Genomic DNA, 115,343 nt, shown 5'->3' on the forward strand with positions numbered 1-115,343 from the left:
TTCGTCTGGCGGCCATAGCGACGTGGAACCACCTGAATCCATTCCGAACTCAGAAGTGAAACATGTCAGCGCCGATGGTAGTGTGGGGCCTCCCCATGTGAGAGTAGGACACCGCCAGGCACCTAATTAGTCAGAAAGGCCACCCGTATGGGTGGCCTTTTTGCATATGGACGATGAAAAAGGTGGCCTACTCTCGAGTAGGGCGAAGCAGGGAATTCGAAAGCACAACAGTTTGTGCTTTCGCCTGCTGAGCGGGACGAGCTCTGCGAGTCCCTGGCAAACCGCCAGGCACCTAATACGGAAAAGCCCTTCGCTATTATGCGAAGGGCTTTTTTCGTTTCGGCTCGCGTAAAAATGGAATTATGCGGGTGTATAACAAACAAACAACAATACTTTTTGAAAAAAGCTGTTATACTCCGCGCCTGTTTAGTGAAAGCTAAGCAAAAAGATTGACAGTGGTCCCCTATCTTGCAGGCTTTAAATGCCTGACAACGCTAAAAACGATATAGCGAAACGCTATGTCCGTTCACTTGAGAACAGGGTCTAAGGGGCAGTTGTCGGTTGTGTTTTCTACCAAAGAAAACGCCAATGCCCAGCCTTGGTCTACCATCGCTAACGAGCAATGAGAGTCATCAAACACTGAAAAGGTGTTTGTGTGCAATTGTATATTGCTGAATTGATCTGTCGTGACGAGTTCACGAGAGTTGAGTGCGAGCTGTTTACCGAGTCTGATTATTTTATATGTTTCCGCCAATATCGGTGGAGCTTAGATAGTGGGACAAATATGTCTGAATTTAATACTTTTTCGGCTTTAGAATTACCTGAATCAATTTTACGTGGAATCCAAGAACTTGGGTTCGACACCCCTACTCCTATCCAGCAGCAGGCGATTCCTGCGTTGTTGGAAAAACAAAACGTACTTGGCGAAGCCCAAACTGGTACCGGCAAAACTGCTGCGTTCGGTTTACCTGCTTTAGCAAATATCGATACACGCGTGCGTGGAGCTCAACTATTAGTAGTAGCGCCAACTCGAGAGTTAGCGATTCAGGTTGCTGAATCGATTGAAGCTATGGGTAAGTACATGAAAGGCCTAACTGTTGCGACCGTTTACGGCGGCTCAGCTTATGGCCCGCAAATTAAACTACTCCGCGGCGGCGCACAAGTTGTGGTTGGTACTCCAGGTCGTTTAATGGACCACGTCCGTAAAGGTACGTTGGATCTTGGCAGCCTGAAGATGGCCGTACTTGATGAAGCTGACGAAATGCTGAACATGGGCTTCATCGATGATATCGAGTGGATCATGGAACAGGTTCCAGCGAGCGCACAACGTGCTTTATTCTCAGCAACCATGCCACCGCAAATTAAGAAAATCGCACAGAAATTCTTAGCAGACTCAGTGCATGTGAAAATTGAATCGACCCAGCAAACCAAAGCAAATATTGCTCAGAAAGCTTGGAAAGTTCAAGGAATGACGAAGGACGCGGGTTTAGTCCGTCTCCTCGAAACTTGTGACTATCAGCTCGCATTAGTGTTCGTACGTACGCGGAACGACACCTTGACGGTATCAGCGTTCTTACGGGAGCAAGGCTTCAAAGCAGCTGGTTTAAATGGTGACATGAGCCAAGACCAACGTGAAGCGACGGTTAGCCAGCTGAAAGCAGGTCAAATTCGCATTCTTGTGGCGACAGACGTTGTTGCTCGTGGTTTGGACGTCCCAGGTGTTTCACACGTATTTAACTATGACTTACCACAAGACGCTGAGTCTTATGTCCACCGTATCGGCCGTACTGGTCGTGCTGGTCGCTCAGGCGAAGCAATCTTGTTTGCCCGCCCGCGTGAAATGCACTTGTTGAAACGTTACGAGCGTGCAACTAACGGTACCATCGAGATGGTTCAAGTCCCGCAAGGTCGTGAGTTAACGAAGTTCCGTATTCAGCAAGCACAAACAAAGCTAGTTGAAGTTGCAGAGAAATGTGACATGGATTCAATGAAGTCTTTGGTCAAACAAATGACCGAGTCGACGGAAATGAGCGTTGAAGATTTAGCGGCAGCATTGTTGCATGAATTCCAACTTTCTCGTCCGTTGATCGTGAAAGAAGAACCAAAGCCGAAGTTTGACCGCGAAGAGCGCCAAAGCCGTGACCGTAATGACCGTGGTGAGCGTCGTGGCCGTGATGCACGTGATAGCCGCAGCCGCGGTGATCGCCCTGAGCGTAGCCGCGCTGACAAGCCGCGTGGTGAGAAAAAAGCACGCCGTGCTAGTAACATCGAGTTTGACACATACCGTCTTGCGGTAGGTACCGAACACGGTGCGCGTCCAGGCGACGTGGTTGGTGCAATTGCCAATGAAGCTGATTTAGACTCGCGTTACATTGGTGAGATCCAATTATTTGCGACTCACACAACCGTTCAGTTGCCAAAAGGCATGCCTGCGGCTGTGCTGCAAAAGTTAAAAAAAGCGCGAATTCGTCAACAACCTATGGCGATCAGCCCAGTTCATGGTAAGCTTTCTTCCTAACATAGGAGGAAGGGCATGAATTATAAAACACTTATAACTGCCGCTTCTGCGGCAGTTTTTTTAGCTGCATGTGGTGGTGATACTGGTACGCACGGCGAACATAGTGCTGCCGCCGAAGGTTATGCTGAGCGAGAAGATCATGCAGTGCATGAACATCATGCGAGCTATGAACGGCCAGATACATCGGGCGCGTTTGCAGCCATGTTGCATGGCACCGAAGGTAATGACAACATCCATGGTTACGTGATGTTTCAGCCGACCGACGAAGGCGTTTTCGTGTTAGCGCATGTTGAAGGCTTGTCTGCCAATGGTGTGCATGGCTTCCATGTGCATGAATTTGGTGACTGCTCTGCACCAGACGCAACCTCAGCCGGAGGTCACTTTAATCCACACGGCGCTGACCATGGTGGACCTGAAAGTGATGAACGCCATGTTGGTGACCTTGGTAATCTTCAAGCCGATGAAACAGGTATGGCTCATTTAGAATGGGTTGACCATAAACTCGAGCTGTCAGGCCCGAACAGTATTGTCGGTAAAGCGGTTATTGTGCATGCACAGCCAGATGATTTAACTTCGCAACCAGTTGGCAATGCCGGCGCCCGTATTGCATGTGGCGTGATCGTTGACGAAGACGGTGAGCATCAGCATTAATTGTGTTTGACTGTGACGCTATAAAAACACCAGCTCTAGGCTGGTGTTTTTTTATGTGCGACTCCCCTTCGGGAAAACCCTGCAACCCTTAACGGGCTTAACGCTCAATGGTATAGAAAATATCGGCGCCGCTATGCTCACCGTCCGAGCGTGATTCAAAGTTGAGATTATCGCGCAAACGGTAACGAATAAAGAAGGTATTGACTGGCTCGACGAGGCCGATGCCATAGCGTATATACAGTCGCGATGATAGATGTTTACCGATGTACAAAGCGGCGTTTTCCATATTTTCGCCGGTTGAGTCGAGCATGATCTCGTCGACACCAATGGCTTGACCAAGTTGCTCGCCGATAAAGTTACCACCGCGCATCCCTAAGGCAAGTGCAGCTTGTGCGTATAGGCTTTGTTCCCCAGAGCCCTCGCCAGGTGCCCGGCCGAGAATTAAATAAGACAAAATCATACTGTCTTGCATGGCTGGGTTTGAGAAGAAGTTTACATTTGGCTCGCGCAACGAGCCACCAATGCGCGCACCGACAGTCACATTTTCGGTGTCGATGGCACGAGTGACACGCAAGTCTAACCCTGGATTATCTACTGCTCCGCCAGTGAAAATTAAATTGCCGCGCTCAATATCTAACGGTTGACCGAAAATCTCATAGCGACCCGTGGCGACATTGATATTCCCGACGGCAGAGGTGGGTTGATTTGGTGCTTCAATAATTCGTAATCGACCGGTTAACTGACCTGCAAATCCGAAGGCCTCGACGCGGACGTCATTACCGAGTGTCACTTGGACATTGGCGTCTATCGGTAAGATGTCATCATCGAGACGAAACACCGTTTCTTCATTGGCAATGATAACGGTATCTCGCGATGCCGTATCGATCGTTTCGAAGTCGGGTGGCGAAATCAGCGCTGAAGGTATGGTTACATCGCCGCGCACGACAATCGAATCTGGGCTGTAATTCAGTTCAAGATTTGGCGTAATGACAACGCGAATATCGCGAGTTTGGATTGCTAAAAACTGCTCACCACGGACCTCTAAACGACCAACTTGGTCGAGTAAATAATAGGAACCAGTCACTTCCACATGACCGTCGCCCGAGCGAGCATTCGCAGTCAGTGAGAATGGCTCGTTCAAGTCGCCAGGTGCAACAATATTGACGTTGAGATTATTCACGGCTACCCCAGCAGCAGGGATTTCTCCGGCCGCATCTGCAAGACTTAGCTCACCTTGCAGCACCGGTTGTTGCAGGCTTCCGCCTATGAGCAGATCACCAGTAAGTTGACCTTCGACGCCTTGTAACTGAGGAAGCATTAAAGAAACAAAGCCGAGATCAGGTAAAGCAATATTCAGCTGACCTTCGAGACGACTTTGTTGCAGGAAATCATGGACAACAATCTCACCACTGACTTCACCTTCGGGGTTACGAGTGCGCAAATTCACTTGGCTCTGAATAAACCGCTCATCGCCACGAATTTGGAGTATTTCGCCTGCAGCTAGTGCCACTTCAATATCTTGCTGGGGTACCCGGACGACTGAATCTGAGAGCGTTACCGAGCCTTCAATGTCGACCTGATCCGGTTGTAAAAGGAGAGCAAGAAATGCACTGACTTCCCCTTCTAGCTCAACAATGTCCGGCAAGAAGGCTTGAATCAACTCGAGCTGCAATTGTTCGGCATTCAGGTTCATCTGCCCTAGTTGACGGTTTAAATCCCAGTCAGCACCGATACAAACGCCTGCAGCCCGTTCGCTGTGATTAATGCAAATCTCAGCTAAATCAATTCGATCACTGCCAAAGCGTCCGCGGCCAGGGCGGTCAAGACGATAGCGCCCAAACTCGTCATGATTGATTTGAATATCATTGATACTGCCGCGCCATACCTGATCGAGCCACTCCCCACTAGCGACAAAGACCAGTTCCGTCTCTGGAACCTGCAATTGAACGTCGACTTGATGCGGTTGACCTGAGCCTTGCGTTAATTCAACCGCAAGCTGCTCGACTAGTGTTTGCTGATGTTGGGTCAGGCCGGCAAGCTTGATTTGGCCGGTTGGCAGCGTTTCAAAATCCCACTGGAGAGCTAGATCAGAGACAGCCAATTCATTAATTGCCCATTCCTCCCATTCTAGGTTTTCGCCATGAAGCGTCGCTTGGACGACCCCAGTGGATAAATTGATTTCGCTATTAAGCCGTACAGTAGATTCACCCCATTGTAGTGCAATATCACTAAGATCGACTTGCGAACCGCGCAGACGAATATCGCCAGCGCCTTGTAAACGTTTGTCGAGTAGGTCGGCGCTTAATGTTGCAATATCAATGTGCAGGTCAGGCTCTTCACCCCAAGTTCCTTCGCTGACCAACTCGATAGAGGCAAAACCCGGAAACTCGGGAAGATAAAAGCCGACGTCAACCGGATCAACGATGAGGGAGAGATTCCAAGATGGGATGTCACGCCAGTCTGCATTGCCTGCTACCGTGAAACGAAACTCCTCTTGTTGTGCATGAAACCGGAGGATATCCGCATGTTCATTGCTACCACGGAAATTGATTTGGACGTCAGCGTTAATATAGTCCTGATACTGCAGCGGCCCGCCCATATCCAAACTGATAGCTATTGGATCGTCGCTGGTCGCGCCTGGGGTTAACTCAGCTTCACCTTGCCAGTCGAGCAGTAAACCAAGTTGTTCTGCACGAATGAACAAGGTATCTAAACTTGCACTGAGGTCGCGATACTGAGCTTGGCTGTTAATAACAACTTCGCCAAACTCTTGATGTTGTGCTTGAACACTGAACTCGCCAGCAATATGACTAAGCGATCCCTCACCCTGAAGTTCCAATCTGGCCCAATCGAGCTCCGGTATAATCGCACCTGCCTGACTTTGCATGGCACGGATTTCACCTTGCCAAGTGAGGTCAGCGGTCAAGGGCTGACGCACTTCGAGGTTCAATTCTGAAGTCACGAACCCACTAATCAGTTGTTGTAATTGCACAACCTCTCGTGAGCCGGAAAGTTGTCCAGTAACTGTGGTGTAGCCGTAATTTGGTAACTCAAAACGTACCAAGTTATCGAGGCGAAACGGATAGTCTCCTTGAGGTGTGATTTGCCCATGTAATTGCACGTGTAAATCTGGCAATGTCACGCTCGCACTATGAATGTGCAGTGCATCGCCGCGTGTACGCGCGCGCAACTGAGCTCGAGTTACCTCGATACGATTGTCACCTGTAAGCACGGTAAAGTTATCAATGCGAGATTGGTCAACGCGTACTTGGAGAGGGAAGATGATCTCCGGTAGCTCAATCGGGAATAGTTCGGATTCACTAACGACGTCTTCCTCGCTACTCGGCAACTGTAGCACTGCGTTGGTTAAGTCGATATTGCGGATATGTAGCTGCTTATCAAGTAGCTCCCAAGGCCGCCAGCGCAAATTAAAGCGTTCAAACGAAAGTGTCACCGGATCAGCATTTTCGAGCTCCAGCGTTAGCTCTGCGTCATATATCGTGAAATCACGTAACAGCACACCTTCAACGCGTTGGTAGTTTAACTCACCCGGTACAAAGGAACTCCCAACCGCGAAAGTGATACGAGTTCCGGTTTGTGAGGTTAATAACACGGTTAACACAGTTGCAATGACTAAAACGAGGGCAAACAGCGCATAAACAGTGCGCAGTAGCCAACGTCTTATCCTTTGCAGGTTTTGTGTCAACGCGCTCATTATAAGTCCGGTCCTATGGTTAAATGCAGTCGAATGCGATCCCCAGGGTATGAAAACCCATGGGCTAAATCGACACGAATGGGGCCAATGGGGCTTTGCCAACGATAGCCAATGCCGGCGCCGGTGCGCATTGGTTCAGTAATATCATTGAAGGCATTACCGCTGTCTAAAAAGACAGCCCAGCGCATATTGGGGCGAAATTCATAATCAAACTCAACACTACCGACGAGAAGGTGACGAGCGCCAAGTACTTCACCAAGCTCGTTGCGCGGACCGATCGACCGATAGCCGTAACCACGAATACTCGTGTCACCACCGGCATAGAAACGGAGCGAGGTGGGCACCTTACTGAAGTCCTCGGAAGCCGAGATGCCGAGATCTCCTCGGGTTAAAAAGCGAACTCGGTCGGAGAGCCGGATGACGGTTTTGGCCGCCAAGTGAGCCTGACTAAAGTCGGTATCTGAGAGCAAACTTTCGGCAGCACCGCGCAAAGTTAAACTGAGACGAAAGCCGTCAGAGACGTTGAGGCGATTCTCAGCATGAACTCGGCTCCACTGAACACTCGGCAAGAGGAACTCGCTATTGCGTCGCTCACCATCAATGCGGTCACGCTCATCAAGCCAGTCGAGCGCGACAATCCGTTGCGTGCGGGTCAATTGCTTTTGCCAACTAACACCAAGGGTTAGTCGTTCAGAACGCGTATTACTCGTATTCTCGTCAACCCATGCACCGCGGATAGCATATTGATCGGTTTGTGGACGTTGGCCAGGAATAATGTAACTTGCCCCAACATTCGTTTTAATTTCAGAAAGCTGCACTAAACCTTGATAACGATGACCACGTGTATTTACCCAACGACGGTTTTGTTCAAAACTAATCCGTGGACCGGTATCGGTACCGTAACCAAAACCGGTTTGATAAAAGGTTCTTTGGTTGGGTTCATACTCAACAACTACTGGCACTTGAAAGTCTTCGTCGGCTTCCCCCCAAAGCGGCTGTACTTCGACACGACTAAAGTAGTCGCTGTCCGACATGCCGAGTTGCAGCATGAGCAGCTCATTACTCGTGATTAAATCGCCACTTTCAAAGCCGATAAAGCGGCGCATGACATCTTCGTCGAGATGTCCCTCACTAATGCGCACTTCGCCAAAGCGATAGCGCGGACCGGAGTCAAAAATAAGATGAATATCGGCTTGGTAACGGTCAAGGTCGATCCGCAATTCTTGTTCCACAAAACGGGCTTGATAATAACCACGCTCGGCTGCTAGGTTGCGAATGCGTGACTTGCTTGCCTCATATTCACTGTGGCGTAAACGCGCGCCTGAGCGCAAAGCTAATGACTGACGCAATTGCGTAAACTGCGGGTCGTTCGCCGCATCACCCCGAAACTCAATGTTGACTTGGCCAATTGGAATCGGTTGTCCGGGTTGAATGCGGTAATGCGCATGCCAATCACCATCCCGTTGCTCGAGGCTGCTGTCGACCTCAATTCGGTAATAACCATAAGGCGTAAGAGCACGAAATATATCGCGTTCGGCGCGATTGTGGAGAAAGCGCACACGGCTAGCACCAGGCGCATTTTGACGATGATACGCATGAATACCAAGTAAGTTGCGGACATTGGTGGCTTCTCGGCCGTTCACACCCTCGATGGTCACGAACAGTTGTGGAGGAGTTTCGGCAATGGCAGGAGACGCAGTGAAGAAAGCTAGTAGCCACGAGGCGATGATTAGTCCAGTGAATGAACTAATGTTTACGAGCCGATACGGCATATTGCGTCTCGTAAAATACCTCATGGTTCCTCTTATTTCATCTGCGCTGCTCGACGGTAGGCAGTTAATGCCGCGTCGGTTTGGCCGCTTGCACTTAAAGCATCACCAAGTGTGCGATAAGCAATGCGCTCACCTTTCAAGCGTATTGCTTGCTGAGCCGCTCGCTCTGCTAATGAATAATCGCCCTCTTGAATGGCTAGGATAGCCAACAACAAGACCCAATTTGGGTGCTCGGGGTGGGCTTTAATTTGTTTTTCGGTCTCTTCACGGAGCGGAGCCACTTCCCGCCAATCGTTGGCATTGTATAGCAGCAAGTCACTCGCGGTGAGCACATTATGCTGAATACCACGTGCGGCCACTTTTGCGGCAGCGGCACCATAGCCTGATTTCATTAATACATCGAGATACGCTAAACGGACTGGAGTCGATCGACGCAGTTTCTTTGGCAGCTCTTGCCAACGGGTTTTTAAAGTTGCAGATTCAGCGCCGGCACTGGTGAAATAGGCCCGATAGCAAGCGCGGATATATTCTGCTAACAATGCGCGTGGCAATGCTTGGCGATTCTCGAGATCCGCAAGTAAACCACGTAAAGTTTGTAGATGACCGTGCTGATACAAGCTGATCGCAGCCGTTCGCAACACCGCCCTATTTTTGGGTTCGCGCGCTAACAGATCTTTTGCTAACGCGAGCGCTTTGGTTGGATCTTTGGTGTTATCGAGCAAGGCCAGTTGCACGGCTAAATCTTTGCTGTCACCAAGTTGCGCAAGTTCTAACAAACGTTGTTGCTCCGCTTGGTTATGCACTGCTTGCCAAGCGGTTGCAGCTAATAGGTAGGCGTCTTGCGGTTGCGGTAAGGCTGGCGCTGCCGCCTCAGCAAGTTTAGCTGCCGTCTCATAATCTTTCAGCAACCAAGCGTGAAGTGCTTGATTGAACTGCTTTTGAGCTTTACGTTGCTTGCGACCGCGAAACCAGCGCGCGCCCGTTCGCTTGCCTTTAAAGACACTGCGAAAGAGAATCTCAAGTAACCACAGCACAAGCAAACCGGCGACTAACAGCAGAGCCGCAACGACCAAGCTCATTTCAATAGTATGCGTTGGCGTCATTAAAACGAGGATACCTTGACCACTCGCCCAGGACGGCCCAAGAATCAGGCCGAGCGCAAAGATAAGTAGGAGAATAATTATTTTAGTCACGGAGTTATTGTCCTCCGTTCGCTGAACGCTGCTCGCGCATCTCGTTCACCAAGTCGCGAAGCATGGCATGCGATAACAGCCGATTTGGATAGTCAGGCTCAATCGATAATTCTAACAGTGCAACTATTTCCGCGCGGAACTGCACCACGCTGCTTTGTTCGGTGGCAAAGTATTGGTCAATGTAATGCAAAACTTCCGTCAAGGTCGCCTGATAGTACTCTTGATGGTGATTTAAAGCGGCTTGCTGAGCTATCTGTAACTGCAGCTCAATGCGGCCAAACAACAAAGCACGCTGATCACTGTCAAGATGCATCGGCAGCCCATCGTGGCGGCGAACTTTAATCAAATCGCTGCTAAATGAGTCCCAAGCAGAGGCGATGTTTTGGCGCCAATTACTTAATTCGCTGCGATCGTCGCTTTGTTTCTCGGCTTCTGGCTGCAATGACGTGACTAACGGTAATTCACGAACTGCGGTTTGCAAACGCAAAAGCTGCATCACAATGGCCTGAGTATTCACTTCTGGTAATTCATTCAAGAGTTCTTGGTCATTGCGCAGTTGGCGAATGACTAATTGATAGGTTTCTGGGTTTGACTCGGTCAACACAGACTCAGCCTGAGCTAGCAAAGCGATAGCCGTATTACGCTGATAGTCGAAGTTTAAACGTTGAATGGCTAAGTTGACTAACTCGTAAGCTTCTAAAACTGGGCCCTGTGCGCCGTGCCGTAATTCTGAGGCGCGCAATTGTTCGTGCATACGCGTGAGCTGCCGTGCCATTTGGCTTTGCCCTTCTTGCACTGTCGCAAGGGCATCTTCGTGACGCGCCGCTAGGCGTTCTAAAGAGCGCTCTCGTGCTGCTCGCTCGCTATCAAGGCGGTCATTCACTAACTCACGAATCCGCTCGACTTCGGCTTCAATCATTGCCGGATCTTGTGCCGGTGTTGACGACGTCGCAACCTCAGCACTGGTTAAGCGTTGGTTTACTGCATCGATATCTGCCTGCGTGGCGGCATTGAACGAGCGCTGTTGTTGCCACACCCACCAACCACCAGCGGCTAGAACGGCAAGCGAAACCACAATCAGAACTAAGAATACCCGGGTAAAAATGTTACTCGACTGGCTCTTGCGGGGTGATTCTGTTGTCGCGGGCGTTGTTTCTTTTTCAGTGTTCATAGCGGTTTTGACCTTCGGTTCAATAGATGGCAGCGTCAATAGGGTTTTTACAAGGGCTGAAGGTAGCGCGGAGCGAGCTTCATGAATTTGCGCTGCGGCAACCTTAAATTCGCTAATCTGTTCAGCAATCCGCCCCGTTGGCACAATCCAATGGCAATTGCGCGCCCATTCCTGACCCGCTGTGCTCAATGCTTGAAAGAATAGTTTGGCTTGCTCTGCACTGGAAACCATAATCACAGTCACATGCTGGTGCCAGTCTTGTTCGGCTGTTGTGACTTCGTCGGTGGTGGGTAGACGCCGATAACAGGCACATATTTTAACTTCTGCGCCACGTGAGCGTAACGCTTCTGGCAGCAGGTCGCGGCCATTTTCGCCGGTAATAAGTAGCCATTTTTGGCCTTCAAGCTGTTCGAGCTCTGCGAATTCAAGTAAAGCTTCGGAGTTGTGTTCACCTGCAGGCCAACTGATGGGTTGTTGTGCTAAGGGGCTCAATGCTTCTGCTGTACCCGGACCCACGGTGAAGTAGGCACGCGCCTGCGGCCAGTTAAGCTGGGGATCTTGTAACTGGGAATGGAACTCGCGTGCGGCATTCGGACTAATGACAATAACACCGTCCCAATGCTCGGCAACTAGCGCTGTGAGTTCATCCTTAGCGATAGTAACGGGCTCAATCGCGACAACCGCATGTCGGTATACCGGATAGCCATGGTCGCGCAGCTCCAGCTCGAGAGGATCTGCGTGTTGATCGGGACGAACTAATAACACTCCAGGACGCATGCGAATCTCCGTTGCACTCACTTTATTGCCTAGTCTAGCATGCCCCTTAAGGCATGTTATTCAGCGTCTGCGTACACTTTCGCTAAAATTTCACCGGCCCCAGCGGCAAGTAATTGTTCAGCTAAGTTAATACCAAGCGTTTCCGCTGCACTTGCAGGGCCGCTGACTTCGTCGCGAAGAACGCGAGCACCGTCAGGGTCACCAACGAGTCCGCGCAAGTAGACTTGGCCGTCTTTCAATTCCGCATAAGCACCAATTGGCACTTGGCAACCACCCTGTAAGCGGCGATTCATCGCGCGCTCAGCGTTCACGCAGGTGCGTGTCGCTGGATCCTCAAGAGGCTGCAAAAGCTGTTTGACGCGCGCATCATCACTGCGGCACTCAATGCCGAGTGCGCCCTGACCATTCGCTGGTAGTGATTCTTCAGGGCTTAGTAAATAGCGAATACGGTCTGCTAACTCTAAACGCTTCAAGCCCGATGCTGCAAGGATGATTGCACCGAACTCACCTTCGTCTAATTTTCGCAAACGAGTTTGTACGTTACCGCGTAAGTCTTTGATAACTAACTGCGGAAATTGTTCCGCAATTTGGCAGCGACGGCGCAAGCTGCAGGTTCCAACGATACTCCCTGCAGGCATGTCGGCCAGTGTCGCATAGTCGTTCGACACAAAGGCGTCACGAGGGTCTTCCCGCTCACAAATAACGGCTAGCTCGAGGCCTTCAGGAAATTCGACCGGCACGTCTTTCATTGAGTGCACAGCGATATCTGCATGTCCCTCAAGCATGGCAACTTCAAGCTCTTTGACAAATAAGCCTTTACCACCAATTTTTGCCAAAGGCGTGTCGAGAATCACGTCGCCGCGGGTGCTCATTGGCAGCAGTTTGACCTGCAGACCTGGGTGCAGCGACTCTAAACGCGCTTTAATATGCTCAGCTTGCCATAAGGCAAGGGCACTTTTACGAGTGGCAATGGTGAGGGTATTCGCTTGGCTCATTACTAGTTTACCTTTCATCCTGAGGTTGTGCGTGAACGCGATACTGAGATCGCAGCGCCCGTGAAGCACGGTTGCTGCAACACGATTAAGGAGGCGTCAACTTAACAGCTGTTCCGGCTTGCTTTGTGGCTGCATCGGAGAGCAATGCCCAAAGCTCACTGCCAAAACGATTATCGATCCACTGACCGTCTCGGTACTCAAAGTGGTGACCGTTTTCACGGGTCGCAACCCAAATTTGGTGTAACGGCTCTTGCTTGTTAATGATGATGACCGTCTGATTAGGAAAAATCAGTTCCAGAATTCCGCTGGCAGATTCAAAATCAATGTCAACGTGTTCAAGTGCCTCAACAGCTTCTTCAATGTGAAGTAAGACGTCATCGGCGAGTTGGTGGTATTCATGGTCTTGCATGCACGACTCCTAACGGGTGACAAATTGGCACGTGAATGCGATTATAAGGAACTTTCAAGCTCAAGTGTAACGTGACTTATGAGAAAACGCACGAGAACCCCAAAATGGGCAGTGGTTTTAGTAATGCTTTACGGTATTTTTCTAGTGGGTTGTGGCCAAAAAGGTCCATTACACCTGCCGGAACCTGCTGAAAAAAACGCACCAGCTGAATCCAATTTGTCAGTGTATCGTACTGATAGTTAAGTAAAAGAACGTTTACGTTCGCAGTCATATTGAAGATGACTTGTTGAACAAGTCAGGCAGAATAGGTAATCCATGTCAGAGTTTCAGGAAAAAAATGGCGTACTCCATGTGGAAGATATTTCTTTAGAGAAAATCGCTGAGACATATCAAACCCCATGCTACGTTTATTCAAAGCATGCAATTATTCGCAATTGGCAAGCGTTCCAGCATGCACTGCCAGCGCCTCATCGCGCCTTTTATGCAGTGAAAGCCAACAGTAATTTGGCAATCTTGCAGGTTCTTGCCGAACAAGGCGCGGGCTTTGATGTTGTCTCTGGCGGTGAAATTGCGCGTGTCCTGCGAGCAGGCGGCAAAGCGCAAGACATCGTTTTCTCTGGTGTGGCTAAATCGGATGCAGAAATTCGTTATGCGCTTGACGTCGGTATTGGTCAATTTAATGTCGAGTCAGCAGCTGAACTCGAGCGCATTAGCGCAATTGCTGCCGAGCTAAAAAAGACCGCACGCATTTCCCTGCGGGTTAATCCCGATGTGGACGCAAAAACCCACCCGTACATTGCAACCGGCCTAGAAGATAATAAATTCGGTATCCCAATGGCCGAGGCCATCGGCACGTATCAACGTGCAGCAGAATTGCCAGCGCTCGAAGTGGTAGGTGCAGATTGCCATATTGGCTCACAACTTACCGAAACGCAGCCGTTTCTCGACGCCCTGGAGCGGATGTTGCGGCTGGTCGATGAGCTTGCCGAACACGGCATTCCCTTGCGTCATATTGATATGGGGGGCGGTTTAGGTGTGACCTATCAAGATGAGCAGCCACCGGCGGTGGCTGACTACATTGCGGCGCTGTTAGCTCGCTTACAAGATTACCCACACCTCTCTTTGTATCTTGAGCCAGGGCGAGCCATTGTTGCGAATGCGGGGGTACTCCTCACGCGTGTTGAGTATTTAAAGTCGAATGGTTTTAAACATTTCATCATGGTCGACGCTGGCATGAATGATTTATTGCGACCATCCTTGTATCAAGCACATCATGATATTGTGAATGTCCGAGCTTCGGACGCTCCTGTCATTACCGGTGACGTCGTCGGCCCGGTTTGTGAAACCGGCGATTTTCTTGGTCAACAACGAAGCCTCGCGGTTGCCGCAGGAGATTTACTTGCAGTGAAGAGCGCGGGCGCTTATGGTTTTGCTATGAGCTCTAATTACAATTCGCGGCCACGACCTCCGGAAGTACTGATTGCAGGTGATCAAAGCTACTTAATCCGTGCGCGCGAAACCATGGACGATGTTTGGCGCGGCGAAACGCTAGTGCCGAAAGGATAACTATGCTGATTCAGTTTTCGAAAATGCACGGTCTAGGCAATGATTTTGTCGTCATTGATAACGTGACGCAAAACGTGTTTTTAAGTCGTGAGCAAATTAGTCAACTTGCTGACCGACACCGTGGCATTGGTTTTGACCAATTACTGATGGTCGAGCCACCGTATGACCCCGATGTTGACTTCCACTATCGCATTTTTAATGCAGACGGGAGTGAAGTGGAACAGTGCGGCAACGGTGCGCGTTGCTTCGGGCGCTTTGTGCGTATGAAGGGGCTAACGAATAAAAGTGTGATTCGCGTCAGCACCAAGAAAGGCACTATCCAAATTCGCTTAGAAGGCGAGAACTTGGTGAATGTCGACATGGGCAAGCCACAGCTAGAACCAAGTAAAATCCCATTTCGTGCGAACAAACAGGAAGTGACTTACATTATGCGCGCGAATGATCAGACGTTCTTGGTCGGGGCCGTCAGCATGGGGAATCCTCATTGCGTGATGTTAGTGGATGATGTTGCAACAGCGCCGGTTGCCGAAGTGGGTAAGCTCTTAACCAGTTTCGAACGGTTTCCCGAAGGTGCCAACATTGGTTTTCTGCAGATCATTAACGCTAATGAAGCGAAGCTGCGCGTTTTTGAACGCGGTGTTGGGGAAACCCAAGCGTGTGGTACAGGCGCATGTGCCGCTGCAGTTTGGGGCATTATTCAAGATAAATTGGCCTCTCCGGCCAAAATTGAATTGCCAGGAGGTACCCTGGAAATCACCTGGCAACCCGGTGAAACGCTATGGATGCGCGGTCCGGCAACGCACGTTTACGATGGACAATTGATGTTATGAACAAAGAAAAACAAATCGCTCAGGAGCTCGACATAAGTGCAATTGATGCGGAGTTGGTGGCTGATTATCTGCGCGCCAACCCAGACTTTTTCGCGCACTACCCGAACGTGTTGCAGCGCCTAAACTTAAAACATCAACAAGACGGCTCGGTGTCGTTAATTGAGCGGCAGCAGCGGGTTTTGCGCGAAAAAATAACCGCCTTAGAAGACGAGATTACGGCGTTAATGAGCCAAGCCCAGCGTAACGAAAAAATCTTTCGTGGCTACAGCGAGCTCTACTGTCAGCTATTTAAGTGTGAGTCGCTCGCAGAAGTTGAAGCTTGTTTGCAAGCGACCTTTCGTGAGCAACTTGGCTTGCCCGAACTGGCATTGAAGTTCTTCGATAGCCCGGTCGCTTTGCCAGAGCAGTTTACTTTTAGTGCTGACACCCACAAGCAATTACTATCGCGGCGCTTTGAAAGTGACCGTGTCTACCTCGGCCGCTTAACCGCGGAAGAATTAAAGTTATTGTTCCGTGACGAAGACCAAATCAAGTCCGCAGCTCTTGTGTTGCTTGGTGAGTGCGGTGAGCTTGGGATGTTGGCTATTGGTAGCCGTGACCCATTGCACTTTGATCCAACCATGGATTTCCTCCTGATTACCCAATTACAGCATTTACTGGGGGTATTGCTACCCCGTTTGTTACATGAGTCAAGAGAGCAAGAATGAGCGCGCAATTGGGGCAAGAGGTCGAAAAATTTCTTACCCACTTACGCGATGTTCGAGGTTACGCGGCACTCAGCTTGTCGAGTTATGAGCGCCAATTAACGCTCATTTGCCGTCAACTCGAAGAAGCCGGAATCAAGACTTGGGCGCAGCTCACGGTCGCCGCTGTTGAAAACTTACTTTTACACTGGCGTCGAGCAGGTGCTGGCGCCTCGTCAGTTAATCAGCGGTTAGCGGCCCTCCGTAGTTTCTGTGACTTTTTAGTCCAGCAAGGCCAGTTACAGGCGAACCCAGCCAAGGTTGTGAAAGCACCAAAAGCTGCAAAACGACTGCCGAAGAACCTTGATATCGATGCCGTCATTCAATTATTAGAGATCGACCCAACTGACGAACTCGCTATACGTGACCGCGCCATGTTTGAATTGCTCTATAGCAGTGGTTTGCGGTTAGCGGAATTAGTGTCCTTGAATGTGGCGGATATTCAGCCTGATCGCGAGCTTCGGGTAACCGGTAAAGGCAGTAAAACCCGTATCGTACCGTATGGCAAAGAAGCCGCGCAGTGGCTTGAGCGTTGGTTGCAAGTACGGCAAACGTGGGCGGGGGCAGCTCAGAGTGCATTATTTCTGAGTAAGCAGCAGCGCCGTTTGAGTGACCGTTCGGTGCAGCAGCGCTTAAAAAAATGGGGTATTCAGCAAGGTTTATTTGAGAATATTCATCCCCACAAGTTGCGTCACAGCTTTGCCACCCATATGTTAGAAACAAGCCAAGACTTGCGTGCCGTGCAAGAAATGCTAGGGCATGCAAATTTAAGCACCACGCAAATTTACACCCATTTAGATTTTCAGCGTTTAGCCGCTGTTTATGACTCAGCGCATCCGCGCGCCAAGCGCAAATCTTAATTTAATTTATTTAAATAACTGAAAGGTCGTTATGTGGCAGTTTTATCGTCGGTTACAGCCGTTCTCTGTAATTAGTTTTGATTTAGACGACACACTTTACAATAACAAACCCATTATGACGCATGCCGAGCAGCATATCGCCGAGTACATCGGCCAACGCGTGCCGGCGGTCAGCCATATGAACGCAGCGGATTGGCGACAATTGCGTGAACAAGTGGCGGGTCGTAATCGTGAGTTGGCCAGTGACATGACGGCCCTGCGCGAAGCTGCCGTCATTGATGGTCTGCGGCAATTCGGAACTGAGCCCACACAAGCTTTGGTTGACGACATCATGGAAGAATTTCTCAATGTGCGTAACCAAGTCACGATCGATGAGCACGTGCACCAATTGCTCGCACGATTAGCAACCCAGTATGCACTCGTTGCGGTTAGTAATGGCAATGCGGATATTCAGCGCATTGGTTTAGGCCAATACTTTCAAGCGGCTTGGCGCCCAGGCCAAGGGTTGCGCGGGAAACCGTTTACGGACATGTTTGCGGCGGTTCACGATCGCTTTAGTTTGCAGCGCCCGTCGCAAATTTTGCACATTGGCGACCACCCGGTCAGTGATGTTGAAGGTGCACTCGGCTTTGGTGCGCAAGTCGTTTGGTACAGTCCAACGGACGCTGCAGCAGACACAAAACAAACCACCCGACTGCCAACGGCGCGAATTGAAGATCTGCAAGCACTGGCAGACTTATTGCGCTAATCAAATGCTAAACATGTGTTGACCGCGTAAGAACAGCGCGCTGAAATTGATTACTGGTTTTTTGTACAGTATCATGATGCGTTAAACGCAATCCTTTTTGACTCCGGAGAACTGAATGGACGTTTCTTACCTACTCGATGGCCTCAACGATCGCCAGCGTGATGCGGTGAGTGCTGGTGAGCAAGACATGTTAGTGCTCGCTGGGGCTGGTAGTGGGAAAACCCGGGTCTTAGTGCACCGAATTGCTTGGCTAATTCAAGTTATGAACGCCTCTCCGCTATCGATATTAGCGGTGACGTTTACTAACAAGGCCGCTGCAGAAATGCGTGGTCGGGTCGAAAAGTTACTTGGTCGCGATGTCCGCCACATGTGGATCGGCACGTTTCACGGTCTTGCTCATCGCTTACTGCGCGCTCATTACCAAGATGCAGGGTTACCGCAGAATTTCCAGATTATCGATAGCGATGATCAGCAACGGTTACTGAAACGCACGATCAAGGCGCTGAATTTAGACGACAAGCAATGGCCTGCAAAGCAAGCTGCATGGTATATCAATGCCAAGAAAGACGATGGCTTGCGGCCTCAGCACATTGATACCTACGACCCAACCGAAAAAACCCAGCTGCAAATTTATACCGCCTATCAAGAGGCTTGTGATCGCTCTGGACTCGTTGATTTTGCTGAGTTACTGCTGCGCGCCCACGAACTACTGCGTGATAATCGCCATGTTCGCGAACATTACCAACGCCGCTTCCGACATATCTTGGTCGACGAGTTTCAAGACACCAACCAAATTCAGTATGCCTGGGTGCGATTACTGGCGGGTCAGCAAAATAATGTGACGATTGTCGGCGATGACGATCAGTCGATTTACGGTTGGCGCGGCGCCCAAGTTGAAAACTTGCAGCATTTTTTGCGCGACTTTCCACAAGCGCAAACCATTCGCCTTGAGCAAAATTATCGTTCCACGGCGACTATCCTGAAAGCGGCGAACCAGGTGATTGCCAATAACAGTGACCGTCTTGGTAAAGATCTCTGGACTGAGGGCAATGACGGTGAGCAAATTTCTTTGTACGCGGCGTTCAATGAGCAAGACGAGGCGCGCTATATCGTCAGTCAAATTGTGCGCTGGCGTGATCAAGGTGGTGCATTGAGTGATGTCGCTATTCTATATCGCAACAACGCGCAGTCGCGAGTGCTGGAAGAAGGCCTACTTTACGCCAGCATTCCGTATCGGATTTATGGTGGTTTACGCTTCTTTGATCGGCAAGAAGTCAAAGACGCCGTGGCTTACTTGCGCTTGCTGAGTAATCGCCGCGACGACGCAGCCTTTGAACGGGTGGTGAACACGCCAAGCCGTGGCATTGGTGAGCGCTCATTGGGGCTTATTCGCGACTATGCACGCAGTCAGCAGTTACCCATGTGGTTTGCAGCGCAGGCAATGGTGAACGATGCCATTCTGAGTGGTCGGGCAAAGAGCGCTGTTGCCGGTTTTCTCGATTTAATTAATCAGCTCGACCAAGACTGTTTTGAGTTGCCGCTCGGCAAACAAACTCACAAAGTACTGCAAGGTAGTGGCTTGTTAGCCATGTACGAAGCTGAAAAAAGCGACAAAGCGGAAACACGTGTAGAAAACTTGAAAGAACTAGTCAGTGCCACGGAAACCTTTTCCCCGACCGGCGACGAGGACTTATCGCCGTTAGCTGAGTTTCTTGCGCATGCGGCTTTAGAGTCGGGCGAGGAGCAAGCGGACGCTCATCAAGACGCCGTGCAGTTAATGACGTTACATAGTGCGAAAGGGCTCGAGTTCCCTTTGGTGTTTATGACGGGCATGGAAGAAGGGACGTTCCCATCGCAAATGTCAGTGGGAGAGCCTGGTCGTCTCGAGGAAGAGCGCCGACTGTGCTACGTGGGCATGACCCGAGCGATGGAAAAGCTCATTTTAACCTATGCGGAAAGCCGGCGACTTTATGGCCAAGAAAACTTTCATCGGCCGAGTCGGTTTATTGCCGAGCTGCCCCCAGAAAGCATTCAAGAAGTGCGTGTTCAAACTCGGGTGCAACAGCCGCAAGCAACGCGTAGTCGGTTCCATACTGGCGCCTCGCACGAGTCCTTCGTACAAACAGGCTACCAGTTGGGTCAGCGGGTATTGCACCAAACCTTTGGTGAGGGCACCGTATTAAACTACGAGGGCACGGGTGCCCAAAGTCGCATTCAAGTGAACTTTGATGACGTTGGCAGCAAGTGGTTGATGGTTGCGTACGCCAAGCTCACGCCGCTCAATGGTTAATGGCTACTTGTTTTTTCAGCGCTGGCAATAACACGTGCCGCTTGTCTGACTTGGCGGTGCGTGCGCATAGCGTCATAGCTATACAGCGCTAGCGCCGTCCAAATCATCACGAAGGTAATGAGCTTGTCGGCGGAGAGCGGTTCGCCGTACAAGAATACCGCCAAGATAAACATTAAACTTGGCGCAATGTACTGGAAAAAGCCTAACGTCGAGTAACGAATCCGCTTTGCTGCACCGGTAAAAAATAACAAGGGTACCGTGGTTATAATCCCAGCAAAGACAAGCAAGCTATTCAGTTGCCAGGTGTTGGCAAGTAGGTTGCTGGCGTCACTATTGGCGAAACCAATAAAATAAACCAGCATGAGTGGTAACAGTAAAACCACTTCAAGAAACAGCCCCGTCAGCGAGTCAAACGGTAGCTTTTTACGAATTGCGCCATAAGTCGCAAACGAGCTCGCAAGCACTAAGGCTATCCAAGGTACCGACCCAAAAGTAATGATTTGTACCGCAACCCCAGTAATCGCTAATCCAATCGCATACAGTTGCAACCGGCGGAGACGTTCGGCAAAGAACAGTACGCCAATGGCGACATTGAGTAACGGATTAATGTAATAGCCCAAACTGGCGTCAAGAATATGATCATTCGCCACAGCCCAAATAAACAGCAGCCAATTTAAGCCGATTAGCACAGCTGCAAGGGCCAGAAGAAGTAATTGTTTCGGTGACCGCAAGGCAACCATGACTTGGCGAATTTTGCCACTTGCAAACAACAACACCAGCAGAAAAAAGAATGCCCAGAGAATCCGGTGAGTGAGAATTTCAAGTGCCGGCACGAAAGCCACCGCTTTGAAGTATATGGGAGCGAAACCCCAAATGCCGTAAGCGGCAAGAGCAAAAAGAACACCTTGGCGGGTTTGCGTGTCAGCTGTGGTCAAGGCTTGCCTCTTCAAAGTCAAATGTAAAATTAACCGACGATATAAGTGCCCGTGCCAAAAGCAATGAGCATGCCGTCTTCGTTGTGCATTTCCATGCGTGCAACGGCCACTTTGTTACCCGAGCGAATAATGGTTGCAGTGGCAATAAACTCTTGGCCGCGGCCTGGGCGCACATAGTCGACCCGCAAATCAATTGTGCCGCAGCGTGAAATACGCTCGACGACTTTCTCTAAGGACGCATCGTCGCTGAGTTTGTCGATGACACTTGCCATAATCACGACACCACCAGCAGTGTCGAGAGCAGTTGCCGTCACGCCACCATGGAGAATTTGCATGGGCGAGTTACCAATTAGTGATTCTTTCCAGTGAAAGCGCACTTCCGATTGCTGACTATTAAATTGCGTTACCTCGATGCCAAGATCTTTTTGAAAAGGGATCTTTTCATTCATAAAGGCTGAAATTTGCTCAATTATCGCTGATCGGGTCATAACTGCATGGTCATCTGTGGTCGGGACACATACAATAGAGAGCAACCCACTGACAGTCAACGTCGTAAAGGAAAATCGTGAGTCAAATTGGTACGCAAGCAGAATTAGTCCGTGCGGATCAGCCCGCAAACATTGCTGCAGCACGAACGTTGCTGGCTGATATCTTCGGTTATAGCGACTTCCGATTTGGCCAAGAAGCGATCATTTCCAGCGTGCTTGAAGGGCGTGATACGTTAGCTCTGCTACCGACCGGAGCAGGCAAGTCATTATGCTACCAGCTTCCCGCATTGCTACTTCCAGGTTTGACCATTGTTATTTCGCCGTTGGTGTCACTAATGGACGACCAAGTTGCCGCTTTACGTGAAGTCGGGTTGCCAGCCGCGGCAATTCATAGTGGCCTGAGTTCACCTGAAGTTGCCGAGACCTTTCATCAGCTGAATTGCGACCAAATTAAGGTTTTGTACTTAGCACCCGAGCGTTTATTACAAAATAGCTTTTTGCAGCGTTTGCAGTCGTTGAACGTTAGCATTATTGCTGTTGATGAGGCGCACTGTATCTCCCAATGGGGTCACGACTTTCGGCCTGAGTATGGGCAACTGGGGCAAATTCGCGAACGACTGCCAAATACGCCGGTTTTAGCTCTAACTGCGACAGCCGATGCAGTGACTCGCCATGACATTATCGAGCGTTTGCAGTTGCGCGACCCGGAGCTGATTCAAGGCTCGTTTGATCGGCCAAATATTCGTTACTTGGTACAAGAGAAATACAAACCTCGAGTACAGGTTCTGCAATATGTGAAGCGCCAACGTGGCGCGTCTGGAATTATCTATTGTGGCAGCCGCAAGCGTACTGAAGAGCTCGCCGAAGCACTCATGCGCGATGGTATTCGCGCCGCACCCTACCATGCTGGTTTGCCCCATGAAACACGAGCGCAAACCTTACGTGGCTTCATTCGTGATGACATCGATGTAGTGGTAGCGACCGTGGCGTTTGGGATGGGTATTAATAAACCCAACGTTCGTTTTGTCATTCATTACGATATCCCCCGCAGTGTGGAAGCGTACTACCAAGAAACCGGCCGTGCTGGTCGTGATGGTGCGCCCGCCGAAGCCTTGCTGCTTTTTGATCCAAGCGATGCTGCCTGGATTTGGAAAATTCTTGATGAACAAGATGACACGCCACAATTGCGGGTGGAAAAGCAAAAGTTCTCAGCGATGAATTCGTTCGCAGAAGCGCAAACCTGCCGCCGAGTCGTGCTGCTCAATTACTTCAATGAATACCGCGAGAAGAACTGCGGTAACTGTGATGTCTGTATCCAACCTCCGCGTCAGTACGACGGCACGATAGACGCGCAAAAAGCGCTCAGTTGTGTGTATCGCACCGGTCAGCAATTTGGCATCAATCACGTGGTGGAAGTATTACGTGGCGCCCAAACGCAAAAACTAAAGCAGCTTGGTCATGATCAGCTTTCGACGTTTGGTATCGGACAGGATCATTCGGCAGAATATTGGGTTTCGATTCTGCGCCAACTGATTCACCGAGGCTTGCTCGTGCAAGATATTCGTCGCCATAGTGCCCTGGTACTCACCGAAGAGGCGCGCCCTATTTTACGTGGCGACATTGCGCTGACACTCGCGGTTCCGCGGGTCGGTACAACCGTGCAAATGGAAAGCGTGGTTGAACGCGGACAGCATGATAAAGCGCTATTTCGTCGTCTGAAGCGCTTGCGTAAAGCCATTGCAGAGCAGGAAGAAAAACCACCTTATGTCGTTTTTAGCGATATGACGTTACAAGAAATGTCATTGTTGTTGCCGACAACCCGAGCCGAAATGCTGAATATCTCTGGCGTGGGTCATGTGAAGCTTGAACGTTATGCCGACGCTTTTATTGTTGAGATAAAAGATTATTTATCGACCAATTAATGATAGACAGTGTAACAACATTGAAAAGTTGTAAATAATTTGTCATCTAGCGTGATTAAACTATAATCAAAACTGTTATATTCGAATTACAAAAAGACAACAAAAAAGAGGCAAATTTGTGCAAAAAAGCAATGAAACTGTCACTAATTTGTCATAGAATACGCGCGTTTCGTTTTGGCGTTGTCATCGATTTGTCACAAATCGTTGGTAACGTAACGCGTCCAAAGCTTTTTAGAAAACTCTCACACACTAACTATGCAGGAAAATTGGCATGACTAAGACGACGAAACTGACCCGCATCGCTGCGGCAGTAGCGCTTACGTTGGGTATGTCTGGTGTAGCAATGGCGGAAACAGCTTCCTCTATGCGCGGCCAGATCGTTGGACCACAAGGTGAAGTGGTTGCAAATACTCGCGTAATCATCCAGCACGTTCCATCAGGCACCGTAACGACAGTAAACACCAACAACCAAGGTATCTTTACCGCTTCTGGTTTGCGTGTTGGCGGTCCTTACATCGTAATCATCGATTCAGAAGTATACGAAGGTAAAACCCTGGAAGACATCTTCCTGCAGTTGGGTGACCAGTATCGCTTAAGCGCTCAGTTAGACGAGCGTCGTGAGCAGTACGAGCGTATTACTGTAACTGGTCGTGCAATTAACACGACATCGTTACAAGCAGGTTCTTCAAGCACCTGGGGCGCACAAGAAATTCAAAACATGCCAGCGTTTGACCGCGACCTGAAAGACGTCGTTCGTCAAAACCCATTGGCAACTGATTTAGGTGACGATAACCGTTCATTAACTGTTGGTGGTAACAACCCACGTTACAACAGCATCACGGTTGACGGTATCGGCCAAAACGATGACTTTGGTTTGAACTCAGGTGGTTATCCAACGAACCGTTCACCAATTTCAATCGACGCAATTGAGCAGGTCTCAATTCAGTCAGTACCTTTCAACGCTCGTTACAGTGGCTTCGCTGGCGCGCGTATCAACGCAGTAACGCGTTCAGGTACCAACGAATTCCGTGGCTCAGTGTTCTATGAGTTCGCCAATGACTCAATGGCCGGCAATCCAAAAGCTAGCCGTTATCAGAAAGGCGCTAATCGCCCGAACCTAGACTACAAAGAAGTGACCTACGGTTTCAGCTTAGGTGGTCCAATCATTCAAGACCGTTTGTTCTTCTTCGTTAACTACGAAAACTATGAAGAACCAACGTCAATCGGCCAAGGCCCTGCAGGCTCAAGCGCTGTTGAAACCAAGAACATCGACCCAAGCGTGATTACTCGCGTACAGAATATCGCACGCGACGTGTATGGCGTTGACGCGGGTGACTGGAATGTTCAACCAGAGCAAAAAGACGAGAAAGTCCTCGTTAAATTGGACTGGAATATCAACAACGACCACCGTGCTTCATTCACGTATCAGCGTGCTGAAGATGCGGCAGCAAACAACACCTTAACCGGTGGTTTGACTAACTTAAACTTGAACTCACATTGGTATGCTCGTACTCAGAAAATGGATAACTTTGCATTACAAGTTTATTCAAACTGGACGAACAACTTCAGCACTGAGTTCAAAGCATCTGTGAAAGATGTATCGACAGGTCAAGACCCAATGCTCGGCCGTAACTTCGGTCAAGTTCAAGTTCGTTTTACTGCGGACGAGAACCCTGCGGGTAATGCTGGTCAAATCAACATCGGTCCAGACCGTTCACGTCATGCGAACAGCTTAGAAACCACCACAACTGAACTTCAGTTGCACGGTGAGTATCTGTGGGGCGCGCACCAAACGCAATTTGGTATCGAGCACCAAACCATCGACGTATTCAACGAATTCGTTCAGGATTCTTTGGGTAGCTTCGTATTTTTAAGCCTTGCAGACTTTGAAAACCGTTTTGCGGATCAAATTTCTTACCAGAACGCCTTCACCAACAATGTTGCTGACGGTGCTGCAAACTTCAAATACGGTAGCACGTCTCTCTACATCCAAGACACTTGGGATGTGAACTGGGACCTGACCTTAAGCTTCGGTTTACGTTACGAGCGCTTCAATTCTGATGATCGCCCAGCGTTTAACCAAAACTTCTTCGACCGTTATGGCTTCGAAAACACCAACAACATGGACGGTTTAGACCTATTGTTGCCACGTTTCAGCTTTAACTATGAGTGGACTGACAACATCACTGTTCGTGGTGGCGCTGGTATGTTCTCTGGTGGTCGTCCAAACGTGTGGATTTCAAACGCTTACTCAAACGACGGTGTAACTATTGTTGCTGCGCCTACGTTACGTAACGTTGAAAATGCTGACATTACCAACGTTCCGCAGCAAATGCGTGATGCGTTACAAGCAGGTGACGGTAACACCACGCCTATCGATCCTAACTTCAAAATGCCATATGACACGCGTTACAGCTTAGCGATTGATTATAGCGACCTTGACTTAGGCTTCTTAGGTGAAGGCTGGTTTGCTTCAGCAGAAGTTATCTATACCAACAAAGACCGCGAAGTAGCATGGACTAACTTAGCGAAAGCGCCTTTGTTAGACGATAACGGTAACCAAGTTACTTCAGCGGGCGGTCGTCCATTGTATGTGAGCTGGGACCCATTAGCTGGCCCACGTCCTACAACTATCGGTGGCTTTAACACCAACCGTATGGATGTGTTGTTAACTAACGTTTCTGGCGGCCGTTCAATCGTGTCAACCTTAAGCTTAGGTAACAGCTGGGATAACGGTTTGAGCTTCCGTACAAGCTATACGAACCAAGACGTGAGAGACATCACTTCTGGTGGTTCGTCTACAGCTCACTCAAACTACAACTTCCAAACTGCTATCGACAAGAACAACCCAACAGTTGGTCGTGCGTCATATGAAATCGAACACCGTTTCATGGCGTCATTGAACTACAACACTGAGTTGTTCGCGGGCTATCGTACCAACATTGGCTTGTTCTGGGATCGTACTTCAGGTCGTCCGTACAGCTATGCGTTGGATGCGTTTAACTTCCGTGGCTTCGGTGACGGTTCATCACAAGGTCTGTGGTCTTCAACTAACTACTTACCGTACATTCCTTCAGGTCCTAACGATCCAAACGTTCGTTACACTGGTGGCTTAACGTACGAAGAGTTTGCTGGTTACTTAGAAGCTGCTAACTTGACTCAGTTCGCTGGTGGCTATGCTGTACGTAACGAAGGAAACCGTGGTCCTTGGAACACCAACCTTGACTTACGTATCGAGCAAGAAATCCCAGGCTTCATGAAAGGTCACAAAGGTGCGATTTACTTAGATATCCGCAACTTCTTGGCTCTGATTGACAACACGAACCAACGCCACACTGTTAGCTTCTCTGACACCGGTGTTCGTTTAGCGTCAATCGGCATCGACCCAGAAACTGGACAGTACATCTACGGCCGTCCTTTCGGTGGCTTCGATGGCACTGGCGCTACTGCAACTCGTTTCAACGCGCGTGCGTCAACTTGGTCAGCGAAAATCGGTATCCGTTACCGTTTCTAATCGCTTAACCAGTTAAGCAAGAGAACGACAATCGGCCACTACTAGTTAGTGGCCGATTTTTTTGTTTTTAGAACGCCAATTAGCCAAAAGTCTAATCTGCTGCGTACTCAAACAATGCTATGTTAAAGAACGAACAAATTGATTAATGTGAGCAACGTCGGCAAGGAACGCGGGATCAACAACAAGAGAACTAACGCATGAATGCAATCTTTGTCTTAATTGCGGGTATTGGCGCAATGGCCTTGGGTTATTTTGTTTACTCAAAGTTTATTGCGGAAAAAATCTATCGTTTAGACCCAAATTTTCGAACACCAGCGCATGAATTTGAAGATGGCGTCGATTTTGTTCCAACTAATAAATACGTATTGTGGGGGCACCATTTCACCTCAGTTGCGGGTGCTGCGCCAATCATTGGCCCTGCCATCGCCGTAATATGGGGTTGGGTGCCAGCGTTTTTATGGGTGATTTTTGGCACGATTTTCTTTGCCGGTGTGCATGACGCTGGTGCGATATGGGCAAGTAACCGCAATAAAGCGAAGTCGATAGGGGCACTCACCGGCGATATCGTCGGTAAACGCGCTCGTAGCTTGTTTATGATCGTCATTTTCTTAGTTCTATTGATGGTCAATGCCGTGTTCGCTGTTGTCATCGCTGGGTTGCTTGTTGATTTTAACAGTGCGGTGATACCGGTTTGGGGCGCCATTCTTGTCGCTTTAATCATCGGTCAGCTTATTTACCGTAAATTAGTCGGCCTGTTGGCAGTCTCTATTATTGGTGTGATTGCCCTTTACAGTCTCATCGGCCTTGGCCCAATATTCCCTCTGGCCCTACCGGAAACCTTTTTGGGACTTTCTGACCGAGCCCAATGGATTGTGATTCTTTTCGGCTATGCGGCAATTGCATCGTTGTTACCTGTGTGGGTGCTTTTGCAGCCACGTGACTACATCAACGGTATCCAGCTCTTCATTGGTTTGATTCTGCTATACGCGGCCGTGCTGATTGCTGGCCCAGAAATGATCGCACCAGCTTTTAACACCGACGTACCTGAGGGCACGCCGTCCATGATACCGCTGTTGTTCGTGACCATCGCATGCGGCGCTATTTCAGGTTTCCATGGTTTAGTTGCCGGTGGCACGACCTCAAAGCAGCTCGACAAGGAAACCGACGCACGCTTTGTGGGTTACTTTGGTGCAATCGGTGAAGGTTCGTTATCGCTTGCGGCAATTATTGCGGCTGCAGCCGGTTTCGCGACATTAGCGGACTGGCAAGCCGTCTACCATTCATTTGGTCAAGGCGGCGTGAATGCCTTTGTGGCCGGTGGTGCGAATATTCTAAGTAATGGTATTGGCCTCAACGTCGACCTAGCACAGACCTTGCTGACCGTTATGGCGGTGTTATTTGCCGGCACCACCATGGATACCGGTCTGCGCTTACAGCGTTATATCTTCCAAGAATGGGGGCAAATTTATAACCTCAAATGGATGCAAAAAGCCGCGCCAGCAACATTGCTTGCAGTCGGTGCCTGTTTGTTACTTGCATTTGGTGCCGGCGGGGCCGATGGCTCTGGTGGGCTAATTATCTGGCCATTGTTTGGTACTACGAACCAACTCTTAGCAGGCCTTACCCTGTTGGTGATTACCGTCATGTTAGTGCGCTTAGGTCGGCCAATGTATGTCACTTTAATTCCGTTATTGTTCTTATTAACCATGACGGTCGCTGCTCTGATCATGCAATTAAAAACGTTCTATGCGCAAGAGAACTGGTTCTTGTTCGGATTAGACATTGTCGTTTTGATTGCAGCTATTCTGATCGCACTGGAGTGTGCGTCGGTTCTCAATCATTTACGTAAGGGTGATGAGAAACTTGAGTAACAGTAAGCTTGAGCAGAAACTTGGCAAGATAAAGGCGCTTTGGCGCAAGGCAAATGCCTTCGCCGAAGAGGCCTACAATGCGCCATACAGGTCGGCGATTGCGCGCGCGAAGCGCGAACAAGACGACCTGTTTATGCTTATGGTTTACTCGGAACTCATGGGAATTCCGAATCCAGTGAGTTTTTACACGCTTGAGTTGCAGCCGCTGATGCTCGAACGCTTCCACGAATGGCATATTCGTATGGGCATGGAGCACTCGCCACTTGATAATATCCGCTGTTGTTAACCTTGGCAGCGGACGAAGAGAGGAGGTGCAATGACTTGGCAGGCGTTTGACCAACCACAGCAGCAACAGCTGTTCGATAAACGGCTGTTGTTGGTCGGTGGCAAAGGTGGCGTCGGTAAAACGACCATATCTTCCGCACTTGCGTTACAAGCCGCAGCGCAAGGGAAGAAAGTTTTACTGATCTCGACCGACCCCGCGCATAACCTAGCCGATGTGTTTGACTGCAAGGTTGGTTCAAAGGCGCGGCGGATAAAAGATAATTTAGATGCTTTGGAAATTGACCCAGATGCTGAAGCGCAAGCTCACTTAGAGCGAATAATTGCCCAAATGAAACAGTTTGTGCAGCCATCGCTCTATGCAGAAGCGGAGCGCCAATTGCGCTTGTCAGCGAATTCGCCTGGCGCCCAAGAAGCAGCCTTACTCGAGCGCATTTGTCGCGAGATCGAGCACGGTTCTGCCCATTATGACCTACTTATTTTTGATACTGCACCCACCGGACATACCTTACGTTTGCTAACCTTACCCGAGGCCATGGCGGCATGGACGCAAGGCATGCTCAAGCATGACCAAAAGTCGTCTGCGCTGAGCGGCGTACTTGCACATTTGAGTCCGAAGAGTGGGCGAGACATCGATAACCCGCTTGCGGAACCCGAGCGGCTTGCAAGTGCGGAAATGAGTCCTCGTAGTCGAGGAATTACCGAGACATTGCTGAACCGGCAACGCTTGTTCCAGCGCACCCGACGAATTCTCCTCGATGCAACGCAAACAGGGATTCTCTATGTACTGATTCCGGAAAAACTGCCTATTCTAGAGACGCAGCGGGCGGTCGCCACCTTGCAAGATGAGCACTTACCGGTTGCCGCATTGTTTGTAAACCGTGTCTTACCAGCGACGGCGGACGGCGAATTTCTTGCCGCTCGCAGGGCTCAGGAGCAAATGCGACTGGGCGAGATAGCCTCGGTGTTTAAAAAGTTGCCGCTGTATCAAGTTCCGCTTCAGGCCACCGATATCCAAGGTATTGAACAGCTCACGACCGTGTTTGCCTAATTGAAATGACAGCTAGCGCAAACGCCTAACACCCGCAACTGACACCGACAATGTACCCCTACAATTAACGCCGACAAAAAAGCCCGTGTCATCAGTAACTGAGTAACACGGGCTGGGTATTGGCTTATGTATTATTTAATATCGTCGCCAGCAAAAGCGTCCATTGGTTTTGCATCGAGCTGCGGATACGGGTTTTCCCGTAATAACTCGCGCAACACTTCAATGCCACGTTCCAACTGAGCGTCTCGACCATTGAAGGTCGCAAACGGCAGGTTATCAACGACGATGTCAGGGTTAACACCTGAACCCTCGAGGATCCAACGACCGTCCATTGCGTGTTGTGGTGTTTCGGCGACGCGAGCAACACCGCGATCCGCAAGCGTATTTCGACCAGATAACCAAACCCCTGCACCCGCTGTTTGTTTACCAACCAACGGACCGAGATTAAGCGCCTTCACGCCAGCCGAGAACGTTTCGCCATCTGAATAGGTTAATTGGTCGGTTAATACCACCAATTGCCCCATAAAGGCTTGTTGCATATTGGTATAGCCGGCGCCTTTACGCGGCTGCCAGAAGCTCCACGCACGGCGTAATAGCTTCTCGATAATCCAACTATCGATATTACCACCGCGATTACGGCGGACGTCAATAATCAGACCTTCTTTTTCAAAGTTGGCATAAAACTCGCGGGCAAAGCTAGCGATGTCGCCGGCACCCATGGCGTACAGATGTAAGTAACCAAACTTACCATCACTTGCTGAAGTTACGGCGTCACGATTATTCTGCACCCACGTCTCATAACGTAAACGGTGATCACGACCTGAGCTCACCGGATTCACGACCGTTTGCAGCGACTCGCCGGCCCGATCAAGGGTCAGCAATACTTGCCGACCCGCTTGACCACGCAACGCAGTATGTAGGTCACCAGGATGCTGAATAGCGCGGCCATTCACATGCGTAATCACGTCACCACTGCGGGCGTTAACACCGGCAGCAGCAAGCGGTGCCGCTTGGTCTGGCAACTCGGGGTCGACTCGATAGATGGTATCAATGCGCACGCCATTACTAGCAATGCTATATTGAGCACCTAAAGAAGCGCTGCTTGCCCGTTCACGCGGCGCTGAATATTCGCCGCCACGCACTTGCGAGTGGAGGACATTGAGTTCGCTCAGTAGCTGCGAAAAGACATCGTCGAGTTCATGGCGATCGGTGAGTCGATCGAGTAACGGCTCATAACGAGCGCGCATTTCTTCCCAGTCGACGCCACGCATATTGCGGTCAAACAGGAAGTCGCGATGCATGAGCCAAGCGTCTCGGTACATTTGACGCCATTCTTGCTGTGGCGAAAAGGCCAGCTTCCAATCACCCGCATTCACGCGAGCCGTATTCAAACTACCAGGCAAGCGAGCCCCAGCGTCAACAATAAACATATTGGTGGCTGCGCCCTGCTGAATGAGTAAGCGCTTACCATCATTAGAAAGCTGATAACGATTGATATTGGTTCCGAACGATTCACGCTTTGGATCAGTATTAGTAAACTCGATGGTAAATAGTTCCGCTGGGTTACCCCAGCCTGCTTCGCGTGCTTGTACGTATAAGCGGTTACTATTCGCGGTCAGGTTATAGTAATTATCAGCGGCAACCGGAACTTGCCATAAACGCTCAGGCGCACCTTGAATATCATACGCTTGTTCTTTTGCTTGTTCATTGTCGCAGTGGCTGACTTCTTGTGGCGGCGCAAACGGGAAACAAGCAGAAGCTTTCAACGATACCGCATAAATTTGCGTTCTTTTATTGAAGAACGCGCCCATATTACGGTCGCCCCAAGGTGAACTTGGTGTTGCTTGATAGTTACGATCGGATAAGAAATACAGCCAGTTGCCGTCATGGCTGAACGTTGGCGAGCCCGACTCGTATTTATCAGTGGTGACCACTTGATGGGTGTCATCGGCTAACGAGTAAACCCAAACTTGGGTACGTGGCGCAAATTGGTCGTTACGGGCGAAGGCAAGTAACTCGCTATCTTGAGACCAAACTAAGCTACTTAAACCGAAGTGACCGGCTGCACCGTCTTTAATTTTGCGGTTTTCGCCACTGGCTATATTGAGCAACCACAGGTTGCCGTGCTTGTCGTCGTGGGCAATGTAGTTACCATCGGGCGAAAGAACTAGGTTCCAACGGAAGGTAACGCCGTCGTGGGTTAAGCGTTCGGCACCTTCTTTGCCATTTGCCGGGAAGCGCCAGATTTCATTTTCACCACTGTGGTCATTAAACGCGTAAACCCATTCACCGTCGTGGCTAAGAACTGCGTTGCGCGAACGACTTTCGGCTGGCGTCGCCACTTCTGCTAGGCGGCGTGCGCCTAGAGCCGCCACCGCGATTTGACTGCGCGCGGTAATTGCAACTTGATCGCTGCCACCTAAACTGACATCGGTCATATAGGCCAACGGGTTTTCCAGCCAACGCTCTTGGCGTTGGGTGAAGTCAGAGCTTAGTGTCAGTTCTAATTGACGACTCGTTTGCTGACGTAAGTCGTGAATATAAAGGTCGGCACCGCGCTGGTAAACTAAGCGGCCGTCGTGCAAGCTGGCAGACCAAACTTGCCAGTCATCGTAAAACGTGTGTTGTGTGAAATCGCTACCATTGGTGGTCATCGACCAGATATTTGGGGTGCCGTCTTCGTCACTGATGAAATAGACGCGGCCATTCCAATACATAGGACGCTTTACCGAACCAGCGTGGTCAGCCGTCAAATGCACGGCTTCTTGATTGCGGCTGCGGTCAAATCGCCAGATTTCACCTTTCGCACCACCGCGATAAACGCGAGCGTTGTCGCCAGTCGCTTGTAACCCAAAGCGCGAAAAGAACACCTGATTACCGTCGCTGCTGGTCGTGCCCTCAATGGCGTCAATCAGCGGTAACGTGGTCGTTGCCAAGGTCGCTGGGTTGACACTGCGCAAGACCCATTGGTTGGCTGGGCCGACGATATTATCAGTACTAAATAAAACTTCACCATCGGGTGTCCACGAATGCACCCGCACACGACTATTTTCGAAGCTCACGCGCTTTGGTACGCCACCACGAATCGGCATGACGTAGACTTCTGGGTCACCTTCATAGTTGGCGACAAACGCAACCCATTCACCGTCTGCGGAAATGGTCGCATTGAGCTCTTCGGCTGCATGCGAGGTTAAACGTTGAGTTTCCGAACTATGAAGATTACCGCGCCATAGGTCGCCTTCAGCGGTAAAGATGACTTGGTCTTGATGAATCGCTGGCGCGCGGTAATAGCCGGGCTCTCCAGCGCTTACAGAGATGGTTGAACTCGCCACTAAAGCAAGCACAACGGCGCTTAAACGCGCAGACGGAATGATAGTCATGAATTAATACTCTTACTTTGCAGGGAAAGGCCTTCGTGACCCCCGAGGTTTTAATTATTTTTGCTCTGGTGCGCTTTTACTGCTGCCCAGACCACCGCTCAGAACCAGTTGCAATGCTTCGGCAGGCTTCATGTCGACATTACGTGTACATGATTTCGGTACAATAATTGTATAGCCACCAATGTTGTACGCCATAGGCAGAAAAACAGCGAGTTGTTCTTCATCCATTAACGAAGACATGCGATCATCTTTTATACCGCCTTTTTTGGTGACAATGCCAATCAGTTCAACGTCTGATTGTGGGAGTTTAACGAGAACGACCGACTCGTCGGCAAAGTTTTTCCCCGACATGACTTCCATTAGCTCTTGTAGAATTCCATAAACCTGACTAGCGCCGGGGATTTTTAGCAAAATCTTACCGGGCAATTCCCATAGCCAAGAAAATGATCGCCAACGTGCGCTAAAGCCAATCACAATACAGATAATGAGAAAGCCAATAATCGCCATGCCGGGAATGTAAAAGTCCCTGTGGAGAACCATTTCCAGCAGCGGAGCCATGCGAGTTTCAACCGTGACGAGCAACCAACGCAGCAGCTCAATGGTAATCACAATGGGTAAAATAATCCCGAGCCCTTTGACGAGGCTGCGAACCACAACTCTCATAATACGGTCCTTTTCTTACGAATCACTTAGTTAAAGAGGGCAACAAAGCCGAGAATGAGGATGCCGACATTGGCAAACCAACTGAGCATAAAGAAATAACTTCGTGGGCTTGGATTCTTCTCAGTGGCGATTTGGTAATACAGCACCATATGTATAATTCGAGCAAGCACCATAACTGCCATCAAAATAGCAAGCCAGCCCGGGTCTGCACCGACTAACACGGCAAACAAACAGCCACCGATCATAGTGCCAGCGTTTTCCAAGGTATTCTGGTGGGTACGCCAAGCGCGAAAAACGAAACTACGGTGACCGGCATCGCGCGGCGGTAGACCGGGAATAGAACCAGGTTGTGACGCTTTGGTGTAACTCGCAATCAGCCATTGCAGCATAATCATGGCTAGGAGTATTCCGAGCCAAACGAAAGTCGTGTGATACGCAGTTAATTCAGGGAGCATGAGTACCCTCCTTTAATTTTAATGATCGAAGTACTCCATACAAGATAGCTGAAAACCCACGCGCAAGGTATTTATTTGGTTTTTCAGGGCTTTTGTAGAACCACAACATCGCGCTCCACGGCAATTACCGCAAGACCGAAGTGCTCTGCGACCCATGCAAATGACGCTTCCCGAAAAAAGGTGATATGAGTTGGGTCGAGGGTATAGCCCCAGCGCGAAAACGCAGCTAAATCCAGCGGCCGCTGGGTCATAATGACGAAGATTCCGCCCGATTTAAGCAGCGGAATCAGTTGGGCGAAAGCCTCGAATGGTGCTGCTAAATGCTCAAAAACTTCGGTACTTATAATGAAATCGTAGGGCTGAGTTAACAGCGCACGGTCATCAAAGTAATACAGATCATAATTGGCACAACGCAGACCTGCTTCAGCGAGTAGCAAAGAAACAGTCGGACCGGGGCCGCAACCAAAATCGAGGCCTTGGATAACTTGCGGATCAGGATGACCGGCAAAATGCTGCACGATCGGAGTGACGGCGCGGCTTAAAAAACGGCGATAGCCGAGATCATTGGGGTCATTCTCATGTAAATCGTAGAGGGCTTTCTCAGCGGCAGAAGAAATATGAAATGCTTCCGGGACAAAAACTAGAGCGCAGTTGCCGCACTGCCAATACTCCCGACCCGCAACGGGACGGCGCTGATCTTGGTGCCAAAACGTGGTTCTCAAGCTAGCACATAATGGGCAATGGGTTGAGGCAGTGTGATTAATCATGGCGTATAAATCGAAAGAACAGGTGCAACCGTTCAGATTTTCTCCTATCGTAGACGTTAACGCCTTTCCATTGGTCATAATAACGAAAAGAATAAACGCCTATGTTACCGGTTTCAGTGGTTCTTATCACGGCCATTTTATATTTGTTGATCGTCTTCTCAATCGCTGCACGCGGGGAAAAACGCGCTCATGGTGATCGTCCTCAGCCATGGCGTTATACCCTTGCTTTAGGTGTGCACTGCACCACTTGGGCATTCTATGGCACGGTCACGCAAACGGTGCACTATGGTTGGTGGTTTGCGCCGACTTATTTAGGCGGTATTTTATTCTTTCTCTTTGCGCATCGTTTAATGTTGCACATTCTGACCGTGGTCAAACAACAGAACTTTACGTCGATTGCCGACCTTATCGGTGCTCGCTACGGCAAATCCCAATTTGTTTCAGCGTTTGTGGCGCTGATCGCGTTAGTTGCGCTGGTGCCTTACATTGCCTTGCAACTACGGGCGATTACCGCAAGTTTTGCGGCCATCACTGGCGTTGACGCTGAGCAAGCGCCTTGGTTTGTTGATGTCAGTGCGGGGGTGGCCCTCGTCATGATGGTTTTCGCTATTCTGTTTGGCGCGCGCAAACTGAGCCTCTCAGAAAAACACCCAGGCTTAATGGACGCGGTTGCTTTTGAATCGGTTGTTAAGCTCGTGGCGTTCATGTTGATCGGCCTATTCTGTGTTTACCAACTGTTCGATGGTTTTGCCGACGTCTTAATCGCAGCGGCAGCAAATACAGTCACGCAAGAGATTCTCGGGGGTAAACCGCAAGGTCTCTACATCTATCTGACGCATATGTTGCTTGGGGCCTTGGCCATGCTGGTGTTGCCGCGGCAATTTCAGGTCAACTTCATCGAAAATAATCATGCGGATGAATTGAAAACCGCACGTTGGGGTTTCCCGCTGTACTTATTTGCGATTAACTTCTTTATTTTGCCGATTGCCTTGGTTGGCGGTTTGCTCGTGCCAGAACAGCGCTTTGACGACATGTTCGTGCTTGCGATTCCAGTGCTCACCGAACGCCCAGACATTAGCTTAATCGCATTTGTTGGTGGCTTAGCGGCGGCTACAAGCATGGTCATGATGGCGACACTGGCGTTGAGCATTATGATGTCGAATGATGTGTTTACACCGCTGTGGTTGCGGTTCAATAAGCTGCGAGTGCAGGAATTGAAGCTGTCTGCCGACGGCGTGCTCAATATTCGTCGTTTAACCATCATCTTGATTATTGTCCTAGCTTATTTGTATCACGAAGCGACGGAGAGCGGCGTCCCGCTGGTCAGTAATGGTTTGATCGCCATGGCCTTGCTGGCGCAGCTCGGGCCGGCACTCATTGGTGGTATGGTGTGGCAAAAAGGTAGTCGCGCCGGCGGCATCGCTGCCTTAAGCGCGGGTACTTTACTATGGACGATACTGCTGCTCATTCCGTCGTTGCGACCAAGTACTTCGCTCACCGATATCGCCATAAGTCACAGTGTGTTGATTTCTTTAGGGGTAAACTTGCTGTTGTACATTGTCGTGTCGCGCCTGTGGCCGGACTCAGCTCCAGTTCAACGGCAAGCTGGACGCTTTGTGAACCCCGATCAACAGGATATTGCTGGTGCACAAGCGAGGCATGTGACTTGGGGGCGTTTACGTTCAGTCTTAGCGCGTTTCATTGATGATCGTGAAGTACGCCGCTTGGATGATCGGTTAGGCATGACGATAGCGGTCGCACCCGCCGACAGTTGGGTTCCGGCGGCCGTTTTACAACGAATCGAGCGTGAACTTGCAGGTGCAGTCGGCAGTGCGGCTAGTCATTTAATTCTCCACAGTTTGGCACGAAAATCACCGGTCAGTGTGGATACCGTGGCTGATTGGGCCTCTGAAGCAACCAAGTTGTATCGTTTTAACCGCGAACTCTTACAAGCAAGTGTGGAAAACATCCCGCAAGGGATCAGCGTGATTGATAAAGACCTCCGCTTGGTGGCGTGGAACCGCCGTTATTTAGAGATTTTTGAGTACCCGGACGGATTTATTCACGCGGGTATGCCGGTGGTTGAGCTTCTGCGTTTTAATGCCGAGCGCGGGCTGTTCGGTCAGCCAGACACCGATATTCAACGTGAAATTAATAAGCGTTTAAGTTATTTGCGTCAGGGCAGTAGTTATCGCTATCAGCGCAAGCAACACGATGGTCAAATAATTGAGTTGCAAGGTAGCCCAATGCCAGATGGCGGCTTCGTTACCACCTACACGGACATTACCGAGCTAGTCACTGCTCAGGACGAACTGCAACGGATTAACCAAGAGCTTGAACAGCGGGTGGCGGAACGAACTCGCGAGCTGACCGATACCAACCAACAATTACAGCAAGCGAAACGGGCCGAGGAAGAGGCGCACCAAAGTAAATCGCGTTTCTTTGCCGCTGCTGGGCATGACTTAATGCAGCCGTTCAACGCGGCTTCTTTGTTTTGTGAAATGCTGCAACAGCGCCTCGCCCAAGCAAATTTACCAGACGATCATGAACTTGCACGACAAATTCAGCAGTCGCTGAATCATGCCGAGACCTTGTTGACCATGCTCTTAGAGATGACCAAGCTTGATTCAGGAACCTTAAAGCCTGAGTTTAGCGTGGTCCCTCTCAACGATATTTTGCGACCATTACAAGAGTCGTTTAAGGTTATGGCGCACGAACAGGGACTTGAGTTCCGCGTGCGGCCATCGCGCGCTTTAATTCGTACAGATAAGCGCCTGTTGATTCGGGTTATTCAGAATTTGCTCGCAAATGCCATTCGCTATACGGAAAAAGGCCGCGTCTTATGCGGGGTGCGTCGACGCTCGGCACGTCTGATTGAGTTACAAATTTGGGACACTGGCATTGGTATCCCCGCCGACAAACAAACCGAAATTTTTAAAGAGTTTCATCAATTACACCAACAGTCTGAGCACCCCGGGTTAGGACTCGGTTTGGCGATAGTCGAGCGAATGTGCCGTCTGCTTGCGATTCCTGTGACAGTGCGTTCCGAAGAAGGTCGAGGCACCTGCTTTAGCCTGCAATTGCCGGTGAGTGGTTGGCAACAGGGCCAGCAGACCGCCGAAGCTTCGAGTGAATTACTGAATAATCAACGAATATTGGCAGGAAAGCGGGTTCTAGTGCTTGATAATGAAGCCTCACTGCGCGAGGCAATTGGGAAGCTGTTGCAACAATGGGGCGCAGATGTGGTCTTATGCCATAGTCCTGCAGACGCATTAAGTGTGACCGACAAGGCGGACTTGCTTGTGGTCGACTATCATTTAGATAATCAAGAGACCGGCATTGCAGCGATTGTTGCATTGCGTGAACATTGGCAAAAGCACATTCCAGCAATTCTCATTACGGCTGATCCAGATGAGGGAATTCGCGAAGAAGTCGTGCAAGTTGGAGCAATGTTTTTACCGAAGCCGCTCAAGCAAGCGCCGTTACTGCGGATTCTCAAGCGGTTGTGGCCGCAAATGTAATGAACACATGAAGGAGTAGGGAAGTATGCGCAAATGGATGGTTGTTTTCAGCATATTCACATTTTTCACCGCGATAACAAGTGCGGCGGATGACGACTCAGTTAAAGAAGTAGGTGATCAAACAGAAAATCGTTGGCATGAGTTACATTGGCTTGCGGAGGTCCGTCAGGATCACCCGCTCGTCGGTCAGTTATGGCGGGTGGACGATGAAACCTTTGTGACCTGGCAAGACTTTCGCCAAACCTTGCCTCGCTCAGGGTGGTTGTTATTGGGCGAACAGCATGACCACCCTGACCATCATCAACTGCAACGCTGGTTCATTGAACGTATTGCAAGTGGTGACAACCTCGGTAATGTAGCGATGGAGATGATTGCCACCGACCAGCAAGAAGCGATTGATCAATGGCAAGGCGATCCTGCAGATGTGCGACCGGCTGATCTGAATTGGCCAGAACGCGGTTGGCCGTGGGTGAATTATTATCAACAGGTGACAGCTGCGTTAAATTTTGGCGACCGTTTGCTAGCAGGTGACTTGTCGATCACCGAAAAACAAGCTGTACGAGAAGAAAGTGAGACGATTGAGCGACTGTCGGAGAGTCATTCGGCATTTCTCGCTGACTTAGTGGTAACGAGCCACTGCAATTTATTCCCAGCCGACCGAGCCGATCCCATGGTTGCCATGCAAATTGCCCGTGACCAGTTTATGGCCAGACAACTTGAACGTCACAGCGTGGCTCAGAAGGTCAGTGTTTTCATTGCTGGGGCTGGTCATGTTCGAGCGGATTATGGTGTGCCAGTGTGGCTACCTGAAGACTTACCCTTTACCACAATTATTTTTGTTGCCGTGGGTGTCGCCGAGAATCCGGCGGAATATCTAGCTGATCGCTACAATGGTAAAGCACCGGCGGATTATATTTTATTTGTTCCGGCGCTTCCGGAGCGTGATTACTGTGCGGAGTTGCGACAGCAAATACAGCGTTAAAGACTTATTTGTCGTTTTTGACTTTAGACTTCTTCGTCGGCTTTCAGCATGTCGTGAAAGATAACGCCGGCTTGCGTGCGGTTGATCACACCCAGCTTACGTAAAATGGCAGAAACGTGTTGTTTAATCGTGGTTTCTTGCACATCCAATTCATAAGCAATTTGCTTATTGAGCAAGCCGTCGGCAATACAGGTCAAAACCTTAAACTGCTGTGGTGTTAGCTGCTCGAGTTTTGCCGCAAAATCTTGGTTTTCTGCACTAACTGGGCGCTTGAGTTCATCGCGCAGATGCTCAGGTAGCCAACTATCACCACCGAGAACGGTTTCTACCGCTTGGATTAACATCGGCAGTGGTGCAGATTTCGGTACATAGGCACTGGCACCAAAGGCCATGGCTCGACGGATCACGTCGATGCTTTCATTGGCAGAAACAATGAGAACAAGAACATCAGGGAATTGATTGCGAATGGCGGTGAGTCCGGTCAATCCGCGATTACCTGGCATGTTGAGGTCGAGGAATAACAGTTCGAGTTGCCTTTCCTGTTCCAGCATGGTTTGCAACTCAGTAAAGTTCTCTGCTTCGAGCACATCTGTTCCTAGCGTATTGGCTAACGCTTGCTGCAATGCGGCGCGGAATAAAGGGTGGTCATCTGCAATAATGGCTCTGGCCATAGACGTCGACTTTTTCATAGGAACTGAACCCGTGTTGTACCGCAAGTGGCGGTGAACTGCAAATATCACAGTGACATAACGCCTTGAGCCTTCAAGAAAAAAAACCACCGCTATGCGTGTACATAACGGTGGTAATCAGTCCAGAGAAACTACCCTATGGAATTAGAACCGATAGCCAACCGTAAAAGACACTTGGCGCGGATTACCGTAGTAACCAACGATGGTATCTTCACCACCTAAGCCAGCTCCGATAATGTTGCCTTGGGCATCACGTGGCGCTGCAAAGTTGTAGCCTGCTAAACGGTATTCTTTGTCAAATAGGTTTTTAACGTGCAGACCCGCATGCCACTGACCTTGGTTGTGGTACCACATTAAGCTGGTATTGGCGATGCTATATGCGCCCATATCGAGCATTGAAGGTACTTCGAAGATCTGAGTCTCGCTGCGGTAGGCAACGTTTCCAGACCAAACCAGTTCGCCATTAAAGACATTGCCGAAGTCTTGACGGAAGCCAATGTTCGCACTCCACTTCGGTGTATTCGCAAATGACCAAATACCAGAGACGTCTTCAACTTGTTGAGTATTCGGGTTAAAGAACTCAACCTTGTCAAAGCTTGCGTCGACGTAACCAAGCGTAAAGTTCATCGAGAAGGTGTCAGTTAAACGTGCAATTGACTCAATTTCGAAGCCTTGTACGGTTGCATCAGCAGCGTTCAATACTTGAGATGCTACGCCTGCTGCTACAGCTCGCTGAACAGTAACCTGCATGTCTTGATAGTCAGAGTAGAACACTGCTGCATTTAAACGAACGGAACCGTTCATTAATTCGCTTTTTATCCCAAACTCGAAAGTGTCTACAATTTCAGGATCGTACGGATTACGCGCGTCAGGGTTTAACGAGACATCGGCACGCATATCGACACCGCCTGATTTAAAGCCGTTGCTGTAGCTGGCGTAATACATCAGGTCACGGTTCGCTTGGTAAGAAACGCTCACATGCGGTGAGAAACGGCTCCAATCTGCAGAGGTTTCGAAGTCAGAGTTCACCACTAGCGGCGCACCCACGTCTTGGCCTGGATACTTCATACCCAAGTAGGTGAAGCGCTGCACATTCGCGTCTTTTTCGTCTTTGGTATAGCGGCCACCTAAGGTCAATGACCATTGATCGTCAAAGCGATATGTCCCTTGGCCAAATACCGCTTGACTCTTGGTATCCACACACCCGCCATTTTCTACGGTGACACCGAGAAGTCCAAGAACAGTGCCAAACACACCACATGCTTCACCGTCGTAATAATAGTAACCACCAACGAAACGCAGGTTGTCGCTATGGTAGTTAAACTGGAACTCTTGCGTGAACTGTTCATCTTCATAAATCGCAGGCACTAAAAGCGTCGGCTGCGGTGTGGAGTCGAAGTCGATATTGGTGTCGGTGAAACCTTCGCGTTTTGCCGTGACTGATTTGAATGACCAGTTTTCGTCAATTTCCCAATCGACCGTTAACGACATACCTTCGGTTTTCACGAAATTATCAACCGGCATTGCCGTGTCTGAGTCATACACACTGTCGTATGGCATTTGGCCGGTGACTTGGCTCTGGGTAAGGCGGTAACCACCTTTACTATTCGAGTCGTCTTCAGTACGGTCAGCAGCAAAGCGAACGCGAACCGTGTCTGACGGTAACCACATGGCACTAATACGTGCAGTTTGCAGTTCTTTATTGTAGTTATCGTCACCGGTATTGCGGTATTCACCGAATCCATCGCGATTTAATGTCGCGAATGCAGCGCCCACATAGAAGGTATCGCTGAGTGCGGTTTGCCCTGACAAATGCAGGTCGCGCTGGTTATAGCTTCCCACCGTACCGCGAATACTAAATTCGTTATCACCGGTGAGCTGGCGCGTGACGTACTTCATCGCACCACCGATGGTGTTTTTGCCATAAAGCGTACCCTGTGGTCCACGTAATACTTCCACGCGCTCAACATCGAAGACTTCTAACACTGCACCTTGTGGGCGGGCAATGTAAACGTCATCGATGTAGATACCAACACCAGGCTCAAAGCCCCAAAGCGGATCTTGTTGACCGATACCGCGAATATAGGCGGTGAGTGTCGAGTTGGTGCCGCGGCTCACTTGCATAGTGGTATTCGGCATGCGTTGTTGAAGTTCAGTAATATCAGTCAACCCAACCCGTTCCATGTCCTGATCGCTAAATGAGCTAACTGACACCGGAACTTCTTGTAGGTTTTCAACGGTACGGCGGGCGGTTACTTGAATGCGCTCTAATCGGCGTAACTCTTCATCTTCACTCGCATTATCTTGCGCCATGGCGGGCATGGCCATGCCAAACAAAGCGCTGGTTACGGCAACAGCGCAAAGGTGGCGACGAAACTGCTGTGGTTTGTTGTTGTTCATTTTGTGCTCCCCCAAGGGTCATCCTGTTTACAGGTGTTATTTTTTTGTTTCAGGCAGAACATTAGCGTAATTTGACCAATTTGTGACCTGTACCATAGTACTATGGGTAGATGAGGTAACTTGAACGACAATACGTGACAACAGATTATTAACAAATAATAAAAACCATAGAGGTTGATCTATGTTGAGCATGATTGGATTGGTGGGGGGACTGACGCTACTGATTGTTTTAACCCTCAGAGGTTGGAACTTGTTTATCAGTGCGCCGCTTTGCGCGTTAGTCGTTGCATTATGCAGCGGCATACCAGTGTTTCAGGGTGACATTAACTTTGTTGAAAACTACATGGCCGGCTTTTCAGGCTTTGTCGCTTCTTGGTTCTTCATGTTTTTGCTGGGGTCAATTTTCGGCAAGTTCATGGAAGACACGGGCGCCGCGGATAGCGTTGCTGAGTGGATTATTACTCGTCTGGGTAAAAAACAAGCGGTACTGGCCGTTGTTTTAGCTTGTGCCATTTTGACCTATGGTGGTGTCAGTGTCTTTGTTGTTGCCTTCTCTGTTTACCCGATGGCGCTGAGCTTGTTTAAAGACGCAAACTTACCCCGACGTTTTATTCCTGCCGCTTTAGCGTTTGGTTCCGTCACCTTCACCATGACCTCGGCCGGCTCACCAGAAATTCAGAATTGGATTCCAATTCAATATCTCGGCACCAGTCCATATGCCGCTTGGGAAGTGAGTTTAGTGGTGGCGGTATTCATGGCGATTTTCGGATATTGGTGGCTCATGAAGATCATCAATAAAGCGGTAGACCGCGGTGAGCATTTTGTTGAGCGCGTAGGCGATCCCGTGCTACTCGACCGCCGGCGTCCGCACCCGATTACCGGTTTAATTCCACTGGTTGTGGTATTGGCGTTGTCGTTTATTTTCCACAAAGAATACGCGCAAATGGCGCTGATCATTGCCTTGGCCGGCGGTGTCATCGCCCTCATGGTGATTAATTGGAAATACTTTCACGACATGCAAAATGCCCTGCAAGGGGCAACCACTGGCGCCCTAGTTGCCATCGGTAACACCGCGGCTGTGGTTGGTTTTGGCGCGGTAGCCCGCGTTACCCCCGCATTTGAAACAGCGGTCGTGGCCATGACGTCACTGCCCGGCAATGAGCTAGTTGGTGCCGCGGTGGCAGTCAGCGTCATCGCTGGCTTAACGGGATCCGCATCCGGCGGTCAGGTGATTGCGCTACCAGAAGTGGGGCCACATTATTTGGCCGCCGGTGTTAGCCCAGACCAACTTCACCGGGTTGTTTCAATTTCCTCTGGTGCACTCGACTCACTGCCACACAACGGCTACGTCGTGACCACCATTCGCGGTATTTGTAATGAAACACACAAAGACGCTTATTGGGCTGTGGGCGCGGTAACCGTCGTGGTACCCATGGTCGGCTTGTCGCTGGCAATTGCATTATTTAATTTCTTTTAAGTTCGAGCAGTAGAAAGAGGTAAGCCCATGCAGAGTGTAGTTGAGGACAAATCACCTACCGATTCTCAAGGTCAATTCGCCGGTAATATGATGACGACTCAGATGCTCGTGATCGATTTACTCGATTTTGGTCGCAAAACGTTTCCACAACAGGAAATTGTCAGTCGGCGACTTGAGGGCGACATTCATCGCTATACCTATGCCGACTGCTGGTGTCGCACAGGTCAGCTTGCGCATGCGCTGACGGAGTTGGGCGTGCAAGCCGGTGATTGCGTTGCGACATTAGCGTGGAATACGTACCGCCACATGGAGTTATATTATGCCGTGTCTGGCATCGGCGCGGTGCTGCATACGGTGAACCCACGCCTATTCAGCGAGCAAATTGAGTACATTATTAACCATGCGGAAGACCGTTATGTCTTCGTCGACCTCGGTTTTGTGGACATTCTCGAAGCGATTCAAGATCAACTCCCGACGGTGCGTGGTTACGTGATTCTGACTGACTCAGCGACGATGCCGAAAACATCGTTAGCCAACGCGCTCTGCTATGAAGAGCTTTTGCAGCAACAACCAGACACATTCACTTGGCCGCGCTTTGATGAGAACAGCGCGGCGTCATTGTGTTATACCTCAGGAACCACAGGTCACCCGAAAGGCGTCTTGTACTCGCACCGTGCTCTTGTACTTCATGCCCAAGCAACGGTGTCCCGTGCTTTGTTAGACCTACAGAGCGATACGGTGCTACTGCCGATGGTCGCTATGTACCATGCGAGCGCATGGGGCGCACCCTATGCGGCGCCACTGGCTGGCAGTAAGCTGGTTTTGCCGGGCAAAGGCATGGACGGTGCCAGTATGTGGGAGCTAATAAAGTCTGAACAAGTTAATGTCGGACTCGGCGTACCGACGATATGGTTAACCTTGCACAATTATCTAACTGAACAAGAAATAACGGTCACGCCACTCGAACGTGTATGTGTCGGCGGCGCTGCGTCACCTATTGGCATGGTTCGAACGTATGCCGAACGCTACAACGTTTATTGGCAACCAATTTGGGGTATGACCGAAACAGCACCGCTGGCGACTTCATTGCCACCAACTTCGGCATTACTCGCCTTGCCCAAGGAACAGCGCTATGAATTACAAACCACTGCTGGCCGCGCTGCGTTTGGGGTGGAGATGGACATCTTTGACGCTGACGACCAGCCCGTCGCACACGATGGCACAAGCTCGGGTGAATTGCGCGTACGTGGGCCTTGGATTTGCAGCCAGTACTATAAGAACGATGATCTGAGTAGTTTCCCGAATGGGTGGTTAGCTACAGGTGACATTGCGGTGATTGACCCGCAAGGATACATGCGCGTGGTTGACCGGAAGAAAGACGTTATTAAAAGTGGCGGCGAGTGGATCAGTTCATTAGAAATCGAAAACATTGTCAGTTTGCACGAAGCTGTGAATGAATGCGCTGTGGTGGGTGTGAAACATCCCAAATGGGATGAACGGCCATTATTACTAGTGGTCTTAAACAAAGGCATGCAGGCGGACCAAGCGACCATACTCGAATACTTGCACGGTAAAATTGCTAAGTGGTGGTTACCGGACGCGGTCGAGTTTGTTGCTGAATTGCCGAAGACAGGCACGGGTAAAGTGCGTAAAAATGACTTACGCGACCAATACTTTCATTATTTAAGTACACAAGGAAAAACCTCATGAAGAAGATTTGGCTATTTAGTTTCGCTTTGTTCTTGAGTGTTCATACATCATTGGCTGCAGAACTCCCGCTGGTTGAGAAGCAAGTATTTACGACCACTGACTTTGTGACATTCGGTGGCGAAACCATTGCCGAAGTGCAAGTTGGCTGGGAGGCTTATGGACAACTCAATGAACAGAAAGACAACGTGATTTTGGTCACCCATTTCTTTTCTGGTAATAGTCATGCGGCCGGTAAATACAGCGCAGATGACCCCCAAGCTGGCTATTGGGATGCATTAATTGGGCCGGGTAAAACCATCGATACGAATAAATTTTATGTGATCAGTGTGGACACGTTAGTCAACCAAGAGCCTCATAACCCGAATGTGACAACAACCGGACCAGCAAGTATTAACCCGGCCACTGGCAAACCTTATGGATTAGACTTCCCGGTCGTGACCATTCGTGATTTCGTCAACGTGCAAAAGCTTGTGCTCGAGTCGCTAGGTATTGAGCGGCTGCATGCGGTAATTGGTGCTTCAATGGGTTCATTGCAGGCGCTGGAGTGGGCAGTCACTTATCCTGACCAAGTCGAGCGACTGATTCATGTGATTGGCATGGCCGAGGCCGACCCGTGGACGATTGCCAACTTGCAGCAGTGGGCGCAACCTATTTTACTCGATCAAAACTGGAACGGTGGTGATTATTACGGCGGAGAAGCTCCGCAACAGGGATTGCAAACGACATTAGGCATGATCACATTAGGTTCATTGCACCCGCGTATTGTAAATCAGCTTTATGCGGCCACATCGGCTCGTGAGTCAGCCCCGTTACAAGATATTCGTAATAATTTCTCAATTGTCGAACAGTTACGTGGGTTAGCAGCGATGCGCGCGCAGTACGCCGATGCGAACCATGTTTTATATTTAATTCGCGCAAATCAGCTCTTTCTTGCAGGCATGGGTGAAACGCTGGACGAGGGGTTGGCTCGGGTCGAAGCGAAAACCCTCGTGCTCCCAGCCGCAAATGACTTGCTATTACAGCCCTATTTAAGTGAACGTCTGTATCAATTATTACAAGAGCACGAAAAAGATGTCACATTTTTACCGCTTGAAGGCGACTGGGGGCATTTGGATGGTGTTTATGGTGTCATGCAACATCATGAAATAATTAAAGAATTCCTTAATGAATAGAAACCAATATTAGATGTTGCTGACGTTAACATTTTGTAACAATTTGAGGGTTTGCCACTACATAAGCCTATGATACATTTCATATCACAAGGTTAGTTATGAAAGTGTGATTTAGTTCGTTTCAAATGGAACGAGACGGACAAACGGATAAAAGCACTTGAGCAGGGACCGATTTAAACTGCTTGCAGCGAAGATACGGTATGCTCAAAGTCGAAAGTTTCAAGTACTTATAATGGACCCTTAAGTCACTTTCGAACAATTGGAATTAGGACAACTCTCACGAGTCAGCAAATGGAACTTGTAGGCCTCAAGGAAGAGGTCGCCCCAACCCCGTTTAGGGGTTTTTTTGTGTCCATAAAACCCTTCCAGCCTGTGAATTCACCTCAATTAGTAAGGGTAAACCCCCTGTGTTTTTACTTTTCTTATCAAAATCAGTATATCAAACGTCATAGATGATGCGAAAAGCATTTCAATTTTCAAGCAGTTACAGGGCTATGATCTTTGACAGATATAGTTGTTTTTTTAAACAGTTTCTATAGTTAACTGCCCGGAATATGACGCACATTTTGTTCATGGAATCAGAGCGAAATGGAATCAATTCGGTGATCAAAGGTTGCACTAATTGATTAATAATAGGAAGAAGGCATTTTTATGAAACTATTAACCCCCCTCTGTTCATCAGTCATGCTTGCTGCACTGATGTTCATTGCAAATCCAGCTGCAGCAGAAGAACAATGTCAAACACTTTGGGCGGGTCAGCACAATGATGCTGGCGAAGTCTGTGTGTCTAACGACAACGATGAAATCACAATCACAGTCACAGGCCATAATGGTTGGGATATTTATGATACGCAATTGGCACTTGGATTGAGTAAGTCGGATATTCCGACGAATCGTCCAGGTAACCCGATTATTGGTCACTTCCCGTATACCGGCGTGCCAGAGAACAATACGTACACCTATACGTTCCCGCTGTCTGACTTTGGTGCGACATGCGATTCACTATTCTACATTGCATTGCATGCAAACACTTCAGGTGGCGAAACCGCGTGGGCTGATGGTAATCGTTTCGTTCAGCGCGGTAATTGGGCGACTTATTTCACCTATCAAGCCTCTTGCGATACACCGCCGCCACCACCTCCAGGTGACATGACTTGTGAAACCGCTTATGCGTTCGGCAATGTTGAGTTAAATACGCTTGGTCAAGCAAATCGTTGGGGTTGGGCAATCGAAGGTATTGCCGCAGGAACTTATAACCAATCAGCTACCATTTGGGCAGGTGCTGGTCAGAATGACACTTCTAAAGGCGTCGATGTTGGCTTCATCAACTATAGCTTTAGCACTTCTGGCCTACTGACAGTCGATGTCTATGCTCATGCAGGCATGTACTTCACTGAGGCGCACTTATTTGCCGGTACTGGCTACCCTAGCAATGTTGCTGCTAATGGAAGCTTTACATTCCAGTGGGAAAATACCCAGGGTGCAAACACCATCTTCTTCGAAGAAGAAGTTGACGGTGACCCAATCAACATGATTCTTCATCTTGTTGCTTGCCATCCGGAAGATTGATAGACATTGTGCTCAAGTCATCCGACAGCTAAAACACAAGGCGCTACTCCGGTAGCGCCTTTTTTTATCCGTAGCATCCATTAAACCGACTGACCTGCTACCCAGCCAGAACTCCAGGCCCATTGAAAGTTATAGCCACCGAGCCAACCGGTAACGTCGAGGACTTCACCGACAAAGAACAAACCAGGCTGTAACTTACTCTCCATGGTTTTTGAACTGATTTCATCGACATTCACGCCGCCTAACGTCACTTCTGCAGTGCGATAGCCTTCGGTGCCATTTGGCAGCAGTGGCCATTCATTGAGGCTGTGCGCAATGGCTTGCATGGTGGAATTGCTCAAATCGGCCAGGCGTTGGTCGGGCCAACCCGCGTAACGAGCTAATACCTGCACTAAGCGTTTGGGCAATAATTGACTGAGGGCATTGCTCAGCAGCACCCGGGGCTGCGATTGTTTCGCTTCCTGCAACCAGCTGTATAGATCTTGGTCTGGAAGGAGGTTAATGGAGACTCTTTCACCCGGCAGCCAATACGATGAGATTTGTAAAATCGCTGGACCGCTCACACCGCGGTGAGTAAACAAAAGTGCCTCGCGAAATGAAGTACGGTCATTACTGGCAACAACATCAGTAGCTACGCCAGACAGCTCCGCTAGTTGTTCTTTGTCGCGCTCGTGCAAGGTAAATGGTACTAAGCCCGCACGGACAGGGATAATGCTATGCCCGAATTGTTCTGCCAGCTTATAACCGAATGGGGTTGCGCCCAGTTTTGGCATCGACAAACCACCGCAGGCAACAATCAGTTTGTTAGCTTGGAAGTCACCTTGACTTGTCGCGAGTTGATAGCCTTCGTTTTGGTTACTGACGCCGAAAATTTCCGTGCGCAATTGGACTTTCACACCAGCTTGGCGGCATTCGCTGAGCAACATATTGACGATGTCTTTGGCAGAGTGGTCGCAAAACAACTGGCCGAGGGTTTTTTCATGCCAAGGAATCTGATGTTTATCAACAAGCGCAATAAAGTCCCATTGAGTGTAGCGTTTCAAGGCTGACTTGCAGAAATGAGGGTTTTGCGACAAATAATTCTCAGGACTGGCATACAGGTTAGTGAAATTGCAGCGACCACCGCCACTGATGAGAATCTTCTTGCCCGCCTGTTTGGCATGGTCGAGTAATAGTACCGAGCGACCCCGGTTGGCGGCGGTTATGGCGGTCATAAGGCCGGCCGCACCAGCGCCAATGACAATGACATCATAGACCGCTGCTGTGTTTGTTGCCGTGCTTTTTCCGGTGCTGTGTTCTGCGCTCACCCAATCATTTCCTTTCGACTCAATTTTTATTAATAGCAACTTCTCAAAAAAAAGGCCCCACCAAATTGGCAGGGCCCATTTTAGCATAACTTCGACTTAGCCGATGTGTGCCTGCAATGAACTTTCGAGTACCATCGCAGTGACTTCCGGTTGGTAATCAGCACCATAACCGAAGATAACCGCGAGTACGAGCACCACAGTACAAGCGAGCATGAGTTTAATCAGCAACGGCATACAGAAGCGGAACCAACGGTCGTAAGGTACACCGGCAATCCCGATGATCCCCATGAGTACGGCATTGGTTGGTACGATCATGTTCGAGAAACCGTCACCGAACTGGTAAGCCAAAACTGCAACTTGGCGCGGTACGCCAACCAGATCGCTCAGCGGTGCCATGAGTGGCATGGTGACAAATGCCTGACCCGAACCCGATGGCACAAACAAGTTAAGAATGGTCTGAATAATCAGCATACCGACCGCCGATAGTGCGGCTGGAACGTGTGACAGCGGCATCGACAGGCCATTGACGATACTGTGCAGCACCTGTCCGTCTTCAAGAATTAGCGCAATACCACGAGCAATACCAATTAAAACGGCGGTGGTAGTCAGGTCTTTGACACCTTCAATGAAGCTATCGGCCGCTTCGTCGAACTTGAGGCGACCGAGCACGGTAATCAGCAAGCCCCAACCAACAAAACAGGCGCCTAGTTCATAGAGATACCAACCGTATTGCGAAATGCCGTAGATGGCGATGGCAATGGTGACCAAGAAGGTGCCAAGAATTAGGCGATGGCGACCGTTAAGTTGTGGGTAAGCTGCTTGCTCCTGACCGTTAAGTGGGCAAGGTAAGTCGGCAACCAACGATTGTGACGGGTCGGCTTTGACTTTTTTGGCGTAACTCCACACGTGGTGGAAGGCAATTAACACGAACGGCAGAATAATTGCCAGGCGTAGCCACAAGCCTGAGTATGGTGGTACCTCGGCAATGCCTTGTGCGATAAGAACGGTGAATGGGTTAAACGCCGACACCCCATAACCGACACCATAGCCAGCCACCGTCATCCCCACCGCGGTCATGCTGTCGAGCTTCATGGCTTTACACAAGGCCACAAGAATCAAGACAAAGGGAATGTACTCACCGGCCGTACCTATAGCGCCGGATGCGAGGGAGAAGAAGAATATAACCATGAAAATTAATTTTTCAGGGCGATCTCGGTGCTTCTCAAGTAAGCGACCAATTAAGGCGTCGACTGTACCTGTGCGGCGCGCAATTGCCAGTACACCACCGACAATAAAGACAAAGAAGATAATGTCTTGAGCGGCAGCGAATGCCCGCGGAACCGCTGTCAGTAATTGCCATGGCGTGAGTAACTCGCGTTCTTCAACAAGTTCATAAGTACCAGGAACGACGACGCTACGACCGCTCTCGGTTAATTCAGTTTGGAAAAACCCTTGGGGTACTATCCAAGTCGCAATCATCGCGACGATCATCATGCCGAAAAGCAACGTGAGCGTATGCGGGACTTTAAATGCTTTCTTCATAGAAAGACCTTCGTTGTTGTTATCAGTGTTAAAATCCGCCCAAGTTTACCTGAGCAAGCGCAGACAAACAAACCACCCAACCGTGTGGAATCGGTTTCTTATCGCATGCTTTTGCCGTAAACTTTTCTTCTAATCGAATACCGAATCATATAGGAGATTTCGGCAATGCGGTATGTTCAGTGGATGTTTTTTGCACTTGTGTTGGTGTTAACCACCGGGTGTTCACAGATGACACAGCTTGCAAGCTATCGAGTGAATGAAGCCGACCTTGAGCAATTACTGCTGCGCCAGTCGGAGAACTTGACGGACCGAGTGACGATTATGGGCATGCGGGTCCCCCTAAAAGTCGAGCAATTGCAGGCGAAAATTGGCCCAGATGGCAGTGACCTCGTTGAATTGACGACGGCCTTAAAATTGGAACTCTCATTGCTTGGGTTTGAATACCCCATTGCTATGCAGATGACAGTGTCTGGCGCACCGATCTACGACGGTACCGAAAAAGCAATTTTTGTTCGGAGGCTAGAAATTAAAGACTCGTCGATTGATGCCGGTGGCTATCGCGGTAGTTTAAATGCGCTTGATCAGCAGGTCTTAGATTTGTTAGATGACTTTTTGGCGGAACAACCGGTGTATCGATTGAACCCAGACGAACCGATTCAGCGTGCACTAATGCAAATTCCGGTAAACATGACCGTACAAGAAGGCTTTATTCGTTTGAGTCCTGGTCGTTAACTGCTGGTTGGCTTTCCCTGGTTGGCTTTACCTGTTTGACTTTACATACGGCGCTTTAACATAGACATCAAAACGATGTTTCTTGCTGGCGATTTGCGTACTTGGGGTCTGCCCAGCAAGAAATGGCGCTTTGGCAGGACGCTTAACGACGACGCGATGTTTGGCCAGTGCCAAAGCCGCGGGCAACAAGCCATCGGCATCTAAATCTGCACCGGCAAGGTGCTGCAGAATTTGCATGTCTTTTTTGACGGCTGCAGACTTTTCCCGTTCTGGGAACATCGGGTCTAAATACACAGCATCAATGCCTAAGTCCTGCAAATCGGCAGGCATTTCACTATATTCGAGTAACGAGCCACGAGGCAGCACATGCGCATTCAGCGCCCACTGCACTTTTTCTTGTGCTTGCTGGTATTGCTGTAAATGCAAAACGGCTTGGTCGAGCAATGCGTGAATAGCTGGATGACGCTCGAGGAGCCACACTTCACAGCCAGCATGGGCAAGCATTAAACCGTCACGACCAAGCCCCGCCGTGGCGTCAAGAATGCGCGGGCGAATACCTTTAGCAACGCCAAGTGCGCGCACCACAGCTTCTTGTTTGCCGCCACCAAGCTGTTGTCGCCAAGCTTGTCGACCACGGCTATAGTCGAGAACTAAAGGTTGGTAGTCGGGACGTGCGGACCAACGTAATTGCAGGCCGTCACGTGTAAGCTCCAGAATGAAGTCATGATCGGTTGCCGTGGGACTTAGCTGATAATCAGCCGCAAGCTTTGCTGCAGCGGCTTGCAGCTCAGGTTCTGCAGCAACAAGGGCAACCGTGTTCACCGGCGATATTCCATCAATTTATGTGGGATACCGTCTTCTAAGTATTCATCGCCAATCGCAACAAAACCTAAAGAACCGTAAAATTCGAGCAGATAGGTTTGCGCATTCAGTTCGATGGGTTGCTCAGGTGCGCGCGCTAAAATTTCTGTCATGGCGCGTTCCATCAATAGGCGACCATAGTTTTTGCCACGCCCGCGCTGATGCACAACAACGCGACCAATTTCAGACGTTTCGTTCCCCGGACAATGCAAACGGGTATAGGCGACTAAACCTTCGTCGTCATAGCCGCATAAATGCAACCAATTCGCGTCAGTGCCATCAATATCATGGTAGGGACAGTTCTGTTCGACAATAAATATGTCTTGGCGCAAGCGCAAAATGTCGTGCAATTGACGAGTGTTGAGTTCGTCAAAAGTCGAAACGCGAAAACGTAACATAAACTACCTCCGTGGTAATGGCACAAAATACGCGAGTAACTCACCTACTTTATTACGAGTGGCACCATTTTGGCTAATAAAGCGATGCACTTGCAGCATGGTTAATTCCGCATGCTCGTAAAATATACGAGCAGTTTCTGTATCGTGATTACTAATGAGTACGGGAATACCGCGCTTGCGTGCGGCATGGGTGGCTTTTTGCGCCAATAAAAGTTGCTCATCGAGCCCAAAACCATTGCCAGCATAACTAGTAAAATTTGCCGTTGGGCTCAGTGGCAAATACGGCGGATCACAGTAGATGACGTGACCTTGCCGCGCCCGTCGGAAGCTGTTCTGAAACGGCTCGCAGGTAAACGTCGCTTTGCGTGATTTCTCGGCGAAAAACTCTAGTTCAGCTTCAGGAAAATAAGGCGCGCGATAGCGACCAAACGGCACGTTGAACGCACCTTTACTGTTATAGCGACATAATCCATTGTAGCCATGGCGGTTTAAATAGAGAAACAAGAGCGACCGCAAGTAAGGGTCTGTACTCTGATTAAACTGTTCACGAATACTGTAATACGCACTTTCTTGATTATTCGCAGCGACAAAAAACCGCCGCGCATCCTCGATATAAGTTTTCGGCCGGCGCTTTAAGATTTTATAAAGGTTAATTAAGTCTGGGTTAATATCGTTCAGCAGGTACTGGTCGTAATCCGTATTTAAGAAAACTGAACCGGCACCAACAAACGGCTCAATGAGTTTGTCACCGGGAGGAAGCAAGCGCCGAATTGGCTCAACTAAGGTGTATTTTCCGCCAGCCCATTTGAGGAATGCGCGCTGCTTTTTCATAAATTATAAAATCGCCACTAGTTGCTGCTGAGTGATGTCGTCAACGATAACTGCTGCGCCAATCGCGGTGGGTAGAATAAAGCGAATCTTGCCAGCTTTGACCTTTTTATCACGTGACATTAGCGCAATCCAATCGTCTGCGGTCATACTTGCCGGTGGCGTGAGCGGTAAGCCGCTTTTTTGCAATAGCTTTTCAATCCGTTGGCAATCGGTTACTGCTAGATGACCTGTTTGTGCGGCGAGACGACTCGCCATAAGCATCCCAGCTGCTACAGCTTCACCGTGCAACCAGCTTTGATACTTGGTATATGATTCGATCGCATGGCCGAACGTATGGCCAAGGTTCAACAGCGCCCGCACGCCTTGCTCGGTTTCATCGGCAGCGACGACGTCGGCTTTTATTTCACAACTACGACGAATGGCGTAAATTAACGCCGCAGAATCACGAGCTAAGATTGCGTCGAGGTTGCTCTCGAGCCAATCGAAAAACTCGCCGTCGGCCATAATGCCGTACTTAATCACTTCGGCTAAACCAGCAAGGAACTCGCGGTCGGGTAAGGTAGCTAGTGTTGCAATATCGATGAGTACCGCACTTGGTTGGTGAAATGCACCGACCAAATTTTTCCCACCCGGATGATTAATCGCTGTTTTGCCGCCAACAGAAGAGTCAACTTGTGCTAATAAGGTGGTCGGCACTTGCACAAACGGCACGCCACGCTGCCATGTTGCGGCGACAAAGCCTGCTAAGTCGCCAACCACGCCGCCACCAAGCGCCACGATAATGCAATCGCGGCTCACCTGTTGGCTAGTTAGGTGATCAACAATGGCGCTGAACGAAGCGAGCGACTTGAATTGCTCGCCATCATCCATGAGCGCGACATCGGCAGCCTGGTGATTAAAACCGGCGGCGACAATGCTTGCTTGAGCGGTGGCCAAATAGTGCTGGGCAACAGTGGGGTTACTAATGATGAAGACGCGGCGATTGGTGTTTGCGAACGTCTCAGCAAGGAGCGCACCAAGTTGGTGCAATGTCTTAGCGCCAATTGCGATGGGGTAACGGCGAGAGCCGAGTTCAACAAAAATGCGTTGCTCGCCGTGCGACATGATTATTCCCCTAACTGTTCAATAATTTGATTCGCTACTAATTTTGCACTTTGTTCGTCGGTTTCGATAGTGATATCGGCAATTTCTTCGTAGAGAGGATCACGAATTTCAGCCAATGCTTCAAGAACTTCTCTTGGGTTGTCGGCGTCCGCAATGAGTGGACGACGCTTGTCGCGCTGGGTACGGGCAACTTGCTTATCGATCGTTGTCTTCAGGTAAACGACGACGCCGCGTGCCGACAAACGCATACGATTCTCTTTACTTAAAATCGAGCCGCCGCCGGTGGCTAAGACAATTCCAGTATTTTCGGTTAATTCACCAATCACTTTTTCTTCGCGATCACGAAATCCTTCTTCCCCTTCTAGCTCAAACACCCAGCTAATATCGGCGCCAGTGCGACGTTCAATTTCACTGTCCGAGTCAAAAAACTCTAGGTGGAGGGATTTGGCGAGTTGTCGCCCGATGGTGCTTTTGCCGGCCCCCATGGGACCAATTAGGAATATGTTACGCTTCTCAGCCATAGCTTATGTACGTCACTTCTTAGAATACTTTAAGTTAAATTCGTTCGTTGAGTGTAGATCCACCCCTGTGCCCCGAAAAAAAGACAGGCGATTATCGCAATTTGTCTGACGTATGGCAACCAATCGGACAGCGGTCAGCTCGGCGGTAGCCAAATAATCCGCTGTTTTGGTGGCTGTCGCTGTGAATCCTCGGTTTGCGGATGGCATTCACTGTTGAAAAGAATTGGATTACCTTGGTCAGGAGTTGGCCCTGATGAGGCTTGTTTACGATGTTCGGGTAAATGCTCAAATTGAGCGGCAATACTTGCGATTGCTTCTGCTTGTTGCAGCTCATCGCGTTGAAGTATGAGAGCCTCTGGATTAGGACGAAGCTGCATGGTGAGCTGCAAGCGACTTGCGCCTTGCGGTAAAACTTCTGCTTGATGAGGCTTCCAGTCCGTTTCACCCAGCATGGTGAGCCAAATGATAAAAGCCGCAAAGGAACCACTGAGCTGAATGTCGACTTCATCGCTTCGGGCTTGGAATGAGTCAATTCGCAGTTGCGGACGCTCCTCGAGCAGAATCGTGGGTAATGACCGCGCGGGTAATCGCACGCTGATGCTATCGAAAGGGTTGGCTGGATACAGCACAACAACCGTTGCCGCTGGCTTGAACCAGTAAAACAGTACCAGCACGAGAACCGCGGCGATGGACAACCAGAGCAACCGTGTACGGCGTTGGGCATACATAAAGTGCTGCAGAAGATTAGTCATGACCGCCCCTCCGCTGGAACTCTAACTGGGTTAGCGGCAATAACTCAGCACTGTGTTGGAACTTGGTGTGTGTGACTTGCCACGGCGCTAACAGTCGCGACTCTAGTTTTGTGTGTGCCTCGGCTAGGGAGAGGTGCAGGTCTAACGTCGCCTTGTTGTTTTCCAAATTGAAAGAAACCAGAGATGCTGGTGCTGTCGAGAGAATTTCGAGGTGCTGTAACCAATGAATGAGGTCGTTATGATCGACTTCTGACGGTTGGTGCGAAGTCGTTTGCAGCTGATTCACGGACAGTGTCGGGGTGCGTCGGGATTCCTCAGAAGCGTTAAGAAATAGATTGAGACAAAAGGTGCACGCAATTGTAGCGACAGCAAAAACAAGAGTATCTGCAAGTGCTTGTCGGCGCTTCAACGCCATACGCTCATTAAAGCTAGAGGTTAGGTTTGGCAGATTGTATCGACGCATCAGCAATGCTCCAAGCCTTGTAATGCTATCCATATCGCCGTGAGGAGTGGCTTTGCTAATTCTGTCCGGGCAGCGACCCAATCGCTAAGTTGCTCTGGCGCGAGCGGCATCAGCTCAATATTGATCGCGTCTTGCAGCGCTCGGTCTTTGGCAACAAATTGACATGCGCTTAAGAAAGCTAACCGCGGCAATTGCGGTAATGTTGCCGCTAAGCGCGAATAAAAAACGTCGGAATCGTTTTGCTGCAGAACATAAACGTCACTGCTTGCGGCTGTGCCAGCAACGGTCCACTGGCAGTGCTGGACACCGCGCTGAGCTAGTTTCATGCTCACCAGTTGAGCTAGATCCGCGTCATTCGCATCGGCAGGTAATCCAAGCGGGAAACTAGCGTAGGGCAGCAATGCCGATAAAGGCGCTGAGCCAACTAGTTTTTTTAACGTCGAAGCGGAACTATCACGCTCCTCTGGGCTCTGAGAAGAGTGTGAGAGCTGCTCCCAAGTCGCCCCTGTAAACTGCCAAACTGACAGAACATGCCAGAGGTCACCATGGTCGTGCAGGGCGACGAGGGTCGCATCAGGTTGTGCCGATGGCTCATGGTGAGCAACATAACCCAAAACTAGCTTTGGTTGCTGCACATGCCGACGAAACGGCAATAATTTTGTTGTTTTTTTGTGCATATTTGGAGCATTTCCCTATGTCATTTCGTTAAGATCGCATGAAGATTTCTCGCAGCGGTTAAATTTAGCGCATAATGTCTTTATAATCCGATGTCCTTTAGTAAGTGATTGGCTAATTTGTGATTCGATTTCTGAAGTACCTCATTTTGACTCTGGTCGTATTAACCGTGCTCGGCGTTGGTGCTGTGGCAGGGCTTTATTGGTATGTAAAAGATGAACTACCGAGTGTTGAGACCTTACGCGATGTGCGCTTCCAAACGCCCATGCAGGTGTATAGTGCTGACGGCCGGCTTATTTCGCAGTTCGGCGAGCAGCGACGGATTCCATTAACTCTGGATGAAATTCCGCAACAAATGATCGACGCCATATTGGCCACCGAAGATTCACGTTTTTACAGTCACCGCGGCATCGACCCTATCGGCGTAATGCGAGCATTTCGGGTGCTTGTCACGACCGGTGAAATCCGTGAAGGTGCAAGTACCATTACCATGCAGCTGGCGCGGAACTTCTTTTTGACCCGCGAACGCGCGTGGATGCGGAAAATTAAAGAAGCATTTATTGCCCTACACATTGAACAATTGTTGACCAAAGATGAGATTCTCGAGCTGTACTTGAATAAGCTCGAACTCGGTCACCGGGCATTCGGTGTTGGTGCTGCTGCGCAAGTCTATTACGGTCGTGATATTCACGAACTGACCCTGGCCGAAATCGCGACCCTTGCCGGTATGCCGCAAGGCCCATCAATCCTTAATCCCATTAGTAATCCGCAAGCGTCGGTGCAACGGCGACGAATTGTATTGTTGCGCATGCTCGATGAAGGCTATATCAATCGTGCTGAGTATGATGCCGCATTTAATGCGCCAGTGACAGCTCGCTACCACACCGCTGAAATTGAAGTCAGCGCACCCTATTTAGCGGAAATGGTGCGATTGAGCATGATTGAGCGCTTCGGTGTCGACGAAGCCTATAATGGTGGCTATCGGGTTTTCACCACAGTAAATTCGGAGCAACAGCTTGCCGCACAGCGGGCCTTGCGTGAAAACTTGCATGCCTATGACGAGCGTCATGGTTACCGTGGTCCCGAGCGTCGCTTGTGGGGCATGGACTTACAACGCCTTTCAACGATTGAAACCTTTGGCGCGCAGCATCCAGCGGATGAAGAAACTCTCGAAATTATTCGTCGTCATCGCGGGCAAGCCTGGCCACAAGCAGAAATTGTCGCCTACTTAAACCGTCAACCGCGTATCGCCCAATTGCAGCCCGCTGTGGTGTTGGCCGTGCATGAGCAATCGGTCGATGTTATCACTCGAGTTGGTGAAACCATCACGTTACCTTGGGATCAGCTCGATTGGGCGCGTGCCTATGTGGATGCCGAACGCCAAGGCCGAGCACCGCAAACGGCGGGAGAAATCTTGCGAGTTGGCGATCACATCTTGCTGCGTCCTTATGATGACGCCTGGCGTTTAGCGCAGATTCCAGGTCCAGGTTCTGCCATTGTCGCGCTGCGCCCTCAAGATGGTGCTGTTGAAGCGGTTGTGGGTGGTTACAGTTTTAACTTGAATCAGTTCAACCGCGCGACACAAGCGAAACGGCAAGTGGGTTCGACCATTAAACCGTTTATATACGCCCACGCACTAGAACGGAACTTTACCCTTGCGACTTTGGTGAATGACGCCCCGATTACCCAGTGGAACCCCGGTTCTGGCTCAGCTTGGCGGCCGCGTAACTCACCGGAAGTCTATGACGGCCCAATTCGATTACGGGAAGGCCTAGCGCGCTCGAAAAACGTTGTATCCGTGCGCCTTATTCGAGAACTGGGCGTGAATGAAACAGCGGACTACTTGGCGAATTTTGGCTTTATGAATGACGAAATTCCCCGTAATGAATCTTTATCACTTGGTTCTGCATCGTTTACGCCAATGGAAATGGCACGCGCTTTCGCCGTATTTGCGAATGGTGGCCACTTAGTTGACCCATACTTTATTGAACGAATTGAGGACTCCGATGGCAATATCGTCTTTCAAGCAGAGCCGCGTTATGCCTGTGTGGAGTGCGAGTTAGAAGCCTTCCGCAAGGAGCACGGCGAGGACGCAGTGCCAGACCGAGCATTCCGGCCGGCACCACAAGTGATTTCTGAACAGGTCGCATACCTAGTCACGGAGGCGCTGAACTCGGCCGTTTGGGGCGGTGGCAGCTGGGCACATAATACCGGCTGGAACGGCACTGGTTGGCGCGCCCAAAGTTTGCGAAACCGTAACCTGGCGGGTAAAACCGGTACCACCAATGACGTCCGTGATGCGTGGTTTGCCGGTTACACTTCCGGTATTTCTGCGGTGACCTGGGTTGGTTTTGACAATCTGGAATTTGCCCTCGGCCGCTCAACATTGAATGCCAACTTAGGGCGTCAACGGCAGCCAATTGTTGGCTCTGAAGCGGGCGGAACCACCGCATTGCCGGGCTGGATATTGTTTATGGAAACGGCGTTACAGCACGTGGAAAGTAATCCATTTGAATTGCCAAGCAACATGGTTTCGGTTCGTATTGACCAACCGACTGGTCGCTTAACCAACCGAACCGATCACACCAGTATGTTTGAGTATTTTATCCGCGGTACAGAACCGACGGAATTTGCTGAACAAAATGGCCGTGGTCGCCAAGTCTTTGAAGACGAAGAAGGGCTATTCCGCTAGCTCTTCTGGTTTTTCTTGTCTGCTCTTGCGCGCGCAATTTTAAATTTCTGGTTGCACCGCCAAGCGCGAGAGCAGCTGATGCAAGTCTGATTGAACACCGCCAGCAGTGACTTTCCGGCCAGCCCCTGGGCCACTAATGACCAATGGCATGTCCTTGTACCAATCACTGTAAATCACGAAAATATTCTCGCCAGGAATTAGGTTGGTGAGCATGTCCTCGACAGAAATATATTCAATGCCAACGCGCGCATGACTGCGGCCTTCTTCGACTGAGAAACTCGCCATCAGTCGCGGCACTTTGCGCTCTTGCTGGGCTTCCACCCAGAGCTTTTGCATGGGCGCATCAAGTTCGTTCAATCGTTGCAGAAACTCGTCGAGCGGCACGTCGCGCAGATGCTCTGGGACTAATCCGTGAATCTCGACGTCATCCCAGTCGAGGGTTGCACCGATATCGCGAGCAACAATTAAGAGCTTGCGTACAATGTCATGACAGGATAAATCTTCACGCGGATCTGGCTCAGTAAAGCCTTCGGTTTTCGCTTGACGCACTAAGTCGCTGAACTTAACAACACCGTCAAAGTTCTCAAACAGCCAACTCATGGTGCCAGAAAATATGCCGGAAATACTGCGAATGCGATCGCCCGAACGCATTAAATCATTAATCGCGTAGTTCAGCGGCAGGCCGGCACCAACCGTGGTGTTGTACAACCACTCGCGCTTGTACTCGTGCTGAATCGTGCGGATTTCCCGATACAAGGCCTCTTCTGCAGAGCCAGCGCGTTTGTTTGCGCTGATAATATGCATGCCATTGGCAAAGAAGCTTGGATATAAGCGGGCGATGGATGCCGAATCGGTTAAGTCGAGCAAAATAAACTCGTCAACGGGAGCATTTGGTAGCTCCCGAAGCAGCTCAGTCAGCACATACGGCCGCGCTAAGCGTTCAAAGTTGTCTTGCCAGTCTTGTAAATCGACACCGCTGTAATCAAGCCACAGGCGCGATGAGTTGGCAATGCCGAGAATCCGCACATCCACGTTTTCGGTCAGACGTTCGCGTTGTTGCCGGAAGAGCTCAAGCCATTCGCTGCCAATATTGCCGCGACCAAGCACCAGAATGCCGACGCTGCGACGGAAATTAAATAATTGACTGTGGAGCCGGTTTAATAAGCCATTGTCGAGTCGCTGACCGAGAATCGCAATCGCAGAGGTTTTCTGGTTCGACACCAAAAACTTCCGCAAACTTTGTTCACCGGCCTCGCGGCGCAACACAGCAAACTGCTTACTTTCCTGAATACGTGCGCCGACCAAGGCAACCATGCTGTAACCACTGACCTCATGCACAACATGCTCAGCGTCTTGCGTTGCTAACCAGCCGCGAACGAAGTCTAAGTGGTTTTGGTGGAAGGCATAAAACTTCTCGCCACTTTCTTCTTCAATCCAACTCACTAAAGGTTCAAGTTGCGTGCCCTCGAAACGATTAATCACGTCGTGATGTTGTAAACCGATACTGAAGAGCACCACATCGGACAGTGAGGTTAATACTTTGCCTTGGGCTTCGGTATAGTCGTACTGGCCAATTCGTGTTTGTTGGTTCTCGACCTTTAAGCTCGAGCGCACGCTAATGATCATGCGCTGTCGATTCACCGGTTGGAACGTACGCGGGTGCAGGACTGGACTGCCGAGACGGGCGAGTTCCTCTGCTTCACTCCAATCCAACGTTGGCAAACTCACGACACGCTCAACTTTGCGCGGGTCAGCCGAGTAAACGCCGGCAACATCTTTCCAAATAGTAACTTGGCGACTGTCAATTAAGCTACCAATTAGGGTTGCCGAGTAATCAGAACCGTTACGGCCGAGTAATAGCGTCCGACCGGTGTCATTTTCAGCACAAATAAACCCGGTGACGATAAAACGAGTGCCGGGGAACGGGCCTAAACGAGTCAGTAACCGCTCGCGCGATGCCGCAACGGCAATCACGGGTTCAGCGGCATCGTCAGCACTTAAGAAGGTACGAGCGTCGATATAATCAGCGCGTGTGCCTTGTTTCTGCAACAAGGCTGCGAGTAGGCGTGCAGACCATAGTTCGCCGTAGGAGCAAAGTTCTGCGCGTTCGATATGTTCCTGGTCAATGAGCCAACGCTGCCAGCGCTCAAAATCGGCTTCTGATTGTGCGAGAACTTGCTCAAGTAAGCGGCCCGATAATAATTCTTCGATTAATCCCTGTTGATAACGTTTCAGCGACGCAAATAAGGTGGCAGCATACTCGGGCTGATTCGCTTTGGCGTCGGCGATGGCAATGATGCGATTGGTGGTGTCACCGGCAGCAGAAACCACGACTAAATCACTCACTCCAGCATGCTCTGTCACAATCCGCGCAACGCGGCGATAACAATAAGGGTCGGCTAAGCTACTACCACCGAACTTATGGACGTGAATTTCGTCGGCTATCGCTTGGATGCGCTCGGGAGATGGGAGTGGATTTTTGCTCATGCTGACTGCCTGCTAGCCTCGACTGTAAAAATGAATAGGAAACATCATAACGAAACTTTTTTATAAATAGAAGTTTAGATGGCTAAATAGATCGAAAAAGGGCATAATCAATAACTGAAACATATAATAACCGAATTTTTCGGATGCAGCGTTGGATTTAACGGAGGTTTTCATTATGGATTGGGATGGGAAATATATTTACCCCTATGCCGAGCATGGCAAAAAAAGTACACAAGTGAAGAAGATCACCGTGTCAATTCCAGTCAATGTTTTAAAAGTACTCACAGACGAGCGTACTCGTCGGCAAGTACTCAATTTGCGTCATGCGACCAATAGTGAGCTCTTGTGTGAAGCTTTTTTACATGCTTTCACGGGCCAACCATTACCGAATGACGATGACCTTCGCAAAGAAAATCCCCATAAAATCCCCGCAGCAGTGCGAGCATATTTAGACGAGCAGGGTATTGAATATAATGAAGACGAGCTGCTTGCCGACCCAGATGCATTTGAGCGTTAAAGGTTTTATCTCATGCAGGTAAGTGAGTCCTGCGCGCTTGAATAAGCCAGACGCGCGCAGGAATTAGAGTTAAGACAAAGCGCTAGTGTGAAAGGTTAGTGGTAAAGCAAATGCCCAGCTTGCACTTCCGTAAACAAACCACTTCCAGCTAAAGCTCGTGCAACCAGCCGCATATCAACGTCAGCGCCACGTGGTTCTACCCACAGTCGATTACCTGTGACACCAAAGCGCAACGGATAATTCACCGCTCTGCGTAATTGTCTGTCCGCTTCCACGAGAATTGCCGGCATCTCGGCACCGCGACCTGCAGCAGCATACTCTCGATGCGCTTTTGCGACGGCTTCGTCATACCAGCGCACCTCAATCGGGCCTGAATGACGGAACTGGGCAATACCTGGGTCATCACGAAACGCTTGCAATAACACCGGGTTAAGTTTGATTTCCGGACGTTCTTCGCGCTCGTCTGGCGCAGTCTGGCAACCACTGAGTGCCAAAAGCGTTACAAGAACGAAAGCCATTTTTTTGATCATCATGGCGCACCTCTTTTTGGTGTTGAATACTAGTTGGCGTTACTGTCGATCCGCCATATAGTTCTTTGGCAAGTCGATGCGCGCAACACCTGAAGCAATCGCGGCTTCAGCAACAGCACGCGCAATTCGCCCACACAATCTTGGATCCATCGGTTTTGGAATAATATAGTCTTTACCAAAACTTAGCGACGCCACACCTGCTGCTTTGAGTACAGATTCTGGCACAGGTTCCTTGGTCAGCGTCCGTAAGGCTTCGACGGCGGCAAGTTTCATGTCGTCATTAATCGCACTGGCGCGGACGTCGAGCGCACCACGGAATATAAACGGGAAACAAAGAACGTTATTGACCTGATTGGGATAATCCGACCGGCCTGTTGCCATAATCAAATCTTGGCGCGTGGCATGAGCGATGTCAGGACGGATTTCTGGGTCTGGGTTGGAACAAGCAAAGACGACTGGGTTTTTCGCCATCAAGGCGAGATCTTCGGCCGCAAGTAAATCAGGACCAGACACGCCCACAAACACATCGGCTTCGGTAATCACGTCTTGCAGGCTGCGTTTGTCCGTATTATTGGCAAACAACTGCTTGTATTCATTGAGATCTGTGCGACGAGTATGAATGACGCCTTTTGAATCGAGCATATAAATATGTTCGCGCAAAGCACCACATTTAATCAGTAGTTCCATACACGCAATCGCTGCTGCACCAGCTCCCATACACACGATTTGTGCTTTGCTAATCTCTTTACCCTGAATTTCCAAGGCGTTTAATAAGCCAGCCGCAGTTACAATCGCCGTACCGTGTTGGTCATCGTGGAATACCGGAATATCACAGCGTTCAATTAACGCTTGCTCAATCTCAAAACATTCTGGTGCTTTAATATCTTCAAGGTTAATACCGCCAAATGTTCCAGCAATATTCGCAACCGTGTTAATGAAGTCCTGCGTCGTTCGATGAGTGACTTCTATATCAATGGCGTCGAGGCCGGCGAAGCGTTTAAATAACAAAGCCTTTCCTTCCATAACCGGCTTTGACGCAGCAGGACCAAGGTTACCTAAGCCAAGTATTGCAGTTCCGTTACTAATGACGGCCACTAAGTTACCTTTTGCCGTGTACCGATAAACATCATCAGGGTTTTCAGCAATGGCGCGCACGGGCTCAGCGACGCCCGGACTATAGGCTAAGGCTAGATCCTTGGCGCTATCGGCTGGTTTCGTGAGTTCGATGCTAATTTTCCCTGGAGTTGGTAAAGCATGATAATCAAGCGCTTGCTGGCGAAAATCGGTCATGATTGAATGGTGTCCATTGGCTGAGTGCAGAAAACGATCAAATTTTCAATTCGACTTGAGTGTAACGCCTTTAATTCAATTAACAAATCTTACCTTTCACGGTGAGTGCATATTTTTCTGAACAGCGATGCAGCCATTTAATTCTCTTTTTCGAACCGTGAAACCCTTGCGGCAAAGCGGTGCTAGCGGTAAGGTGAAGACCTAATAACAGGGTATGCATTCCCACGCTACATATAAACAAGCTACATATAAACAAGCTACATATAAAATAACAACAGAAGAGAAGAAGTCGTATATGAATCATTGGAGCCAGTACTGGAAATTATCAAAAGCTGTGAATAGTTTTGCTGAAGGCTCGTCCGCTTCAGGTTATCACGGTGATGTTGAAGCATTTTGGCAAAATGAACTGGCTGATCTGCCGAAAGACGCCGTCATTGTCGATATCGGCACTGGCAATGGTGCCTTAGCTATGTTGATTAGCGAAGCCGGTAAAAAAGGCAAAAAGAATTGGCAAGTTCACGGTGTTGATGCTGCCGAAATTGACCCTGTAAAAGCGCTAGAGTCGAAGCCGGAAGTTGCCGAGAAATTAAAAGCAATTACGTTTCACGGCAATACCGACATGACCACTTTGCCGTTTAAAGACAATTCAGTTGATTGTGTCGTCAGTCAATTTGCCCTTGAGTATGGTGACGGTCCAACCGTTGTTAAAGAAGCGCTGCGCGTGTTGAAGCCAGGCGGCAAATTAGTTGCCATGGTTCACCACAAAAAATCTGAGCTGGTGAAAGACTCGGCTCGCGGCGCTGAAATCTTTAATCATATTTTGAATAAAACGCCGTTGTTCATGCAGGCAGACTTGCTCCTTCGTCTTGGCGCATTGCAGATGAAGAACTTAAGCTTTGCCGATTGGCAAAAAACTCAACCATTCCTTGCGGCGACAAAAACTGTCGAATGGATCATGCATGTCGTTGGTGAAGAGTTTAAGAGTGAAAGCGACCGCGTTTGGTTGAATGATGCGTTTGCTCGCGTTATCGACGTGATTAATACCGGCCGCGATGAAGAAACAGCTGCTCGCGCGGCGGACTGGTTAACCATGACTTATGATATGCTGCAAGGCCATCGCCAACGCTTAGAAGACCAACTTAATGCGGCGCAAACTGAAGCCGCTGTGAAAAAGGTTTTGAAGACCGCAGAAAAGGAATCGGCAGAAACAACTTATAACGACTTTAAGACCGAAGATTCACTTTTTGCTTGGACTTTAAGAGTTGTAAAGAGCGCTGATTCATAAAAGTTTTTTGAATTAAACTTAGAAATGTTCGAATTCAGCCGGTTTTTTTATCGAAACCGGCTGTTTTTCGTTAAATTAGGGGTAAACCCCTATATCCAGTTTTGAAAACCCTTGCCATATTACTCCAACAGGATATTTTCAGTTGTCATGTCTTGAATCGAGGCGTAGTCTGAGATTTGTTGAGGCATTTGACACTATTAAGAGGATCTAACGATGCTTAAGTACTTCGCTCCTGCACTTGTTGCACTAACCTTAGCGGTCGGCACGCCTGCAGTCGCAAATGATAACATCCGTTTTGCGGATAATCGTATTTCGGCTGAACTTGACGTGGACGGTCATCACTTACAATTTTCAGTTTCATTTGCTCAAGCAATCGGCCTGAACGCAGCAAACGTTGATGTGAGCGTTCGTGCTGTTTCTGCGAATGATTACAGCGTATTAAACCGCTTACCAGACAGCTATCAAACTGCTTTGGTTGACGGCTTCCCGGTCATGGTCTCAATTCAACCACGCAAAGATCGCGGCTTTGCCTTCTCTGGTGAAGCAGAAATCGAATTCTATACCACTAGCATTGATTTCAATAAAAACATTCGTTTATTCCGTTCACACGACGGCGGCATGTTCGAAGACATCACCAACTTAACTGCTCCGGGTAGCATGCGTGCTCGCGGTTCGTCAGGAACTTTCTCTGACTTTATTATGCTCGTTGATAATCGCGATCAACACGAAGTCTCAAATGCAAAAGCGGCTGAATTAGCCAGCTTTTTAAGTCAACATGTGGCGAACCACCGCAGCGAGTTTGAAAGCAATGTAATTTCTTTGGCGCGCAATGTGCGTACCCACGTGATCGAACAGCGCTACCAAGCAGCGGTTTCGAACTTGAACGCCTTGTTGCGCTCATTGGAAGATACCCAAGCTGACAACTTGCCAAACATTTGGCGTTCAAGCGACGACATCGTCAATGTGCAAGGCGAAGCACTGTCTAAAGGCCGTAGCTTACGCTTTACCCTGAATGAGTTAATGAGGTAGTCACCATGCCACTTCGCCTGCAACTTCGTTATGCCAACAAGCCAGCACAAAACCATGTGTTGTTTGAAGGCAAAGAATACTTGCTCGGTCGCTCAGACGACTGTGATATCGTGCTCGACGATCCGTCGGTATCGCGTTACCACGCTCGCATAAGCGCCCGCAATGGCGTGTGGCAGCTACAAGATCACAACAGCCAAAACGGTTGTTTTCAAAATGGCCAGCGTGTTAATTCAATTGCATTAGCGCGCTTGGCCGACGTCACGCTGGGTCCCGTTCAATGTCGCATGGAACTCGTTGAGCATCGACAAATTACTGCCGAAAGTAGTTTCCGTCAGTGGCGCCAACGCTACTTGAATGCCGCTGCAGAAAACATGTTACGGGAAACATCGCTGAATAATCTGCTCCAGAACGCTAGTGATACGCTCACTACGATTTTATCGAGTGACCGTGCTGCAGTGATCTTCTTGGATGCTCAAGGGGATATTTCCCATTGTTCGGGTTATCCAGAATGGCTCGGCGGACAGACGTTTAGTGGTAGCCGTACTGCGATTCAACACGCCGTCGATTCGCAAGAGCCAGTCGTTTTAGCAGCGGTACATAATCACGCTGAGCTCGCGCAAGCGGCGAGTATTATTAAAAATCACATCCAAGCCCTCTTGGTGTTTCCTGTCATCGTTGGCCACGACGTTGTCGCGGTGCTTTACGCTGACAGCCAAGCGGAACACCGTGCTTTCCTCGATACCGATCTCGCCATCGTAAGGTCGTTTTCACGACAGTTATCGATGGCTTTACAGATCCAAGACATCGAGGTTCGTTTGCAGCAACTTCAAGTAAGTTGACATTGCGACAGAATTCGACAAATTATTAACAGTTAGCTTTGCATAAAGCTACTGAAGGGCTGTATCCTTAATGGATAAAAATAAGCTCTATTGGAGATAATTTGTGACCACCCGAGAGGACAATCCGCAGCGATTGAGTGGACAGCTTACGGCAGCGTTAAGTGCTGGCAAACAGTTACCAAATGGTACTGTGCTCGCCGGTCGCTTCCGTATCGTTCAACCTGTCGGTATTGGTGGTCAAGCGCACGTGTATGCCGCCCGCGATGAAATCCTCGGTACCGAAATTGCCATTAAGCTGATCGCGCCGCAACACGCCCTCGACTTTGAACAAGTCCAACGATTACGCCAAGAAGTACTGGTCGCCCGCGAACTCAACCATCCGAATATCGTGCGTGTGTTCGAGTTTTATCGCGACGGTGACTGGGTGTTTCTTACCATGGGCCTGATAGAAGGCCGTAGTCTCGCAGAATATCTCCACGAAGGTATTACTCGACTGCAAGCAGAAACTTGGAGTCGACAGCTACTGCAGGCTTTGGAAGCCTGTCATTCACTCGATATAACCCATGCCGATGTAAAACCGGAGAATATCCTCATCGATGAGCGTGGCAACCTGGTGTTGCTCGATTTCGGTATTGGTCACATTGGCGAGCAAAGTAACCGTGATTTTGCCGGCAGCGACGGTTACAAAGCGCCGGAAGTGACTCAGCTTGGTAAGCGCAATATTCTCACCGACAGTTACAGTAGTGGGCGCTTAATCGCAGACTTAGTGGCAGCAGCAAACGTTCGTGCATGGCACTTTGGCGATCTAATCTGGCGACTCGATCGCTTGCGTCTTGCTCGGCAATTGAGTAAACCGTTGGTTTATCAGCGAATTACCGTACAAGCAGCCCAAGAACGCTTAGCAAAACACCCGCAGCGACGGATCGGTATTGCGGCCGCAGTTGGTTTCGCACTGATCTTGGCCGTAACCTATGCCTTTTTACTGCAGCCGAATATCGAAGAACAGCCGCTGCAAGCGACGGCACAAAAGACAACACGGATAGCAGTTGTGTACCAGCCGGATGACGCCCTGCTGAGCGGTGTCGCCGAGTTATTACAGCTCAACTTAATCACCCAGAGTGGCATTGATGTTATTGAACAAGAGCGCGTTGACACGCTTATGCGCAACCTCGGATTAAGGCCGTTTCGACAGCAGGATCATCGGTTGCGAATTGCCCAACTGCTAAATGCGGATGTTCTGGTGTTATTACAGAGTAATGAACTCATGGGCCAAGAAGAGCCGCGTTTGCAAATGCTCATGGCGGAGATGCCGGGCAATCGATTGTTTGGCGCCTTTCAAGGTACCATCGGCTCGAATGGCCTAGGCCAAACGGTTGAACAGCTTTTTGCACACTTAAATAGCCAGTTGGCGCTACCGACGCGCAGCTCTTCGGTGCGTCCAGAAGAGTTGCAACGGGTTGAACCGGTGTTAACGGCACTCCGTGAAGGACGGGCAGCCGAGGCAGAAAGCGTGGTTCAATCGCTCCAAGAAGAGTGGCCTGATTTTCCGGGCGGCTGGCTCGCGGGCGCTCGCCTTGCGGTCAATCTTGGCGATATGCAGCGGGCACGGGAACAGCTAGAACGTCTGTATGAGCTATCTCAGGATGATGATTATTGGTATTTAGAAGGCCGAGCTTTGCAAGCCGAAATTAATGGCGACGTTGAAACGGCTATTATTGTGACCAACCGCTTACAAGAACTGTTTCCTGGGCGACCTTCGTTAATGGACCGTCGTGCGGAATTAGCCATTTGGCAAGATGATTTTGACACTGCCATTGCACAATATCAGCAAGCTTTAGCGATTGACCCTAGCTCTGGTGAGCGGTGGTTCCAACTAGCTCGGTTGAGAATTATTCAAGGTAATATTCAACAAGCGCTCGATAATGAGTTAACTCAGGCATTAATTCGTTATCGGCAACAGGAAGACTTACGCGGACAAGGGACGGTATTAAACGCTTTTGGGGTGGCCTATATACGCTTGGCCGACCCAGATAACGCCATCCGTTACCTACAAGACGCCTTGCAATTACGCACTTTCACACGCGACCCTTCAGGGCGAGCGGTCTCTTTGGCGAATCTGGCTAGCGTATTTGGTGTGCTTGGCCGTTATGAAGAAGCCGAGGCTGCACTGGCTGAAGCACTCGACATCTTTCAAATGAATGCAGATCGCTCTGGTTTGGCACAGGTCGAGAATGAGTGGGGCGTGCTACTCGAAGAACAAGGGCGTTATCGGGAAGCGCTGGTTCATTATCGCAATGCTCTCGACTTACATTTGCAGACAGGCAGTACCATGCAGCAAGCTGAAACCATCAGCAATGTGGCCTACATGCACTTTTTAATGGCTGATTTTAGTCAGTCTGATGTATTCTGGAATCAGGCTCTCACTCTGTTTAATCGGACAGGTGATGAAACTGGCATTTTGCGCACAAAGCTTAACTTGGCTCACTTAGGATTAAGCCGTGGTGATTTTGCTCAGGCGACGTCACATTTGAGCGAGGTGCTTCAAAGAGCGGAGCAAAAGCGCCCAGCGGAAAATCTAATGGCACAATACTTGTTAAGCCATCGAAACTTTTTCCTTGGTAGTATCCGCACAGCTTTCGATAATAATGAGGAAGTTTCTCGACTATCGCATGATATCGGCGATATGCGCGGACAAATAGAAACAGAGATTTGGGGCGCTGAAATGTGTATGTATCTTGCCGATATTAACTGCGTACACGAACGACTTGGACGGTTAGAAGAGTATGAAAGTGTGATGTCGGCGGAACACACAACGCTTGTCGAATGGTTACAGTCGACTATTTCCTTAATGTCGCAGGAAAGCAGCTCCTCTGAAATCGCCGCATTTTGGTCTCGTTTTCGCAAGCAGCTCCTGCCGGTTCAAACTGAATTAAAAGTGCTACTATCGCTATTAGAATTACAGCGACTGCCTGCCGATAGTTGGCAGTGGCAAAGGGTTGATGAGCTCGTGCGGCCGACCCTGTATCGCGAATACATGCATAGCCAATACTTGAAAGCGCTGCACTTTGGTTCGGAGCAAGCCTCGGAACAATTGCAACGGATGTTACAAATTCATCCAGAGCACTGGAGAAATCATTTATATTATGCGATTTTAACAAGCGAAAGTGCACAAGCGCGGGCGCAAGAGTTGCGCGAGCAGCTTTATGAATCTATGACTCCAGACCAAATTGAGGCGTACCAACGAATCTATGAGAGACATGAAACACTCCATCGAGGAGGAGATTCGAGCGCTCCGACGCAGTCAAATCGAGCTACGCGAGCTATTACATCAGGAGCAGGACACCCTGCGCGATCTCGCGCAACGCTTATGGAGTCAACAGGAGGCTGAACGCGCGCGCTTATCGCAAGAGCTACATGATGGCCTAGGTCAACTGTTAACTGCACTGACACGCAGGATTCAAGCGGCTGCAGATGCGGGTGCATTGGACCCTGACATCATGCTCATTGCTACACAAGCGCTCGCTGACGTTCGTCAATTGTCACGCCTGATGCGTCCTCGCATATTAGATGACTTAGGCTTAGCAGCAGCGTTACAGTGGTTGGTACGAACGTTATGTGAATCCTCCTCTATCCAAACTAAGGTTGAAATTGACCTTGATGCCGAACCGGACTCAGCATCTGCGATACTTCTTTTTCGCATCGCGCAAGAAGCGCTTACGAATGCTGTTCGGCACGCAAATGCGTCCCTTATCAGTGTCTATGTGAGTCGAGCTGGGAATACCTTGCGACTTGATGTTATTGACGATGGCAGTGGCTTCGACAGTAGCAAAGTTGTGCAGGGAGTCGGTCTGTCGAGTATGCGTGACCGAGCTGCGGCATTCTCTGCAGATTTTGAAATTAATAGTCGACCTGGTGGCGGTTGCCATGTCAGTGTCTTGGTACCTTTATGAGTTTTACAGAACAAAAAATAAGATTAGTGGTTGCTGATGACCACACACTCGTTCGTCAGGGTATTGTACAAATGCTGCGGCAGCATGAAGAGTTTGATGTCGTTTGTGAATGTGAAGATGGGGTGGCACTCATGCAGGCCGTGGTCAGGCATAACCCCGACGTCGTGCTAATGGACATTTCAATGCCCAAAATGAATGGTTTGGTGGCCATTGACCGTGTTCTGCAGCAGCGCAGTGAAACCAAAGTTTTAGTTTTGACTATGCACGACGAAATAGAATATATGCATGCATTACACCGGGCTGGCGCCAAAGGCTATTTACTGAAAGAGTCGTCAACCGACCAACTAGCCCAAGCCATTCGCGCCATTAATCGCGGCAAGACATTTTTCCCCGATGTTCTCCTGCAGTCATTGCAGAAGGAAGTAGACCAACCGGGTGACAATACCAATGTCCTCGCGCCCCTAACCCGTCGCGAGCGCGAAGTCTTCTTCCTTGTGATCGCAGGTCATACAACCAAAGATATCGCACAGCTGCTCGACATGTCGCATAAGACAGCTGAGAATCATCGTGGTCGTATCTTGAAGAAAATGCAGGTCGAAAACACCGCTGAATTGATTCGCTTAGCGGCTCGAAAAGGTATTCTTGAGTGAGTGCTTACTTACCTTGAGGGCGTTAAAAAAGCGCCCGAAGGCGCTTTTTTATTTGAAATCTCTCAGCGTAAGCTTACTTAGACTTCAATGAACCGAAACGCTGCTTGAAGCGGTCTACACGGCCACCAGTGTCTAGTACTTTCTGCTTACCGGTGTAGAACGGGTGACACTCTGAACATACGTCGATGTGGAAATCTTCACACTTAGTAGAGCGAGTTTCAAACACGTTACCGCAAGAGCAAGAGACTTTTACGGCTTTGTAATCTGGATGAATACCTTGTTTCATAGGGGTTACCTCAGTTGAAGGCCGCATCGCCATCCGTGCTTTCCACGAACACCATGCGCTGTTTAAATAATATGCGCTTAATCTAAAATTAAGGCCGCAAATTCTACCCCACTAGTGACCAGCGATCAAGCAAGATCAAGGGGTATGGGCGGTTTTTTCTGTTCGGGCGTATTTGTCGATCTTTTCTCGGCAAAGATTTGCTAGCATAAGGCCAAGTCATTTTTTAGGATTCCCCGTGAGCATCATGTTTGAGTGTGTTGGGTGGGTGCTGTGAGCCAAGGCAAATCACCGCAGCAAGCAGCAACAGAAATTGAGATGGATGAAGCCAGCATGAATATTGTGCAGGTCGCTTTGCCTGTACCCATGCGACGAGTGTTCGACTATCTGCTGCCTGACAATCTTCCCCAGCCGAGCATCGGGGCTCGCGTGGTGGTGCCATTTGGTAACCGTCAATTAGTTGGTTTTGTGGTCGCCACAAATCAGGAGCCTAGCGTTGCAGTGACACAACTTAAGCCACTGTTAAGCGTCACCGATCCGATGCCATTATGGTCGGAGTCGCTGTGGCATTTGCTCGACTGGGCGGCGCGTTATTATCATCATCCGCTCGGCGAAGTACTGGCACATGCGGCACCAGTTGCTTTGCGACAAGGGCAACCGCCCAGTTACCAATACACGAAACAATTAAAATTAACCGCAGCTGGCATGGCCGTTGAGCTGACTGAATTGAGTCGCGCTCCGCAGCAACAGCGTTTAATTGCCCAATTGCGCCGCGAAGCGTTAGCCGTGAGTGATTTAGCGCAGCACGATGTGCGCCCAGCAGCAGTGAAAGCGCTGAAAGAAAAAGGACTCATTGAAGAGACGTTAGTTGCGCCTGCGTTCAGCGCTTGGACACCTGAGCTTGCCGAAGAGCCACATCCGCTAAACCCAGAACAGGCCGTTGCGGTCGCTGCTATTCACGCGGGGATGCAAGCTGAAGCACAGCAAACTTGGTTACTTGAAGGCGTGACTGGCAGTGGCAAAACAGAAGTTTACCTGCAAGTCATGCAAGGCGTCTTGCAACGTGGTCAGCAGGTACTTGTCATGGTGCCGGAAATCGGCTTAACGCCGCAAACCGTGCAACGTTTCCGGGCTCGTTTTCAAGCACCGGTAGTGGTTTTGCATTCCGGGCTGAGCGATCAGGAACGCTTGTCGGCTTGGTTGCAAGCGCGTGATGGTCATGCCGCCATCATTCTTGGCACGCGGTCGGCAATTTTTACGCCGTTAGCGAACCCAGGTCTGCTAATTATCGACGAAGAACATGACGCCAGCTTTAAGCAGCAAGACGGTTTTCGTTATAACGCCCGCGACTTGGCCATTAAACGTGCTCATACCGAGGGCTTCAATGTAATTCTTGGCTCGGCCACACCGTCACTTGAGTCCCTGGCCAATGCCAAAGCCGGTCGTTATCAATTGCTGCAACTGTCGCAACGAGCGGGCTCGGCGCAGCCAGTGAAGAATATCTTGGTGGACTTGAAGCAGCAGCGCTTGCAGCAAGGTTTAAGTGAGCAGCTGATTGCGCTGATGCGCAAGCACCTCGATGCGGGTAACCAAGTCCTACTCTTCTTGAATCGTCGTGGTTATGCAAGTGCGCTCATTTGCCATGAGTGTGCTTGGGTTAGTGAATGCCAGCGTTGCCAAGCTAATATGACCGTGCACCAACAAAGTCATTCGCTGCAATGCCACCATTGTGGCGCACAACGGCGAATTCCGCGTCAATGCGGTGGTTGTGGCAGTACGCAACTGATCACCCGTGGACTTGGCACCGAGCAACTGGAAGAAACCATTCAGAAATTATTTCCCGATGCACCAGCCTTGCGTATAGACCGCGACAGTACACGTCGCAAAGGCCAGTTAGAAGACTATTTGAAGGCAGTTGGCCGTGGTGAATATAAAATTCTCCTCGGCACCCAAATGCTCGCCAAAGGACATCACTTCCCGGATGTGACCTTAGTTGCTTTGCTGGATGTTGACGGTGCTTTGTATAGCAGTGATTTCAGGGCTGCCGAACGACTTGCGCAACTTTATGTGCAGGTAGCCGGTCGTGCCGGTCGGGCGCAGAAAAAAGGCACGGTGGTGCTGCAAACCCACTTACCAGAGCACCCGCTCATTCAAGAGCTAGTGAACAACGGCTATCAAGACTTCGCGACGAGTGCGCTGAATGAGCGTGAACAAGCGATGCTACCACCTTATGCTGCAATGGCCTTGTTGCGCGCGGAAGCGGTTGACGCCAACGCCGCCGAAGCTTTGTTACAGGCCATGGCCAATTGTTTAGAACAACAGACTGACGTTGCAGTGATTGGACCGATGCCAGCGGTGCTAGCTCGTCGTGCCGGTCGCCATCGTTTTCAGTTGCTCTTACACGCAAGCGAACGCGGGTTGTTGCAGCGTACATTGCATGCCTGGTTACCGACCTTAGAGAGCCTGCCGGAAACTCGAAAAGCACGTTGGTCACTCGACATTGATCCACAAGATTTCAGTTAAAGTGTTAAATTCGACAGTTAGGGGTATTCAGCGGTTTTTTTTAAGGCGCTGAACGATTAAACTAGCGGGTCGTAGCTCGATGAGCGGGAGCCGTTGCCTGCGTACATTCATGTATCGATTCTGAACGTGTCGTACTTGAAGTGCAAACAACTGAAACCCGTCTGGTAAAATCAAAGCAGTTCTTAATCTCTTAAGTTTGAAAGGTTACCCAAGCGAATGAAGCAGCAGATTGAAGCGTTACTCCAAAGTGCCATTGACACCCTTAAAGCAGAAGGGACCTTGCCGGTTGAGCTAGAGCCGCGTGTGCAACTAGATCGTCCACGTGACAAAAGTCATGGCGACTTTGCGACCAATCTTGCCTTGATGCTCGCAAAGCCAGCAAAACTGAATCCACGGGCTTTGGCGGAAGCGATTATTGCGGCGTTGCCAGAGAACAATGTCATTGCCAAAACAGACATCGCTGGTCCTGGCTTTATTAACTTTACGCTTGATCAAGGACAGCTCATTGCTCAGCTCAATCAGGCTTGGGCGGACGAACGCTGTGGTGTGCAAGCTGCTGAACAACCGCAAACCGTTGTCATTGACTACTCGTCACCGAACCTTGCCAAAGAAATGCACGTGGGTCACTTGCGCTCGACCATTATCGGCGACGCGGTAGCGCGTACCTTAAGCCTACAAGGTCATAAGGTTATTCGTCAGAACCACGTGGGCGACTGGGGAACCCAGTTCGGCATGTTATTAGCCCACATGGAAGACCAACTGCAAGACGGTGACAGCCCAGAGTTTGCTTTGTCAGACTTAGAAACGTTTTATAAGGCAGCGAAGCAGCGCTTCGATGTGGAAGAAGGCTTCGCCGACCGTGCACGAAGTCTCGTTGTGAAATTACAAAGTGGTGATGAGCATTGCCAGAAGCTTTGGCAACAGTTTATCGATACCTCGTTGGCCCATTGCCAAGAAGTTTATGACCGTCTCGGCGTGCAGCTTGTGCGCGACGACGTCATGGCCGAATCAGCCTACAACGACGATTTGTCGCAAGTGGTTACGGACCTTCGAGAGAAAGGTCTGTTAGTTGAAGACCAAGGCGCCCAATGTGTCTTCTTAGAAGAATTTAAAGGCAAAGAAGACGAGCCGTTACCGATTATCGTGCAAAAGAAAGATGGTGGCTTTTTATATGCCACCACCGACTTGGCAGCGGTGCGCTACCGTACCGGCACATTAAATGCCAGCCGGGTGATTTATGTGGTTGATGCGCGCCAGTCGTTGCACTTCCAGCAAATTTTCACTCTATGCCGGAAGGCCGGATATGCCGATGACTCAGTCAGTCTTGAGCACCTTGGCTTCGGTATGGTGTTGGGCAAAGACGGTCGACCATACAAAAGCCGTGATGGTGGCGTGACGAAGTTAGCCGATTTGCTCGACGAGTCAGAGCGTCGTGCTGCAGAACTTATTGCCAGCAAGAATCATGATCTGACGGCGGATGAGCAAGCTCATATTGCCAAGGTCGTGGGTATTTCGTCAGTCAAATATGCGGACCTTTCGAAGAACCGTACCTCAGATTATGTCTTTGACTGGGATACGATGCTGAGCTTTGAAGGCAACACAGCACCTTACTTGTTGTACGCCAACACGCGAGTGAATAGCTTATTCCAGAAGGCGGGCTTAAAGCCCTCAGAAGTCTCGGGTGAGTTTATTTTAGCGACGGAGCAAGACGAAGCCTTAGCTGGCAAAATTGCTCAGTTCCCAGAAATTATTGCCTCGGTTGGCAACAAAGGGATGCCGCACTTCTTATGTGGTTACTTGTTTGAATTGGCCGGCTCTTTCTCGTCGTTTTACGAGGCCTGCCCAATTCTCAACAGTGACGACCAAGCATTGCAGCAGAGTCGCCTAAAGCTAGCCGCGTTGACCGCCCGAATTTTAGAGCAAGGTCTTGGTTTGCTAGGTATTCCTACATTAGAGCGGATGTAAAACAAGTCTATGGCAGTTGATTACGCAAAGCGCGGCAATCCAAAAAAGAAGCCCACGCGCAAAAGTAGCCCACGCAAGGGCGCTGTGCGCAAAAAGAATCAGTCGCAGCAGTCGGCGCCGTTTAAGGTGGTGTTTCTGCTGATTCTGGTTATCGCTGTATTCACGGCTTTTTTGTGGTTCCTGCGTAATGGTGGCGAAGAAGTCATTCCTAGCGTAAGTTCTGGCAGCTCCGAATCAGCAACACCGACCGTAGTGGCGCCGCAACTCGATCCACTGCCAGAAGTACCACAGGAACGCTGGGGCTATATTTCCGATCTAGAAAACAAGCAAGTCGAAGTCGACGTTCCGGAATCAGCCGAGTCGCGTCGTCGTTTAATGCAATGTGGTTCATTCCGTCAGTTCGGTGATGCGGATAACTTGCGAGCGCGAATTGCCATGCATGGGTTCGAATCGCAAGTACGCGAATCACATGGTAGCAATGGTCGTTGGTATCGGGTCATTCTGGGGCCATTCGAGAACCTTCGCGAAGCGCAGCGCGTGAACAATCAGCTGCAACGCTCGGGCATTTATGGTTGCCAAATCTGGCTCTGGAATCTCGACTAACACCGGCAAATTTATTCCTTCATCTACCTTTCCTCTTGAATTCTCAACGCGCTGACCTCATCTAGCGTGTATAACCGAGAAAGAGGAAAGGATATGACCACAATCGTTTCAGTGCGTCGCGGTGACAAAGTCGCCATCGGCGGTGATGGCCAAGTATCACTTGGTAATACCGTCATGAAAGGCAACGCCAAGAAAGTCCGCCGTTTATACCATGGTAAAGTTTTAGCAGGCTTTGCCGGTGGCACCGCAGACGCATTCACCTTGTTCGAGCGCTTCGAAGCGAAACTCGAACAGCATCAAGGTCATCTAACCAAAGCAGCGGTCGAACTCGCCAAAGATTGGCGGACGGATCGTATGCTGCGCAAACTTGAAGCGCTGCTCGCCGTCGCCGACAAAACAACCTCACTGATCATTACCGGTAACGGTGATGTGGTGCAGCCGGAAGAAGACCTGATCGCGATCGGCTCTGGTGGCGCCTTTGCCCAGAGCGCTGCCCGTGCCTTGCTTGAAAATACCGAATTAGACGCCCCGACCATCGTTGAGAAAGCTCTCACGATTGCCGGCGATATTTGTGTTTACACGAATAATTTCCAGACTATCGAAGTGCTTGACGCTGAGCCAGCTGTTACCAAGGAGTAAGCATGTCAAATATGACCCCCCGGGAAATTGTCGACGAGCTCAATCGTCATATTATTGGTCAGCAAGACGCAAAACGTGCGGTTGCTGTAGCCCTGCGTAACCGCTGGCGCCGGATGCAGTTGGACGATGACTTGCGACATGAAGTGACGCCGAAGAACATCTTAATGATCGGTCCAACCGGTGTTGGTAAAACCGAAATTGCCCGTCGTTTGGCCAAGCTCGCCAATGCACCGTTTATTAAAATTGAAGCGACCAAGTTTACCGAAGTCGGCTATGTGGGTAAGGAAGTTGACTCGATTGTTCGCGACCTCACTGACACAGCTGTGAAAATGATGCGCGAGCAAGAAATGGCGCGCTTACGTCACCGTGCTGAAGATGCGGCCGAAGAGCGGATTCTTGATACCTTGCTGCCAAAGCCGAAACGCAATTGGGGTGACGAGCCACAGCAGGACGAGGAAGCGAATAGCACACGGCAGATGTTCCGTAAGAAGCTGCGCGAAGGCAAGCTTGACGACAAAGAAATCGAGATTGAGATTTCGATGCCAGCCATGGGTGTTGAAATTATGGCACCACCGGGCATGGAAGAAATGACCTCGCAGCTGCAAAGCATGTTCCAAAATCTTGGTAATAACAAAACCAAGAAGCGTAAACTGAAAATCAAAGACGCGTTTAAACAGCTGATTGAAGAAGAAGCTGCAAAGATGGTGAATCCTGAGGAAATTAAGGAAAAAGCCATTCATGCGGTCGAGCAGAACGGCATTGTTTTCCTCGATGAGATCGACAAAATCTGTAAGCGCGGCGAAAGTAGCGGTCCAGATGTGTCTCGTGAAGGTGTACAACGCGACTTGCTGCCACTGGTCGAAGGCACGACTGTAAGCACCAAGCACGGCATGGTCAAAACCGATCATATTCTGTTTATTGCGTCGGGCGCATTCCAAATTGCCAAGCCATCGGACTTGATCCCTGAGTTACAAGGCCGCTTGCCAATCCGGGTGAACTTGAAAGCGCTGACGACTGAAGACTTTGTCCGCATTTTGACTGAACCGAGTGCGTCATTAACGGTGCAATACAAAGCGCTTATGGCAACCGAAGGTGTCGGTATCAGCTTTACCGAAGATGGCATTCGTCGTATTGCGGAAATTGCTTGGCAAGTGAACGAAAAAACTGAAAACATTGGTGCGCGTCGCTTACATACCGTGCTTGAGCGCCTAATGGAAGAAGTATCGTTTAAAGCTTCGGATATGGAAGGTACTGAGCTAACAATCGACCGTGATTACGTCAATCAATATCTGAATGACTTAGCTGCCGACGAAGACTTAAGCCGGTTTATTCTTTAAAAATCGATTGCTTATGTAGCAGAATTGGAATAACAAAGGGCAGGCAACTGCCCTTTTCTTTGTGTTCCTTAAAACCTCGTCACAACGGCTCACCCGCGACCAGACAACCGTCGCCACCGTTCTTTTTCGCCTGATAGAGCAGTTCATCAGCACGTGTAATGTTGTCGTTGGCATCTTGGTTTGGATCAAGCTGCACCACACCAAAGCTAATCGTGAGCACGCCTCGCTCAGCGTCCTGGTGCTCGATAGCTAAGTTGCGCACGGCTTGGCATAGTGCTTCTGCTTGCAGCTGCGCTTCAGCATGATTGTCAGCTGGAATCAGCACCGCAATTTCCTCGCCACCATAGCGGTAGACTCGGCCATAGCTTGTGGCTTCCAAAGCCTTCGCAACTCGTTGTAATACGTCATCGCCCGCGATGTGGCCATAACGATCGTTGAAGGCTTTAAATTTATCTAGGTCACCTAATGCCAGCGCGAGATGACCTGAATTTTCAGACTGCAACTCCATCCGAAGATCACGGTCAAAGGCACGTCGATTCCATAAATTGGTCAAGCCGTCGAAATGCGCCATTTGATCGAGTTTTTGATTCACTTGTGCGAGCCGGCGGTTGGCTCGTTCTAGCTCTTTGGTGCGGTCATCAACCAGCTTCTCTAAGTTGTTCTGATTCTCAAGCAGGCGCTGTGCCATCGCGCGAAACGAACGAATTAGTTGGCCGACTTCGCTGCGTATATCTTCAGACAACAGCGGACTACGAATCACTGCATCGTATTGCTTATTCCCGATCAGTTCAGCAAGGTGGGCGAGGCGTTGTAATGGGTCGGCTACGAAGCGGTTCACGAAAACTGAAACAATGCCAAGAATGGCTAGCAATAAGACGATTGCAGACAAGCTGATGGCTAGAGGCGTGGTCAAAGCGGCACGTTGAATTTCGGCATAAGGGTAAAGAGTGACGTACCACCAGTCAGCAACCTCTAGAGGCTGGGCAATCAATAGCTGTCCGGGAATGGCATTGGGCAGAACGACGCGGCGTTGCTGGACAAATGCCGGCTCGAGCTGCGCAAAAATTTGCTTGTATTGCGGATTTGTCAGCTTATGAATATCTAATATTCCAGCTTGTTGATAATCGGCACTAAGAGATTCCGCCGAAGCAATCAATTGGCCCGACTCGCCAAAAACAAAATGCTGGATTTGGTCGTGATTCGAGCGGACTAAACCGCTAACTAATTGCTTTAAAGGAATGTCGTGACTGGCATTAACCAGATGACGGCCATTCAGGTCAACCGGTAGTTGGTAGGTGATGGTCCAATAATCGGCGGAAAGATCATAATATAACCCGGTCCATAGCGGTCGTCGTTGCGGATTAAACTGCTGTAAGGTTGAGCGGACGACGCTGTAATCGGTCATCACCAAATCATGGGCGGCTAGCAAGCCCCATGGGTGCTCCGAGGAATACTGTACAAGCACGTTCTCTGGCATGGAAAAATGACTGTTTGCCCAGCGCCTATCCCACGCTGGTGCACGTTCATTGAGAACTTGTTGGCTGATGATAATCCGCGCTTTCAACTCGTCGCTAAGCGGCCGTTCGCCGGGGCCGATAAAGGTACTAATATGCTGATAAAACTCAGGTTCAACCAAGGTACCATGGTAAAATTCGGGCTTTAAGCGCCACGTCCCCGGTTCGGTTTCTTCGTGTCGTTGGTCAAATTTCGTCGCTAATTCACTGAAATCGGCGTATTGCTGATAACGCTGTAAGAACGAGTCACGTAAAATTTCAGCCGAAGCAACGGCGTCGCGCAAAGTGCGAGACTCATATTGAACTTGGTTGTTGATCTGTGTAAGTAGTTCTTGTTTTTGGTTCTTTTTGGCTTGGTGGTAGGCAATATAGAAACCGGCAGCGGCCACCATGGCAACAACAATGAGCGACCAAAGCCCAATGCGCAAAAGCAGGCGTGTTGAAAGACGCCGACTGATCGGTGAACGGCGCTCGGAGTATGGGTACTGATTTGTAGGCATGGACAACCTATTCGATTACTTTACACTCAGTATGCGACATAAGATTACGCGGATTCAAGGCCTTTTGGCCGTGAAACTTCCTCCTCTGGTCGGAAAGGTTTATACTCAGCGTGAGAACACCTTATTCATTCCAAATTGCGCAGGAGCAAGAGTCATGGAATATAACACCTCGGAACTATGCGACTTATATGCCGATCAGATCGATGTGGTTGAACCGATGTTCGTTAACTATGGCGGCCGCACCTCATTTGGAGGCCAGGTGGTAACCGTGAAGTGCCACGAAGACAAGGGCTTAATTGAGCAAGCGCTCGAACAACCAGGTGCGGGCAAAGTGCTGTTGGTTGACGGTGGCGGCTCACTGCGCCGAGCAATTATCGATATCGGCATTGCCGAGCTTGCGTTGGAAAATGATTGGGAAGGAATTATCTGTTACGGCTGTGTTCGTGATGTTGATGCACTCGAAGATCTCGACATCGGCATTCAAGCAATCGCATCGATTCCAGTGGGTGCCCCAGCAGAATGTGTTGGCGAGGCGGATATTGCCGTAAACTTTGGTGGTGTCACGTTCCTACCGGAAGATCACATCTATGCTGACAGCACCGGCGTGATTTTATCGCCAGAGCCACTCGACATCGAGTAAAGCGCACTATGACGACATTGAATACCTATTGGCAACCCACTGTGGTTGCCAATTTTTTACATACCCGAGCCGGCGAAACCCGTATTGGTGAATCGTTAACCGTGCTTGCAGCGCTGACTGACGAAGCATTGCAGGCGGTGGCAGCAACTAAGCTGGAGCACACCCCTAGCGCCCGACCGATTGCCTTACTTGGTGTGCCTGAATCGATTGGACCACGGGCTAATTTAGGGCGGGGTGGTGCAGAACAAGGCTGGCAGGCGTTTTTACAGCAGTTTTTGAACATGCAAGACTCAGGACGTTTGCCGCTCACGCAATTGGTATTAGCGGGTAGCGTCGACTGTGCCGATTTACAAGCTGCGAGCCTCGAGTTAAACCCAGCGGAGGCAAGCCAATTAGGCGAATTGCGGCAGTTGTGTCAGCAGCTGGACACTCGCGTTCAAGCCGTCGTTCAGCAACTCTTTGCCCATGGTTATGAAGTAATTTTAATCGGCGGCGGACATAATAACGCGTTGCCACTGTTACAAGGGCTTGCTAGCGCGCAAGCGAGTCAGGTTGCGGCGGTAAATTTAGACCCGCACTCAGACTTTCGCCCGCTTGAAGGCCGGCATAGTGGTAATGGCTTTAGTTATGCTCACCATCAAGGGGTTCTGGCACATTATCAAGTGGTGGGTTTGCATGAAGCGAAGAACTCTAAAGCCACTCTTGACCAATTGGACGATGCAGGCTTCGGTTATATTCGGGCGCAACAGTTACAGCAGCTAAGTATGCGTAAAGTCATGCCGTCGGTCGTTCGCAGTGTGGTTGAATGGGCGTTACCGTTCGGTATTGAGCTCGATGTCGATGCGATTATGCAAGCACCAGCGAGCGCATTAAACTTCACTGGGGTTAATTTTGATGAGGCCTGCTCATTCGTACGCGAACTTGCAGCGTTACCGCAAGTTCGCTATTTGCACCTTGCTGAAGCTGCGCCGAGTTGCCACCCCGCGGGTTTCGAAACCGGTACCCGAGCAGCCGGTCAATTGCTTAGTGAGTTAGTCTTAACTTACTTGATTGCCCGCAATCCACAGTGAGTGAAGCGGGTTAATACCGAACTCATAACAAATCTCTTCAGGCGCTGACAAGTTCCATAAAGCTAGGTCAGCGCGCTGACCCACGGCGATTGTGCCTTGGCCTTGGTCACCGAGTGCGGCGGCAGCATGACGAGTGACACCAAGCCATGCCTCTTCTGGTGTTAAGCGAAACAGGCTACAGGCCAAGTGCATCATTAATGGCAGTTGCACTAACGGTGATGAGCCTGGATTGGCGTCAGTTGCGATAGCAATTGGAACACCATGCTGGCGCAATAAATCGATTGGCGGCAGCTTCGTTTCTCGCAGGAAATAGAAGGCTCCCGGTAGCAACACCGCAACGGTTCCTGCGGCAGCCATGGCACGAATTCCTGACTCCGATAAATACTCGAGGTGATCCGCAGACAAGCCTTGATAGTGTGCAACCAGGGCACTGCCATCTTGGTCACTGAGCTGTTCGGCATGCAATTTCACCGGTAGACCATGCGCTTGCGCAGCCTGAAAAACCCGCTCGGTTTGGGCGCGAGTGAAACCGATGTTCTCACAAAAAACGTCAACGGCCTCCGCTAAGCCCTGATCTACTGCAGCAGGTAGAATGTCAGCAATGATATGTTCGATATAGCCGTCCGCGTCGTCTTTGAACTCAGGCGGTAAGGCATGCGCGGCTAACAGCGTGGTGGTCACTTTTAATGGCAGTTGGGCACCGATACGGCGAGCAACACGCAGTTGTTTGAGCTCATCAACCAGACTTAATCCATAGCCCGACTTGATTTCAATGTGACCCACACCCTGACTCAGCAGCGCTTGTGCCCGCGGTAAACTGGCGGCAAATAGCTCGTTTTCCGTTGCCGCTCGGGTGGCTTTGACAGTGCTTAGAATGCCACCACCTTGGGCGGCGATGTCGGCGTAGCTGGCGCCATGCAGACGTTGACGGAACTCACCGGCTCGTGAACCCGCCCAAACCAAATGGGTGTGACAGTCAGTCAAACTTGGAGTCAGTAATTTGCCCTCACCATCGTATTGTTCCCAACTGCGAAAACGGTCTGGCAATGACGTTGTAGAACCCACCCACGCAATCTGTCCATTTTCAATGGCAACTGCAGCGTTAGCTTGCAAACCAAGGTCATTGGCGGTCATGCACGCTGCATGAACGGAGTGAATGACAAACGACTTCATAGCGTTACCCTTGTTGTGCGTGAGAGAGATTGAGCCCACGGCCAACAAAAAGAATTGTGTTTTTGCCGTGAGATTTGCTAATGTATATACAACATATCATAACAAGCTTTTCAAATTACACAAGGTGCGGCTATGGCAAAGTTTGCCCATATAAAAGAGTTTATCTACCGCAAAATCGAGTCAGGTGACTGGCCCGAATATCATCCGGTGAGCTCAGAGAATGTGCTTGCTGAGCAATTTAATGTCAGTCGTATGACTGCGCGACGAGCCTTGCAAGAATTAGCCGACGAAGGCCTAGTGACTCGCACCCGCGGCTCCGGAACCTTTGTGGCACCATTAAAATCACAATCGGCATTGCTCACCATTCGCAATATTCGCGACGAAATCGAACTGCGTGGTCATACGCATCGTGCGGTTGTGCAATTGCTCGAGCAAGTCGTTGCACCTGCTCACCTGGCAACGGCATTACAAGTTCCGGCCGATACCCAGCTTTTGCGGTCCGTGATTACTCATTTTGAAAACGACCAAGCCGTACAGGTTGAGGATCGCTTTGTTAATCCGCTCTTAGTGCCGAACTATTTAGATCAAGATTTTACTGTGATGACACCGCATGAATATCTTTGTGAGGTGACACCACTCACGGAAGCAAGCCACTTGATTGAGGCGGTATCGCCGACTCGCGAACAAATAAAATGGTTAGGACTGGCAGAATCTGAGCCTTGCTTGCAAATTCAACGGCGAACCAGCTGTCGCGATGGGGTGGTCAGTCAAGCGACCTTGACGCACCCAGGTAGCCGTTTCCGCCTTGGCGGTCATATGACATTTAAAGCGACCCGTCGTCGTAACGATTAATTATCCAGGATTGGAGATGCAGTGATGAGTTTTACCCGAATTGATGAAAGTCGTGTGGTACGTGCCGCCATCGGTAGCGAAAAGACCGCAAAGAGTTGGCAGACGGAAGCTGCCAAACGCATGCTCATGAACAACCTCGACCCAGACGTTGCTGAACACCCGCAAGGTCTTGTGGTGTATGGCGGCATTGGTCGTGCAGCACGAAGCTGGGAGTGTTTCGACAAAATAGTAGAAGTGCTCGACCGCCTCGAAGACAACCAAACCTTGCTGGTGCAAAGTGGCAAGCCGGTCGGAGTTTTCCCCACTCACGCCGATGCACCGCGGGTGCTGATTGCCAACTCGAATCTGGTGCCTGAGTGGGCGAACTGGGACCATTTTAACGAACTCGATAAAAAAGGCCTGATGATGTACGGCCAAATGACCGCTGGTTCGTGGATTTATATTGGTTCGCAAGGCATCGTGCAAGGTACCTATGAAACCTTTGGTGCGGTGGCACGACAGCATTTCAATGGCGATGCGAGCGGTAAATGGATACTGACCGGTGGCCTCGGTGGTATGGGTGGCGCTCAGCCATTAGCAGCGACCATGGCAGGTTTCAGCATGTTGGCGTGTGAAGTGGACGAGAGCCGCATCGACTTTCGTTTACGCACGCGCTATGTCGACGAAAAAGCCACCGACTTAGATGACGCGTTAGCCCGTTTAGAACGTGCCAAGCAAGAAGGTCGCGCGGTCTCGGTGGGCTTATTAGCAAATGCGGCTGATGTGTATGCAGAACTTGTTAATCGCGGAGTCACGCCAGACGTGGTGACCGACCAAACGTCAGCGCACGACCCATTGAATGGCTATTTGCCACAAGGCTGGACCATGGCTGAAGCGGCTGCGAAGCGCGAAAGCGCGCCGCAAGAAGTGGTTGCCGCGGCGAAGCAGTCGATGGCCGTGCAAGTGCAAGCCATGCTCGCATTCCAACAACGTGGGGCGGCGGTGCTCGATTATGGCAATAACATCCGGCAAATGGCAAAAGATGTGGGCGTAACCAACGCCTTCGACTTCCCAGGTTTTGTGCCTGCTTACATTCGCCCTTTGTTCTGCCAAGGCATTGGCCCGTTCCGCTGGGTTGCGCTGTCTGGTGACCCTGAAGATATATATAAGACCGATCAGAAAGTGAAAGAGCTGATTCCGGACGACCCGCACTTGCATAACTGGCTAGACATGGCTCGTGAGCGTATTGCTTTCCAAGGTTTACCGGCGCGTATTTGTTGGGTTGGTTTGAAAGATCGCCATCGCTTGGGCCTAGCCTTTAATGAAATGGTCAAGAACGGTGAGTTAAAAGCGCCTATCGTGATTGGTCGCGATCACCTCGACTCAGGCTCGGTGGCGAGCCCGAACCGGGAAACTGAAGCCATGCTCGATGGCTCCGATGCAGTGTCCGATTGGCCATTATTGAACGCCTTGCTGAATACCGCTGGCGGTGCCACCTGGGTGTCATTGCATCACGGTGGTGGCGTTGGTATGGGTTATTCGCAGCATTCTGGCGTCGTTATCGTCGCTGATGGCACCGACGCAGCGGCCGCACGTTTAGGCCGAGTGCTTTGGAACGACCCAGGCACCGGCGTCATGCGTCACGCCGACGCAGGTTACGATATTGCCAAACAAGCGGCTGCCGAAAGCCAGCTTGATTTGCCGATGCTTGGTAATGATCAAGGGTAACGATAACCGGTAAAGCAAACCGACTCGGTTATCACCATAAACAATGCGCAACCAGCTTTGTTGTTGGTTGCCACGCTAGCGACTTATTTAGGATAGAAGACCATGGCATTTCAATTAGAACTTCAACCAGGCCAACTCAGCTTAGCTGATTTACGGCGTATCGATCGTGAAGCGGTGACCTTGTCGTTACCACCGTCAGCCTATGCCGACGTTGAACGAGCGGCAAAAACCGTAGCGGATGTGCTTGCGCAAGGACGTGTTGTGTATGGTATCAACACCGGTTTTGGTTTATTGGCGAGCACTCGCATTGCACCAGAGCAACTAGCGGACTTGCAGCGCCGGATCGTCCTGTCGCATGCCGCTGGCGTTGGCAAAATGATGAGTGACGCAATTGTGCGCACTATGTTGGTATTAAAAATTAACTCACTGGCGCGCGGATTTTCTGGCGTTCGTCCCCAAGTCATCGACTTCCTGATTGCTTTGGTTAACAACGAAGCCTACCCATGCGTGCCTGAAAAGGGTTCAGTAGGCGCCTGTGGTGACCTTGCGCCGTTAGCGCACATGGTCTTGCCATTGTTGGGCGAAGGTGAGTTGCGCATTCATGGTGAACGCATGCCAGCAAGTGCTGCCCTTAAGCTGTTAGGCCTCGAGCCGATGGAGCTGGCGCCGAAAGAAGGTTTGGCCCTATTAAACGGCACGCAAGCGTCGACAGCGCTGGCGTTGCATGGTTTGTTTGCTATTGAAGACGTATTTGCCGCAGCAACCTTAACGGGTGCAATGACGGTGGAAGCCGCGCTCGGTTCGCGCACGCCATTCGATGCGCGGATTCATGCGGTACGTGGTCAGCCGGGTCAAGAAGCGGTGGCGGCAGAACTGCGCCGGATCCTCGGTGATAACAGTGAAATTGGGGACTCTCATACCAACTGCGGTAAAGTTCAAGACCCCTATAGCCTGCGCTGTCAGCCACAAGTGATGGGCGCTGCGTGGGATCATATTGGTTATGCTAGCCAGGTACTTGGCCGTGAAGCCAATGGTGTGACCGATAACCCGCTGGTGTTCCCTGACGACAACGATATTCTTTCAGGTGGTAACTTCCATGCTGAACCAGTCGCAATTGCTGCTGACATGTTAGCCATTTCGGTGTCTGAAGTGGGGGCGTTGTCTGAGCGTCGAATCGCGCTTTTGGTCGATAAGCACTTAAGTAACTTGCCACCATTCTTAGTCGATAATGGTGGTGTGAACTCGGGCTTTATGTTGGCGCAGGTCACTGCCGCAGCATTGGCCTCGGAAAATAAAACCCTTGCCCACCCAGCGTCAATTGATAGTTTGCCGACGTCGGCCAACCAGGAAGATCACGTGTCGATGGCGACGTTTGCTGCCCGTCGCTTGCAAGATATTGCCGAGAACGTGGCGAACATTATTGCGATTGAGTTGCTCGGTGCGGCTCAAGGGGTCGATTTCCGTCGGCCGTTGCAATCATCACCAGTGCTAGAGCAAGTGCATGGGTTAGTGCGTGAGCGGGTCGCCTTTTATGACGAAGACCGCTACTTTGCACCTGACATTGAGGCTATTTATAACTTAATTCGGGAAGCGAAACTCACGGACCTTTCTGAGCTGCGCTTATGTTAGTAGCGCCTAGCAGCGCTTATGTTAACTGCGCTTAACAGCGCATATGTTAACAGCGCTGTCGTTAATCGCGCTTAGCAAGGACGACGTAGCGGCCGTTAAAGACGGCCGCTAATTTTTCACCATCTAATACTTGAACCTCGAGACTTAAGTGCGCATTTTTGCCATTGTTCAAGGCAGCAAAATCGCCACTTACATCTTTCATCGCCACCGTCGCACGCGGCTCTTGAATAATCGGCTGCAAATACTGAATACTGCCTTCTGCTAACACGATACTGCCTTGAATATCGCGCTCGCGTTGCTGCAACTGAATCAAGCCCCAACCACACAAAGTCGCCAGCGTATAGATGCTGCCGGCAAACATAGTGCCATGCACATTGATATTGCGAGCAAGTGGCGCGGTCAGTTCGATGCTGCGTCCGGTGTATTGGAAGATATTGATCGCCATGGCTTTGCTAACCGGAATTTCGTTATGCCAAACTTTTTGCAGTTCGGCACACCAACTCGGCCGGTAAACAATATGATTAACGGGATCGAGCGGTTTGACGAGCTGATGCTCAGCCATCGGCTTGTCGACGGTATTCGCTTCTTCTTTAATTTCGTAGCCGCACTTTAAGTAAAAACCCAAAGTGGTGTCGCGGGAACGAATGATCATCCGCGTCGCACCCTGCTTACGGGCTAAAAGCTCCAAATCGTGGAGTAAGGTAACGCCGTGTCCTTCACCTTGAAAGCTTGGGTGCACAACCATGAAGCGAATCTGTGCTTCTTCGGTGCTATTGAAATGCAGCCGACCGACACCGATTAACTCGTCGTTGTCACCGACTAACATGCGATGTTCAGCTACTTGGTCGTACTCGTCTTTCTCCGAGCCAGGCGGACGATGAAACGGCTTACGCAGAACTTCCCAGCGTAATTGGTAATAAGCCTGCCATTGTTCGTCAGTGGACGGTGTTTTTACAGTAAGCGCCATAGCAACCATTCTTTATTTTTAGGACTCACGAGGTTAATTCAGGTTGTGCCGATTAGCAAGTTTCGCCTTAGTTCGACAATAGTTCGGCAACGGATGACTTGTCGATAGAGCAACCTGCTGCCACAATAGGACAGACTGATAACAACGGACTGACTCCTATGAAACCTATGGCAGCTCTGAAAAATATTGATTGGAAAGGCATCAAACAACGCTTGCCAAGCCAGATTCAGTGCGCAATTAAATTCTTGAAGCACTTCATAAAACGCTGCGCCGATGATCGCATTAACATCATGGCTGGGCACTTAACTTATGTCAGCTTGTTGTCGCTCGTACCTTTGGTTGCGGTTATTTTTGCCATGTTTGCCGCATTCCCGATGTTTGAGGAAATGCGCCGTAGTGTCGAAGAAGCCATTCTTGCGAACTTAATTCCTACCAGTGGCGAAGCCATTCAAGAATACTTAAATCGTTTTGTCGGCAATGCGAACCAAATGACCGCCATAGGTGCGATCTTCTTGTTTGTGGTTGCGATTATGATGATTAATGCCATCGACAAAGCCATGAACACGATTTGGCGAGCTCACAATAAGCGGCGTCTTATTATCAGTTTAGCGATTTACTGGATGGTGATTACCCTCGGTCCCCTGCTGGTCGGCACCGGTATTGGCTTAAGTTCTTACTTACTGTCGGTCGCTGCGTTCGCGGACGAATATGTCGGCGGTATTCGCAATACGCTGTTAGCGATGTTCCCGTTTTTCATGAGCCTTATGGCGTTCATGTTGCTGTATGTCATGGTGCCGAATAAAGTTGTCCGTTTCCGCCATGCGATTTGGGGCGCAGCACTTGCAGCATTTTTGTTTGAGGCAGCCAAGCGCGGCTTTGCTATGTACCTGCAGTATTTCCCATCGTATGAATTAATCTACGGTGCGATGGCAACCATACCAATCCTGATTGTTTGGATTTACTTGTCGTGGAATATTATTCTGATTGGCGCAGAATTGAGTGTGTCAATTGAAGAGTTTTTTCAAGAAGAGTCGGAAGAAATTCCACCTGAAGAGCTCGACGAAGACGTTCAATAAACATCATAAGGGCAGTACATGATCGGTTTAATTCAGCGGGTGACCTCAGCTCGTGTTGACGTCGCAGGCAAAACAATTGGCGCCATCGAGCAAGGGATTTTAGTTTTACTCGGCGTTGAACGTAACGACACTGAAGACAAAGCGAAACAACTCGCAAAACGAATTGCCAGTTATCGGGTTTTTGCCGACGCTTACGACAAAATGAATCTCGACGTCCGTGACATTCAAGGCAGTGTGTTGGTGGTGTCACAATTCACCTTAGCTGCCGATACGCGCAAAGGCCGACGGCCAAGCTTTTCCTCGGCAGCGGTTCCGGCTTTGGCGAATGAACTGTATCAAGTCTTTTGCCAAGCACTCGCGAATGAAGGTGTCCCCGTTGCGACTGGTGAGTTTGCCGCTGATATGCAAGTTCACCTCGTGAATGACGGGCCAGTGACCTTTACGCTGCAAGTTTAGTTAGGTTCACCTATTTAGCTAAGTTCACTTATTTAGCTAAGTTCACCTATTTAGTTAAGCTCACGCGTAGGTTTTTTGTACAGGCGGAGTCGTTTGTACTAATCGAATTTCCTCATTAGCAAAATTCACTGCGAATCATTATCGTTTACCCATAAGCGAGCGCCCTTCAGTACGTCAACTTGATGTGCACCAAAATAAGCGCCAAATCGCTGAGGAGAGAATGAAATGAAAAAGACTATGACTTTTGCTGTCGTCCACTTTACCGTCGCTTTTACGGTCACTTATTTACTGACCGGAAGCTGGGTATTGGGTGGACTGATCGCTTTAATTGAGCCAGCCGTAAATACTGTAGCGTATTTCTTTCACGAAAAGGCTTGGGCTTATTTCGGTAACAAGCCGTCTGGCGGCAGTAAATGTCCGACAGAGCAGGCGTCCGACGACGTACTGAAAGTGCTGAGCGTGTAACATGGCGTTGGAGTGGTTAGCCGAATGGGTAGCAAAACGAGCCTACAAGAAGCAGCTCGAGGAAATCTGGTGGCCGTTTTTGGAGCCGGAGGAGGACTCGGCCGAGCAATCGTTCAAGAACTCCTAACCCGCTCAGCGGATACCTTTGTGCTGGCTGTCAGTCGTCAGGCGCAGCCTAACGATGTTACCGACGAGCGTGTGCATTGGGTGCAGCTCGCCGTGTCTGAGAAGGGCTCGGAAGCAGCAATACTAACAGCTTATCAAACCTTGCTTGCCGAATGGCAGGCGCAGAACCTTGAGCTTAGCGGTGTCGTTTCAACCATTGGTTGGCTGCATGGGGCAGGCCCAAACGGCGAAGATTGGCAGCCGGAACGCCGTATTGAACAGTTGTCCGCAGAACAGCTACAAGCCTATTTTTTTACCAATGCGACCTTGCCGATTCTACTGTTACAAGCTTTAAAGCCCTTGCTACCGAAGAATAAGCCTGCCTACGTTGCGCAACTGGGCGCAAAAGTGGGCAGCATTAGCGATAATCACCTCGGTGGTTGGTACGGTTATCGAGCGTCGAAAGCCGCGCTGAACATGCTGTTTCGTACCGCGGCAATCGAATTTAAACGCACGCACAAACAACTCACCCTTGCAGTGATTCACCCGGGTACCACCGACACCGAACTTTCTAAGCCGTTTCAACAGCGCTTACCCGCTGACAAGCTCTATAGTGCCCAGTTATCGGCACAGCGAATTCTCCAAGTGATTGCCGACTTAACCCCCGAAAATAGCGGTTCATTCTATTTTTGGGACGGCGAAAAAATCCCTTACTAGCATTAGGGACCGTAGCTGGAATGGCATTCCAGCTACGGCCCCTAATGCTTGCTGAAAAGGCGAAGATGCGCCATGCTTACGGGCTACCCGAAAAACTTCAATAACAATATGTGGGAACGTTGGAAATGCCTTATTTATTAGCTGTGATTTTACCGCCAGTTGCGGTGTTTATGTCTGGTGCTCGCAAGCAAATATACTTGAGCTTGGTGCTATTCTTGTTAGCCCTGTACTTGTTAAAAATTGCGGGTACGGGAAATTATCCCGGTGCCTATGCGGCCGGCCCAGTGTTGTGGGTTGCTGCAATTATTCATGCATTCGTATTTACCCATCGCAAATTCCAGCAACAGTCAGGAATGCGTCATCCGCATCGTGGTTCTTGGAGTCAATCGCAGGGAAATGAAAAGCCAAGCGACGACGGTCAACCGAAAGATTAAGTTCGAGTAAGGCCTCTAAGACAGCTGTTTTGGTGCCGTAAAGTAAGTGTAAATCAACCTGCTGACCGGAAAATAACCAAGTATCCTTTACAATCGTAAAGAAGCAATGTGCGGAGGCCCTATGCGTACACAATGGTTAGTTAACGCAAAGCACAATTTTAAAAGTTCGATATCTGCAGCAGCAATTGCTGCGGCGGCGCTGTCGTTAAGCGCTTGCTCAGACTCGAGTGCAGCACTAGATGACCAAGCCCCAGAGGGTCCGCGTCACCGTGTGTTAGTCACCGAAGTAAAAGCGCAAACCATCGAGCTCGAGCGTTCATTTGGTGCTCGTACCGAAGGCTCGATGGTTGCCGAAGTGCGCGCGCGAGTCGGCGGCGTGCTCGAGAAACGGCATTTTAATGAAGGCCAGTTCTTAGAACGCGGCACGGTCATGTTCTCCATCGAAAAAGCGCCATACGAAGTTGAGCTGCAAAAAGCGCAAGCGGAAGTGACCAGCGCAGAAGCGGTGTATAACGAAGCACGTCGCGACTGGGCGCGGGTTGAAAATCTGTTCGTGGATGGTGCGATTAGTGCCCGTGAGCGCGACCAAACCCAATCTCGTCTTGAATCAGCTGAAGCGGACGTTGTGTCAGCGCAAGCTACGCTTGAAGAAATGAAGCTGCGTATGAGCTACACCGAAATTAAGGCGCCAATTAGTGGCGTGGCTAGCCGTGAGTCAATTTCTGCCGGTAATCTGATTCGTGAAAATGATGCATTAGCGACCATTGTCGGACTCGACCCGATTTACGTGCACTTCAATGTCAATGAAAGTGATATTGCCGCTCGTTACTTGCTCCAGCAAGTCGCGGTAACCACACCGCAGGAAGGTGCTGAACAAGGTCCTGAAGCACGACTGCGTTTCTCTGACGGTCGTGAGCACCCTGTCTCCGGCTATATTGATTATGTCAGCCGCATTGTTGACCGTGAAAGTGGCAGTATTGAAGCCCGTGCCGTCATTCCGAACCCAGACATGACGTTACTGCCAGGACAGTGGGTGCGAGTACAATTGCCAAGTATTGAAGTGCCGTACGCGATAACCGTGCCGCAACGGGCGATTATTCAGTCTGGTCGCGAGTCAATCGTTTACATTGTCGATAACCAAAACATCGTGCAAGTGCGAGAAGTCACACTTGGCGTTCGGGTTGGTAACGAACAGTTGATTGAGCAAGGCCTTGCGAGTGGCGATCGCGTGATTGTCGAAGGCTTGTCAATGTTACAGCCTGGCACGCAGGTGAATGTGGAGATTGCTGAATGATTGCACGGACGTTTATCGAGCGCCCCGTGCTTGCATCAGTACTCTCGATACTGATTGTGATTGCGGGACTCATGTCACTGCGGATGTTGCCAGTTCAACAGTACCCGCAAATTGTCCCACCTCAGGTTGTCGTAAGCGCCAGTTACTCAGGTGCAACCGCAGAAGCAGCATCGCAAGCGGTCGCAGCACCACTCGAGCTGTATATTAACGGCGTTGAGAACATGCTGTATATGACCTCGTCGGCTGACGACAGTGGCGGTGTTAGTATCACTGTGGTGTTCGATGTCGGTACCGACGTCGACCAAGCCGCGATTGACGTTGAGGCGCAAGTGCAACGTGCCTATTCGCGTTTACCGGAAGAAGTGCAGCGTAATGGCGTTCAAATTCGCAAACAATCCAGCGCCATCCTCAAAATTGTTTCTTTGAGTTCGCCGGATGGCAGCCGCGACTCATTGTTCCTAAATAACTATGCAACGCTGACCGTACAGGATGAACTGAGTCGAATTAACGGCGTCGCACAGGTTACTTTCTTTGGATCCAAAACCTATTCCATGCGAGTTTGGCTGCGCCCCGACCAACTTGCAGATTACGGCATGACTCCGGCCGATGTCAGTAACGCAGTACGCGAACAGAACGCAATGTTTGCAGCTGGCCGTTTTGGTGATGCACCAAACCCAAATAACCCACAAGAAATTTCGCTACCAATTGGTACCGAAGGGCGTTTTTCGTCCGTCGAACAGTTTGAAGAAATCATTCTCCGCAGTGACCCAGGCGGGTCCGTGGTGCGCTTACGCGATGTCGCTCGCGTTGAGCTCGGTGCCAGTAACTACGACTTTGATGCAGTTCAGAATGGCGAAACCGTCGTACCCATGGGGATTTTCTTACGCCCAGGTGCAAATGCACTCGAAGTGTCAGAAGAAGTCGACCGTGTCATGGCGCGCATGAGTCAGGCTTTCCCAACTGGCGTCGACTATTCAATTTCGTTTGATACCACCGATTTCGTCAAAGTGTCGATTCAACAGGTGGTGTTTACCTTGTTCCAAGCCTTAGTCTTGGTCATGTTTGTTATTTACGTGTTCCTGCAACGTTGGCGAGCAGCACTTATTCCACTGTTATCGATTCCGGTGGCATTGATTGGTGCGTTTGCGGGCATGTACGTGTTTGGCTTCTCGGTGAACTTACTGACGCTACTGGCGATGGTATTGGCCATCGGTATCGTGGTGGATGACGCAATTGTCGTGCTCGAGAACGTCGAACGGCTCATTAAAGAGCGCGGGCTTACGCCGAAAGAAGCAGCCATAGAGGCAATGGAAGAAGTCTCAACACCGATTGTGACCATGGTGCTTGTGCTCGCAGCGGTATTTATTCCGGTTGCTTTCCTTGGTGGTTTAGCTGGGGTGATGTATCAGCAGTTTGCCTTAACCATCGCTGTGTCTGTGATTCTTTCCGGCTTCGTCGCTTTGACCTTGTCGCCGGCGCTATGTGCGCAAATTCTGCAAGAAAAGCCATCGGCGCCGCCGGTGATTCTGCAGAAGTTTAACGTCTTCTTTGAACGTATGACCCAACGCTATACCGACGGCGTGCGCTTTATGCTGAAGCGCACCGCCATGGCGAGTGCCATTTTTGTCGCGGTTGCATTGTCGGCATGGGGAGCATTTAGTCTCTTGCCGGGTGGCTTGGTGCCCGACGAAGACCAAGGCTATGTCTTAGTGTCACACCGCTTACCAGAAGGCGCTTCGCTTGACCGAACCAGCGATTTTTCACTGGACTGGAACGCCGAGCTGCAGAATATGGACGGCGTTGCGAATACGCTCACCTTTATGGGCTATGACATGGTCAATGGCGGCCGTAAGCAAAACGTTGGGGCGAGCTTTGTAACTCTTGACCATTGGGATGACCGCAACTTGCGCCGGAACAACTCGCAAGCATTTGCCGAGCAGGTTAACCAAGCGGGTCAAGCCCATGCGCAAGCCAACATTAGTGCGTACAACCCGCCACCAATCTCGGGTATTTCGACCACCGGTGGCTTAACCGCTTATTTGGTTGCGATTATGGACGGCGACACCGATAACTTAGTCGCACGTTTAAATGCGGTCATTGAACAAGCCAACGAGCGTCCTGAGTTGCGTAATGTGCGGACAACTCTGAACCTCGATATTCCGCGCTATACAGCCTATGTGGATCGCGAGCGAGCTAAATCAATCGGCGTGCCAATTGACCAGATATTCGCAGCCATGCGCGCCACCTTCGGTCGTCAGTACATCAATGACTTCAACTACCTTGGTCGTGCGTGGCGGGTGTATATGATGGCAGAGTCATCGTACCGGGAAGGCCCGCATAACTTTGCTGACGTGTTTGTGCGCGCTGGCAGTGGTGACATGATTCCACTGAACGCAGTTGTGCGCGTTGATCGGACAACTGGCCCCGACGAAGTACACCGATACAATAACCGTCCGGCAGCACGCTTATTGGCTGACCCAGCGCCTGGTTATTCAAGTGGCCAAGCAATGCTGGCGCTTGAAGCCATCGTCAATGACTTAGTCAGTGATGACCAAGACTATCAATTGTTCTGGACCGGTGCCTCGCAACAGGAGCGAGCATCAGGCAACGCCGCAGGCTTGGCTTTCGGCTTTGCGATTCTAATGGTTTTCCTCTTGCTTGCGGCACAGTACGAGCGCTGGACGTTACCGCTCGCCGTTCTTACTGCGATTCCTTTTGCGGTGTTCGGTGCAGTGCTCGCAACTTGGGTTACCGGACTGCAGAATAATATTTATTTCCAAGTCGGCTTATTGGTATTGATTGGTTTGTCGGCGAAGAATGCGATCCTCATTGTTGAGTTCGCAGTTATCAATCGGAAGCGTGGCATGAGTGTGGTGGCCTCCGCATTAACGGCATGCCGTCAGCGCTTCCGACCCATTCTGATGACATCGCTCGCCTTTATTCTTGGCGCGTTACCGTTGGTGTTTACTTCTGGCGCCGGTGCAGCGGCGCGCCAAGCGGTCGGTGTCACTGTGGTGGGCGGCATGCTCATCGCAACGTTCGTCTCGATTTTCTTTATACCGGTGTTTTACCAGTGGATCGAGAAGCGAGCTTTGGCGCGGAGCATGAAGAAGCGACGCAGGCCTTCAAGCAACTGATAAAGTAAGCAAGACAAACGGTTCGATCGAAAGCCCAACTGCCGCCGTACCTAGTGAATAGTGGCAGATATTCCCAAGCAAACGCCAGCAAATATAGCTGGCGTTTTTCTTGCGAAAATAACTGCTTACTGCCATAACTAAGAGTATTGCCGGAACCGTTTTGGAGGAGCCATGAAAAATGAATTAAGCATTCGTACTGTGTTAACGGTTTTTGAAAAAATTGTCGATCATGGCGAGGTGATCGACGAACGCCATGTTCTCGACGGTATTACGGGCTATACCGACCACGATGGTTATACGGTGTATTTAGAAGGGCTGCGGGTGAAACTCTGGACCGGCTTCCACAATACCTATCACTTAGATTACGAGTCAGAGCGTGATTTTGAAAACTTCATGACAAAACTAAAACAAATCGACCGAGATTACGATTAAGCATCAACAAGAGCGCAGGCGCTTACTGACTGCGCTCTTCCGCTGTACAAAAAATACTTCCGTATGAAATAGTTACTTCCAGAAATCAGAAAAAACAAAATACAGCGTACACTTGTACGCTGAAATATGTTTTAATGACAGCTCAAAACTGGTCTGAGGTGTAATGCATGAGTTCAACGAAAGCCAAATATTCACTCGGTGAAGAAATTGCGCATTCCGTTAGTCATGGTCTTGGCGTCATTGCCGGGATCGTGGGTTTAGTATTTCTAATTTATTTGTCGTTTGAGTATGGCGATATTTGGCATGTCGTCAGCGTGTCTATTTATGGCGCTTCGATTATCTTACTGTATTCTGCGTCGACACTTTATCATGCGGTCACGAATCTCAGATTAAAACGTTTCTTCCAGTTAATGGATCATGCCGCCATATTTCTGCTCATAGCTGGTACTTACACCCCTTTCCTGTTGGTTAATTTACGCGGACCATGGGGTTGGACCTTGTTTATCATTATTTGGAGTATTGCGCTCGGTGGCGTGTTGCTCGAGGTACTGAAGAAAGAGCGCGTGAAATGGTTGTCGCTGTCATTGTATTTGGGTTTAGGTTGGATGGCCTTGGTGGCAATTAAACCGATGCTCGAACTGGTGAATACCACAGGCTTGCTGCTGCTGTTAATTGGTGGCTTGCTATATTCCTTAGGGGTGATTTTCTATGTGCGCAAGCAAATGGTCTATCACCATGCCATTTGGCACCTGTTCGTGCTGGCGGCAAGCGTCGCCCACTATTTTGCCGTGCTGTATGGTGTGGTGTTGGCCTAAGCTGCGACCACGACCGAATAGATAGTCAGACATAAAAAAACGAGCGCCTAAAAGGCGCTCGTTTTCATTTGAAATGGAAAGGCAGTCTTATTCTGCGCTTTCTGTTTCGCGAGAAGCGCGCTTACGCTCGTTCTCGGTCAATAGTTTCTTCCGCACACGAATCGACTTCGGCGTCACTTCAACCAGCTCATCGTTATCAATGAACTCAAGCGCACGCTCAAGGCTCATCTTAATCGGTGGGGTTAAGGTTAATGCTTCGTCAGTACCGGCGGCACGAATGTTGGTCAGCTGCTTACCTTTCAAACAGTTTACCGTCAAATCGTTAGCACGGTTATGAATACCAATAATTTGGCCTTCATAAACTTCGTCTGCGTGTGAAGCAAATAAACGACCACGCTCTTGCAGGTTAAACAAGGCATAGGCCAATGCTTTACCTTGCGCATTTGAAATCAATACACCGTTAATCCGCTGACCAATTTTACCGCCTTTGTGTGGGCCGTAATGATCAAACGCGTGGTAAACCAAACCCGTACCTGACGTTAGTGTCATGAATTCGGTTTGGAAACCGATTAAGCCACGGCTTGGAACCATGAAGTCGATGCGCACACGGCCTTTACCGTCTGGTGACATGTCGGTCATTTCTGCTTTACGTAAACCTAAAGCTTCCATCACTGAACCTTGGTGTTGGTCTTCGATGTCAACAGTTAAGGTTTCGTACGGTTCCATTTTCTGGCCGTTCTCGTACTTAATGATAACTTCTGGACGCGACACGGCTAATTCGAAGCCTTCACGACGCATGTTTTCGATTAAAACACCTAAGTGCAATTCACCGCGACCAGAAACTCGGAACTTGTCTGGATCTGGCATTTCTTCAACGCGTAAGGCAACGTTGTGAACCAACTCTTGCTGTAAACGCTCAAGAATTTGGCGTGAGGTCACATACTTACCTTCTTTACCAGCAAATGGTGAGGTGTTGACCTGGAACGTCATGGTTACGGTTGGCTCGTCGACTGACAGTGGTGGCAACGCTTCGTTGTGACCCACGGCACAGACGGTGTCGGAAATTTTCAATTCACCTAAACCGGTAATCGCACAAATGTCACCAGCGTGTGACGAGTCGACTTCCATGCGGTCTAAACCGAGGTAACCGAAAACTAAGCCAACTTTACCGTTCCGGGTTTTGCCATCAGCGCCAACAACAGTTACTTGTTGGTTTGGCTTGACGGTACCGCGACGAACGCGACCAATACCGATAACGCCTAAGTAGCTTGAGTAATCTAATTGCGAAATCTGCAGCTGTAATGGGCCGTCGATTTCTGCTTCTGGTGGCGCAACTTCACGAACGATGGTTTCGAACAACGGTGTCATGTCGGTGCCGTGAACTTCTGAGTCCAACGAGGCAAAACCATTCAATGCCGATGCGTAAACGATTGGGAAGTCGAGCTGCTTGTCGGTTGCACCTAAGTTATCGAACAAGTCGAAAACTTGGTCAACAACCCAGTCAACCCGTGCGCCCGGACGGTCAACCTTGTTGACGACCAGGATTGGGTTCAAACCGTGAGCAAAAGCTTTTTGGGTTACGAAACGTGTTTGCGGCATTGGACCGTCAACGGCGTCGACCAACAACAATACTGAGTCAGCCATTGAAAGAACGCGCTCTACCTCACCACCGAAGTCAGCGTGACCTGGGGTATCAAGAATATTGATATGGTAGTCATTCCAATTAATCGCAGTGTTTTTGGCCAAAATAGTGATTCCACGCTCTTTTTCAAGATCGTTAGAATCCATGACGCGCTCTTGCATTTCGCCGCGGCTTTCTAGGGTACCGCTTTGCTGCAGAAGTTTATCAACCAAGGTTGTTTTACCGTGGTCAACGTGCGCGATAATTGCGATATTGCGAATTTTCTCAATAGCTTTAGACATAAACCGTATTTGTAACCTGTAATGTAGGGCCGAATCGGCCATAGGGGGGCGGATTGTACGTGGTTTTTGGTGAATAAAAAAGCACCTCTTGTACAGCAGGTGCTAAATTTAACGATTCTGTAACGATTGATAAGGGCTGCTGGTTAATCTTTAACCAAAATAATTTGATTGCGGCCTTGTTGTTTTGCTCGATAGAGATTGTCGTCGAGCCGCTTGAAGGTCGCCCGAGCGCTCAGTAGCGGTGACAGCTCAATTAAGCTACCACTAAACGTGAGTTTAACTTGATGATGTTTGGCAAAAGTATGCTCATTGAGTTTGCGTTGGAAGCGTGCAGCTATTTTTTCAGCAGTGACTAAATTACTGCCGGGAAGAATAATAATAAACTCTTCACCACCCCAGCGGCCGATCATGTCGGAACTGCGAAACTCGTGGTTACAAAACTCAGCAAACTCTTTTAACACTTCATCACCGACTAAGTGACCGTGCGCGTCGTTTACCTGTTTAAAGAAATCGAGGTCGAGTAGCAGTGCGGCACTTTTGCGCCCGAGCTCTTGCATCAGGGCAAGTTCATACTGTAGCGCGTGGGTAATCGCACGGCGGTTCGCAAGCTTAGTCAGTTCGTCGGTGCTTGCTTCAATTTCTAATAGTTTATTCGAGCGTTGGAGAGATTTGAGCGTTTCACGTTGCTGCTCGTTGGTGCGTATGAGTTCGAGCTGCGTCATGACTTGCCGAGCGAGCGTTGTAATCGCCTTTTCTTGTTCGGTAGAAAGCTCGCGAGGTTGGTAGTCGAGTACGCAGAAAGTTCCGAGTGGAAAACCGTCGTCGGTCTCAAGCAGCGCGCCGGCATAAAAGCGTAAATGTGGTTCGCCGGTAACCAACGGATTATTCGCAAAACGCGGGTCTTTGGTCATGTCGGGAACAACAAAAAGCCCCGGTTGCAGAATTGCATGGGCGCAGACTGAAATGTCTAGCTCGGTTTCGCGAATACCGAGACCAATTTCAGATTTGAACCATTGCCGATCTTTGTCGACAAAATTAATCACGGCTATAGGCGTGTTACAAATAAAAGCGCCAAGTTCGGCTAAATCGTCAAAGCGAGGGTCGTAATCGGTATCTAGTATGTTATACCGCCGCAGAGCTTCTAGCCGAGCACTGTCGTCGGCTGCACAAACATTCTTCACTTGTTTGTCGTTATTCACACGGCTCACCTTGCAACTCATCCTTGAACAAATACGAAGATTCTATCACTATAGCAGTAGTTTTGAGGTCTGCCCATTGGTTGTGCAGATGTAAAAAGGAAATAAAAATGCAGCGGTTTAACTCTCTTAAAAAGTGGCTTTTAGTCACAGTGTCCATGTTTGTATTGGCAGCGTGTAGCGACGCACCGACGCCGCCAGAGACACCAGCGACCGATACAGCGGCAGTCAGTTACAGTGAAGGTTCGCATTACAGGGTATTGTCAGAGCCTGTTCAGCAAGACCAACAAGAACCATTTATTGTTGAGTACTTATGGGTGGGTTGCCCAGCCTGTCAGCGCTTCGAACCGGTGATGCAAGGCTTCAAAGACGCGAACCCAGACGTGGCTATCGTCCGTCGTCATGGTGCGTTTAACCAACGTTGGGCCTTTGACGGTGCATTATTTCACGCCATTCAAGAACTGACGGAGCGTGACATTGCAACCGAAATGTTAGCGTTTTATGCCAGTCAGAATAATCAGTTACCGGACTTGGACCAGCTTACCGGCTTTATTTCGCGTTTAGGGCTCGACCCGAACGACGTGTTTGCGAAGGCGGACTCGGACGAAATCGAACAGATTTTGCGTCAAACACTGACGGAAATGAGTAGCAATGAGATTAATGGCGTACCCTCGGTGGTGATCAATGGTCGCTACTTACTGGCGACGCCCATGCCGAGTGATATTCGCAGCCAAGAAGACTTAAACGACTTAATTACGCATTTGTTGAGTCTTTAACGCATACAGTTCATAGCAAAATAACGCACCATAATGGTGCGTTATTTGTTTCTCTCGCACTATAATGGTGCAAAGGGACGCATTTCCAACGTGGTGACGCGCATTAGAAGCTAGCACCCCCGTTGCCTTGTTTAAAATAACAAATAAAAACAGTGACTTATGTATTGTGGCATGGGCTTTGCTAAATCCTTACCAGCAAAATCAAAATTCTGCGCCAGACTTTAACCCTGACGCAATTAGATTAAGACCGACAGCTACCGTGGAGGCACACATGTCGATTCAGGCAATTATGGAACTTATCGAAGAGAATGAAGTTCGTTTTATCGATTTACGCTTTACCGATACCAAAGGTAAAGAGCAGCACGTGACCATTCCTGTGTCACAAATCGATGAAGACTTTTTCGAAGACGGCAAAATGTTCGATGGCTCATCGATTGCTGGCTGGAAAGGTATTAATGAATCGGACATGGTGTTACAGCCTGATTTAGAAACAGCAGTCATGGACCCGTTCTCTGAAATCCCGACTTTGATTATCCGTTGCTCAATTCTCGAGCCAGACTCGCGCATGGGCTACGACCGCGACCCGCGTTCAATCGCACAACGTGCCGAAGAGTACTTGGTTTCAACCGGTTTGGCGGACACCGCTTTAATCGGACCAGAGCCAGAGTTCTTCATGTTTGATGACGTCCGTTTCCATACGGATATGAGCGGCTCGTTCTATAAAATCGATGATATCGAAGCGAAATGGAACTCAGGTAAGAGCTATGAAGGTGGTAACAAAGGTCACCGTCCTGGCGTAAAAGGCGGCTACTTCCCAGTCCCACCGGTCGACTCATCACACGACATCCGTAGTGAAATGTGTGAAATCATGGAAGACATGGGCTTAGTGGTAGAAGCGCATCACCACGAAGTTGCGACCGCAGGTCAGAACGAAGTTGCATGTAAATACAACACGTTAACCAAAAAAGCTGACGAAATTCAGATTTTCAAATATGTTGTGCACAACGTTGCCCACGCCTACGGCAAAACCGCAACCTTCATGCCGAAGCCACTGGTTGGCGACAACGGTTCAGGTATGCACGTACACATGAGCTTGGCTAAAGACGGTAAAAACCTATTTGCTGGTGACAAGTACGGTGGATTATCTGAAACCGCATTGTATTTCATCGGCGGTATTATCAAGCACGCTCGCGCACTGAACGCGTTCACTAACCCAGGTACGAACTCGTACAAGCGTTTAGTCCCAGGCTTTGAAGCGCCGGTCATGTTGGCTTACTCAGCACGTAACCGCTCAGCGTCGATTCGGATTCCTTTGGTATCCAACCCGAAAGGTCGCCGGATTGAAGCTCGCTTCCCTGATCCATTGGCGAACCCATACTTAGCCTTTACCGCATTGTTAATGGCTGGTTTGGACGGTATCCAGAACAAGATCCACCCTGGCGATGCCATGGACAAAGACTTGTATGACTTGCCAGCGGAAGAAGCAAAAGAGATTCCAACGGTTGCAAGTTCACTAGAAATGGCACTAGACGCCCTTGAGCAAGACAATGACTTCCTCACAGTTGGCGGTGTCATGAGTCCAGACATGATCGACGCGTACGTGAAATTAAAGCGCAAAGAAGTTGAGCGTTTAGCGATGACCGTACACCCAATTGAGTTCGACATGTACTACTCAAGCTAATTGAGACAAAGGGCTCGGTGGTTTAACTGCCGAGCCCTTTTTTGATCCTAGCGACCGACGCTTGGATTGCGAATTGCACCAATTTGGTGCAAACTGCCTACCCAAGCACTGTGTAGGTGAGGAAAAGCAATGACCGTCTCGCACACCGCAACACTGACTACAGAATTTACAACCGCATTAGCCGATCAACTGGTGACGGCGATTCTCGTGCTCGACGGTCAACTGAAAGTACATTATGCCAATGCCGCAGCCGATGCGATTTTCGCTGCCAGCGCAAGACGCCTTGAAGCCACACCGCTTGACAGCCACTTGCGTTACAGCAGTTTTGACTTGTCGTTACTGAGTGGCGTCCTGCAGTCGCAACAAACGATTTCCGACAGTGACGTGACTTGGGTATTCCATGACGGCAAAGCCATGAATGTGGAATTGACCGCGTCAGTTGCCGAAGTGCCCGGCTTAGGCCTCACCATTCTGCTCGAGATGCGCCAAATTGATTTAATTCGGCGGATTAACCAAGAGCAAACCCAGCAACATCAGCTAGCGGCTGCCCAGCAGTTGGTACGCGGTTTAGCGCACGAAATTAAAAACCCATTGGGTGGACTGCGCGGTGCAGCGCAATTACTCGATGCGCAGTTGCCAGATAACCAACGCGAGTTTACCCAGCTGATTATGGCGCAGGCCGACCGCTTGCGTAACCTAGTTGACCGCCTATTAGGACCGAACCGCCCAAGCCAACGGCGTTGGGTCAATATTCATGAAGTTCTCACCCGCGTCCTCGACCTAATTCAATTAGAGTGTCCGCCACAAGTTACCGTACGCAAAGACTACGACCCCAGTATTCCGGCGATTTGGGTCAGCCCCGAGCAGGTCGAACAGGTGCTCCTGAATTTAGTCAAAAATGGGCTCGAAGCGATTGGCGAGCAAGGCACCATTGTGGTGCGCACGCGCATTAGTCACCAAGAAACGATTTATGGCACCCGCTATCGTCAGTGTTTGCTGATTACTGTGCAAGACGACGGGCCCGGCGTGCCAAGTGAGCTGCGCGATACCTTGTTCTATCCGTTAGTGAGCGGGCGTGAAAACGGCTCTGGCTTGGGCTTATCGATTGCGCAGTCACTGGTGCACCAGCACGCTGGTAAAATCGAACTCAACAGTCGGCCACAATGTACCGAATTCACTGTGTACTTGCCGTACCAACAGCCACCCAGCCAAGGTTCGGAAGAGGAGATTGAGCCATGAGTGCGTATCAGGTTTGGATTCTCGACGACGACAGCTCAATTCGTTGGGTGCTTGAGCGTGCATTCACCGCCGACGCCGGTTGGCAGCCGCGCTTATTTGCTGAACCAGAAGCCTTGTTGACGGCGATGACCGAAGTCAGTGCGAGCAAGCAGGCAACCCCGGATTTAGTGATTACCGATGTGAAAATGCCGGGCCTGAACGGCATGGAAGTCCTGCGCCAGTTGCAACAACAATGGCCAGATTTGCCGGTGATAGTGATGACCGCACACTCGGACTTAGACAGCGCAGTCAAAGCCTTTAAAGGCGGTGCTTTTGAATACTTGCCCAAGCCTTTTGACCTGCACGAAATGCTCGCGGTGGCGAGCCGAGCGGTGAAAGCGCGGGAGCAGGAGCAGCAAGTCAGCGTTGGCGACAATGCAGCAGAAACGCAACAAGAAACCGGCATTGTTGGTGACTCGCCGGCAATGCAAGAGGTGTTTCGGGCCATTGGACGCTTGTCGCGTTCGAGTGTCACCGTGCTCTTAACCGGTGAAACCGGTACCGGTAAAGAGCTGGTCGCCCGCGCCCTACATGACCATAGCCCGCGTGCCGAGAAGCCGTTTGTGGCGTTAAATATGGCCGCTATTCCAAGTGAGCTGATAGAGTCCGAGCTTTTTGGGCACGAGAAAGGTGCGTTTACCGGCGCTCAATCACGGCGCCCGGGGCGTTTCCAGCAAGCCGATGGCGGCACCCTGTTTCTCGATGAAATTGGTGACATGCCTTTAGCGGTGCAAACACGTTTGCTGCGCGCGCTCGCAGAAGGACAGTTTTATCCGGTGGGTAGCCATCAATTGGTGACCGTTGATGTGCGGGTTATCGCCGCCACCCACATTGATTTGCGCAAGGCCATAAGCGATGGTGATTTTCGTGAAGACCTTTACCATCGCTTAAACGTGATTCACTTGCAGCTACCGAGTTTAGCGCAGCGACGAAGCGATATTCCGGCGTTAACGGAACATTTTTTAGCGCGCGCGGCCGAAGAATTACAGATGCCGGTAAAGCGTTTGAGCAAAAACGCCATGGCGACCATGACGGCCGCTGAATGGCCCGGTAACGTTCGCCAGCTCGAGAACGCTTGCCGCTGGATCACTGTGATGGCCAGTGGCGACTTGGTTGATGTAGATGAGTTACCGCAGTTAACTCGCAGCCCAAGTGACGGGACTAGCGACGCGACTGGCGTTGGTTTGCAAACCGTAAGTAGCAGCGACTGGCAAACAGCCTTACGATTGGCGATTCGCGACGCATTGGCCGGCACAAATAATCAAGACTATCCTAATGGGTGGTCGAGCTTGAGCGAAAGCATTGAACGCATAGCTATCGAAGAGGCGCTCGCAGCGACCGGTGGACACAGACAGCAAGCCGCAGAACGACTCGGTTGGGGGCGCAATACCCTGACTCGGAAAGCCAGTCGTCTGGGGTTGAACAAGTAGCGATTTACGTTTGTAAAGAAGGCGAAAAGTCACTCGCATGGAAATGTAAAGACGCTAGATTGCTAGTATTGAAACTAAAAAGGATACGACCCGTGGTACATATCTTGTTAATCGATGACGATGTTGATTTAGGTAACATGCTAACTGACGTGTTTGCTCGTGAGGGAATTAAAATCACTCACGTAGAGGACGGCAAAGCCGGTTTAGCCAAGGCGACGAGTGACCCATTCGCGCTTATTTTACTTGATATTATGTTGCCAGAGATTGATGGTTTACAGGTTCTCAAGCAACTGCGCCAAAGTGGGGTCGAGACGCCGGTATTGATGCTAACGGCACGTGGTGACGACGTTGATCGCGTGGTTGGTCTTGAGCTCGGTGCCGATGATTACTTGCCGAAGCCGTTTTATCCGCGGGAACTGATTGCACGCGTCAAAGCATTGCTGCGCCGGAGTAAAAACCAAGACTCGAAACCTGTGGTGGAAATGTTACGTTTTGCCGGTTTTGAGCTCGATACGACCAATGCCAATGCAAGTTGTGATGGCGAAGCCTTAGTGTTAACACCGACCGAATATGAAGTGCTGCGCCAGCTGGTGATGCACCATGGGCAACTGGTGACCAAAGAGATGTTGTCAGCGCAAGTGCTGGGTCGTCAGCTTGGCCCATTCGACCGTTCGCTCGACGTCCACATTAGTAATATCCGCAAAAAACTACCAACGCATCCGGATCGGATTCAAACCGTGCGCGGTCGTGGTTACCGCGTGATGGAACCAGAGCTACTGGAAACCTAAATCATGGTTGAACGCCGTACCCGTTGGTATCAGTCGCTGACATTTCGACTGCTGACGATATTTTGGTTACTGATTCTACTGACAGCGGCGGCGGCGTTTTCAGTCATTTTGTATTTAGCGCGTCCACCGGGGTCAGAGCCCATGAGCGAAGAATTCAATCGCTCGCTGGCTCCAATTCTTACCCATCCTTCCAGTGCCGGCTTGTTGCAACCTGGCCGCTTGCTCGTTGGCCAATACCGTTTGATTGCCGTTGAGCGCGAGCAGTGGGAATTTACCCCAGGCTTGTCTCAGCGCGAAATTGCCGCTGCGGTGCAAGTGTATTCTCATGCGGAACCAGTACAACTTGTAGTGGGCGACAGCGTGTATGCAGGACCTTTAGACAGTAATGAAGGTGCGGTTGTGGTCAGCCGACCGGCGACCGCTAGCGAATTGGCAGCGGTGCAAGAAAGCCAAGCCGATCGTGATTTCTTGCCACGTTTGTTGCTGCTGTCGGCGATTGCATCGTTTATTGGCGCCTTAATTTTAGGTTGGTGGTTTGTACGGCCACTGAAACAATTGCGCAATGCGACAAGACAAGTCGCAGCGGGTGTGGCTGAGCCGAACTTGAAGCGCTTACCGCGGCGGCGAGACGAACTAGGTGAACTTGCCCGCACGCTGCAGCGCACTGCATTAGACTTAGCCACCTCGCGGGACGCCCAACGGCGGTTACTCAGCGATGTCTCCCACGAGCTGCGCTCCCCGGTAGGTCGCTTGCAAGTGGCGCTCGACTTGCTAGAAACCCCAGAGCTTCGGCAGAACCGTAACTACAAGCAGTTGCATAAAGACATTTATCGACTCGGCATGATTATCGACTCGATTCTCTGGCTGTCGCGCCTTGAGAATGGCCTTGAGAAATTGGTGAAAGACCAAGTGGATGTGCAGGCTTTGTTGCGCGAGCTGAAAGACGACCTCGACTATTTCTACATTGCTCAGCTGGGTGAAGAAGGCTGGCGTGGACGCATTGAATTGCCAAGCGGCCAGCTCGAGCCCGTGGCTACAGACCCAGTGCTGTTGCGCATGATAGTTGAGAACCTAGTGCGTAACGCGTTCCAGTACGGCCCGCTCGATGGTGTTGTCACCATTCACGCATTCGCCGATAAAGAGACCTTTACGCTGCAAATTCGTGACCAAGGCCCAGGCGCGCCAGAAGAAAAACTCGCCAAACTATTTGAACCGTTTTATCGCGGTGACCCGTCGCGGCATCATGGTGCCGGCGTTGGTTTAGGTTTGGCGCTTTGCCAGCGTGCTGTGGCAATCCTTGGTGGCCAAATTCATGCCCGCAACCACCCCGATGGTGGCCTTGAGGTCAGCGTCGAGTTCCCCCGCTAGGCCGCTTGCTAACTCACCCCAATCACGTACAATTCATTAGGAACCGTAGCTGGAATGGCATTCCAGCTACGGTCCCTAATGGTTGTCGCAACGAGTGGAGGCGGTATGTTGCAGGGGTTTGCACACGAGTCATTAGCACAAAACGTATTGTCGGTCCGGCCGAAGGATACGGATTCTGAGTGGTCGCAATGGGCGGCTCAAGAACTTACGAAGTTCTATCGCAGCATTGAACACAGAGAATTTACCAGCCGCGACGGCAAGGAAATTCATTACGGTTTGTGTAGACCTGAAAACCCTCGAGGCTGGGTCGTGATTTCGCCAGGCCGCGTCGAGTCGTATATTAAATACCAAGAAGTTGCCCTCGAATTTGTTGCCGAAGGCTATGCGGTTGCGATGATCGACCACCGTGGTCAAGGCCATTCCGCTCGTCTCACAGCCAATCAGCAGCAGGGTCATGTCGGCCGTTTTCTCGACTATGCCGAAGACTTCGCCGAGTGGTTAGCGCTGTTAAAAGCTGAATTTGCTGACAAGCCCGTTTATTTGCTTGCCCATTCCATGGGTGGCGCAATTAGTATGACCTACCTGCAACAAGTTGCCGGCCGCCATGGCTACCCACCGTCACCTTTCCAAAAAGCTGCATTAAGTGCGCCCATGATGGGAATTAACACTGCCCCTTGGCCGCTGTGGTTGGCAAAACCGATGACGCGTTCGTTAGCAGCGTTAAATCAGTTTTTGTCGCCGAAACGACATTGGTATGCTCCGGGTACCGGTGATTATCAGAAAGAAGCCTTTGCGGTAAATCGTTTAACGCACAGTGAAGCCCGCTACGACTGGTTTTCGCAAATGTACCAAGACTTGCCCGCGATTAAAGTGGGTGGGCCGACGAATCATTGGGTTGCAGAAGGTGTACAAGCTGCGGAGCAGGTGGTGCAACTCGCTGAGCGAGTGGATATTCCGGTGCTGCTGTTGCAAGGTGATCAGGACATTATTGTGGCGGCAGAACCACAGCAACGTTTTGTCGACAAATTAGCGCACCCGGCTAGCCGCTTAGAACCCATTGCCGGGGCGAAGCACGAAATTCTGATGGAAACCGATGCTATTCGGACGCCTGCTTTCACACTGATTCAGCGCTTTTTTAGTAGCTAGCCTAGAGGCCGCCAGCAAAGCCCTGTTGGCGCCAAGCTTCGTAACTTAAAATCGCTACCGAGTTGGATAAATTCAGCGACCGGTTATTTGGCATCATGGGTAAACGTAAGCGCTGCTCCGGTGCGATTTGCGCCATCACATCGACAGGCAAACCGCTGGTTTCCGAACCAAACAACAACACGTCACCCGGCTGAAAGGTCACATCGGTATAGTTGCGGGTACCTTTGGTGGTGATTGCGTAAATGGTGTGACCAGCAAACTTTTCGGCAAACGCAGCAAAGTCAGGATAACGCTCCACACGACTCAAGTCATGATAGTCGAGCCCCGCACGACGCAGCTTCTTTTCTTCAAAATCAAACCCTAACGGCTCAATTAAATGCAAGGTACAACCGTTATTAGCGGCAAGGCGGATGACGTTCATCCTTACTTCCACCAGCGGTATGTACTTTTTGTTAGCCCAGATTACCAAAACAGCTCTCCACGCCTTTGAAATCAAGTATTACAAACACAATACATTAGCTAACAAAATGGGGCTAACAAAATTTTGGCGTGGTCGTGACGCCCGCATGTCGCTAAAATCACATTATATAAAGAATGGAGTAGATTATTAATGTTGAATATCGCCTTATTTAATCCAGTTATGGCTGCTAACGCCGGCAATGTGATCAGGCTTTGTGCGAACAATGGCTGTACGTTGCATTTAATCGAACCACTTGGCTTTGACCTCGAAGAGAAGAAGCTACGCCGCGCAGGGCTGGATTATCATGATCTGAGCCGCGTAGAACGGCATCCAGATTTTGAATCATTTAAACAGGCTATGGGGGAGCGCAATATTTATGCGATTACCACCAAAGGCACGCGTGGCTATAGCGAGGTTCAGTACCAACCGGGTGATGTATTGCTATTTGGTTCTGAAACGAGTGGCCTAGCCCCAGAAGTCATGGAACAAATTGCCCCTGAAATGAGGTTGCGTATTCCAATGATGCCAAATAATCGTTCACTGAACTTATCTAACACTGTTGCCTTGGTTAGTTATGAGGCATGGCGGCAACTTGATTTTATCAATGGAAAATAATGGCGTAGAAAATGCCTAACTTACAGAAGCCGATGTCTTGTCAAATGGATTCGGATCACTTTTTATCATGCCCGAAATGCAGCAATAGAAGCTTCAATTTAACTCGCACACGATTTTGGTAGTGTTCAGAATTCTGTGTCATCTCGATAAACTATATAAAAAAGAGATGATACATGACCAAACCAGACTTCGATATCGACGCCGCCTTAAAGCAATTGCGTGAAGGCAAAGACCTTACTGGTAAAGACGGTATCCTAACACCACTCATCAAGCAGCTGACGGAAGCAGCCATGCAGGCTGAGCTTGACGAACAAAGCGCAGCCAAATCGCAAAAATGGCTCGACCGCTAAAACAGTAAAAAGTCCCGCTGGTAGCTTTGAGTTGAATACACCACGCGACCATGCGGGGACCTTTGAGCCTCAGCTCGTGAAAAAGCACCAGACGCATTTAACAGATGAGCTCGAGCGTAAAATTATTGCGCTGTTTTCGCTGGGTACCAGCTATCAAGATATCCGCATGCACATCGAAGACTTGTACGGTATTCATGTCTCGAACGGTATCAGATAACCCAATAAAGACATGCAAAACAGACACCTGCAAAAGCTTTTATAAAGTAAACCTTTTTTAAAGATGCTGAATACCTCCACTGCAAGCAGCGCTTCTAATGGCCGGACTAATTGCTACGCCTTGTTGTTTCCCTTTTCTTTATATATCAGTGTATATAAAGTCGGAATAACAAACAGGGTCAGTACTGTTGAAGTGATTAGTCCTCCCAGAACTACAGTTGCCAACGGTTTATGAATTTCACTGCCAATTCCCTGCGACAATAAAATAGGCACTAACGCAAGTATTGAGGTTATGGCGGTAATCAAGACAGGCTGTAAACGGCTTGCTGTGCCTTGTAGCACAGCGTCCTGCACTGACATTCCACGCTGCCGTAAGCCATTAATCGCATCTAGTAATACCACGCCATTTAGCATTGCTACACCAAAAACAGTTATAAAACCAATAGCGCTCGGCACTGATAAATATGTTCCACTTAGGTACAGAGCAATAACCCCGCCGACAAGGGCCACAGGCACATTAGTTACTACCAAAGCCACCTGTTTAATGGAGCGAAAAGCCAGGTACAGAAATAGCGTAATAATCAGCAGAGATACCGGTACCACTACCATTAACCGTTGCTGCGCTCGCTGCTGATTCTCAAACTGTCCGCCTATTTCAATCGTATAGCCGGCAGGTAAGTCAAACTGCTGGATTGCCGATTGAATATCAGCAACCACACTACCCATAGCCCGGCCACTGATATTAGACTCAATGACAATTCGGCGCTGGGCGTTTTCGCGGCGAATCATCGGAGCTGCCGATTCACGCGTGATTTCAGTTATATCTCCCAATAAAACAATTGCTCCGCTGGCTGTTTTTAGCGGAATACGCGCAATGGACTCTGGTGAGGCACGAAAGTCAGAATGAAGTCGTACATTTATATCATGACGGGCATTACCATCCAGAATCTGCCCCGCATTTTCTCCACCCACACCTAAACGTACCCAGGCCATCAAGTCTGCAACATCAAATCCGTAACGGGACATTGCGGTATAATCAGGGCGAATAGTTAATTGCTCTTCACCACTAATTTGCTCCAGCGCCACATCGGTAGTTCCGGGGATAGCATCCACTAAACGTTGTAGTTCCTCGCCCTTTTCCGCCAGAACACCCAAATCAGAGCCAAATAACTTGATCGCCAATTGCGCCCGAACCCCGGATAACAGCTCATCAACCCGTGTTGCTATAGGCTGAGAAAAATTGAGTACAACACCAGGTAGCTCACCCAGCACTTCATTCATTTTACTTTGCAGTTCTTCGCGGGTGGCTGCGGTCTGCCACGCCGCCATGTCGGTTAAACCGATGTACATTTCGATATTATTAATAGGCTCAGGATCTCCACCCAACTCAGGGGCGCCTATACGCGATAAAGCGTAGGTTACTTCCGGGAAGTCCATCAGCATGCCTTCCAGTTGCTGTGCTACACGAATGGAAGTATCCAGATTTGCCGACGGTGCCAGAGTAACCCGCATATTAATTGTTCCTTCTTCCAGTTCCGGGGCAAACTCTGTTTCCAGTCGTGGACCAAGCAGCACTGCTATGCTGACAAATGCCAGCGTAACCACCCCTACCCATAGCGGCTTTTTCAAACTCAGGGTAAGGCCCCGAATAAAGCCGCGTTCAACAATATGGTATATCTTCGGCTCAACATGTTTAGGCGCTTTTTTGAATAAGTACGATGCAAGCGGTGGCACTATAACTAACGCAACTATTAAGGAGCCTGCCAAACCTAAAATGACGCTGACCGCCATAGGCTGAAATAACTTACTTTCCACCCCTTCAAGAAAAAATAAAGGAACAAACACAGTCATGATAATCAACGTTGCAAACATAACTGGCCGGGCAACCTCCTGACCCGCTTCAATAATATGCTCAGTCACTGTCATGGGCCGGGTACTTTGCGATGCTGTAAGTCGTTGAAAAATCCGCTCGACCATCACGACCGACGCATCAATCATCAAGCCTGTTGCAATAGCTAATCCGCCCAACGACATCAGGTTGGCTGAAATTCCCCACTGATGCATAAAAAGCAGCGCAACCCCTATTGACAACGGGATCGATAAAAGCACTAACACTGAAGCGCGGATGTTTCTTAAAAATCCAAGCAAAACCAAGACAATCAGCACAAACGCAAAAAAAACAGCATCCCTGATTGTAGTTACCGCTCTTTCAATCAAGTGCGACTGATCATAGTACGCTTCA

General features: G+C 49.9%; 91 protein-coding genes, 1 rRNA gene and 1 pseudogene (1 of these 93 running past the window's edge). 58 read left to right on the top strand and 35 right to left on the bottom strand.

What is annotated here, in order from left to right:
• The first annotated feature begins 4 nt into the window (after positions 1–4).
• The 3 genes from rrf (at position 5) to CWE06_RS09450 (ending at position 3,169) form a co-directional block, all read left to right on the top strand.
• Positions 5–120, top strand: a 5S ribosomal RNA gene (gene rrf / locus CWE06_RS09440).
• 664 nt (positions 121–784) lie between these two features.
• The gene (locus tag CWE06_RS09445; protein ID WP_126793486.1) at positions 785–2,518 is read left to right on the top strand and encodes a DEAD/DEAH box helicase; all 1,734 of its coding nucleotides are present in this window, start codon (positions 785–787) and stop codon (positions 2,516–2,518) included.
• Between the two features lie 15 nt (positions 2,519–2,533).
• Entirely contained in the window at positions 2,534–3,169 is a 636-nt protein-coding gene (locus CWE06_RS09450; RefSeq protein WP_126793488.1) for a superoxide dismutase family protein, read from the top strand.
• A gap of 97 nt (positions 3,170–3,266) precedes the next feature.
• On the opposite strand, the gene CWE06_RS09455 is transcribed toward CWE06_RS09450, so the two are convergent.
• From CWE06_RS09455 to cyaY, 6 genes are all read right to left on the bottom strand, one after another.
• Positions 3,267–6,884 carry a translocation/assembly module TamB domain-containing protein gene (locus CWE06_RS09455; RefSeq protein ID WP_126793490.1) on the bottom strand — a complete coding sequence of 1,206 codons (3,618 nt, stop codon included), beginning with the start codon at positions 6,882–6,884 and terminating at the stop codon, positions 3,267–3,269.
• Positions 6,884–8,680 (bottom strand): autotransporter assembly complex protein TamA, encoded by a 1,797-nt coding sequence (locus CWE06_RS09460; RefSeq protein ID WP_126793492.1) that lies wholly within the window; start codon positions 8,678–8,680, stop codon positions 6,884–6,886. The genes CWE06_RS09455 and CWE06_RS09460 overlap by 1 nt, the downstream gene beginning before the upstream one ends.
• A gap of 8 nt (positions 8,681–8,688) precedes the next feature.
• Complete coding sequence (locus CWE06_RS09465; protein ID WP_126793494.1) at positions 8,689–9,849, bottom strand: heme biosynthesis protein HemY; 1,161 nt, start codon at positions 9,847–9,849, stop codon at positions 8,689–8,691.
• Positions 9,850–9,853: 4 nt separating this feature from the next.
• Complete coding sequence (locus CWE06_RS09470; protein WP_126793496.1) at positions 9,854–11,818, bottom strand: uroporphyrinogen-III synthase; 1,965 nt, start codon at positions 11,816–11,818, stop codon at positions 9,854–9,856.
• Positions 11,819–11,853: 35 nt separating this feature from the next.
• Positions 11,854–12,792: a hydroxymethylbilane synthase gene (gene hemC / locus CWE06_RS09475; protein WP_126793498.1), complete on the bottom strand. Its 939-nt coding sequence runs from the start codon at positions 12,790–12,792 to the stop codon at positions 11,854–11,856.
• A gap of 85 nt (positions 12,793–12,877) precedes the next feature.
• Complete coding sequence (gene cyaY, locus CWE06_RS09480; protein WP_126793500.1) at positions 12,878–13,201, bottom strand: iron donor protein CyaY; 324 nt, start codon at positions 13,199–13,201, stop codon at positions 12,878–12,880.
• Positions 13,202–13,279: 78 nt separating this feature from the next.
• Here cyaY and lptM point away from each other — a divergent pair, with 78 nt between their 5' ends.
• The 7 genes from lptM to uvrD all read left to right on the top strand — a co-directional run bounded on the left by lptM (position 13,280) and on the right by uvrD (position 20,238).
• Positions 13,280–13,444 (top strand): LPS translocon maturation chaperone LptM, encoded by a 165-nt coding sequence (gene lptM, locus CWE06_RS12650; protein ID WP_126793502.1) that lies wholly within the window; start codon positions 13,280–13,282, stop codon positions 13,442–13,444.
• A 72-nt stretch (positions 13,445–13,516) separates the two neighbouring features.
• Entirely contained in the window at positions 13,517–14,767 is a 1,251-nt protein-coding gene (lysA, locus tag CWE06_RS09490; RefSeq protein ID WP_126793504.1) for a diaminopimelate decarboxylase, read from the top strand.
• Between the two features lie 2 nt (positions 14,768–14,769).
• Positions 14,770–15,597, top strand: a complete 828-nt coding sequence (gene dapF / locus CWE06_RS09495) for a diaminopimelate epimerase (protein WP_133307000.1) — start codon at positions 14,770–14,772, stop codon at positions 15,595–15,597.
• A complete protein-coding gene (locus CWE06_RS09500) occupies positions 15,594–16,304 on the top strand; it encodes a DUF484 family protein (protein ID WP_126793506.1) in 711 nt (236 codons plus the stop codon). Before dapF ends, CWE06_RS09500 begins: the two co-directional genes overlap by 4 nt.
• Positions 16,301–17,200 carry a tyrosine recombinase XerC gene (gene xerC, locus CWE06_RS09505; protein ID WP_126793508.1) on the top strand — a complete coding sequence of 300 codons (900 nt, stop codon included), beginning with the start codon at positions 16,301–16,303 and terminating at the stop codon, positions 17,198–17,200. Before CWE06_RS09500 ends, xerC begins: the two co-directional genes overlap by 4 nt.
• Positions 17,201–17,231: 31 nt before the next feature.
• The gene (locus tag CWE06_RS09510) at positions 17,232–17,948 is read left to right on the top strand and encodes an HAD-IA family hydrolase (RefSeq protein WP_126793510.1); all 717 of its coding nucleotides are present in this window, start codon (positions 17,232–17,234) and stop codon (positions 17,946–17,948) included.
• Positions 17,949–18,063: 115 nt separating this feature from the next.
• The gene (gene uvrD / locus CWE06_RS09515; RefSeq protein ID WP_126793512.1) at positions 18,064–20,238 is read left to right on the top strand and encodes a DNA helicase II; all 2,175 of its coding nucleotides are present in this window, start codon (positions 18,064–18,066) and stop codon (positions 20,236–20,238) included.
• Here uvrD and rarD read toward each other — a convergent pair.
• Positions 20,235–21,173, bottom strand: coding sequence for an EamA family transporter RarD (gene rarD / locus CWE06_RS09520; RefSeq protein ID WP_126793514.1), 939 nt, complete (start codon positions 21,171–21,173; stop codon positions 20,235–20,237). The genes uvrD and rarD overlap by 4 nt on opposite strands.
• Before the next feature lie 29 nt (positions 21,174–21,202).
• A complete protein-coding gene (locus tag CWE06_RS09525) occupies positions 21,203–21,661 on the bottom strand; it encodes a thioesterase family protein (protein WP_126793516.1) in 459 nt (152 codons plus the stop codon).
• 86 nt (positions 21,662–21,747) lie between these two features.
• On the opposite strand from CWE06_RS09525, the gene recQ reads away from it, so the two are divergent.
• The 5 genes from recQ (at position 21,748) to CWE06_RS09550 (ending at position 30,301) form a co-directional block, all read left to right on the top strand.
• Entirely contained in the window at positions 21,748–23,583 is a 1,836-nt protein-coding gene (gene recQ, locus CWE06_RS09530) for a DNA helicase RecQ (protein ID WP_241972537.1), read from the top strand.
• 271 nt (positions 23,584–23,854) lie between these two features.
• Positions 23,855–27,097: a TonB-dependent receptor plug domain-containing protein gene (locus CWE06_RS09535; protein WP_126793520.1), complete on the top strand. Its 3,243-nt coding sequence runs from the start codon at positions 23,855–23,857 to the stop codon at positions 27,095–27,097.
• 197 nt (positions 27,098–27,294) lie between these two features.
• The gene (locus CWE06_RS09540) at positions 27,295–28,968 is read left to right on the top strand and encodes a carbon starvation CstA family protein (RefSeq protein ID WP_126793522.1); all 1,674 of its coding nucleotides are present in this window, start codon (positions 27,295–27,297) and stop codon (positions 28,966–28,968) included.
• A 28-nt stretch (positions 28,969–28,996) separates the two neighbouring features.
• Positions 28,997–29,254, top strand: a complete 258-nt coding sequence (locus CWE06_RS09545) for a cory-CC-star protein (RefSeq protein WP_126793719.1) — start codon at positions 28,997–28,999, stop codon at positions 29,252–29,254.
• 30 nt (positions 29,255–29,284) lie between these two features.
• A complete protein-coding gene (locus tag CWE06_RS09550) occupies positions 29,285–30,301 on the top strand; it encodes an ArsA family ATPase (RefSeq protein WP_126793524.1) in 1,017 nt (338 codons plus the stop codon).
• 131 nt (positions 30,302–30,432) lie between these two features.
• Here CWE06_RS09550 and CWE06_RS09555 read toward each other — a convergent pair whose 3' ends face one another.
• The 4 genes from CWE06_RS09555 to CWE06_RS09570 form a co-directional block, all read right to left on the bottom strand.
• Positions 30,433–33,681, bottom strand: a complete 3,249-nt coding sequence (locus CWE06_RS09555) for a S41 family peptidase (protein ID WP_126793525.1) — start codon at positions 33,679–33,681, stop codon at positions 30,433–30,435.
• A gap of 54 nt (positions 33,682–33,735) precedes the next feature.
• Positions 33,736–34,344 (bottom strand): DUF502 domain-containing protein, encoded by a 609-nt coding sequence (locus tag CWE06_RS09560; protein ID WP_126793527.1) that lies wholly within the window; start codon positions 34,342–34,344, stop codon positions 33,736–33,738.
• A 26-nt stretch (positions 34,345–34,370) separates the two neighbouring features.
• The gene (locus CWE06_RS09565; RefSeq protein WP_126793529.1) at positions 34,371–34,799 is read right to left on the bottom strand and encodes an MAPEG family protein; all 429 of its coding nucleotides are present in this window, start codon (positions 34,797–34,799) and stop codon (positions 34,371–34,373) included.
• Positions 34,800–34,882: 83 nt separating this feature from the next.
• The gene (locus CWE06_RS09570) at positions 34,883–35,521 is read right to left on the bottom strand and encodes a class I SAM-dependent methyltransferase (RefSeq protein ID WP_241972534.1); all 639 of its coding nucleotides are present in this window, start codon (positions 35,519–35,521) and stop codon (positions 34,883–34,885) included.
• A 146-nt stretch (positions 35,522–35,667) separates the two neighbouring features.
• Here CWE06_RS09570 and CWE06_RS09575 point away from each other — a divergent pair, with 146 nt between their 5' ends.
• Positions 35,668–39,087: a PAS domain-containing hybrid sensor histidine kinase/response regulator gene (locus tag CWE06_RS09575; protein WP_126793533.1), complete on the top strand. Its 3,420-nt coding sequence runs from the start codon at positions 35,668–35,670 to the stop codon at positions 39,085–39,087.
• 25 nt (positions 39,088–39,112) lie between these two features.
• On the top strand, positions 39,113–40,069 hold the full coding sequence (locus CWE06_RS09580) for a ChaN family lipoprotein (protein WP_126793535.1): 957 nt from the start codon (positions 39,113–39,115) through the stop codon (positions 40,067–40,069).
• A gap of 23 nt (positions 40,070–40,092) precedes the next feature.
• On the opposite strand, the gene CWE06_RS09585 is transcribed toward CWE06_RS09580, so the two are convergent.
• Both CWE06_RS09585 and CWE06_RS09590 read right to left on the bottom strand, forming a co-directional pair.
• A complete protein-coding gene (locus CWE06_RS09585) occupies positions 40,093–40,740 on the bottom strand; it encodes a response regulator (RefSeq protein WP_126793537.1) in 648 nt (215 codons plus the stop codon).
• Between the two features lie 162 nt (positions 40,741–40,902).
• Positions 40,903–43,158 (bottom strand): TonB-dependent receptor, encoded by a 2,256-nt coding sequence (locus CWE06_RS09590; RefSeq protein WP_126793539.1) that lies wholly within the window; start codon positions 43,156–43,158, stop codon positions 40,903–40,905.
• 181 nt (positions 43,159–43,339) lie between these two features.
• Between CWE06_RS09590 and CWE06_RS09595 the strand changes: the two genes are divergently transcribed.
• From CWE06_RS09595 to CWE06_RS09610, 4 genes are all read left to right on the top strand, one after another.
• Positions 43,340–44,635, top strand: coding sequence for a GntP family permease (locus CWE06_RS09595; protein WP_126793541.1), 1,296 nt, complete (start codon positions 43,340–43,342; stop codon positions 44,633–44,635).
• 27 nt (positions 44,636–44,662) lie between these two features.
• Positions 44,663–46,345 (top strand): long-chain fatty acid--CoA ligase, encoded by a 1,683-nt coding sequence (locus CWE06_RS09600; protein WP_126793543.1) that lies wholly within the window; start codon positions 44,663–44,665, stop codon positions 46,343–46,345.
• Positions 46,342–47,517 (top strand): E22 family MetX-like putative esterase, encoded by a 1,176-nt coding sequence (locus CWE06_RS09605; protein WP_126793545.1) that lies wholly within the window; start codon positions 46,342–46,344, stop codon positions 47,515–47,517. The genes CWE06_RS09600 and CWE06_RS09605 overlap by 4 nt, the downstream gene beginning before the upstream one ends.
• A 651-nt stretch (positions 47,518–48,168) precedes the next feature.
• A complete protein-coding gene (locus tag CWE06_RS09610; protein WP_126793547.1) occupies positions 48,169–49,086 on the top strand; it encodes a hypothetical protein in 918 nt (305 codons plus the stop codon).
• Between the two features lie 80 nt (positions 49,087–49,166).
• On the opposite strand, the gene CWE06_RS09615 is transcribed toward CWE06_RS09610, so the two are convergent.
• Both CWE06_RS09615 and CWE06_RS09620 read right to left on the bottom strand, forming a co-directional pair.
• Positions 49,167–50,393 (bottom strand): BaiN/RdsA family NAD(P)/FAD-dependent oxidoreductase, encoded by a 1,227-nt coding sequence (locus CWE06_RS09615; protein WP_275065576.1) that lies wholly within the window; start codon positions 50,391–50,393, stop codon positions 49,167–49,169.
• 96 nt (positions 50,394–50,489) lie between these two features.
• Positions 50,490–51,935, bottom strand: a complete 1,446-nt coding sequence (locus CWE06_RS09620) for a YfcC family protein (protein ID WP_126793550.1) — start codon at positions 51,933–51,935, stop codon at positions 50,490–50,492.
• A gap of 165 nt (positions 51,936–52,100) precedes the next feature.
• Here CWE06_RS09620 and CWE06_RS09625 point away from each other — a divergent pair, with 165 nt between their 5' ends.
• Complete coding sequence (locus CWE06_RS09625) at positions 52,101–52,667, top strand: YceB family lipoprotein (RefSeq protein ID WP_126793552.1); 567 nt, start codon at positions 52,101–52,103, stop codon at positions 52,665–52,667.
• 27 nt (positions 52,668–52,694) lie between these two features.
• On the opposite strand, the gene CWE06_RS09630 is transcribed toward CWE06_RS09625, so the two are convergent.
• The 8 genes from CWE06_RS09630 to CWE06_RS09665 all read right to left on the bottom strand — a co-directional run bounded on the left by CWE06_RS09630 (position 52,695) and on the right by CWE06_RS09665 (position 58,274).
• Positions 52,695–53,489, bottom strand: a complete 795-nt coding sequence (locus CWE06_RS09630) for a class I SAM-dependent methyltransferase (RefSeq protein ID WP_198679083.1) — start codon at positions 53,487–53,489, stop codon at positions 52,695–52,697.
• Positions 53,486–53,926 (bottom strand): GNAT family N-acetyltransferase, encoded by a 441-nt coding sequence (locus CWE06_RS09635; RefSeq protein ID WP_126793554.1) that lies wholly within the window; start codon positions 53,924–53,926, stop codon positions 53,486–53,488. The genes CWE06_RS09630 and CWE06_RS09635 overlap by 4 nt, the downstream gene beginning before the upstream one ends.
• A gap of 3 nt (positions 53,927–53,929) precedes the next feature.
• The gene (locus CWE06_RS09640; protein WP_126793556.1) at positions 53,930–54,757 is read right to left on the bottom strand and encodes a Dam family site-specific DNA-(adenine-N6)-methyltransferase; all 828 of its coding nucleotides are present in this window, start codon (positions 54,755–54,757) and stop codon (positions 53,930–53,932) included.
• A gap of 3 nt (positions 54,758–54,760) precedes the next feature.
• A complete protein-coding gene (gene aroB / locus CWE06_RS09645; protein ID WP_126793558.1) occupies positions 54,761–55,861 on the bottom strand; it encodes a 3-dehydroquinate synthase in 1,101 nt (366 codons plus the stop codon).
• A gap of 2 nt (positions 55,862–55,863) precedes the next feature.
• Entirely contained in the window at positions 55,864–56,382 is a 519-nt protein-coding gene (aroK, locus tag CWE06_RS09650) for a shikimate kinase AroK (protein WP_126793560.1), read from the bottom strand.
• A gap of 134 nt (positions 56,383–56,516) precedes the next feature.
• Entirely contained in the window at positions 56,517–57,134 is a 618-nt protein-coding gene (locus tag CWE06_RS09655; protein ID WP_126793562.1) for a hypothetical protein, read from the bottom strand.
• Positions 57,127–57,597, bottom strand: coding sequence for a hypothetical protein (locus CWE06_RS09660; RefSeq protein WP_126793564.1), 471 nt, complete (start codon positions 57,595–57,597; stop codon positions 57,127–57,129). Before CWE06_RS09660 ends, CWE06_RS09655 begins: the two co-directional genes overlap by 8 nt.
• Positions 57,597–58,274: a hypothetical protein gene (locus CWE06_RS09665; RefSeq protein ID WP_126793566.1), complete on the bottom strand. Its 678-nt coding sequence runs from the start codon at positions 58,272–58,274 to the stop codon at positions 57,597–57,599. Before CWE06_RS09665 ends, CWE06_RS09660 begins: the two co-directional genes overlap by 1 nt.
• A gap of 119 nt (positions 58,275–58,393) precedes the next feature.
• Between CWE06_RS09665 and CWE06_RS09670 the strand changes: the two genes are divergently transcribed.
• On the top strand, positions 58,394–60,964 hold the full coding sequence (locus CWE06_RS09670) for a penicillin-binding protein 1A (RefSeq protein ID WP_241972535.1): 2,571 nt from the start codon (positions 58,394–58,396) through the stop codon (positions 60,962–60,964).
• 39 nt (positions 60,965–61,003) lie between these two features.
• Here the strand turns inward: CWE06_RS09670 and metL are convergent, their stop codons facing one another.
• Positions 61,004–63,451 carry a bifunctional aspartate kinase/homoserine dehydrogenase II gene (metL, locus tag CWE06_RS09675; protein WP_126793568.1) on the bottom strand — a complete coding sequence of 816 codons (2,448 nt, stop codon included), beginning with the start codon at positions 63,449–63,451 and terminating at the stop codon, positions 61,004–61,006.
• A 175-nt stretch (positions 63,452–63,626) separates the two neighbouring features.
• On the opposite strand from metL, the gene metJ reads away from it, so the two are divergent.
• Complete coding sequence (metJ, locus tag CWE06_RS09680) at positions 63,627–63,968, top strand: met regulon transcriptional regulator MetJ (protein WP_420808534.1); 342 nt, start codon at positions 63,627–63,629, stop codon at positions 63,966–63,968.
• A 95-nt stretch (positions 63,969–64,063) separates the two neighbouring features.
• On the opposite strand, the gene CWE06_RS09685 is transcribed toward metJ, so the two are convergent.
• Positions 64,064–64,501, bottom strand: coding sequence for a hypothetical protein (locus tag CWE06_RS09685; RefSeq protein WP_126793570.1), 438 nt, complete (start codon positions 64,499–64,501; stop codon positions 64,064–64,066).
• Positions 64,502–64,537: 36 nt separating this feature from the next.
• A complete protein-coding gene (locus CWE06_RS09690) occupies positions 64,538–65,788 on the bottom strand; it encodes a malic enzyme-like NAD(P)-binding protein (protein ID WP_126793572.1) in 1,251 nt (416 codons plus the stop codon).
• Positions 65,789–66,083: 295 nt separating this feature from the next.
• Between CWE06_RS09690 and CWE06_RS09695 the strand changes: the two genes are divergently transcribed.
• The 6 genes from CWE06_RS09695 (at position 66,084) to CWE06_RS09720 (ending at position 73,541) form a co-directional block, all read left to right on the top strand.
• Positions 66,084–67,073, top strand: coding sequence for a class I SAM-dependent methyltransferase (locus CWE06_RS09695; RefSeq protein WP_157981165.1), 990 nt, complete (start codon positions 66,084–66,086; stop codon positions 67,071–67,073).
• A 213-nt stretch (positions 67,074–67,286) separates the two neighbouring features.
• Positions 67,287–68,102, top strand: a complete 816-nt coding sequence (locus CWE06_RS09700) for a DUF6689 family protein (protein ID WP_126793576.1) — start codon at positions 67,287–67,289, stop codon at positions 68,100–68,102.
• 5 nt (positions 68,103–68,107) lie between these two features.
• Complete coding sequence (locus CWE06_RS09705; RefSeq protein WP_126793578.1) at positions 68,108–68,941, top strand: FHA domain-containing protein; 834 nt, start codon at positions 68,108–68,110, stop codon at positions 68,939–68,941.
• A gap of 103 nt (positions 68,942–69,044) precedes the next feature.
• Positions 69,045–72,329 (top strand): protein kinase domain-containing protein, encoded by a 3,285-nt coding sequence (locus CWE06_RS12545; RefSeq protein ID WP_126793580.1) that lies wholly within the window; start codon positions 69,045–69,047, stop codon positions 72,327–72,329.
• A complete protein-coding gene (locus tag CWE06_RS09715) occupies positions 72,286–72,891 on the top strand; it encodes a sensor histidine kinase (protein ID WP_275065577.1) in 606 nt (201 codons plus the stop codon). The genes CWE06_RS12545 and CWE06_RS09715 overlap by 44 nt, the downstream gene beginning before the upstream one ends.
• Positions 72,888–73,541 carry a response regulator gene (locus CWE06_RS09720; RefSeq protein ID WP_126793583.1) on the top strand — a complete coding sequence of 218 codons (654 nt, stop codon included), beginning with the start codon at positions 72,888–72,890 and terminating at the stop codon, positions 73,539–73,541. Before CWE06_RS09715 ends, CWE06_RS09720 begins: the two co-directional genes overlap by 4 nt.
• 73 nt (positions 73,542–73,614) lie before the next feature.
• On the opposite strand, the gene rpmE is transcribed toward CWE06_RS09720, so the two are convergent.
• Positions 73,615–73,827 (bottom strand): 50S ribosomal protein L31, encoded by a 213-nt coding sequence (gene rpmE / locus CWE06_RS09725; protein ID WP_126793585.1) that lies wholly within the window; start codon positions 73,825–73,827, stop codon positions 73,615–73,617.
• 330 nt (positions 73,828–74,157) lie between these two features.
• On the opposite strand from rpmE, the gene priA reads away from it, so the two are divergent.
• From priA to hslU, 5 genes are all read left to right on the top strand, one after another.
• Positions 74,158–76,347, top strand: coding sequence for a primosomal protein N' (priA, locus tag CWE06_RS09730; protein WP_126793727.1), 2,190 nt, complete (start codon positions 74,158–74,160; stop codon positions 76,345–76,347).
• Between the two features lie 216 nt (positions 76,348–76,563).
• Positions 76,564–78,312 (top strand): arginine--tRNA ligase, encoded by a 1,749-nt coding sequence (gene argS, locus CWE06_RS09735; protein ID WP_126793587.1) that lies wholly within the window; start codon positions 76,564–76,566, stop codon positions 78,310–78,312.
• A gap of 9 nt (positions 78,313–78,321) precedes the next feature.
• Positions 78,322–78,915, top strand: a complete 594-nt coding sequence (locus tag CWE06_RS09740; RefSeq protein WP_126793589.1) for an SPOR domain-containing protein — start codon at positions 78,322–78,324, stop codon at positions 78,913–78,915.
• Positions 78,916–79,008: 93 nt separating this feature from the next.
• Positions 79,009–79,554 (top strand): ATP-dependent protease subunit HslV, encoded by a 546-nt coding sequence (gene hslV / locus CWE06_RS09745; RefSeq protein ID WP_126793591.1) that lies wholly within the window; start codon positions 79,009–79,011, stop codon positions 79,552–79,554.
• Between the two features lie 2 nt (positions 79,555–79,556).
• Positions 79,557–80,891 carry an HslU--HslV peptidase ATPase subunit gene (hslU, locus tag CWE06_RS09750; protein ID WP_126793593.1) on the top strand — a complete coding sequence of 445 codons (1,335 nt, stop codon included), beginning with the start codon at positions 79,557–79,559 and terminating at the stop codon, positions 80,889–80,891.
• A 79-nt stretch (positions 80,892–80,970) separates the two neighbouring features.
• Here hslU and CWE06_RS09755 read toward each other — a convergent pair whose 3' ends face one another.
• Positions 80,971–82,905 (bottom strand): GGDEF domain-containing protein, encoded by a 1,935-nt coding sequence (locus tag CWE06_RS09755; protein WP_126793595.1) that lies wholly within the window; start codon positions 82,903–82,905, stop codon positions 80,971–80,973.
• A 154-nt stretch (positions 82,906–83,059) separates the two neighbouring features.
• Between CWE06_RS09755 and rraA the strand changes: the two genes are divergently transcribed.
• Together rraA and CWE06_RS09765 are read left to right on the top strand one after the other, a co-directional pair.
• The gene (gene rraA / locus CWE06_RS09760; protein ID WP_126793597.1) at positions 83,060–83,545 is read left to right on the top strand and encodes a ribonuclease E activity regulator RraA; all 486 of its coding nucleotides are present in this window, start codon (positions 83,060–83,062) and stop codon (positions 83,543–83,545) included.
• An 8-nt stretch (positions 83,546–83,553) separates the two neighbouring features.
• Positions 83,554–84,615, top strand: coding sequence for a formimidoylglutamase (locus tag CWE06_RS09765; protein ID WP_126793599.1), 1,062 nt, complete (start codon positions 83,554–83,556; stop codon positions 84,613–84,615).
• Here CWE06_RS09765 and hutI read toward each other — a convergent pair.
• Positions 84,583–85,788: an imidazolonepropionase gene (gene hutI, locus CWE06_RS09770; RefSeq protein WP_126793601.1), complete on the bottom strand. Its 1,206-nt coding sequence runs from the start codon at positions 85,786–85,788 to the stop codon at positions 84,583–84,585. The genes CWE06_RS09765 and hutI overlap by 33 nt on opposite strands.
• Before the next feature lie 132 nt (positions 85,789–85,920).
• On the opposite strand from hutI, the gene hutC reads away from it, so the two are divergent.
• From hutC to hutH, 3 genes are all read left to right on the top strand, one after another.
• Positions 85,921–86,640 carry a histidine utilization repressor gene (gene hutC, locus CWE06_RS09775; RefSeq protein ID WP_126793603.1) on the top strand — a complete coding sequence of 240 codons (720 nt, stop codon included), beginning with the start codon at positions 85,921–85,923 and terminating at the stop codon, positions 86,638–86,640.
• A gap of 24 nt (positions 86,641–86,664) precedes the next feature.
• Positions 86,665–88,347, top strand: a complete 1,683-nt coding sequence (gene hutU, locus CWE06_RS09780) for a urocanate hydratase (RefSeq protein WP_126793605.1) — start codon at positions 86,665–86,667, stop codon at positions 88,345–88,347.
• Positions 88,348–88,449: 102 nt separating this feature from the next.
• Positions 88,450–89,976 carry a histidine ammonia-lyase gene (gene hutH / locus CWE06_RS09785; protein WP_126793607.1) on the top strand — a complete coding sequence of 509 codons (1,527 nt, stop codon included), beginning with the start codon at positions 88,450–88,452 and terminating at the stop codon, positions 89,974–89,976.
• A 61-nt stretch (positions 89,977–90,037) separates the two neighbouring features.
• On the opposite strand, the gene CWE06_RS09790 is transcribed toward hutH, so the two are convergent.
• The gene (locus CWE06_RS09790; RefSeq protein ID WP_126793609.1) at positions 90,038–90,943 is read right to left on the bottom strand and encodes a bifunctional GNAT family N-acetyltransferase/hotdog fold thioesterase; all 906 of its coding nucleotides are present in this window, start codon (positions 90,941–90,943) and stop codon (positions 90,038–90,040) included.
• A 176-nt stretch (positions 90,944–91,119) separates the two neighbouring features.
• Here CWE06_RS09790 and CWE06_RS09795 point away from each other — a divergent pair, with 176 nt between their 5' ends.
• From CWE06_RS09795 to trhA, 9 genes are all read left to right on the top strand, one after another.
• The gene (locus CWE06_RS09795; RefSeq protein WP_420808536.1) at positions 91,120–92,019 is read left to right on the top strand and encodes a virulence factor BrkB family protein; all 900 of its coding nucleotides are present in this window, start codon (positions 91,120–91,122) and stop codon (positions 92,017–92,019) included.
• 18 nt (positions 92,020–92,037) lie between these two features.
• A complete protein-coding gene (dtd, locus tag CWE06_RS09800) occupies positions 92,038–92,475 on the top strand; it encodes a D-aminoacyl-tRNA deacylase (RefSeq protein ID WP_126793611.1) in 438 nt (145 codons plus the stop codon).
• A gap of 225 nt (positions 92,476–92,700) precedes the next feature.
• Complete coding sequence (locus tag CWE06_RS09805) at positions 92,701–92,940, top strand: DUF2061 domain-containing protein (RefSeq protein ID WP_126793613.1); 240 nt, start codon at positions 92,701–92,703, stop codon at positions 92,938–92,940.
• A 24-nt stretch (positions 92,941–92,964) separates the two neighbouring features.
• The gene (locus CWE06_RS09810; protein ID WP_126793615.1) at positions 92,965–93,762 is read left to right on the top strand and encodes an SDR family NAD(P)-dependent oxidoreductase; all 798 of its coding nucleotides are present in this window, start codon (positions 92,965–92,967) and stop codon (positions 93,760–93,762) included.
• 125 nt (positions 93,763–93,887) lie between these two features.
• Positions 93,888–94,196, top strand: coding sequence for a YqaE/Pmp3 family membrane protein (locus CWE06_RS09815; protein WP_126793617.1), 309 nt, complete (start codon positions 93,888–93,890; stop codon positions 94,194–94,196).
• Between the two features lie 121 nt (positions 94,197–94,317).
• Positions 94,318–95,490, top strand: coding sequence for an efflux RND transporter periplasmic adaptor subunit (locus CWE06_RS09820; protein ID WP_157981166.1), 1,173 nt, complete (start codon positions 94,318–94,320; stop codon positions 95,488–95,490).
• Entirely contained in the window at positions 95,487–98,627 is a 3,141-nt protein-coding gene (locus tag CWE06_RS09825; protein ID WP_126793621.1) for an efflux RND transporter permease subunit, read from the top strand. The genes CWE06_RS09820 and CWE06_RS09825 overlap by 4 nt, the downstream gene beginning before the upstream one ends.
• A 171-nt stretch (positions 98,628–98,798) precedes the next feature.
• On the top strand, positions 98,799–99,059 hold the full coding sequence (locus CWE06_RS09830; RefSeq protein WP_126793623.1) for a DUF3081 family protein: 261 nt from the start codon (positions 98,799–98,801) through the stop codon (positions 99,057–99,059).
• A gap of 167 nt (positions 99,060–99,226) precedes the next feature.
• Positions 99,227–99,874 carry a PAQR family membrane homeostasis protein TrhA gene (trhA, locus tag CWE06_RS09835; RefSeq protein ID WP_126793625.1) on the top strand — a complete coding sequence of 216 codons (648 nt, stop codon included), beginning with the start codon at positions 99,227–99,229 and terminating at the stop codon, positions 99,872–99,874.
• Between the two features lie 87 nt (positions 99,875–99,961).
• On the opposite strand, the gene typA is transcribed toward trhA, so the two are convergent.
• Both typA and CWE06_RS09845 read right to left on the bottom strand, forming a co-directional pair.
• A complete protein-coding gene (gene typA / locus CWE06_RS09840; RefSeq protein ID WP_126793627.1) occupies positions 99,962–101,797 on the bottom strand; it encodes a translational GTPase TypA in 1,836 nt (611 codons plus the stop codon).
• 143 nt (positions 101,798–101,940) lie between these two features.
• Positions 101,941–102,996: a sensor domain-containing diguanylate cyclase gene (locus CWE06_RS09845; RefSeq protein WP_198679085.1), complete on the bottom strand. Its 1,056-nt coding sequence runs from the start codon at positions 102,994–102,996 to the stop codon at positions 101,941–101,943.
• Positions 102,997–103,103: 107 nt separating this feature from the next.
• Between CWE06_RS09845 and CWE06_RS09850 the strand changes: the two genes are divergently transcribed.
• The 7 genes from CWE06_RS09850 to CWE06_RS09880 all read left to right on the top strand — a co-directional run bounded on the left by CWE06_RS09850 (position 103,104) and on the right by CWE06_RS09880 (position 111,460).
• Positions 103,104–103,769 (top strand): DsbA family protein, encoded by a 666-nt coding sequence (locus tag CWE06_RS09850; RefSeq protein ID WP_126793631.1) that lies wholly within the window; start codon positions 103,104–103,106, stop codon positions 103,767–103,769.
• 271 nt (positions 103,770–104,040) lie between these two features.
• Entirely contained in the window at positions 104,041–105,450 is a 1,410-nt protein-coding gene (gene glnA / locus CWE06_RS09855; protein ID WP_126793633.1) for a glutamate--ammonia ligase, read from the top strand.
• A gap of 129 nt (positions 105,451–105,579) precedes the next feature.
• Entirely contained in the window at positions 105,580–106,689 is a 1,110-nt protein-coding gene (gene glnL, locus CWE06_RS09860; RefSeq protein ID WP_126793635.1) for a nitrogen regulation protein NR(II), read from the top strand.
• Positions 106,686–108,158: a nitrogen regulation protein NR(I) gene (gene ntrC, locus CWE06_RS09865; RefSeq protein ID WP_126793637.1), complete on the top strand. Its 1,473-nt coding sequence runs from the start codon at positions 106,686–106,688 to the stop codon at positions 108,156–108,158. The genes glnL and ntrC overlap by 4 nt, the downstream gene beginning before the upstream one ends.
• Positions 108,159–108,250: 92 nt before the next feature.
• On the top strand, positions 108,251–108,946 hold the full coding sequence (locus CWE06_RS09870; RefSeq protein WP_126793639.1) for a response regulator transcription factor: 696 nt from the start codon (positions 108,251–108,253) through the stop codon (positions 108,944–108,946).
• Between the two features lie 3 nt (positions 108,947–108,949).
• Positions 108,950–110,314, top strand: a complete 1,365-nt coding sequence (locus CWE06_RS09875; RefSeq protein WP_126793641.1) for a sensor histidine kinase — start codon at positions 108,950–108,952, stop codon at positions 110,312–110,314.
• A gap of 105 nt (positions 110,315–110,419) precedes the next feature.
• Entirely contained in the window at positions 110,420–111,460 is a 1,041-nt protein-coding gene (locus CWE06_RS09880) for an alpha/beta fold hydrolase (RefSeq protein ID WP_157981167.1), read from the top strand.
• Between the two features lies 1 nt (position 111,461).
• Here the strand turns inward: CWE06_RS09880 and CWE06_RS09885 are convergent, their stop codons facing one another.
• Complete coding sequence (locus CWE06_RS09885; RefSeq protein WP_126793645.1) at positions 111,462–111,881, bottom strand: tRNA (cytidine(34)-2'-O)-methyltransferase; 420 nt, start codon at positions 111,879–111,881, stop codon at positions 111,462–111,464.
• Positions 111,882–112,070: 189 nt separating this feature from the next.
• Here CWE06_RS09885 and CWE06_RS09890 point away from each other — a divergent pair, with 189 nt between their 5' ends.
• Both CWE06_RS09890 and CWE06_RS09895 read left to right on the top strand, forming a co-directional pair.
• Positions 112,071–112,535, top strand: coding sequence for a tRNA (cytidine(34)-2'-O)-methyltransferase (locus tag CWE06_RS09890; RefSeq protein ID WP_126793647.1), 465 nt, complete (start codon positions 112,071–112,073; stop codon positions 112,533–112,535).
• 173 nt (positions 112,536–112,708) lie between these two features.
• Positions 112,709–113,093: pseudogene (locus tag CWE06_RS09895) on the top strand (transposase); the annotation flags it as partial.
• A gap of 122 nt (positions 113,094–113,215) precedes the next feature.
• On the opposite strand, the gene CWE06_RS09900 reads toward CWE06_RS09895, so the two are convergent.
• On the bottom strand, positions 113,216–115,343 hold the 3' portion of the coding sequence (locus CWE06_RS09900) for an efflux RND transporter permease subunit (RefSeq protein ID WP_126793649.1). 1,001 nt of this gene lie beyond the right edge of the window; only the last 2,128 of its 3,129 coding nucleotides appear in the window; its start codon lies off the right edge, out of view; its stop codon occupies positions 113,216–113,218.

This window comes from Aliidiomarina haloalkalitolerans (assembly GCF_003987315.1).
GTDB lineage: Bacteria > Pseudomonadota > Gammaproteobacteria > Enterobacterales > Alteromonadaceae > Aliidiomarina > Aliidiomarina haloalkalitolerans.

What these genes read in the sequence shown, in the direction of transcription:
- CWE06_RS09445 (WP_126793486.1), top strand. Translation starts at nt 785, where the DNA reads ATGTCTGAATTTAATACTTTTTCGGCTTTAGAATTACCTGAATCAATT.
- CWE06_RS09450 (WP_126793488.1), top strand. Translation starts at nt 2,534, where the DNA reads ATGAATTATAAAACACTTATAACTGCCGCTTCTGCGGCAGTTTTTTTA.
- CWE06_RS09455 (WP_126793490.1), bottom strand. Translation starts at nt 6,884, where the DNA reads ATGAGCGCGTTGACACAAAACCTGCAAAGGATAAGACGTTGGCTACTG.
- CWE06_RS09460 (WP_126793492.1), bottom strand. Translation starts at nt 8,680, where the DNA reads ATGAGGTATTTTACGAGACGCAATATGCCGTATCGGCTCGTAAACATT.
- hemC (WP_126793498.1), bottom strand. Translation starts at nt 12,792, where the DNA reads ATGAGCCAAGCGAATACCCTCACCATTGCCACTCGTAAAAGTGCCCTT.
- cyaY (WP_126793500.1), bottom strand. Translation starts at nt 13,201, where the DNA reads ATGCAAGACCATGAATACCACCAACTCGCCGATGACGTCTTACTTCAC.
- lptM (WP_126793502.1), top strand. Translation starts at nt 13,280, where the DNA reads ATGAGAAAACGCACGAGAACCCCAAAATGGGCAGTGGTTTTAGTAATG.
- lysA (WP_126793504.1), top strand. Translation starts at nt 13,517, where the DNA reads ATGTCAGAGTTTCAGGAAAAAAATGGCGTACTCCATGTGGAAGATATT.
- dapF (WP_133307000.1), top strand. Translation starts at nt 14,770, where the DNA reads ATGCTGATTCAGTTTTCGAAAATGCACGGTCTAGGCAATGATTTTGTC.
- CWE06_RS09500 (WP_126793506.1), top strand. Translation starts at nt 15,594, where the DNA reads ATGAACAAAGAAAAACAAATCGCTCAGGAGCTCGACATAAGTGCAATT.
- xerC (WP_126793508.1), top strand. Translation starts at nt 16,301, where the DNA reads ATGAGCGCGCAATTGGGGCAAGAGGTCGAAAAATTTCTTACCCACTTA.
- CWE06_RS09510 (WP_126793510.1), top strand. Translation starts at nt 17,232, where the DNA reads ATGTGGCAGTTTTATCGTCGGTTACAGCCGTTCTCTGTAATTAGTTTT.
- uvrD (WP_126793512.1), top strand. Translation starts at nt 18,064, where the DNA reads ATGGACGTTTCTTACCTACTCGATGGCCTCAACGATCGCCAGCGTGAT.
- CWE06_RS09525 (WP_126793516.1), bottom strand. Translation starts at nt 21,661, where the DNA reads ATGACCCGATCAGCGATAATTGAGCAAATTTCAGCCTTTATGAATGAA.
- CWE06_RS09535 (WP_126793520.1), top strand. Translation starts at nt 23,855, where the DNA reads ATGACTAAGACGACGAAACTGACCCGCATCGCTGCGGCAGTAGCGCTT.
- CWE06_RS09540 (WP_126793522.1), top strand. Translation starts at nt 27,295, where the DNA reads ATGAATGCAATCTTTGTCTTAATTGCGGGTATTGGCGCAATGGCCTTG.
- CWE06_RS09550 (WP_126793524.1), top strand. Translation starts at nt 29,285, where the DNA reads ATGACTTGGCAGGCGTTTGACCAACCACAGCAGCAACAGCTGTTCGAT.
- CWE06_RS09555 (WP_126793525.1), bottom strand. Translation starts at nt 33,681, where the DNA reads ATGACTATCATTCCGTCTGCGCGTTTAAGCGCCGTTGTGCTTGCTTTA.
- CWE06_RS09560 (WP_126793527.1), bottom strand. Translation starts at nt 34,344, where the DNA reads ATGAGAGTTGTGGTTCGCAGCCTCGTCAAAGGGCTCGGGATTATTTTA.
- CWE06_RS09565 (WP_126793529.1), bottom strand. Translation starts at nt 34,799, where the DNA reads ATGCTCCCTGAATTAACTGCGTATCACACGACTTTCGTTTGGCTCGGA.
- CWE06_RS09575 (WP_126793533.1), top strand. Translation starts at nt 35,668, where the DNA reads ATGTTACCGGTTTCAGTGGTTCTTATCACGGCCATTTTATATTTGTTG.
- CWE06_RS09580 (WP_126793535.1), top strand. Translation starts at nt 39,113, where the DNA reads ATGCGCAAATGGATGGTTGTTTTCAGCATATTCACATTTTTCACCGCG.
- CWE06_RS09585 (WP_126793537.1), bottom strand. Translation starts at nt 40,740, where the DNA reads ATGGCCAGAGCCATTATTGCAGATGACCACCCTTTATTCCGCGCCGCA.
- CWE06_RS09590 (WP_126793539.1), bottom strand. Translation starts at nt 43,158, where the DNA reads ATGAACAACAACAAACCACAGCAGTTTCGTCGCCACCTTTGCGCTGTT.
- CWE06_RS09595 (WP_126793541.1), top strand. Translation starts at nt 43,340, where the DNA reads ATGTTGAGCATGATTGGATTGGTGGGGGGACTGACGCTACTGATTGTT.
- CWE06_RS09600 (WP_126793543.1), top strand. Translation starts at nt 44,663, where the DNA reads ATGCAGAGTGTAGTTGAGGACAAATCACCTACCGATTCTCAAGGTCAA.
- CWE06_RS09605 (WP_126793545.1), top strand. Translation starts at nt 46,342, where the DNA reads ATGAAGAAGATTTGGCTATTTAGTTTCGCTTTGTTCTTGAGTGTTCAT.
- CWE06_RS09610 (WP_126793547.1), top strand. Translation starts at nt 48,169, where the DNA reads ATGAAACTATTAACCCCCCTCTGTTCATCAGTCATGCTTGCTGCACTG.
- CWE06_RS09620 (WP_126793550.1), bottom strand. Translation starts at nt 51,935, where the DNA reads ATGAAGAAAGCATTTAAAGTCCCGCATACGCTCACGTTGCTTTTCGGC.
- CWE06_RS09625 (WP_126793552.1), top strand. Translation starts at nt 52,101, where the DNA reads ATGCGGTATGTTCAGTGGATGTTTTTTGCACTTGTGTTGGTGTTAACC.
- CWE06_RS09635 (WP_126793554.1), bottom strand. Translation starts at nt 53,926, where the DNA reads ATGTTACGTTTTCGCGTTTCGACTTTTGACGAACTCAACACTCGTCAA.
- CWE06_RS09640 (WP_126793556.1), bottom strand. Translation starts at nt 54,757, where the DNA reads ATGAAAAAGCAGCGCGCATTCCTCAAATGGGCTGGCGGAAAATACACC.
- aroB (WP_126793558.1), bottom strand. Translation starts at nt 55,861, where the DNA reads ATGTCGCACGGCGAGCAACGCATTTTTGTTGAACTCGGCTCTCGCCGT.
- aroK (WP_126793560.1), bottom strand. Translation starts at nt 56,382, where the DNA reads ATGGCTGAGAAGCGTAACATATTCCTAATTGGTCCCATGGGGGCCGGC.
- CWE06_RS09655 (WP_126793562.1), bottom strand. Translation starts at nt 57,134, where the DNA reads ATGACTAATCTTCTGCAGCACTTTATGTATGCCCAACGCCGTACACGG.
- CWE06_RS09660 (WP_126793564.1), bottom strand. Translation starts at nt 57,597, where the DNA reads ATGCGTCGATACAATCTGCCAAACCTAACCTCTAGCTTTAATGAGCGT.
- CWE06_RS09665 (WP_126793566.1), bottom strand. Translation starts at nt 58,274, where the DNA reads ATGCACAAAAAAACAACAAAATTATTGCCGTTTCGTCGGCATGTGCAG.
- metL (WP_126793568.1), bottom strand. Translation starts at nt 63,451, where the DNA reads ATGAGCAAAAATCCACTCCCATCTCCCGAGCGCATCCAAGCGATAGCC.
- metJ (WP_420808534.1), top strand. Translation starts at nt 63,627, where the DNA reads ATGGATTGGGATGGGAAATATATTTACCCCTATGCCGAGCATGGCAAA.
- CWE06_RS09685 (WP_126793570.1), bottom strand. Translation starts at nt 64,501, where the DNA reads ATGATGATCAAAAAAATGGCTTTCGTTCTTGTAACGCTTTTGGCACTC.
- CWE06_RS09690 (WP_126793572.1), bottom strand. Translation starts at nt 65,788, where the DNA reads ATGACCGATTTTCGCCAGCAAGCGCTTGATTATCATGCTTTACCAACT.
- CWE06_RS09695 (WP_157981165.1), top strand. Translation starts at nt 66,084, where the DNA reads ATGAATCATTGGAGCCAGTACTGGAAATTATCAAAAGCTGTGAATAGT.
- CWE06_RS09700 (WP_126793576.1), top strand. Translation starts at nt 67,287, where the DNA reads ATGCTTAAGTACTTCGCTCCTGCACTTGTTGCACTAACCTTAGCGGTC.
- CWE06_RS09705 (WP_126793578.1), top strand. Translation starts at nt 68,108, where the DNA reads ATGCCACTTCGCCTGCAACTTCGTTATGCCAACAAGCCAGCACAAAAC.
- CWE06_RS09720 (WP_126793583.1), top strand. Translation starts at nt 72,888, where the DNA reads ATGAGTTTTACAGAACAAAAAATAAGATTAGTGGTTGCTGATGACCAC.
- rpmE (WP_126793585.1), bottom strand. Translation starts at nt 73,827, where the DNA reads ATGAAACAAGGTATTCATCCAGATTACAAAGCCGTAAAAGTCTCTTGC.
- priA (WP_126793727.1), top strand. Translation starts at nt 74,158, where the DNA reads ATGAATATTGTGCAGGTCGCTTTGCCTGTACCCATGCGACGAGTGTTC.
- argS (WP_126793587.1), top strand. Translation starts at nt 76,564, where the DNA reads ATGAAGCAGCAGATTGAAGCGTTACTCCAAAGTGCCATTGACACCCTT.
- CWE06_RS09740 (WP_126793589.1), top strand. Translation starts at nt 78,322, where the DNA reads ATGGCAGTTGATTACGCAAAGCGCGGCAATCCAAAAAAGAAGCCCACG.
- hslV (WP_126793591.1), top strand. Translation starts at nt 79,009, where the DNA reads ATGACCACAATCGTTTCAGTGCGTCGCGGTGACAAAGTCGCCATCGGC.
- hslU (WP_126793593.1), top strand. Translation starts at nt 79,557, where the DNA reads ATGTCAAATATGACCCCCCGGGAAATTGTCGACGAGCTCAATCGTCAT.
- CWE06_RS09755 (WP_126793595.1), bottom strand. Translation starts at nt 82,905, where the DNA reads ATGCCTACAAATCAGTACCCATACTCCGAGCGCCGTTCACCGATCAGT.
- rraA (WP_126793597.1), top strand. Translation starts at nt 83,060, where the DNA reads ATGGAATATAACACCTCGGAACTATGCGACTTATATGCCGATCAGATC.
- CWE06_RS09765 (WP_126793599.1), top strand. Translation starts at nt 83,554, where the DNA reads ATGACGACATTGAATACCTATTGGCAACCCACTGTGGTTGCCAATTTT.
- hutI (WP_126793601.1), bottom strand. Translation starts at nt 85,788, where the DNA reads ATGAAGTCGTTTGTCATTCACTCCGTTCATGCAGCGTGCATGACCGCC.
- hutC (WP_126793603.1), top strand. Translation starts at nt 85,921, where the DNA reads ATGGCAAAGTTTGCCCATATAAAAGAGTTTATCTACCGCAAAATCGAG.
- hutU (WP_126793605.1), top strand. Translation starts at nt 86,665, where the DNA reads ATGAGTTTTACCCGAATTGATGAAAGTCGTGTGGTACGTGCCGCCATC.
- hutH (WP_126793607.1), top strand. Translation starts at nt 88,450, where the DNA reads ATGGCATTTCAATTAGAACTTCAACCAGGCCAACTCAGCTTAGCTGAT.
- CWE06_RS09790 (WP_126793609.1), bottom strand. Translation starts at nt 90,943, where the DNA reads ATGGCGCTTACTGTAAAAACACCGTCCACTGACGAACAATGGCAGGCT.
- dtd (WP_126793611.1), top strand. Translation starts at nt 92,038, where the DNA reads ATGATCGGTTTAATTCAGCGGGTGACCTCAGCTCGTGTTGACGTCGCA.
- CWE06_RS09805 (WP_126793613.1), top strand. Translation starts at nt 92,701, where the DNA reads ATGAAAAAGACTATGACTTTTGCTGTCGTCCACTTTACCGTCGCTTTT.
- CWE06_RS09810 (WP_126793615.1), top strand. Translation starts at nt 92,965, where the DNA reads ATGGGTAGCAAAACGAGCCTACAAGAAGCAGCTCGAGGAAATCTGGTG.
- CWE06_RS09815 (WP_126793617.1), top strand. Translation starts at nt 93,888, where the DNA reads ATGCCTTATTTATTAGCTGTGATTTTACCGCCAGTTGCGGTGTTTATG.
- CWE06_RS09820 (WP_157981166.1), top strand. Translation starts at nt 94,318, where the DNA reads ATGCGTACACAATGGTTAGTTAACGCAAAGCACAATTTTAAAAGTTCG.
- CWE06_RS09825 (WP_126793621.1), top strand. Translation starts at nt 95,487, where the DNA reads ATGATTGCACGGACGTTTATCGAGCGCCCCGTGCTTGCATCAGTACTC.
- CWE06_RS09830 (WP_126793623.1), top strand. Translation starts at nt 98,799, where the DNA reads ATGAAAAATGAATTAAGCATTCGTACTGTGTTAACGGTTTTTGAAAAA.
- trhA (WP_126793625.1), top strand. Translation starts at nt 99,227, where the DNA reads ATGAGTTCAACGAAAGCCAAATATTCACTCGGTGAAGAAATTGCGCAT.
- typA (WP_126793627.1), bottom strand. Translation starts at nt 101,797, where the DNA reads ATGTCTAAAGCTATTGAGAAAATTCGCAATATCGCAATTATCGCGCAC.
- CWE06_RS09850 (WP_126793631.1), top strand. Translation starts at nt 103,104, where the DNA reads ATGCAGCGGTTTAACTCTCTTAAAAAGTGGCTTTTAGTCACAGTGTCC.
- glnA (WP_126793633.1), top strand. Translation starts at nt 104,041, where the DNA reads ATGTCGATTCAGGCAATTATGGAACTTATCGAAGAGAATGAAGTTCGT.
- glnL (WP_126793635.1), top strand. Translation starts at nt 105,580, where the DNA reads ATGACCGTCTCGCACACCGCAACACTGACTACAGAATTTACAACCGCA.
- ntrC (WP_126793637.1), top strand. Translation starts at nt 106,686, where the DNA reads ATGAGTGCGTATCAGGTTTGGATTCTCGACGACGACAGCTCAATTCGT.
- CWE06_RS09875 (WP_126793641.1), top strand. Translation starts at nt 108,950, where the DNA reads ATGGTTGAACGCCGTACCCGTTGGTATCAGTCGCTGACATTTCGACTG.
- CWE06_RS09880 (WP_157981167.1), top strand. Translation starts at nt 110,420, where the DNA reads ATGTTGCAGGGGTTTGCACACGAGTCATTAGCACAAAACGTATTGTCG.
- CWE06_RS09885 (WP_126793645.1), bottom strand. Translation starts at nt 111,881, where the DNA reads ATGAACGTCATCCGCCTTGCCGCTAATAACGGTTGTACCTTGCATTTA.
- CWE06_RS09890 (WP_126793647.1), top strand. Translation starts at nt 112,071, where the DNA reads ATGTTGAATATCGCCTTATTTAATCCAGTTATGGCTGCTAACGCCGGC.